The following is a 115,343-nucleotide window of genomic DNA, read 5'->3' on the forward strand; positions in this document are numbered from 1 at the left end:
CTCACCTTTTTGGTCTTTTGGTGTTTCTTGAAATAAAAAAAGTGTCATTGTTAAAATAATATTTTCAAATCAATAAAAAGGGAATCTAATTATGTTGGATTTGCTCTTAGAAATCTCCTTCCTTTTTAAATTCCAAATCATCCATAATTTTGTTTATGCGCTCTCTAATGGCTTTTCGATCTTCCGGGTTGTCAACATTCTCTAGAGCCTCTCTAAAGTTTTCAATGGCATCTTCGATATCATCAAAGCCATCTTCAACATAGTCTGCCGCGTCTTCCAAATTATCAGCTCTATCGTCTAATCGGTCTGATTTGTTCTCAATGTCTTCTTCTAATTTTTCGCCTGCTGTTTCGTTACAGGAATAAAAAGCCATAAGACTAAGTGTTACTACAAAAAATAGTGTTTTTTTAAATGTCATAATTGAATGGAGTTTGATTTAATGACAAGTTAGGACGAAATATTGAACGATGACATATTGCGATTTTAATACGTTAAATGTAAATGGGATTCGGTCAAATAAGTATCAAAAAAAAGTCAACTTAATTGAATAAGCTGACTTCTTCCCATCTAATTTATAAACTTAATTTAAAAACAGTATTTATTTTCTGATTTTACTTTCTCTGCGATCTCATTTCTAAGATCCACAATGTCTGGGTAGTTTTGATACTTGGTGAATCGTTTTAATCCCATTAGCATCATACGTTGTTCGTCACCTTCAGCAAAGGAAATGATGCTCTCGCGACCTTTGTCTTCAACAATATTCACCGCATTGTATAAGTACAGTTTTGCCATGGCAATCTGAACTTTCTGCGCATCTTCGCCAAAACGTTTTGCGTTTTTCTCGGTTCTCAAGATTGCAGATTCTGCCATATAGATTTCAATCAATATGTCTGATGCTGCAATCAATAATTGTTGGTGTTGTTCTAAATCTGGTCCAAACTTCTGGACCGCAGCACCAGCAACCATTAAAAAAACTTTTTTCAATTTAGCTATCATGTCCTTTTCTTCAGCGAATAGCTCTGAATAATCGGGCGTCTCAAATGATGGGATTCCCATCAATTCTTCTTGAACTTTCATGGCCGGACCTAAAAGATCAACATGACCTTTCATGGCTTTCTTCACCAACATGCCAACAGACAACATTCTATTAATCTCGTTGGTACCTTCGTAAATACGGGCAATGCGCGCATCTCTCCAGGCCGCTTCCATTGGCGTTTCTTCAGAGAAGCCCATACCGCCAAAGATTTGAATACCTTCATCTGCGCAATTTTGTACGTCCTCCGATACAGCCACTTTAAGAATAGAACATTCAATGGCGTACTCTTCAACACCTTTAAGTTCTGCCTCTTGATGCGTGTTTCCTGAAGCTTCGCGCATGGCGATACGATTTTCAATATTTTTTGATGCTCTGTACGTTGCGGATTCTCCAGCATAGGCGTCAGCTGCCATTTTGGCTAGCTTCATTTTAATGGCACCAAAATCAGCAATTGGTGTTTTAAATTGCTTACGCTCATTAGCATATTGCACAGCTGTTGTTAGGATTCTCCTTTGTGAGTCCAAACAAGCCGCAGCTAATTTAATACGACCTACGTTTAAGGCATTCATCGCGATTTTAAATCCGTTACCTCTTTCGGACAGCATATTTTCAACAGGAACAACTGTATCGTTGAAGAATACTTGTCTTGTAGAACTAGCGCGAATACCAAGTTTGTGCTCTTCTTCCCCCATGGTGATACCATTTGAAGGATCATTCTCGACGATAAAACCTGTAATGTTTTTATCATCTTCAATTCGTGCAAACACGATAAACAACTTACAGAACCCAGCATTAGAAATCCACATCTTCTGGCCGTTGATTTTATAAGATTTACCATCTTCAGAAAGAACCGCTGTGGTTTTACCAGAGTTGGCATCCGATCCTGCACCTGGTTCGGTTAAACAGTATGCGCCAAACCATTCACCAGTCGCCAATTTCGGAACGTATTGTTTCTTTTGCTCTTCGGTTCCGTAAAGCGTAATTGGCATAGTGCCAATACCTGTATGCGCACCAAACGCCGTACTAAAAGATCCGGTACCAGACGAGATGTAGTCACATGTTAAAACTGTAGAGACAAAACCCATTCCTAAGCCGTCATAAGCTTCAGGTACAGCTACGCCTAGAAAACCAAGTTCTCCAGCTTTACGCATACACTCTTCTGTGTAGGCGTAATCCTTTTTTTCAAATCGCTCTCTGTGGGCTATGATTTCACGGTCATTAAATTCCATAACCGCCTCTTTCATCATCTGTTGTTCTTCGGTGAAATCTTCAGGCGTAAAAACGTCTTCTGCTTTTGTTTCCTTTACTAAAAATTGACCGCCTCTAAGGATGTCTTTTTCAACTGCTTCCATTATATAAGTCTATTAAGTTCTTTTTTAATTTAAAAATTCAAAAATTCCACATGCGCCTTGGCCTGTACCGACACACATGGTTACTGCGCCGTATTTTCCTTTCATATCACGCTTTCGCATTTCGTCAAATAGTTGTACTGATAGTTTAGCCCCTGTACATCCTAGTGGGTGACCTAATGCGATAGCTCCTCCATTAACATTAATAATATCTGGGTTTAAATCTAGTTCTCGGATAACAGCTAAGGATTGCGAAGCAAAGGCTTCGTTCAATTCAATCAAATCCAAATCTGATTGCTTTAATCCTGCTTGCTCCAATGCTTTCGGGATAGCCTTAACCGGACCAATTCCCATTATACGTGGCTCAACACCTGCTGCCGCATAGTTGACTAATCTCGCAATCGGTTCAATGTTTAATTCCTTCACCATATCCTCACTCATCACCATCACAAAAGCAGCACCATCACTCATTTGTGAGGAGTTACCTGCTGTTACGCTACCACCTTGAGCGAATACAGCACGTAATTTCGCTAAAGCTTCTTTGCTTGTGCCTTTACGTGGTCCTTCATCTTTAGTTACTGTGTAAGATTTTGTCGCCTTTTTACCGTTTTCGTCAATGTATGTTTGATCAACAGTAATCGGTACAATTTGGTCTTGAAAACGGTTTTCGGCTTGTGCCCTTAATGCCTTCATGTGAGAGTTGTATGCAAACTCATCTTGGTCTTCACGAGAGACATTAAATTGATTGGCCACAGCCTCCGCCGTATTACCCATTCCCCAATAATATTCTTCATGACCCGCTTTTACGGTGTCGTAATTCAATTCTGGTTTAAAGCCTGTCATTGGCACTGAACTCATGCTTTCTGATCCACCTGCAATGATACAATCGGCCATTCCCGCTTGAATTTTTGCCGTTGCAATACCAATGGTTTCAATTCCCGAAGAACAAAAACGATTTACGGTAACACCAGGTACTTCAACACTATTTAATCCAATTAATGAAATAAATCGTGCCATATTGAGTCCTTGGGAACCTTCTGGCATGGCATTGCCGACTATGACGTCATCAATTCTTGAGACGTCAAGATTTGGTAATTCCTTCATCATGTGCTGAATCGTTTCAGCACCTAATTCATCGGCTCTTTTAAATCGGAAAACTCCTTTTGGCGCTTTACCAACAGCCGTTCTGTATGCTTTTACTATATATGCTTGTTTCATTTTTTTAGTTTCTTAAAGGTTTTCCTGTTTTCAACATATGCTGAATACGTTCTAAGGTTTTTCGCTCTGTACACAGTGATAAGAAGGCTTCACGCTCTAGATCCAATAGATATTGTTCGCTTACGAATGTTGGTTCAGATAAATCTCCACCTGCCATCACATAGGCTAATTTGTTAGCGATTTTTTGATCGTGTTCACTTATATAATTACTCGCGTTCATAGCATCTGTACCTACTAGAAACATACCTAGAGCTTGTTTTCCAAGAACTTTTATATCCTTTCGCTTTACAGGTTGAGTATAACCTGCATCCGCTATCAACTTGGCATACGCTTTTGCGGTTGCAATCTGCCTGTCTTTATTGACTACAACGATATCTTTTCCTTTTTGAAGGATGCCTAAGTCAAAAGCCTCATATGCTGAAGTGGCTACTTTTGCCATACCAATGGTAAGGAAATACTCTTGAAGCGTATTTAATTCAACATCTCCTTTTTTAAAGGTGTCCTGAGCTCTCAAGGCCATTTCCTTTGAACCGCCGCCGCCAGGAATCACACCCACACCAAACTCTACAAGTCCGATATAGGTTTCTGCCGCCGCAACAACCTTATCGGAGTGCATGGATAACTCACAACCACCACCAAGGGTCATACCGTGAGGCGCGGCGACAGTTGGAATAGAGGAGTAGCGCATACGCATCATAGTATCTTGGAAATATTTAATAGCCATGTTCAATTCATCATATTCTTGCTCGGCAGCCATCATAAAGATCATTCCAATGTTGGCACCTACCGAGAAGTTTGCGGCTTGGTTTCCAACAACCAATCCTGCGTGGTCTTTTTCAGCAATATCAATCGCTTTGTTTAATCCCGCTAAAACGTCACCGCCAATGGTGTTCATTTTAGATTGAAATTCTACATTGAGGATACCATCACCTAAATCTTCAACAACAACTCCTGAATTTTTATAGACTTCAGACGTTTTTCTAATGTTATCTAGAATGATAAAGCTATCCTGTCCTGGAATCTTCTGTTGTGATTTTGAAGGAATATCATAAGCATAAGTCGCTCCATCTTTCACGGTGTAAAATGAAGAGCTTCCAGAGGCTAACATCTCAGTTACCCAAGCGTTAGGTTCTAAACCTTCGGCTTTCATCATGTCTATACCAGCTTCAACACCAATGGCATCCCAAATTTGGAATGGCCCGTGCTCCCAACCAAAGCCAGCTTTCATGGCATCATCAATCTTGTAAAGGTTATCCGAAATTTCTGGAATGCGATTTGAAACATAGGCAAATAGAGACGCAAAACTTTTGCGGTAAAACTCACCCGCTTTGTCTTTTCCTTTCACCAAAACTTTGAAACGATCAACAACCTTGTCTATAGTTTTTGTCAACTCTAAGGTTGCAAACTTGGCACGTTTCTTTTCCCTGTATTCTAATGTACTTAAATCCAAAGAAAGGATATCGGAAGAACCATCTTCCTTTCTTACTTTTTTATAGAATCCTTGTCCGGTTTTGCTTCCTAACCATTTGTTGTCCATCATAATATTGATGAAATCTGGTAATTGGAACAGCTCATGACGCTCGTCCTTAGGACAGTTTTCTGCAATTCCGTTGGCGACGTGCACTAAAGTGTCAAGGCCAACCACATCGACTGTTCTAAAGGTTGCCGATTTTGGACGGCCAATGACAGGCCCTGTTAATTTGTCGACTTCCTCAATGGTTAAGTCCATATCCTTTACCGTATGAAACAAACTCATGATACTGAAGATACCGATTCGGTTTCCGATAAAAGCTGGTGTGTCTTTGGCGACTACTGAGGTTTTTCCTAGAAATTTTTCTCCATACTCGTTTAAGAAATCCAATACAGCCGGATCCGTTTTTGGGCCTGGAATAATTTCGAATAACTTTAAATAACGTGCAGGATTAAAGAAATGCGTGCCACAGAAATGCTTCTGAAAATCTTCAGAACGGCCTTCACTCATAAATTTAATCGGGATACCAGAGGTATTTGATGTAATTAGGGTTCCTGGCGTTCTGTATTTTTCAAGCTTTTCAAAAACCTGTTGCTTTATGTCTAAACGCTCTACCACAACTTCCATAATCCAATCGACATCTGCTACTTTGGCGATATCATCTTCGAGATTACCTGTTGTAATTCTGTTCTTAAAAGAAGGATGGTAGAGTGGTGCGGGTTTAGATTTTATAGATGCAATTAGGGCATCGTTCACTAAACGATTACGAACCACTTTATCCTCTAAAGTTAAGCTCATAGCTTCTTCCTTAGGTGTCAGTTCTCTTGGTACAATGTCCAATAAAAGCACATCCACACCAATATTGGCGAAATGGCAAGCAATACCGCTTCCCATGATTCCGGAACCGATAATGGCTATTTTATTTATTCTACGTTTACTCATATTATTTTAAGATATGTTCTTTTTGGTTGTATATTTTTTTGTTTGAAATCAAATTATTGATGACTTCGGCAACTTCAAAAAAGTGCTCTAATTTTTCTTCTGAAAGATTGGATTTTACAGCCTCATTAAAAGTCAATACACGTTCTCTTGAATAGGCTCTTTTTTCTCTTCCAAAATCGGTTAAGTGTATTAAGACGCCACGACCATCTTCAGGATTGGGCTTTCGCTCAATAAGTCCTTTTTCTTCCATGGTTTTTAAGGTGCGTGATAGGGATGTGGCTTCCATACCCATTTTAGGGCCTAAGGATGTTGAAGGCGTTCCTTTTTCTGGATCTATACTGAGAAGCGCGAACCCTGTGGCCATTGTGGTTTCAAACTTTGCAGCTTCTTCGTTATACATTTTGTTTACGGCTAACCACGTGGTTCTTAAGACGTAATCAATAGTTTTATCCTTCATTTTAATCGTAATTGAATTCCAAATATACAAAAAAATACTATGCACGCATAGTAAATTGTTATTTCCTTCAAAATTATATCAATAAAAAAAGGTGCTTCAATCTGAAACACCTTTTAAGTTTTAAAACAGCTCTAAGTTTTACTTCACTTTACCGCTTACTGCGCCAATGACACCACCGACGATTGCGGTCATAATGATGCCTATGGCAATATCGATACCAGCCATCTCATAATCAGGAACGGTTTCCTGTGCCATTCTGAAGGCATTAGAGGTCAGCGCAAAGAAGAGGCCAATCACGGCTCCTGCTTTTAAGCCCGTCCCAAAAGTAGAAATCTGAGCCCATCTGTTATAGATGTACGAGATAAAAAACCCAAAAGCGAAGCATCCAAAAGTGATAAATAGCATGGCATTAGAATCTTCTTCGGGTTGCGGAAACTTATCTGCGAAAAGTATTCCGTAAAACAACCAGCCCAAAAGCCAGTCTACAAGACCGCCCACTAGGCCGCCAATAATAAATGATTTAGTGTTCATATTGATTAAGATGTATTAGTTAGTGTGATAAATATAATCCTTTTTAACATACATACTGAGAAATCAATAATGAAACTTATTAACCGATAAGAATTTGATAATGTTAACAGCGATAGATTTTATCGTAGAGGTCTTTATACATCTCTAAAATTATAGAGCGTTTCATCTTCATGGTTGGTGTCAATTGACCACCATCAATAGTCCATGCTTCAGGCGTTAGCTCAAAACGCTTGATCTGTTCCCATTTTCCAAAGTGAGAATTACATTTGTCCACTTCTTTTTGAATACGCTTTAGGATGATATCTGAGCTCGCTATATCGGTTTCTGACATCCCGATATTTTTTTCTTTGTGTTCAATCCATTCACGGATGAATTCAAAATTAGGCTGAATGATTGCCGCAGGCATTTTTTCGCCTTCACCAACAACCATGACCTGTTCTATAAAACGCGATTGTTTTAATTCATTTTCAAGAAGGGTAGGGATGATGTATTTACCGCCAGAGGTTTTAAACATTTCCTTTTTACGTCCTGTGATTTTAAGGAAACCGTCTGGGTCTATCTCACCTTTATCTCCTGTGTGAAAATAATCGCCCGTCATAACTTCAGCAGTTTTTTCAGGGTCTTTGTAATAGCCCATCATCACATTTGGGCCTTTAATTAGAATTTCACCATCGTCGGCAATCTTTACTTCTACGCCATCTATGGGTTTTCCGACGGTACCGACTTTAAACATGTTGTTGTCATACTTACCAACCGAAACAACTGGCGAGGTTTCTGTTAGACCGTAACCTTCCATAACCTGCATACCTGCTGCCGAAAAAACTCGGGATAGGCGTGGTTGTAGTGCCGCACTGCCAGATACCATAGTATGTAATTCGCCACCTAATGCGGCCCTCCATTTGCTGAAAATCAGTTTTTGGGCAATTCCTAATTTAAAGTTGTACCAAGCACCGTTTTCTCCGTAAGGTTCCCAATCCTCACCAAGTTCAACGGCCCAATAAAATAATTTCTTTTTAATGCCAGATAATTCTTCGGCTTTCATGGTAATTTTATCGTAGACTTTTTCGAGAAGCCGTGGTACCACACTCATTAAGTGCGGTTTAATTTCCTTAGCATTGTCACCAATCTTATCTATACCTTCCGCAAAATGAATTTGAACGCTAGCATATTGGTAGATGTAAATCAATACGCGTTCAAAGATGTGACAAATAGGTAAAAAGCTTAGCACACGACTTTGATCCGTATTTAGAGGTAAGCGCTCTATACTTGCTAATACATTGCTTGTTATGTTGTTGTGGGATAGCATCACGCCTTTTGGTTTTCCGGTTGTACCAGAAGTATAAATGATGGTTGCCAAATCCATTGGGTCAACGGCGTCTTTTCTAGCTTCAACCTCTGACTGATTAGATTCATCTTTTCCGAGTTCGAATAATTCAGAATAATGCTTACATCCTTCAATATGGTCAAAAGAATAAACGTCTTTAATTTGCGTGTTGGCCTTGATGGCATTCACCTTGGCTAAAACCTCCTCATCCGAAACAAAGCAATAGGTGGAACCGCTGTGGTTTAAGACATATTCATAATCTTCGGAAGAAATGGTCGGATAAATAGGAACATTCTGTGCGCCGACTTGTAGCGTACCAATGTCCATAATATTCCATTCTGTTCTGTTGGTCGACGATATCAGCGCGATTTTGTCATTTTTCTGAACGCCCAATCGTAATAATGCGCGACTTACTGCATTGGCCTTATCTACATATTCTTGGGTAGACATTGGCGTCCATTTGCCGTCGTATTTTGTGACCAGTGCCTTATCGCTAGGATTAGTGTTGAGTTGATAATATGGAAAATCGAAAAGGCGGGTTACTTTAGTCATATATTAAGGTGCTTTGCAGTCTTGCAAATTATGAAATTTAAAAAGATATTCAAAGATACGATTGAATCTAAGTTATGTAACATTTGAAAAAAAGCCTTACTTTGAAAGTCTGAAATTCTAGATATGAAATTTAAATCACTGATTTTTTGTTTAAGTTTAGTTTTAATATCCTGTTCATCCGAGGATGATAGTTTTAATTCTATGTTGGAAGGACGGAGCTATATGATGACGGCATTTACTATTGAAACTCCTGTAGATGTCAATAATGATGGGATTTATTCCTTTAATTTAATTGAAGAAGATACCTTTGGTTGTCAAAACATGAATAGGCTTTCTTTTATGAACGGAACATCGTCTGCCCCAATTGAATATGGACCTATTTTGCGTATTACAGAAAATAATACCCAAGACATGGGTTGTTACGTTATTGACTATTTTGCTGCCCTTGAATATACTGTTGATGTGGATATGATGACCGTTAACGTTGCAGGATTTATTGGTGAGATTTCAGGCAACATGATAATCTTCCGACCAAACAATTCTCAGCTTGATAGTTTGGGTGAGATTCTTCTGCAAGATGGTTCTGTAGAAACTTATGACGGTAACTATGTCTTGGAATTTACGCTGATTCAATAATTAAGACTTTTCCTTTTTATAAGAATTTAAATGAGTACTTAAATCTTTGAAACGCCTAATTGCATTATCCCAACCTTTGTCTCTTATGAGGTCATCGTAAAGTTTTGAAGCAAAATCGGTGTCGTAATAATAATAGAGAAAATAGTTGCCGTTGGGATGAATTACAATCGTCCTTGGCGACTTAATATTTCTCCGAAATAGATTTTGGAATAAGCCGCCAGAGTCTTTGAACCATTCCATATTATCAATTTTGCTAGGGTGACCATCATTATATGAATAATAGTGATAGACATTTGAAGCTTTATTACGCTTAAACTTCTTTAAGCAATTCTTCATTTCTTTGACGAACATTCTATGTGTCATTTTATGTCTATGACGTCCTCCAGGTAGATTTTCAATTCCAGGTCTTTTGTCAAATAAAAAAATCGCTTTTAATGAGTCTCTGTAATGAACTACAACAATTTTGGATGTGTCAATTGAAGCCCTAGAGCTTAAAAACTTAAATAGTTGCTGTTTTTCGATGTTCGAAAAACTATCAAAATAGAATGACCATTGCGTTTTGTAATAGACATTTCTACCTTCAGCGATCCGTAACTCATAAAACAGCTTAGTTTCTGTTTTCTTTTTAAACGTGGATTTGTCTATTTGGTTATTGTCCTCATCATAATAGCTATTAGACTTTTCATTATGATAATTAAAATTTATGTCCTGAGCGTAGGCTTGACAATAATGGGTAGCAAATAATAGGGCGCATATAATTCTTAAACTCACATCAAAAGATTTGAAAGGCAAAATACAGAATTTCTGATGTATCTCTAGGTAAGCGCTTAATTTAGTCTACCTCTTTCAATAGCTCACTCACCGCACGCTCCAATTGTTGGTCTTTGCCATTATCGATAACCCCTGGCATATTCTTCACCTTGATTGTTGGTTCGGTTTGGTTATTTTCCATCCAATCCCCAGATTTATCTTTCGCACTTACAGGTACAACACCCCATACTGAGCCATTTGGCAGACCTTCCCAACCCGCAAAACTACAGGTTCCCGGTACTGGCATACCTACGGTTTTTCCAATCTTTAGATCGGTATAACCTGCGGCAAAACAATGCCCATCGGAATACATACTTTCATTAAAAAGCGCCAAGGTCGGTTTGGTCCAACGTGATGTTGGTTCGCCACCCACAACTTTAGCTTCGGTTTCATACGTTATAAAAGGAACGCCTGTAAAGAACATAGCCAAATCAGCAACCAAATCACCACCGCCGTTAAAACGTGTATCTATGACCATACCTTTCTTTTCAAAATATTTACCCATCATGTCTTGGTAAATACTGCGATAAGGTCCATCACTCATACCTGGGATATGTACATAACCCAATTGCCCGTTGCTTAATCTTTGAACTTCCTTTTCGTTGGTTTTTACCCAGCGATCATATAGTAATCTGTTCTGTTGACCAATAGAAATTGGTTTAACAGTTATACTTTGGCGAGTTTTTGTTTTTGGGTCGTAAATGTCCAAGAGCATAAATTTGCCTGACTTTCGATTTAAGTATTTAGCAACATCCTGGTTTTTATCAACTACAACGCCATCAATTTTTTCGATAATCATTCCAGCTTCAACATTAAGACTGGCTTTGTCCAAAGGTCCGCCATTGATAATCTCGTCGATGAGTATGCCGTTATCGTCATGGTCGTAGCTCATAAATATACCAAGCGCCGCTGTAGCATCAGGATTGGAAACGTCCGAACCACGATATCTTGCTCCAGCGTGAGATACGTTGAGTTCGCCAAGCATTTCAGAAAGCATTTCGGTAAACTCATAGGAGTTGCCGATTGATGGTAGATATTTTTCGTATTCGGATTTCATTTTATTCCAATCGATACCGTGAAAGTTAGAATGGTAGAAAATAGCGTTGGTGCGTATCCACACATGATTGAACATAGCCGTGCGTTCCGCCTCTGTATCTAAAAGCATTTCGCCATCAATCTTAACGGCTTCTTTTTTCTTCTTTTCAGGGTCAATTTTTGAAATACCTCCAGAACTTAGCAGGTATAAGTTTTTTCGATCTTTATCCCACTGTAAGCTTCCAAAATTGGTATTCAATTTCATGGCCATTTCCGTTTTTCGGGTTCTGAGGTCTGTAGTCCATAGGTTCATTCGGCCTTCAAAACTTGCTAAATAATAGAGTTTATCTCCTTTTTTAGATAATACAGCATCGCCTAAGTTGGAAGAGTGAATGGTCAATCGTTTGGTGCGGTCTTTCATGCGATCCCAATCAAAGGTCAAATCTTCAGTTTTCTTTTCGTCCTCTTTATCGTCGTCTTTTTTGTCTTTCGCTTTAGAGTCGTCTTCTTTTTTCTTGTCTTTCTTGTTGGCTTCTTCAATCGCCTCAGCTAATTTGAAATCCTCTTCATTCAAATTGAACTCGTCCCACGCCTCTTGGGTAAAAAACATGCTATAAACATCGTCTTGGGACTGACCACTTGTGGCGTAAGATTTTAAGCCATTTCGGTTACTGAACCAAATCATCTGCTTACCATCATTGACCCATTTAGGGCGAAAATCTTGGTAGCCACTTTCGTTAAGATTGATGCGTTTAGACCCATCGGCGGCCATTAGCAACACTTCTGAATTACTCAATGTTTTTCTCCAGCCAATCAATAACCATTTACTATCCGGGCTCCATTGAAAATATTTATCACCATCGCGCATGTGATATAAATCTTTCGGCGTCAACAATGTTGTTTCTTTGCCTGAAGACAAATCTTTTATTTTCAAAGTACGTCGCCCTTCAATAAAGGCTAACTTTTTTCCATCTGGCGAATAATCAGGGAGATAATTATCGTTTTTGTTTTCAACTACTGGCGATTCTTTTAAAAGGGTAGAGGCGAAGAAAAACGGTTCTTCGTCACGTTGCTTTTCCGTTTTATAAATACTCCATTTACCGTTACGTTCACTGCTGTAAACGACAGATTTTCCGTCTGCGCTCCACGTGACAAAACGTTCTTGTTCAGGCGTATTAGTCAAGCGTTTTGTGAAAGATTCATCAGTTGAGGTAACAAAGACTTCGCCACGGGAAATGAAAGCGATTTCCTTTCCGTTTGGCGATGCTTCCATTTCGTTAACACCGCTTTTTATGGCGATGAATTTGTCGGAGTTATTTTTGTCTTGTGTAATAATGTTCACATTGACCTTTTTCGGCGCTTGCCCATTTTTCATGGTATATAACTCACCATCATAGCCAAAACATAAGGTACCGTTACCCATACTTAAAAACCGAACGGGATGCATTTTAAAATCTGTCAATTGCTCAGACTGATTTGGTAATGCTAAATCCATTTTATGCACATTGAAGGTGCCACTGCGTTCGCTTAAAAAATATAGACTTTTTTCGTCAGAACTCAATATAGGTTGGCGGTCTTCCGCGGTATTAGTAGTTAGCATTTTATGGCTATTTGAAGGTTTGTCGTAAACCCATAAATCTCGTGTTATGGATGAGGTATGATGCTTCCGCCATTCGTTTTCGCCACCTTTTTTATCATGATAATAGATTTTTTTTCCGTCTTTGGACACCTGAACATATTCAGCAGGAATTGTAAACACTTGGTCAACTCTTCCAGTCTTTACGGGAACAGAATATAACTCCGACTGCGAGCCGTGAGGATATTGTCTGTGATTTACATCATCTTGGCGCAGTGCTCCGAAGAGAACTGATGTATCATCATGTGTAAAACTGTAAGGTCTTTCATCGTTGGAATGAAAGGTCAATCGTGTAGCCTCGCCACCGTTTGAAGACATGACATAAATATCAAAATTCCCGTAGCGATTTGAAGCAAATGCTAATTGAGACCCGTCCTTACTCCATACAGCCATATAGTCATGTGCGTCATGGAAGGTCAGCTGTGTTGCCGTACCGCCCGAACTTGCAACTTTATACAAGTCTCCCTTATAAGTGAAAACAATTTGAGAACCATCTAGAGAAATGGCTGAGTGTCGCAACCAATTAGGTTGATTTTGACTGAATGATACAGTTGAAAAACAAACGGCTAGGAAAAATAGGAAATATCTCATTTTGAAAAATTTGCACTAAGCTAGTGAAATCCTCGAAACTTCTGACAATGAGATAACTCACAAAGTTTTGTTAACGAAAGTTTAAATAAGTAATAAGGAAGCCTATTTACTTTCAATCCACTTACGCGCATTCACAAAAGCCTCTAACCATGGCGAGACTTCATCTTTCCTGCCTTCAGGATAATTGGCCCAATTCCAAGGAAACGTAGAGCGTTCAATATGTGGCATAGTGACTAAGTGGCGACCGGTCTTATCACAGAGCATGGCGGTGTTAAAGTCAGACCCATTAGGATTGGCGGGATATTGCTCATAACCATATTTTGCGACAATATGGTACTTGTCTTCCTCATATGGTAAATCGAATTTTCCTTCGCCATGAGAAATCCAAACACCCAAAGTACTGCCTGCTAAACTCGATAGCATTACCGAATTATTCTCCTGAATCTTAACCGATGTAAAACCGCTTTCATGCTTATTGGAGTCATTGTAGGTCATTTTTCCGTGCACCTCATGGTCTGGATTGATTAAATCCAATTCCATCCATAATTGGCATCCGTTGCAAATTCCGACGGAAAGCGTATCATCACGTTCAAAGAATTTTTTTAAGGCTGTATTGGCTTTCTCATTGTATTTAAATGCGCCTGCCCAACCTTTGGCAGAACCTAAAACATCAGAGTTTGAAAACCCACCAACGGCACCAATAAACTGAATATCTTCTAACGTCTCGCGCCCCGAAATTAAATCGGTCATGTGGACATCCTTAACATCGAAGCCAGCTAAATACATGGCATTGGCCATTTCACGCTCAGAGTTGCTTCCTTTTTCTCGGATGATGGCTGCTTTGGGTGCTCTACAGTCATTGCGAGGAGCCTTCGAAGAAGTAGATAGAGATTGATTCTCCCGAATTCTCGGGATCGCAATGACGTCTTCTAATTTACCCGTGAAATGTTCAGGAAATTTATATTGTAGTGGTTGATACTTGTAATTTTCAAATCTGGCTGTGGCTAAATCGTTGGCGGTTTGTTTTTGGTCGAGTAGGTATGAGGTCTTAAACCACATATCTCGTAATCGCGATACAGTCATCGTAAAGACATCGGTACCATTGATAACGGAGAGCACATCACTTTCGGTAACTTTTCCGATATTATGAAAATCGATTTTAGCATTCGATAAAGTCTTTTCAATGCTATCATCTTTTGCTTGGAAAACAATACCCGAATTCTCAGCAAACAAGACTTTAAAACTGTCGGATTCACCCAAAGATGATAAGTCGAGTTCAGCACCTAAATTGGTGTCTGCAAAGCACAATTCCAATAGAGTAGTAATTAGGCCACCTGAAGCGACATCATGTCCTGCGACAATTTTTCCAGACTTAATCAAATCCTGGATGTTATTGAAAACAGTTTTGACATAATCTGGACTAGTTACAGATGGTACTGCATTACCAATTTTGCTATTGATTTGCGCAAAGGAACTCCCGCCCAATTCAAAAGCTTGCTGAGATAAATTGATATAGTAGATAGCGCCTGCATTCTTTTTAAACACAGGTTCAACAACAGCGGTTATATCATTACAATGCGCGGCGGCTGAAATCACAACCGTACCTGGTGCTATTACATCACCATCATCATACTTCTGTTTCATGCTCAGGGAATCCTTTCCGGTTGGCACGTTAATTCCCAAGGCAATCGCATAGTCTGAAACGGCCTCGACAGCTTCGTATAATCGAGCATCTTCACCTTCGTTTTTGCAAGGCCACATCCAGTTGGCGGAAAGTGAAACGCTTTTTAATCCATCTTGTAAAGGTGCCCAAATGATATTGGTTAAGGCTTCAGTGATGGCATTTAGGCTTCCGGCTTTAGCATCGATTAAACCAGCTACTGGAGCATGACCGATCGACGTGGCTATGCCTTCTTTGCCTTTAAAATCCAAGGCCATAACACCAACGTTATTCAATGGTAATTGTAAAGGTCCAGCGCATTGTTGCTTCGCTACTTTACCGCCAACACAACGATCAACTTTATTAGTCAACCAATCTTTACAGGCTACAGCTTCGAGCTGTAATAACTGGTCGAGGTAGTCATAAAATTTATCTGTATCGTAGAGCAGTCCATTAAAATGGCGAGCTACAGTTTTATCATTCATGATGGTTTTTGGCGAACTACCGAACATATCGGTGAGTGCCAAATCCATAGGTTTGTTGCCTTTGGTTTCAGACTGAAAACAAAAACGCTTGTCATCCGTTACTGTTCCGACAGCAAAATAGGGCGAACGTTCACGTTTGGCAATCTCTGCCATGATGTTGTAATGCTTTTCGGCAATGAGTAAACCCATTCGTTCTTGGGATTCATTACCAATAATTTCTTTATCTGAAAGCGTAGGGTCACCAACAGGAAGTTTGTCTAAATCAATATGACCACCGGTATCTTCAATTAATTCTGAAAGGCAATTCAAATGTCCACCAGCACCATGATCGTGAATGGAAATAATATGGTTTTCTTCACTTTCCACCATCCCACGAACCACGTTAGATGCACGTTTTTGCATTTCTGGATTAGAACGTTGCACGGCGTTTAATTCTATACCCGAATCAAACTCACCAGTATCCGCAGATGATACTGCGGCACCACCCATTCCTATACGGTAGTTGTCACCACCGAGTACCACAATTTTATCGCCTGCTTTTGGTGTCTCCTTTATGGCTTGATCTGCTTTTCCGTAGCCGATACCTCCGGCTTGCATAATCACCTTGTCATAGCCTAAGCGCTGGCCATCTTCTTTGTGCTCAAAGGTTAAAACAGAACCACAAATAAGAGGTTGCCCGAATTTATTTCCGAAGTCGGACGCACCGTTAGAAGCCTTAATGAGGATATCCATTGGCGTTTGATACAACCACTTTCGAGCTTCGAAGGATTTCTCCCATTGGCGTTCCTCTTCTAATCTAGAGTAGGAGGTCATGTAAACAGCTGTTCCCGCTAAAGGCAATGAGCCTTTGCCGCCTGCCAATCTATCCCTGATTTCACCACCAGATCCTGTAGCAGCACCATTAAATGGTTCAACCGTCGTTGGGAAGTTATGGGTTTCGGCTTTAAGGGAAATGACGGATTCAAAATCCTCAGTTTTGTAGTAATCAGGAATATCAGATCGTTTTGGAGCGAATTGTTCCACAACCGGACCTTTGATAAATGCTACGTTGTCTTTATAGGCCGAAACTATAGTGTTTGGATTTTCAGCCGATGTCTTTTTAATCAGTTTGAAAAGCGAACTCGGTTTCTCCTCACCATCAATCACAAAGGTGCCGTTGAAAATTTTATGGCGACAATGCTCAGAATTGACCTGCGAAAACCCGAAGACTTCAGAATCGGTCAATGGTCTTCCGATACGCTCTGAAACCTCATTAAGATAATGCACTTCCTCGTCGCTTAGGGCTAAACCTTCTTGCTCGTTATAAGTCGCAATATCTTTTATGTCCTGAATGGCTTCAGGTTGAATGTCAATATTGAATATATCCTGATTTAGTCTTGAGAACTTTTCAGAAATCATAGGGTCGAAGCCTTTGTAATCTTCAAAAACGGCTTCAAACTCTTCAATACGAATGATTCCAGCAACACCCATGTTTTGGGTAATTTCAACAGCGTTGGTACTCCAAGGTGTGATCATGGCAGCACGAGGGCCAACAAAAAAAGCATCGATTGATGCTTGTTCTATTTTCGGCTGGTCGCCAAAAAGCCATGATAGTTTCGAAATAGTTTCGGTTGATAATTCTTCTGCTGTTTGAACAGCAAATATTTTGCTGTTTACGTTTCCAAAGAAATGGATCATTATGCTGCTGTATTTGTGGTGAACATTAAACAGCAAAGTTACGTCATTTTACGAAATGTAAACTTAAATTTTGAATCAAAAACAGAACTTAATAAACAGGTTTTAAACAAAAAAAGCGATTCGTTTTAAGGAATCGCTTTTCTAATTTCTCTAAATGTTTATCGTTTTACCAATTTACTAGTTTCAGTCTTACCGTTCTGTGTTAATCTTATGATATACACGCCCGATTTTAATCTCGATGTTTCTACCGTGTCAGACATTTTCAAAGTGGTATTCAATACCTTTTTTCCAAGGATATCAAAAATCTCAACACGTGTCGCTACGCTGTTTTTCAACTTAATTTGAATGTCGCCTTGCGTTGGGTTTGGGAAAATAGTGAAAGCTGGGGCATCTTTAAAATCGTCGTTAGATAAAACCATCCATCGGTTTTGAGCATCAGCGCCACCCCAAATTAAAGTGGCCAAATATGGATTATCTATAAAAGGATTTCTTACGCCTTGTGCGCCACTAATCACTGTATTTCTCTGGTCTTCAATACCGCCATCCAAAACAGGATCGGCTGCATTCCATTGTAAAAACAATGACAAAGAGCCAACAGCATCAAAAGGTTCGTTGTATCTGAGGTTGGCATACAAAATAATTCGAGCTACATCACCACGCCAATCATCACCAGGGAAAAAAGCATTGCCTGTCGATGAAAATCCACCAGAACCAGACGTAAATGGGTCGTTGCCTCTTAATGTGTTATCATCAATATCACAAACACGTAAAACGTGCAAATCGGCTTCAGCCGTACCCGTATCCAATAAAGAACGCGGGTATACATGTTCTGTATTGTAGGTTTGTGGCGTATCTGGGTTACTGCCTGACAACCACTGATTATCAGGACGTATGTCACCGCTGTAGATTAATACTACTTCAGATTGATCCGCGGGATTAGCATCTGCATCATATAAAAAGTTATGACGTTGTGAGTACGTAAGGAAAGTTGTGTGTTTACCTATGGTTTTTGTCGCTAATTCGTCATATAAGTTTGAATTTGATGCCGAATATGTAATGCCTTCATAGTACGCCTGAAGTTCTGGTGGAGGCACTACGGTCTGCGCTATAATAACGCTTGAAAAAACAGTAAATAATAGAAAGTAGATCTGTTTCATAACTAATTGCTTTTCTTTTCTAATAACGCCATATAAAATCCGTCAAAACCAGATTTATGGGCTAAAATCTTTTTGTCTTTTATCAATTTAAATGGAGCGCCAGCTTCCGAATTTAAAAACTGCTCCACTTGCTTTTCATTCTCAGATGGTAATACGGAGCAGGTTGCATAAACCATCTTTCCACCATCTTTCACCATTTTTGAATATTGCTCCAAAACCTCTTTCTGCGTCTGTTTAATAGACTCAATAAACTCAGGTTGCAATTTCCATTTAGCATCGGGATTACGTCGTAAAACGCCCAATCCTGAACATGGTGCATCAATCAACAAACGATCGGCTTTGCCATGCAATTTTTTTATGGGCTTGGTGGAATCAATGGCTTTCATTTCAATATTATGAACGCCATTTCGTCGTGCTCTAACCTTAAGCTTTTTCAATTTACTTTCGTAAATATCCATTGCTATTAATTGGCCTTTATTTTCCATTAAAGATGCCAAATGCAAGGTCTTTCCACCAGCTCCTGCACAGACATCTACAACTTTCATGCCTGAATGAACATCTAAAAAATCAGCAACCAACTGTGATGAGGCATCTTGAACCTCAAACCAACCGTCTTTAAAGGTTTCAGTCCTGAAAACGTTAGCCCGTTCTTTTAGCCTTAAAGCTGAAGGATGGTTAGGTAAAAATTCAGTTTCTATATCTTCCGAAGCCAAGCGTTGCTGAAGGTCTTTCTTGGTTGTTTTAAGGGTGTTAGTTCTTAAAATAACATCGGCTTGTTCGTTCTGCTTTTCAATTTCCTTAGACCAAGTAGCTTCACCCAATTCTGAAACGCCCAATTCATCCATCCAGTCGGGGATAGACTCTTTTATTTTTCGTGTTTTTGAAAGCTCATCAAAGCGTCCTTTTATCTTTCGGGTTGGAGTGCCTTCAAAATATTTCCAATCGGGAAGGCGAATGCCTTTTAATGTAGCCCAAACAGCAAATAAGCGCCATAGATTATCACGATCAAAAGGTTCTTTGACATTAGCAATTTCGGCATACAGGCGTTTGTAACGTACGATTTCGTAAACCGTTTCAGCCACAAAACCTCGATCACGGCTTCCCCAGCGTTTATCACGCTTAAGCAATGATTGTACAACCTTATCGGCGTATTCATTCTCATTGAAAATCTTGTAAAGACCATCAATAACCGCAAAGCAAAGATTTCTGTGTAAACGCATTGTGAAATTTTAGGGTGCAAAGGTACTATTTATTGTTGATTTTAGGCGTATTTAAATTTGATAATGAGCGTCTTGCTCGTGAGTAGCAAAGCTTTAGTATTTTTAGGGAAAATTATAGATATGCGTCATCTAACATTCCTTTTGGCCTTAGTACTCTGTTTTTCGTGTAAGAACGAACAGAAACGAACTAATAAAACTTTAGAAAAGACTTCGATTATACCTTATGATTCTGTTGAGATATCCGCGATTTTGGAGGATTCATTGTTGAATGTTAGGGCATTGGAAGTATATAATGGAAAAATGGCAGTTGCTACTTCTCAAGGAGATTTCTACACACTTTTTAATGACGGAAAAACCTTTGGTAAAGTGTCTTTCGATAGTATTTCATCAAATATGGATTCAATTGGGAACAATAATTTTAGGTCCTTAGCCATTATCAAAGATTCAAGATTTAAAAACTATTACCCATTGTTGGGAGTAACTATTACAAGTCCTACTAAACTTTACAAAAACGGTATTTTAAAATATCAAGAAGCTCATCCAGACGCTTTCTACGATTCCATGGACTTTTGGAACGACCAAGAAGGCATCGCCATTGGTGATCCCACAGATGACTGCATTAGCATTATCATTACACGAGACGGAGGTGAGTCTTGGACAAAGCTTTCTTGTGATGATTTGCCAAAAGCTAAGGACGGTGAAGCGGCCTTTGCGGCAAGTGATACTAACATTGCCATAGTTGGCGATGAAACTTGGGTGGCGACAGGAGGAAAGGCAAGTAGAATTTTATATTCGCCTAACAAAGGCCAAACTTGGGAGGTATTTGAAACACCAATTATTCAAGAATTGGAAACTACTGGTATGTACTCGTTAGATTTTTACGATGCAAAAAACGGCTTTGCTATTGGTGGCGATTATACCAAACCCAATGATAGTATCGGCAACAAAATCAGAACCAATGACGGGGGTAGAACATGGGTTAGAGTAGGTGATGGACAATCACCAGGTTACCGAAGTTGTATTCAGTATTTCCCGAATAGCGATGCTAAGTCATTGGTTGCTGTAGGATTTAAAGGCATCGATATTAGCCATGATGCTGGTGATACTTGGAAGCATTTATCCGATGAAGGTTTCTATACCCTTCGGTTTTTAAATGATTCTATGGCTTATGCGGCAGGCAGAGGCCGTGTGTCTAAGTTGGTGTTTAGATAATTAATCCCGACCTTTTCCTTTCCTAAATTCCCGAAGGCGTTCTAAAAGCTTTTTATTGAATTCGTCTTCCGCTGCCCTTAGACGGATAATTTTGGCGGAAGGAATTACGTTTTTCAATTCTTGTATCATCTTCATTTTAGCTTCGTGCATTTTTTTTTCGGCAGAGACATACTGATTCAATAAATTATCGGCATCGGCATCTGAAAGATTTTCAGACTGTCTTATCTTCATTTTTATCTCACGCATGTCCTTGCGTTTAATTTGATGCATAGTTTCATCAAACTTGTTGTAAATAGGCCAGAATCCTTGGGATTCTTCTACCGTAAGGCTTAATTTTTCAGTGATAAACGCCACTTTTTGAGCTTTGATTTTATCGCGCATTCCTTCTCTGTCTCTTTGCGCAAAGCCAAACGTTAAAAAGGATAGCAGTACTATGGTCATTATTTTTTTCATTCTAAATAGGATTCTATATCTGCTGTATTCAGCAAATAGGTTTCAATATTATCTTCGGTAAATTCTGTATTTATAAAGGTGTCTTCAGTGTCTATATAGTTTGTTTCAGAGAGGAGTTCCGCTAGCTCATAACTATCTAGCTCTTGAGACACAAAATAATTTTCTACCATCTCTACGGTTAAATCTTCATTTGTTCCATTTTGAAAAAACAAAGCGGCACTAATCAACACTACAGCGGCCATACTTGCTACAGCATACCATTTTTTGCGTTGCATCAATGGAACAACCTTTGGTTCATCGAGCTTAGCGAAAATAGTATCTTCCAGATTTTCAAAATAATTTTCAGGTGCTTTGAATCCTGATTCCAAATCTTCAGGCAACGCACTGTTTTCTGATAATTTTGAGAATAATTTTTCGTCAAAACTTTCAAAATAGTCTTCTGGTGTTTTAAAACCGTGTGAATGGATATTTAATTTTTTCTTTGTCATGTCATTTATAAGACTGTAATACGTTGTAAAGGTTTAATCTGATGCTATATAACTTTCTATCTTCTTTACAGCATGATGATAGGAGGCTTTAAGGGCACCTTCACTGGTGTCTAAAATCTTAGACATTTCCTTGTATTTAATATCGTCAAAATATTTCATATTAAAAACTAATTGTTGCTTTTCTGGCAATGTGGCTATGGCTTGCTGTAATTTTTTCTGAATGGCGTCACCTTCAAAATAAACATCAGCTTCTAGGTTGTTTATGAGTCGGGTTTTATGTTCCTCAGAAGATAATTGTTGTCGTTTAGCGTTTTTATTCAGTTGCGTAATGGCTTCATTGGTGGCAATACGGTACATCCATGAAAATAATTTACTGTCGCCTTTAAACTTTTCAATGCTTCTGTAAACTTTGATAAATGTATTTTGAAGGACATCATCTGTATCATCATGCGAAATCACAATTTTACGGATATGCCAATAGAGTCTCTCCTTATACAAGGACAGTAATTCTCTAAATGCAACTTCTTTTGTGGAAGTGGTTTTTAGGCGTTGAATAAATTGGGATTCGTCTTTCAAAAAATGAAAAATTATACAGCTTAGACCTTTTAGAATGCTAAAGGTTTAATCTAAGATACCCTTTTTTTGTTAGTTAATTTTGGATGTAATTTATAATGGTTGATATCGATAAAAAGTAAAAAATATCGATAAAAAGCACTTTATTCTTGTTTAAGTGTAAATTTTGTCTTAGGTTTACATCGACTTAATTACTTAATGGATGTTGCCAGCTCCCCAAAGCTGGCGATAAAAATCAGAAGAGGACGCGATGCAAATCGGGTCCTTTTTGATTATATTTAATAGTTGTTGATTAGAATTCAGTAATAATATTCCCGATACTAGCTCTCTAAACGTTGCATTTCTACCAACTTTCGGTAAACGCCATTCTTTGCTAAAAGTTCGGTGTGTGTGCCACTTTCCGCGATTTCACCTTTATGCATTACGATAATTTGGTCTGCATTCTGGATGGTTGACAAGCGATGCGCAATGACAATAGAGGTTCTGTTTTGCATCATACGTTCTAAAGCGTCTTGAACCAACCGTTCACTCTCCGTATCTAAAGCTGAGGTTGCTTCATCGAGAATCATGATTGGTGGATTCTTTAATACCGCACGTGCAATGCTTAAACGTTGTTTTTGTCCTCCAGACAGTTTGTTTCCAGAATCACCGATATTGGTATCTATACCTTTCGGTAGTGTTTTGACAAACTCCCATGCATTGGCAATTTTAAGCGCGTCCAAAATTTCGTCATCAGTAGCATCTTCTTTTCCAAGTTTAATGTTGTTTTTAATAGTGTCATTAAATAAAATGGAATCTTGTGTCACTAGCCCCATTAATTGTCGAAGCGACTTTTTCTTTAAGCCTTTAATGTCTTCACTATCGATAGAAATTTGACCATCATTGACATCGTAAAAACGTGTTACTAAATTGGCAATAGTACTTTTTCCACTTCCCGACTGCCCAACCAAAGCGACGCTTTTTCCTTTCGGGATTTGAAGCGAGAAGTTTTTTAAGACTAATTCATCTTCATATTTAAAGGAGATGTTTTCTATGGAAATGTTGGACCGGAAATCCGTTTTTTCTTTGGCGTTTGGTGCATCTTCCAAGGGTGAAGCCGTATTCAGAATTTCTAAAACTCGTTCCGCGGCCGCATTACCTTTTTTAACACTGTAACTTGCCTTACTAATGGCTTTGGCTGGTGTGAGTATGTTGTAGGCTAGGCCGAGATAGGCGAGGAACTCACTGCCTTTTAAAACTTCGTCTACCAATACCATTTTCCCACCAAACCAAAGGATGATACCAATAACAGCAATACCTAAAAATTCACTCGTCGGCGATGCTAGATTCTGTCTGTTTAATAATTTGTTTGAAAAACGATAAAATCGCGATGTGGATTCTTCAAATTTATTCTGAAAGGTCTGTTCTCCGGTAAATCCCTTTATCACTTTTAATCCGCCTAAGGTTTCTTCAACAATAGATAAAAATTGACCTTGTTCCTTTTGTACCCGGTCCGATTTCTTCTTTAAACTTTTCCCGATTCTTGAAATGATAAAACCTGAAATCGGTAAAAAGATAAATACAAACAAGGTTAATTGGGTACTGATTTTAAACATCAGAATAATAGTGAAGAGGATGGTCAATGGCTCCCTAACAATCAATTCCAATATAGAAAGAAAGGATGACTGAATTTCTTGCACATCATTACTAATTCTTGCTATGGTATCACCCTTACGTTTTTCGGAAAAGAAGGCCAACGGCAGGTTAGTTATTTTATTGTAAATGGCATTTCGCAAGTCTTTAAGCACCCCGTTTCGCAAAAATGTAATAAAGTACATCGCGAAATAATTACAAATATTCTTCAGAAAAAACAAACTTATAATGAGTGAAATAGCCAATAACAAAGCGCCCATCTTGTCTGTTTCGGCCAGTGTATTCATATGATAGCTTAGGCTATCTTCAATATAACTTCCAACAGACATAAGTCCCTCGTAAGTTGGCTTTGTTTCTACAACTGTTTTTTTCTCGTTGAAAAGAACATCAAGCATTGGGATAAAAGCTACAAAGGCCAAAGCACTAAAAAGCGCATAGAAAATGTTGAATACAATATTTAGTATTGCATACTTTTTATAAGGAATCGCAAAGCGAAGGATTTGCTTAAAATAATCCATTAAAGGTTCATGTCGTTTAGAATCGCATCAATCCTCTCGTTCAATAACTGCGCCTCAGACTGATAATCGGACATATTGTCCAATTCTGAATTCACACTAACATAGAATTTGATTTTTGGCTCTGTTCCACTTGGTCTTAACGCGATTTTACTGCCGTCTTCGGTGTAGTAAATTAGTACGTTTGACTTCGGAATATCAATCGTCGATTCTGTATTCGTTTGAAGGTCTTTTGACACTGACGTCTGATAATCTTCAATCCGAATGACCTTTGAGCCATTAAGTGATTTTAAAGGATTCTCACGGGCATCAATCATCATCTGCTTTATTTCTGAAGCACCTTCAATGCCTTTTTTGGTCATTGAAACTAAACGCTCTTGAAAAAGACCGTATTTTGAATATAATGAAATCAGTTTTTCATAAAGCGTCTGTCCGTTCGCTTTCGCTTGTGAGGCAATTTCGCAAGCAAGTAGTGTTGAAGTTACAGCATCCTTATCACGGACAAAGTTACCGACCATAAATCCAAAACTTTCTTCACCACCACCAACGAAATCGAGTAGGGGGAAATCCTTAATCATTTTGGCAATCCATTTGAAGCCAGTTAACCCAATTTTCAATTCCACGTTGTAAGCATCGGCCAATTGTTGCATCATTGGCGTTGATACAATGGTGGAACCAATAAACTCATTACCATCTAATTTTCCCTGTTGTTTCCATTGTTCTAACAGAAACTCTGTCATGATAATCATGGCTTGATTACCATTGAGAATGGACAAGTTTCCGTCTAAATCACGCACAGCAATCCCCAATCTATCACTGTCTGGGTCGGTGCCGATGACAATATCGGCATCTATGTTATTAGCCAAATCTATAGCCATTTTTAGTGCTTCAGGCTCTTCAGGATTTGGAGATTTTACCGTTGGGAAATCACCATTGGGTTCAGTTTGTTCTGCAACAAGATGAACATTGGTATAGCCAGCACGTTTTAAGGTTTCAGGGATAGTCGTAATTGATGTGCCATGAAGCGGTGTAAATACGATTTTCAGGTTTTGCCTAGCATCATCAGACGTGTCGAAGCTTCCATTTTCTACCGAAGCATTGATAAACACATCATCAACGTCTTTTCCTATATATTCGATTAAATCGGAATTTTCTTCAAACTTTATATCTGAATAATTGAGATTATTTATAATGTTTACAATCTCAGCATCCTGAGGTGGCACCAATTGTCCACCATCTTGCCAATACACTTTATAGCCGTTATATTCGGGTGGATTGTGGGAAGCTGTTAATACAATTCCGCAATGGCAATTAAGATGTTTTACAGCAAAAGACAACTCTGGTGTTGGTCTTAAATCTTCAAACAAAAAAACTTTTATACCATTTGCAGAGAAAACATCAGCGACCACTTTGGCCAGTGTTTTACTGTTATGTCTACAATCGTAGGCAATGGCAACTTTTAAATCGTCGTCAGGAAAGCTTTGCTTTAGAAAATTACTTAAGCCCTGGGTATTTCTTCCGAGGGTGTATTTATTAATACGGTTGGTGCCTATACCCATTACGCCTCGCATTCCGCCAGTCCCAAATTCTAAATCCTTGTAAAAACGGTCTTCTAAATCTTTAGGGTCATTGGCAATAAGGCCTTCGATTTGCTTTTTGGTGTCGGCGTCAAACGCTGGTGTCATCCAAGTATTGACACGCTTTAAGAGTTCTGGTTTAATATAAATCATATTGAATGCAATAGTATACGTAAAATTAAGAAAATAGGAAGCAACTTAGGATTTGGGAAGCGAAAATACCGATGTTTAATTAAGATTTAATGATTCCTTAATGAGGTAACGCTGTTGTTGCCGTTTTGAGCCTAGGACCAATTCACCCAGAAATCCTGCGATGAAAAATTGACTTCCGATAATCATAGTAGCCAGTGCAATATAGAATTGCGGTCGTTGGGTGATTAGACGACCATCGGGATTAAAATACAATTTATCAATACCCAAGTAGAAGGCAAAACCAAAGCCGATGATAAACATAATTACACCAAGTGCACCAAATAAATGCATAGGCCGTTTTCCAAAACGGGAGATAAACCAAATGGTCAATAAGTCCAAGAATCCATGGATAAACCGATTCATCCCGAATTTGGTATGGCCGTACTTTCTGGCTTGGTGTTTCACGACTTTCTCACCTATGTTTGTGAATCCGGCATTTTTAGCCAAAACAGGGATATAACGATGCATTTCGCCATTAACATCAATATTTTTTACCACATCACTATGATAGGCCTTTAAACCACAATTAAAATCATTCAATTTAACGCCCGAAGTACGCCGAGCGGCCCAATTGAATAATTTAGATGGCAAATTTTTCGCTATGACACTGTCGTAGCGTTTCTTTTTCCAGCCAGAAACCAAATCAAACTTTTGGTCAATAATCATGTTATAGAGTTCTGGGATTTCTTCGGGATTGTCCTGTAAATCCGCATCCATGGTAATGACAACATCACCTTTTGCCTCTATAAAGCCGGCATGAAGTGCTTGAGACTTCCCAAAGTTCTTCAAAAACCGAATACCTTTTACATGAGGATTTTCGGAAGACAGCGCTTCTATAACCGACCAGGAGCTGTCCGTACTGCCGTCATCGACAAAAATAATTTCGTAAGAAAACGAATTGGACTGCATCACTGATACAATCCAATCGTGTAATTCTTTTAAAGATTCGTCTTCGTTAAGTAGTGGTATAACTACTGATATATCCATAGGATGGTTTGAGCGTTTGGTAGCTCAAAAGTAACGAAAATATTTATTCGGCGTTTGGGTCTTTACGTTTCATGATAAGAGCCACGATAAGGCCAATGATAGAATAAAATACTAGTGCTTGTGCATAACCTAAGGCTTGCGTAGTAATTGAAAAGCTATCTTGTTGCTCTGCTTTTGCCATTGCTTCGTTTATCTGGGCTTCAGCCATCCCGAAGCCTTCCATCATTTCACGAGATTTCTCCAAGCCCATTTCTTTTAGCATCACGGCCGATTCTGGGTCGATAAAATTAAACAGCACAAATAAAACCACTGAACTAATAAGAATACCAATGGCAATAGTGATGAAGAAAGAACTGAACGCTTGTTTAAATGATATGTAACCGCCCAAAAGGCTCTTGCTTTTAGCCGTAGAGATAACCCCGAAGGTTATGGCAATAATGGTTGGGAGTAAAATAGCGACCCAAAAATTCACCAAGAGCTCCATGTTTACAGCGTAGCAAACTATAGTAATGGCACATAAGGTAAGCCCCAGGTAAAGACCATAATTTAGGGCTGATGATTTGATAGATTTTTCCATGTTTAATTGGTTTAGTTAGTAATTCAGTTGGTTAGTGTTAACTTGCACTGATTTGTTACAAGGTATTTAAAATTAAATTTAATTAAAAAGATTGTAGAATTACAAAAAATGATTAAATTTGCACCTCGAAAAAATCGAATATTTATTAAAGCATTGAGCGATGAGAAAAGGTATACATCCAGAAAATTATAGATTAGTGGCGTTTAAAGATATGTCTAACGACGACGTATTTTTAACAAAGTCAACTGCTGATACTAACGAAACTATCGAGGTTGATGGTGTTGAGTATCCATTGGTGAAGTTGGAAATTTCTAGGTCTTCTCATCCGTACTACACTGGTAAATCTAAATTAGTAGATACTGCTGGTCGTATTGACAAGTTTAAAAACAAATACGCTAAGTTTAAGAAATAAGCGAAGCCTAACGATATTAAAAGCCTTTCAGGAAACTGGGAGGCTTTTTTATTTTCTGTATTTCCCCTACATTTGAAACATACACCGTAAAAGACCTTACGTTAATTAACTATCGGTGCACTAACGGCTTAGACTATGAACTACATCTTATTTGATGGTCCCCACAGAAATAATCTTTTACCTTTTACATACACACGCCCTGTGGCAGATATCCGAGTAGGGATACTTACAATTCGTGAAAAGTGGGAATCCTATTTGGAATACACCACCACTACAGTGACGGAAAACTATCTCTCCGAAAAATTCCCGATGGTAGAAATGGACGATAACATTATGATTAATGCGTCCTACCTTCCGAATCGTGAAATCACGGCGGTTGTAAAGTCATTGACTGAAAATCAAGCTGTATTTATAGGAGAAGATGTCATAGCCTTTCATGTAAAGGAAGGGGAGTCGCCCGAAGATTTTTCAAGCTTCGAGGCTATTGAGTTTGAAGGCGATATTCTAAAGATCGAGAACACTTGGGATATTTTTTCAAAAAACGGTTCAGCAATTGAAGATGATTTCAATTTGATTACGTCCGACCGAAAGTCTGAAGCCATTCCGGCAACGGTCAACACCATCAATGCTCAAAATATATTTATAGAAAAAGGGGCGAAACTGAATTTCGTCACTCTAAATGCTGAGAACGGTCCAATTTATATTGGGCGAAATACCGAAATCATGGAAGGCTCTGTCATCCGTGGGCCTTTTGCACTTTGCCCGAATGCTACGGTAAAATTGGCATCTAAGATATATGGTCCTACTACGATTGGCCCGCATTCAAAAGTTGGTGGTGAGGTAAATAATTCTGTGATTTTTGGCTATTCTAACAAAGGTCATGATGGCTTTTTGGGGAATTCCGTTTTGGGCGAGTGGTGTAATATTGGTGCGGATTCCAACAATTCAAACTTAAAGAATAACTACGCTGAGGTTCGCCTTTGGGATTACAATACAGAAGGTTTTGCCAAAACTGGATTACAGTTTTGTGGATTGATGATGGGCGACCACAGCAAATGCGGTATCAATACCATGTTTAATACAGGAACAGTCGTTGGTGTGAGTTCCAATATTTTCGGAAGTGGTTTTCCACGCAATTTCGTTCCCAGTTTTTCGTGGGGCGGGAGCAAGGGTTTTGTGACCTATAAAACCAACAAAGCTTATGAAGTTGCTACCGTGGTTATGCAAAGACGCGGTTTGGAATTCAGTGATATTGACAAAGCCATTTTGGACCATGTATTTGAGGACACCCAAAAGTTTCGTCGGGATTAATTTAATTTGAAGGCTATGAAAGTCGTATTGATATTTATTGCGTTTTGTTTTTCGTACGCTGTCTTTTCGCAAGAAGCCACATATACAGTGACTAATTTAGAAATGAACGATAAGAATCCGCATTTCGGATTGGCCTATAGTAATGATGGCAAAGTGCTAATCACGTCGTTTAAAACCAATAAAAAAGGACGAATCATTACAGATGGCCCTGACCCAGTTTTGGGATTATATGAAGGTAATGTCTCGGCAAATGGCGAAATCACAAATATTGAAGCTTTTAAAATTGCTGATTCTGAAGACATTCAGCATATCGTCAGTGCAACCTATTCGCCCGATGGAAAAAAGCTATACGTTTCTACCAAATACGGAAAACGAAAAAATGCACCGAAAGGAAAATTTAAGGACACCAACCTTCATATTGAAGTTGCTGAATTAACAATTAGCGGTTGGTCTGGATTTGAAGTCTTGTCTTTCTGTAAGCCTAAATTTTCGTATGCCCATCCAACGTTAAGTGCCGATGGAAAATATATGTTCTTTATTTCGGATATGAAAGGCACCGGAAAGCAATACACTAAGGGGAAATCAGATATTTATCGTGTAGAGATGTTATCGGACGGTACATTTTCTGAACCTGAAAATGTAGGGCCAAATGTCAACTCTTATGCTTTGGAAATGTTTCCTTTTATGAGCAAAGATAATGTCTTATTTTTTTCATCAAATAAACCTGGAGGACTAGGGAGTTACGATATTTACAGTGCCAAAATGAATCCTGATGGCACTTTTGAAAAAGCCGAACGTTTACCAAAACCTATCAATTCAACGGAAAGCGATATTTCTTTTATGCTAACAGGTACTAATACAGGCTATCTCACGTCAAAACGCAAAAAGGGTAAAGGCGATGATGATATTTATTATGTGGAAAAGCAGTAGCTTACACATGTAAATGGGTCTCAATAAATTTCAAAAAATCATCTTTTCTACGGCCAGATATAACAATGTTCTCTCCAGATTCTAAATTCACACACAAACCATCTCTTTTTGTAATTCCTGTCATTTTAAGCGTATTTATGATATAGGAATTATGTACGCGATAGAACCCGGTATTATTTAATTTATTTTCAAAATCCTTGAGATGTTTGGTCACAGTAATTCTTTCTGAATTAACGAGAAAGACATCTGTATAAGGGCCAGAAGCCTTTAAAAAAATAATATCACTAAGTTGTACGAGACGCATTCCTTCCAAATCTTTCAGCATTAGGCTGTTATTCTGTTTGGCAATAAATGAACTAGCTTTTTCGGTTGAGCTATTTGTGTTTATTGCGTTAATCGCCTTTTCTATAGCTTCTTTAAACTCTTGTGTTTGTATAGGCTTAAGCACATAATCCAATGCCCCTTTTTTTATGGCTTCTATCGCATAGTTCTCATGTCCTGTAATAAAGATAATCTTAGCATTATTTGGCTCTGTTTTTTTTAGGATATCAAAACTTGTGGCATTGTTTCCCAAATGGATATCTAAAATCAATAATTGATAATCATTGTTTTTGATAGATTCTATACCAGCCTCTAAGGATGTAACACCATCAATGATTTTGAATGTAGATTCAAAATAGCGTTTCAGCAAGGATTGAATAAGCTTGCAGATTCTTTTATCATCATCTATTATAAGTACATTCATGCGACTAGTAAAGGGAGTTCGAATAGGACTTCAACTTCGTTTTCTTCTTTTGTTAAATTAAGTGTTGCGTGTCGTCCATATATTTTTTTATGCAAAGCAATGCGTTGTCTAGTTATTTCCAGTCCTCTAGAAGGCCTTTCTTTTACTTCATTAGACGGGATTGGTCCATTACTCAAGATATTATTTTTAATACTAATGTGCAATTGGTCTTTGATTTGGGAAATAAGAACTTCGATTTTCCCAGTGTTATTGGTCGTAGAAAATCCACCATGCTCAATAGCATTTTCTAGAACCGTTTGGGTTAGCGCACTGGGTATTTTGGAAAGCCATAGTTCATTTTTAATATTGCATACTATGTGGTATTGAAAACTGTGTTCTAATCGGTGTTGCTGAATCGAGAGGTAATTGTCTATCATGTTTTTTTCTTCTTTTAGAGTCCATTCATCGTTGAAGGTACTCTCTAAGACCAATCGTGAAAATCTCGAAATATTGGAGGTATAATTAATTAAGTTTTCATTGAAATTATGTTCTGTAAGCTCTGCTTGTAATGCTGTAAAGGCATTGTTGATGTAATGCGGGTTAAATTGAGAACGCGTCAATTTTGAACGTAATGCAAGATTTTGGATGCGCCCTAGTTTTTTATGATATGTAAAAACTATGATGCCTAATGCCAATAAAATCACCAACAAGCCTACCAGAAAGATTATTTTATCCCTTTGTTGCGCTAGTTTAACGGAGGCCAATTCTTCTTTTTGTTTAAGGATAGTTATTTCTTTATCCTTTTTTTCAGTTTCAAATGCCACAAGCGTCTTTTGAAGGTTTTGCATATCATTCTTTAAGCTAATGCTATCCATAAGACTTATCATTTGAGAGTTGACTTTGGTTGCTTCTTTAAAGTTTTCTTGCTTAATAAGTATCTTATTTTTAATTCCCAGCACATACTTTAAGCGTTTTAAATCATTTGTTTTTCTGAAAAACTGAGATGCCAATTCGGTATAATTGAGAGCTTTTACAAGCTCTTCTTTTTTGTAATAGACAACTGCCAAAAGGCGCTGGGATTCTGCTTCAATATCTTCAAAGGTATTTTTGCTTTTTTCAAGTGTTGACAAACCCAATATTTCAGCTTTGTTTAAATTTTCTGCATCTAGATATAAATATCCTAGATTGTTACTCAGTAAAAGTTCTTTATTTAAAATTTGATAGTTTTTTGCCTGTATTATGGCTTCCTCAAGAAGGATAACCGCCTCATTGCTGTCTCCTGTATTTTTAAAGATGTATCCTAAATTGTTCACCGCCCCAAAGTATGCTTCTTTATATTGAGCCTTATCTTTGGCCAAGTCTGTTAATTTTGTAAAATATCGTATACCATCTTTGTAGTTTTTTGATTTAGTATGTAGGAAACCGAGCATATTAAGGACATAGATGTAATCATCTAGCTTATCATCTCGCGAGACTGACTTTTCAAGCTCAGTAAGTTGTTGAATAGCCTCATCGTTCCTGTCAAGCGAAACGTAGTTTGAAATAATTCCTGTTTTAATTTCTAAAGCATAGTTCCAGAACGTATCAGGATTTTTAAGTTGCTTTAATAGCATCTCCGCTTCTTTATAGTGATTTAGGGATTCCTCATGTTTTCCGGAATCATAAAGCGCTCTACCTTTAACTATCTTAAAATGTGTGTTTAAATGTAGATAATCTGGATGTTTTTTGATGTAAGTCTCAACGTTGTTTAAGAGTTTGAAAGCGCTGTTTAAGTCTGTACTCCGGAATGTTTTTGCTTTTAAAAGATTTAGTCTTTGAATTATATAATCAGAGTTGCTTCTAGAGTGAACAGAGTCGAGATAATACAGCTTTTCATCCGTATTTTTTAGTGCATCTACATTTGTAATAACTTGTTTGAAAAAGTCTAGATTTTCTCGCAACATATCTTGTTCAGTTGTTTGCGCTAAAGTGAAAAAATGTCCAGTAAAGGTCAAAAGTAGTACTGTGAACCGCATCGTAATTTTAATTTGAATTAAAATTACGATTATTAGCCCACTAATTGATTTTCATTCATTAAACGATATGTAACATGTATTAGTTGAAATGTTACAGATATTAATCTTCATGGTTTTGTGCCAGTTATGGGCGCTAGATTAGAGTCCAAATTAAAAATAACTTAACCATGAAAAACAATTACTTATTTATTTTATGTTTTATCTGTTGCAGTCTTTTTGTCAACTCACAAACTTTTGAATGGGGCCATGGAATTGGTGGAACAGGAAATGACTACGCAAAAGACGTTGCTGTTGATGCTAATGATAATGTGTATATCATTGGAGAGTTTTCAGGAACCGTAGATTTTGACCCTAGTTCCAATACAGTCAATCGTACTTCAAATGGAGGTCTGGATATCTTCCTACTAAAATTAGATAGTAGCGGAAACTTTGTTTGGATTAGAACGTATGGAAGTGTGGATGATGAGATTGGTCGTACCGTGACCATAGATGATTCAGGCAAGGTAATAGCTGGCGGAGGTTTTAGAAACACTGTAAATTTTTCTAATACAGGAACACCAATAAATAAAACGTCTAATGGAGGTTTAGACGCTTTTATTTTGGGATTAACAGCTGGAGGGGCGAATGATTTTATATTAACTTTTGGTGGGTCAGGTAACGACAACGTTTTTGATAATGTTGTGGATTTTAATAATGACTTAATTGTTACAGGAAATTTTTCTGGAACAGCAGATTTAAATCCAACAACAGGAACTCAAAACGAAACCGCAGGTGCTCTGACTGACCCATTTGTAATCAAACTCAATTTAGGCACTTTGAGGCCCTCATTTGTATGGGCCAAGACCTTTATAGGTAACAATACCAGTTTCAGTAATTTTGGCAGAGCTGTAGCCGTTGACGGAAACAATAATATAATATCTGTAGGTCGATTTAAAGGGACAAACGATTTTGACCCAGGCTCTGGAGTAGCTAATGCTGGAAGTTCTGGGCTTTACAGTGCTTACATTTCTAAACTTGATTCAAACGGAAATTTTTTATATAGAAAGACCCTAGTTGGAGGACAACCCACACCCCAAGGCGAAGGTTTAGACATTATGGATGTTGTTATTGATTCAAATAACAATATTATTATGACAGGTAGATTTGATGGGACTGTAGATTTTGACCCAAACAGCGGTACGTTTAACATGGCATCCTTCACAATATCTGGTGATAATAAACAATCCTTATTTCTTTGGAAATTAACGGATGCAGGAAATTTTGTTTATGCCAAAAATTTCACAAGTACTTCAAATACATTAAATACGTATTCGGTCGACGTAGATAGTAATGATGATATCTATTTTTCCGGACGATTTAGTGACACTTTTACACAAAATCCTGATGCCAGTTTTTTCTTGACGGCTAACGGAACCTTCAATGGCTTTATTACTAAAATGAGTAATGCCGGTGCTTGGCAATACACTTTAAAAGTGGGAGAAAATGGTACTGACTATATACAGAGCACTACGCTCAGGAATGATAAAATAGTTCAAGTGGGTCGATATTCTGGCTCAATAGATTTAGCACCTGGCTCAACAGTTTTTACCGAGAATTCTGTAGGTAGCTCAGATTTATTCGTCCAAAAGCTTCAGGAAAATAGTCTAAGTACTGAAGGTTTTTTAAATAACCAAAACATCAAAATATTTCCAAATCCAACGCAACAGTATATTCTTATACAAGGATTAGAAAGCTTGAATTACGAAGTGTTGACCTTACAGGGTAAACGTCTTTTAAAAGGAAATTATACTAGCGGAATAGACAAGATAGATGTCTCGTCTTTGAGTTCGGGAATGTATATCATTTCCATTTCTAACCAAGATGGTTCCCAAAGCATGAAACATAAAATCCTTAAAAATTAATAGTGCCCCTTCTATTTAAAAAGAGGGAAGTCAATCTTGGTTTTCCTCTTTTATTTAATAAATAATTACACGTATTAAATTAAACCCAACGACTATTAATTATTGAGTATTCAAGATTTTGAATTTCAGTACATTAGCATAAATTACTTAACCTATTTTATTATGAAAAAACATGTATTTATTTGGAGTGCTCTCATTATTATGAGCTGTAGTAGCGACGACACCCCAACACAAACAGAACCCGAAAATACAGCTCCGATTGCCGAGGATGTCACCTTTTCTATTGATGAATATTTGACATCCGAATTATTAGCCACCGTTGAAGCATACGATACCGATGGGGATGATTTAACATTCGCAATTACATCGCAAACACCAGAAAATTCTATGACTATTAATGCCTCTAATGGACAATTAATGGTGCAAACCCCTGAAGCTTTTGATTTTGAACAACGTGATGAGGTTGTAGCTACTGTAGAAATATCTGATGGTAGTTTAACGACGACGATTCAAGTTACCATGGATATTATTGACGTTCCTGGTCCAGAAGGAAATTTATTGGCCTATTATCCATTTAACAATGATTTAGATGATTATTCCGGTAATGCTAATAATGCATCTAGTACATCTGCCACTGGTATTTCGAGTACGTTAAACCGCTTTGGTAAAGCAGATTCTGCAATGGAATTTAATGCTGGCTATATGTCTATTCCATCTTTTGGAGAAAACGCAAACGACTTTAGCATCTCGCTATGGGTTTACAAAGATTCTAATCTTAATCAAGGTTTTCATAGTGTATTTATGTCCAAAGTAGGCACTGGTAGAGATTATGTCTTAAAATTTGAAGGTGATGAAATCAATGCGCATTATTATAGTAACAGTATGTTTTTCCACCACTCTACAATGACTTTGGATTTGCCAAATGATACATGGATAAATGTTATCCTAACGGTTGAAAATGGAAACATCTGGAGTATTTATATTGATGGGAATTTAGCTGTTACCCATACAAATACCGATTTAATCACATGGTCTAATAACCCAGTTATGATTGGTGCTTATGATGAGTTTGAAGACGATTATTTTAAAGGAAAGATTGATGATATTTTGGTATACGGTAAAACATTAAATTCAGCTGAAATCTATGAAATCTCAAGAAACCGTTATTAATGAGAACCTATCTTAACAAACATAGGTTGGAAATTATCCTCATCATCAAATACAGTTTGGTGATTATTTACATTTGGAATATAAATTAGACCGCTATATTCTAATGTTATGTTGGTTTAGGTTTTTAGTTTGAAGAGGTGGGAAAGACTATTTAGTCTTTCTCACTTTTTTTAAATCCAACAAGTTAGTAGCATTAATTCCTAAGCCACTCACATTTTTTCTAGTAAACCGAACAACTTCATCATAATACAACGGCACAATTGGAGCAGATTGCATCATCAAACTATCCATTTCTGTATAAAGCTGTGTACGTTTTTCAGTATCTGTTTCTAAATAGGCATTTTTGTAGAGTTCATCAAATTCAGGATTTGAAAAGTGCGTATAATTAGGGCCATTTGGTGCAAAATTCTCACTATAATAAAGCGATAGATAATTCTCCGCATCTGGATAATCAGCTACCCAACTCGCCCTGAAAAAAGCTAACTGCCCGTTGGCTTTTAAATCCTTTAAACTCGATGCGGGAATGACATCAACCACAATGTTCAATCCAAATTTTTGTAGCTCTCTTTGGATATACTCACAAAAACTTAGATAATTACTATTTGTGGTTAGTGTGATGGTTGGGTTGTTGATTCCGGTTTCAGATTTAAACTTTTTGATGAGGTCTTGGGCTTTTTCAGGCTTGTAACTGTAGCCAATATTTTCATGATAGCCAGGTAAGCCTTTCGGAATAAAGCCACCGTGAGCAGGAATACCGATGCCATTTCTCAGATAGGTAATCATCTTTTGACGGTCAAAGCCATAATTGACGGCTTCCCTAAGTAATTTTGATTGTACTTCAGGAAGTTCAGATGCCATAAAAAAAGCTAAGTATTCGGTGTTGAGATATGGCCCTCTAATCATATTCACGTCCTCTGAATAATTTGGTTTTAATTCGCCCTTAGAGGTTAGTATCTCATCTTTGTAAGAAGCGTCTAATCCTGATACAAAATCAATATTTCCCTGAGCAAATTGAAGAAATTCACTCTGTTTATCGGGTAGAAATGTGATAGCGACTGCTTCAAGATGTGGTAATGATTTTCCAGAGTTGTCTTTTTCAAAATAGTTGTCATTTTTCCGAAGAACCAGTTTGATGTTTTCTTCCCATCGTTTCAAATAAAAAGGACCCGTACCAATGGCATTTGAACGGAATTCAGAACCATAATGTTCCACAACTTCCTTCGGAACTACTGAGCAATACTTCATAGTCAACAAGCCCAAGAATGCAGGAAACGGCTGTTTTAATTTAATAATGAAGGTAGAATCATTTTCTGCTTCAAACCGTTCAACCTTATCCAGAACCCAACTCCCTGGCGATGCTACTTTTGCGTCAATAAGACGATTGAAACTGTACACAAAATCGTCTGCCGTTACGGTTCTTGTGGAATCTTTTCCAAATAATTCGTGTTTATGGAAATAGACATCAGACTTCAAATTAAAACGATAGGTCGTGGCACTATCTAAAACTTCCCAAGACTTGGCAATGCTTGGTTGCACGTTTAAATCATCATCCATCTGTAACAAGCCATTAAACAACTGATTGGTCGCCCATATATCTGACAGCACCTTGGAAAATGCTGGGTCTAAAGAACCGATGTTTTTGTGCTCGTTATAGCGAAAGACGAGGTGGTCTTTGTTGGATAGCTTTTGGTTGGTACATCCCAAAATGCAAAACAAACTAAAAACCAATGTAGCTAATTTAGTTGTTACGGATTTCATTCGCCACTGTTCTATTGTTCCGGAAGTGCTCTCCATTGACGGATTTTTGTGGTAAATAGAAATATAAAGATTAATGAAGCAACAAGAATGATATAGCTCCAATCAAAGCCAAAATAGCCAAGAATATTTGGGCAGGGGTGGTTATCTTCAATACCAAAATCCCTGAAATTTTTTAAGCAATTGTCTGTTTGATAAGACGTAATCAATACTAATATGAGTAATATGGTTAGAGGCACCATTACCAGTGATAAATTAATCGCAATACCACTAAGCATTCTTTTAATAGTTTTTATAAAAAAGTAAGGAATGGACAATATGGCAAATGCTAATGACAGCATAAAAAAGTAGATGAGATACTGAGTGCCTTGTGCATAATCGATGAGATAATTTATGGCAACAGTTACCAAGGAAACTACGATGATTAAAATTCCTCCTGTAACCACTGAAAAAATAAAGATTTTAGAGGATGTTATCCTAAAGCCAAAGAGTAGACAAGACAACCCAAATGCTAACCACAAAAAAACATGTATACCATCGTTGAATATTTTGAACTTCTTAATGTCAGATATATTATCATAAACTTGAAAGAGGTCATCAGATTTTAAATACAATTTGCTCGTAATGCTTGAAGCGTACTTTTGAAACTCTGTGGATGCAACATTATAATTTAATGATGTTTCCATTGGCGAACTTTTTCCAATCAATTTTTTTACTTCAAAATTTTCTGGATGATAAACGGCGTAAAACCAACTTTCTACGGTTAAGTTCGATTTAATTTTGTAATCTTCAGTAATATCCAGAAACTCCGAAAGCAGTTTTTTAATAGCTTCAGGATTATTTCTTGACAGCAATTGATGTACATCTTTATTTATTAAAATATTTTCGGTACGGTCAAGGTCTTCATTTAACGGGTTTGTGATACTTACAACATAAGAGTCCGAAGCATCTCTTTTATTGCTAAAAAATGGTCTGGAAAAATTAAAGTAAGAAGGTTGAACTGTATTGACATGTCTTGATACATCCATTAAACTGTCTTTTACGTGGCAAACCATAAAGCCATCTCTACTCAAAGGAAACAGACAGTTGGAACGGTCATCATAGTCATAGTCAGAAATCGCAATACTATCTTTTTTTAAACTCCAATACTGATAATATTTATTTAAGAAATTAAAATAGGGCCTTTCGGTAATTACCATAGTCTCCCTGGCTTCGCAGTATAAGGTGTCGAAAGGCTCTGGGTATCGTCGATTGCTGAGTTCGTAATCCGCGAGATTATGTGAGAAAAAGACGTGTGCTCGGTTAGACAATTCAATATTTGCTTTAAATTCATTATCAGGATGTTGCTGATTGACCATAAATTTTAAGCCAATCATATACGAGAAATAAAAACTGATAGCAAAGAAAAAGATTATGAAGTATATAATGTATTCTAAAAATAATTTTGACTTAGACGTTGGATAATAACTTTTAAATCCATTATTCTTAAACAGAAAGATAAGCCAAACTACAATGGCTAAAATAGACACCATAATACTGAAAAAAACGATGCCACTTTCAAAAAAAAGAGTTACCGCACCACGTTCTTGGAGAATTTCCACATCACTTACGGTTACAGAACCGATAATAAAGAATACAATATGCAAAAGGAGACAGGCGCTGAGCATCCAAAGTACTCGTGTATTCCAAAGTAGAGGGTATCGCTTTAATAAGTGTTGATTTATTGAGTGTATTTTCGATTTCATAAATAAAGTTTAGCTAACAAAAAAGCGTCTAGTAGATTGGGTAATGTCCCTAATGTAAAGGATTTTAATATGTGCTTGCCCCAAATAACTCAAAACAGCAGAAAAACTTTCGATATCTTTAAAATTGGCAATGTAAAGACCGCCATTAAATGTAAGGCTTTCTATTTGTAATGCACCTAAAGCATCAAGTAGTTCAGCTCTAGTAGCTTCTGTATCTATTTCAACTGTTAGACGGCCTCGGTCATCAACCTGAGTTGGGAGATTATCTCGGTATTGGCCATTTTTTAGAAAAATCACCATATCTGACACTTTTTCAACTTCATAAAGTTGTTGCGAACTCAAAATCAACGCTACAGGCCTGCGAACAGAATTACATAATGATTTTAGGTCTTCCAAAATGACTTGTTGCGCCATAATGTCAAGATTTGCCAAAGGCTCATCTAGCAACAAAACTTCTGGTTGTCGTAGCATGGTTCTCGCCAATTCAAATCGCATTTTATAGCCTGAAGAAAGTTCATTCCATTTTAAATCTTTGTAATTCCATAATCCAAACCTGGCTATCATCATTAGCACCCTTTGGTCAATTTCCTCAGGAGGAAGACCATAACTACTCAAGACAAATTTTAGATTATCCTGAAGACTACCATACCATTTTTTGGTGCGCTGAGGAATGTAAACTAGCCGAGTACGCAAATCGTAATCAGATAAGACGGTTTCATTAATATTATAATAAAGCGTACCACTGTCTTTAGAGAGTTCTCTTGCTAAAATTCGTAATAAGGTGGTTTTCCCGTTGCCATTTTCGCCGACCAAACCATAGACTTTGCCACGTTGTAATCCCAATGACACAGGGCCTAGGGCGAATTTATTTTTGCCATAACTTTTGCAAACGTCTTCCGCTTTAACTATGACCTGAGAACGGTCGCCAACAGTGATAGTTTGTTTTGCGATAGTATCTAGAATAGATTTTGCTTTGGTTGTAAAGCTTTCATCCTGGTTTTGGTGGTTGGATTTCCATTCGGTTAAATTTATAATGGATTGGTAGACATCCATATTGTCTGTATCCATAGCCAAATCCATTAGGCGTCTAAATCCTAAATCTAAATCGCCATTGTCTAGGTAGTCTTTTGTTTCGGTAATACGCTGGTCTATCAATTTCAAGTATTTATAGATTATAGATTGCCAATTTATAACAATCAGGGACTCTTATATACCCATAAACTTACAATAAATACATACATTTTCATACCTTTGTTCGCTTGTTTTGCAAACATGAAAAAAAATAAAAAAGTCGCATTTTATACTTTAGGTTGTAAGCTGAATTTTTCAGAGACGTCCACCATTGCCCGTAGCTTTACGGCCGAGGGCTTTGACCGTGTAGAGTTTACTGAACATGCGGATATTTATGTGATTAACACCTGCTCCGTGACCGAGAATGCCGATAAGCGTTTTAAAACGATAGTGAAGCAATCACAGAAAGTTAATCCAGATGCCTTTGTGGCCGCAATTGGCTGTTATGCGCAATTAAAGCCTGAAGAATTAGCGGATGTCGATGGTGTGGATTTAGTTCTTGGAGCTACAGAAAAGTTCAAACTTACGAGTTATATCAACGACTTGTCTAAGAATGAGATGGGTGAGGTGCATTCTTGCGAAATCCAGGAGGCTGATTTTTACGAAGGCAGTTATTCCATAGGTGACAGAACACGGGCATTTTTAAAGGTTCAGGATGGTTGTGATTATAAATGTACCTACTGTACCATTCCTTTGGCACGAGGTATTTCCCGAAGCGACACCATGGCTAACGTCATTAAAAATGCTGAAGAAATTTCTGCGCAGAACATAAAGGAAATTGTACTTACCGGCGTAAATATTGGAGATTACGGTAAAGGTGAGTTTGGGAATAAAAAACACGAACATACCTTTTTGGATTTAGTCACAGAACTCGATAAGGTTGAAGGCATAGAGCGACTGAGAATATCTTCCATTGAGCCCAACTTGCTTAAAAATGAAACAATTGATTTGGTATCGAAATCTAGAGCATTTGTCCCGCATTTTCATATTCCGTTGCAAAGTGGTAGTAACGCATTATTGAAACGCATGAAAAGACGTTACATGCGCGAATTGTACGTGGATAGAGTAAAAAAGATAAAGGAAGTGATGCCTCATGCTTGCATTGGCGTGGATGTTATTGTTGGTTTTCCTGGTGAAACGGATGAGCTGTTTTTGGAAACTTACAATTTCTTGAACGAACTCGATATTTCGTATTTGCATGTGTTTACCTATTCTGAACGTGATAATACCGAAGCCACTTCGTTCGATGGTATTGTTCCTAAAAAAATAAGGGCAAAACGAAGTAAAATGCTACGCGGTTTATCAGCTAAAAAGCGACGTGCCTTTTACGAAAGTCAATTAGGGACTACGAGAAGCGTTTTGTTTGAAGGCGAAAACAAGGAAGGCTACATTCATGGGTTTACCGAAAATTATATCAAAGTAAAAGCGCCTTGGAATCCAACTTTGATAAATACAATCCATACCGTTGAACTCACTGAGATTGATGAAGACGGTTTAGTACGATTTAATTTTGTAGAGGAATTCGCCCTTTAGCCTTTAAATGAGCATCTCATCGTTTTGTTATTTCCGTATAGTATCTAAAATTTAACTTTGAGCTATAGATTCCCAAATCATGATATTCCGTTTATATAAGCCCATATTTTTCATTTTGCTTTTCGCGTTGACTGCATGTCTATCTTCCAATACAACTGAAGACTTACTTCGTGGAGAGTGGCAACGTATAACAACAAATGATGGTTCTGAAACTGTTGAAACCTTGGTATTTGGTTCTGCCCAAAACGGCTTAAAAATCTCAAAAACAACTACGAAAGACAACAAGATGTCTGCTCTTGAGGAAATGACTTATAGTTTATCAAATAATAAAGTCATCCTTAAGTTGAAAGACAGTTCTGAAGTGAAATTCTCTTTTTCTGAAAGCGAGGATAAATTGCTTCCGGATGATTCAGGTCATGCTTTTTTGAAAGTGTCCGAGGACATTTCAAAATACTACTAAATAAAAAACCGAGACGTTAATCTCGGTTTCTAAATTTTACTTCAAGCCAAATTATATTCTAATCCCAACAGGTAGCATACGCTTGTACTTTCTGTTGCTTCTTACAAACTTGGCGATTTCAGGGCTCGTAGGAACCACACTGATATTACGTTCTTTAATGTTGTCAAAAACCAATTCCAAAAAGTCTTTCTGGAATTCGTTTGAATCCAATGTTTCTGGAATAATCATTTTTGTCAAGAAAATTTTTCGCTCTTGGAGCGAATACTCGATAACAGCCATGTTATCATCAACCTTTAATTCAAATTGACGCAAAAAGTCATTGTCAATCAATTCAGCAGCTTCAGTCATAATGTCGTTAAATTTAAAATTAGCGGTCGGTAGTGTAGAAACTATAATTTACATAGTTTTGCTGTGCAAAGGTAGTAAAAATTGATGAGTTTTAAAAATGATACTCGTTAAATACTTGTGATTTAGCATGTTAATTATTCCTTTTAGCGAGTAAAACTCTTAGTTTTTAATTTTTTTTGAGGTCAATTCCTATTAATAATAAATGTCAGATCAACTTATACATGTTTATTTAATGCCTGGGATGGCGGCAAACCCAACCATTTTTGAGCATATTAAACTTCCTGAAGATGAGTTCAAAATCCATTGGTTAGAATGGCTGATTCCCAATAAAAATGAAAGCCTCTCCGACTACGCCAAGCGCATGACCCAGTTCATAGAATATGACAGTGTCGTGTTGTTGGGAGTTTCTTTCGGAGGTATCTTAGTGCAAGAAATGAGTAAACACATCAATGTCAGAAAACTTTTTGTAGTCTCTAGCATTAAATCCAACAAGGAATTACCCAAACGCTTAAAACTTTTAAAATATACCAAAGGCTATAATTTTCTCCCTACCAGTCTAGTTGGGCATGTGGGCTTGTTAAGTAGATTTGCACTAGGACCTACCGTAAAAAAACGTGTAGAATTGTATAAGAAATACCTTTCTGTAGACGACCCTAAATATTTAGATTGGGCCATAAAGCAAGTGGTATGTTGGGAACAGAATGAGCCTCATCCTGAAGCGATTTACATACATGGCGATAAGGATATTGTTTTTCCGCACTCGTGTGCTGGCAATTGCATTATTATCAAAGGCGGTACGCACATCATGATTATTAATAAGTATAAATGGTTTAACGAAAATTTACCAAAACTTATACGCGATTGAGCTTGAAGAGCTTAGATAAATTCTATATTTTTATAAAAAAAGAATTATGCACCAAATAAAGAATATTCTGGCCATTGTTGGGCTGGTAACGGTTTCAGGATTGTTTATTTATGCGGCCCAAGAATCGCCGTCAGATAATGAAGTCACCAAAGAAAAGCCTTTGGTCAATGATTATAATGTTTACGCCTTGGAAGTGCCGGAAGGACTAAATTTTGCAGGCGAGGTCATGCCTTTGGAAAACCCAGATATTTACGAACGCATGGATCGTGAATTGCTCGTTAATACCTATTGGCAATCCAATGGTTTGTTGATGTTTAAAAGGGCGGCGAAGTACTTCCCGATTATTGAACCTATTTTGAAGAAAAATGGAATTCCTGAAGATTTTAAATATCTATCTGTTATTGAAAGTGGCCTAACCAATGCCGTTTCTCCAGCTGGTGCAAGAGGTTTTTGGCAAATCATGAAAGCTACAGGCCGTGAGGAAGGCCTTGAAATTAACGATAACGTTGATGAACGCTACCATTTAGAAATGGCTACCGAAGTGGCTTGTCAATACCTCAAAGATGCTAAAGAGCAGTTGGGGTCTTGGACTTTGGCGGCAGCGGCTTACAATGCAGGAAAAGCAGGGATTTCGAGACGCTTAAAAGAACAAAACGTTAATGATTATTACGATCTATTGCTTAATGAAGAAACTGGGAGATATATGTTCAGAATTGTAGCTTTGAAAGAGATTCTGGCACATCCGCAGAAATATGGTTTCAATTTTAGAGACAAAGATTTATATGCTAATGTTCCTACATTCAAAGTTGAAGTGGATACTGCAGTTACTGACTTTACACGTTTTGCTGAGGAATTCGGGATAAATTATAAAATCCTAAAACTTCATAATCCTTGGTTGAGAGAACCACATCTTAACAATAAATCTCGAAAAAAATATCTTATTGAGATTCCGGAAAAAGGACATTACACAGCAAGACCCTAAGCTTTGGAGTTTATAAAGTCCAATATCTGGCTCATCCTTATTGTCATAAATTACGTGCTGGCACTCTCTGGCGTCATCACTATTCTTCTTAAAAAAGTTAATCCCACTAAGACCTTAAGTTACATCATTGCGCTTTTGGTTTTTCCTTTTGTAGGGCTCATTGTGTATTACCTTTTTGGGCAAGAATATCGTAAAACAAAGATATTCAGTCGGAAGAATGTTTTAAATCAGAGCATTACCAAAAAGATTCAGGAAGGTCTGGAATTAGAAACGACCAAGATAGAAGAGGTGGATGATTTACTCGATGAAAAATCGAAGCTTATTCCATTGCTTTATAATTCAGAAAAATCGAAACTGACGATAAATAATGACGTTAAGATTATAAAGGATGGTGATAAAAAATTTGAATTGCTTTTTGAAGATATTAAAAACGCCAAACACCACATTCATCTCGAATACTTCATTATAAAGGACAATAAAATAGGTTTAGAACTTTTTGATTTGCTTTGCGAAAAGGCTTCTGAAGGCGTCAAAGTGCGCATTGTTATAGATGATGTTGGAAGTAGTATTTCGAAGAAAACCAAACGCCGTGTCGAAGAGTGTGGCATTGAGATGCATTCCTTTATGCCGGTATTGTTTTCGGGGTCTACAGGAAAGATGAACTATCGGGACCATCGCAAAATTGCTGTCATTGATGGCGTAATCGGCTATTTAGGTGGTATTAATATTTCGGACACCTACGTCAACGCCAATAATGAACTCTATTGGCGAGATACGCATTTAAGGATTGTTGGAGAGGCTGTAAAACCGCTTCAGATTTTGTTTTTAACAAGTTTTGATTTTGCCTTCGGAGATGAAATCGAAGTGGAAAAAGAGTTTTTCCCTAAGCATGATTGCAAGGAAAATGTACCACTTCAAATTGCTGCTAGTGGTCCGGATACAGATTGGTCTAATATTATGGAGGCCATATTTGTGGCCATAACCAATGCCTCAGATTACATCTATATTACCACCCCTTATTTTATTCCGAATGATGAAATCGTTACAGCGCTGCAAGTCGCTGCCCGAAGTAATATTGATGTGAAATTGATTGTTCCCAAAACTTCCGATTCTTGGATAGCAGAATACGCCACCAACAGTTACTTGGAACGCCTTTTAGAAGCAGGCGTAGAAGTCTACCAATACTGCAAGGGTTTTGTGCATGCAAAAACCATAGTTGTAGACGATACCTTCAGTACCATAGGAACGGCCAATATGGACTACAGAAGTTTCAATATTAATTTTGAAGTTAATGCACTCATCTATCACAAGGACACTAGTCTTGAAATGAAGCAACTATTTAATGACGATCTACAAGATTGCGAACAATTAGATATGGATCGCTGGGTAAAGCGGTCTAAACGCGTTAAACTTATTGAAGCCGTAGCTCGCCTAATGGCACCATTACTTTAGAAGAAATTAGTTGCAACCTTAGAGTTCTCAAAAATTTATGCAATTTCATTCGCATCTAGGCGCACGCCTTAGTAAGAATAAGTATTTAGACATTGAATTTTCGTCTTATCGACGACTGCGTCTATTTTGTCTAGCAGATGTCGGTTGGCCATAATGCTGTTTAGGGATGGACGCCTTTTTCATCTGTTGCTTCATCATCTTAATCTGGTCAGCCAACATATTTCTTTTATCTAACTGTTCAGCTTCAACAATTAATTTTTGAGCCTCCTGCTTACGGCGCTTACTAAATGCTATTCCTGCTAAGTTCAATTTTGCCATGGCTTTATCGTGATCCATAGATAGTCCTAGAGTCAAAGCTTTCTTAAAATATTTTTCGGCCTCATTCATATTGGTTTGCGACACCATAACACCGTTCAGGTAATTCAAATATCCCTGTTGTTTTTTAACTAAAGCGCCTTCAGGATTTTTAATTTTATCCAACCATTTTTTTGCGCCTTCAAAATCTTGCTTACGCAATCTTAGAAACGCCAATAGAATCATTTCATTTTTAAAATATAAAAAGATGAAGATGAGTGATAGTAAAATAAACATGATACCATTGCCAATATACCCCTCTGTAAATTGATAGACAGCATAGGCTATGATTAAGGCGGCAATGACTAATTTTATATTTTTATTGAACATATTTATGTGCTTTTTACGGTGGGCAAAGGTAATAAAAACGAGAGGTTAAATTCTAACAAAAAAAGTTTAATCTAGTTGTTGCGAAAGTAAAAAGTTGTTGTATATTTGCACGCAGTTTTGGGATAGGCTCCCACATTAATGTAAATAAGAGTTTTTAAAAAGATAAGACATGCCAAAAAGAACGTTTCAACCGTCAAAGAGAAAGAGAAGAAACAAGCACGGTTTCAGAGAGAGAATGGCTTCTGTTAACGGAAGAAAGGTTTTAGCTCGTAGAAGAGCTAAAGGAAGAAAGAAATTGTCTGTATCTTCTGAAGCAAGACATAAAAAATAATGATTAACAATTGTTAATATATAAAAGGCGTTACTTAGGTGTAACGCCTTTTTTTGTACCTAATCGATAACTATTTTTGTATTCCAAAATCACAACACATGCCTAAAAACAAAAACATTAAATCTATCCTTTTAATTGGGTCTGGGCCAATCGTCATTGGTCAGGCCTGCGAATTCGATTATTCTGGATCACAAGCCTTACGCTCTTTGCGCGAAGATGGTATTGAAACTATTTTGATCAATTCTAATCCAGCAACTATTATGACGGATCCGTCAATGGCCGATCACGTTTATCTGTTGCCGTTGACCACAAAATCACTGATTAAGATTTTAAAGGAGCATCCGCAAATTGATACAGTTTTACCAACAATGGGTGGACAGACTGCATTAAATCTTTGTATTGAAGCCGACGAAAAGGGAATTTGGGAAGATTTTGGAGTTAATATCATAGGTGTGGATATTGAGGCCATAAATATCACGGAAGACCGTGAAAAATTTAGAGATTTAATGACCCAAATAGGTGTCGGTATGGCACCGCAAGAAACAGCAACTTCGTTCTTAAAAGGAAAGGAAATCGCCCAAGAATTTGGTTTCCCCTTATGTATTCGGGCATCATTTACCTTAGGCGGTGCTGGAGCATCGATTGTGTATGATGAAGCCGAGTTTGATGAAGCTTTAACCCGTGGACTGGAAATCTCTCCAATTCATGAGGTGATGATAGACAAGGCTTTACTCGGTTGGAAAGAGTATGAGTTGGAGTTACTTCGGGATAAGAATGATAATGTTGTGATTATCTGTACCATTGAAAATATGGATCCAATGGGCATACACACCGGAGATTCTATAACCATTGCTCCTGCGATGACCTTATCTGATAAAACGCAACAGCGCATGCGAGATATGGCGATACACATGATGCGAAGCATTGGTGACTTTGCAGGTGGCTGTAATGTGCAGTTTGCTGTGAGTCCTGACGAAGAAGAAGAAATTATCGCTATTGAAATCAATCCTAGAGTATCACGATCTTCGGCGCTGGCAAGTAAAGCCACAGGTTACCCTATTGCAAAGATTGCGGCGAAATTGGCCATTGGTTATACGCTTGATGAATTAGATAATCAGATTACTAAATCTACTTCTGCATTATTTGAACCAACCTTGGATTATGTCGTTGTTAAGATTCCACGTTGGAATTTTGACAAGTTCGAAGGATCTGACCGTACCTTAGGTCTTCAAATGAAAGCCGTTGGCGAAGTGATGGCCATTGGTCGCTCATTTCAAGAAGCATTGCATAAAGCGACACAATCTCTCGAAATTAAGCGTAACGGACTAGGCGCCGATGGAAAAGGCTATAAGGATTATGATACGATTATCGACAAATTGAGATTTGCGAGTTGGGACCGCGTCTTTGTGATTTACGACGCCATTGCTATGGGAATTCCTTTGGCCAGAATTCATGAGATTACCAAAATCGACATGTGGTTTTTAAAGCAGTATGAAGAATTATTTCAACTTCAGAAAGAGATTTCGACCTACACCATTGATAATATAGATAGGGAATTATTATTGGAAGCTAAGCAAAAAGGCTATGGTGACCGACAAATTGCCCACATGCTTGGATGTTTAGAAAGCCAGGTTTATAATAAGCGCAAAGAACTGAAAATCAATCGTGTCTATAAGTTGGTAGATACCTGTGCTGCGGAATTTCAAGCACAAACACCATACTACTATTCTACGTTTGAGAGCGAAATGGAAACCGCAGATGGCGAAGTAACCGTTGAAAACGAAAGCGTCGTCACAGATAAAAAGAAAATCATTGTACTAGGCTCGGGGCCAAACCGAATTGGGCAGGGAATTGAGTTTGATTACTGTTGTGTTCACGGCGTATTAGCATCGGCGGAATGTGGTTATGAAACGATAATGATTAACTGTAATCCCGAAACGGTTTCAACAGATTTTGACATTGCCGACAAACTTTATTTTGAACCTGTATTCTGGGAACATATTTACGATATCATTCAGCATGAAAAGCCTGAAGGCGTTATAGTACAGCTTGGAGGACAAACCGCGTTGAAACTGGCAGAAAAGCTAGATCGTTACGGAATAAAAATCATGGGAACAACTTACAAGTCTTTAGACTTAGCCGAAGACCGTGGTAGTTTTTCAACTTTATTAAAGGAGAATGACATTCCTTATCCAGAATTCGATACGGCCGAAACAGCAGATGAAGCTTTAGCCGTTGCGGATAAGTTGGATTTCCCAATACTGGTAAGACCGTCTTACGTTCTTGGTGGGCAAGGCATGAAGATTGTCATTAATAAGCAAGAGTTAGAGGAGCACGTAGTAGACTTGCTTCATAAGATACCAAATAACAAACTCTTGCTAGACCACTATTTGGACGGTGCAATTGAAGCAGAAGCTGACGCCATTTGTGATGGGGAAAACGTTTACATCATCGGTATTATGGAGCATATAGAGCCTTGCGGTATACATTCTGGGGATAGTAACGCGACTTTACCACCGTTTAATTTGGGTGAATTTGTAATGCAACAAATAAAAGACCATACACATAAAATTGCACTAGCGTTGAATACGGTTGGACTGATAAATATTCAATTTGCGATTAAAGATGATAAAGTCTATATCATTGAAGCGAACCCTAGAGCCTCGCGTACAGTACCATTCATTGCAAAAGCCTACAAAGAGCCTTATGTAAACTATGCGACAAAAGTAATGTTAGGGGAGAAGAAAGTAACCGATTTTAACTTTAACCCTCAGCTTGAAGGTTACGCCATTAAGCAACCCGTATTTTCGTTTAATAAATTCCCGAATGTCAACAAGAAATTAGGGCCAGAAATGAAGAGTACTGGGGAAAGTATCTTATTTATAGATAGTCTTAAGGACGATGAATTCTACGATCTATACTCAAGACGAAAAATGTATTTGAGTAAATAATACAGTAACTTTTTGAAAATAAGCCATTTGTAATCTTTGCTTGCAAATGGCTTTTTTTGTTAATTCATCGAAAAAATAGTAGTCAGAACGAAATATTTTATACATTAGTATATAATTCGCCCTGAACTATGATTAAAAAATTACTTTTTACATGTTGTCTTTTTGCATCAGTGACTGTTTCTGCGCAGTCGTCTACTGCCGCTATACAAGATAACAATACAATTGAATCTTTCAAGGTTAGACCAAATCCTGCTTCAAATTTTGTTAACATCATATTGCCAAAATATTCGAATGAATTGAATATCGAAGTATACGATGTATTAGGAAAACGCATTCATAAAGGAAAAATCACGAAGCTTGAATCTCAACTTCAAGTTTCATCTTGGAAATCTGGTGTTTATTTAGTTAGGATTTCTGATAGTAAAACCACACTGACTAAACGTTTGGTGATACAATAGCTATGAATTCTCCGCGCCCCATTTATCTTTTTCTTTTTTTCATTTCAACTTTAACATCTAATGCACAACAAAATGTTTTCGATATAGCAAGACATGGGTCTGTTGACACCATGAAATCTGCCTATGCTAAGGATGGAGACTGCATAAATCTTGAAAATGCAGATGGTTATACGCCTTTAATATTGGCTTCTTATGCCAATAATATTGAAGTTGTAAGGTTTTTAGCAAATAAAGTATATGATGTCGATGCCAACAGTAATTATGGTACGGCTTTGATGGCGGCGACATATAAAGGGTTTTCAGACATCGCAGAGATTTTGTTGAAGAATGATGCTAATCCAAATCTTCAAGATGAAAAGGGAACTACTGCTGCGCATTTTGCTGTGATGTTTAGAAGATATGAAATGATAGCCTTGTTAAAAGAATACAAAGCAGATTTTAATATAAAAAATAAACAAAAGGTGTCACCTGCGGATTATGCTAAGATGCATAATGATGAAACCATAAATAAACTCCTAAATTTATAGCTATGAAAAAAATTACGTTTTTAATTGTATTATTTTCCTCATCAATTTTGATGGCACAGACTTGGACTACTGGGACTGTATTGCTTGATCCAGGATCGGGAGGTGTTCCAGACTATACAGTGAAGTTTGATATTAATCAAGGTACAAATACCGTTACAATGACAATGATTGGCCCAAGTAACGTTTGGTTGGGAGTAGGTCCTGGTATAACTGCTGGCAATGGTATGGGTAACCTCGATGATGATGCCATTGTTTTTAATTCTAATGGTTTAGAAGATAGAAATATGCCATCTGGCACAGGAACACCTCCTTTAGATAACGCCGCTTCTCCTATGGATGAGTGGTCATTGGTCAGTAATACTATTTCAGGAAGTCAAAGAACGGTTATTGCAACAAGAGCAATTAATACTGGAGATTCCGAGGATTTTGTTTTTCCGACATCAGCCACATCTTTACCTATTCTGTGGGCGCATGGTAATGGCACAACGTCATTTGGGTATCATGGTGGCTCAAATAAGAGTGGTGTAGTGGCTAATTTAACGTTGAGCAATGATGAATTTAATTTAAATCAGCGCTATTTGTCACTCTATCCTAATCCGGCAGAAGATGAGTTAACAGTAAATCTTACCAATTATTCTGGTAATTTTAATTTTGAAGTTTATGATATTCTAGGTAAACGTATTATGTCTGAATTTTCATCAGATAGATTAACACCAATAAATATTCAGAGTTTAAGATCAGGAACTTATCTTATAAGAATAAGTGGAGATGATTTCTCGGAGACTAGACGTTTTATCAAAAACTAACAAACTCAAACATATAGTTTAAGATGCCAGTCTGAAAAGACTGGTATTATTTTTTTGCCAATTCAAAACTAAAAGTAACATCTACTGTTTTGGACAGCTTATTGCTGACCACCTTTGGGATTTCAATATTAAATTCATCAACATTCACCTTGAAATTTCCCGAAAGAAGAATTTTACCATCAGAAGAGCGGGAAATAGATAATGTATTGTTACTGAGCTTATGGCTTTCTCCATGAAACTCAAGCGTACCTTCATAATTTATGTCCTGTGCTTTAGCATTGAGTTGATTAAAATCAAAATCCATTAAATTACCTTTAAAAATGGCCTTTGGGTAGTCATCCGATTCGGCATAGTTCTCATTAAAATGTTCTTCCATCAAAGCATTTTTAAAACGAAAGCCTTTAACCAATGCCAAGGCGGCAAACTCACCGTTTTCGGTATTTAAAATAGCAGTCACTGAAGTGTTAGAGGCTTTTACTTCTTCAAATGACGGCACTGATGCTTCAAATTGTAGCTCTCCTGTTTTGGTGAGATAGCGCTCTTGGGCTATGACAGTTCCAACGAGGCACAAAGCTACTAATGTGATAATCTTTTTCATGCTATTAATTTTCTAGGAAGCCTTCATCTTCCCATTGTTCTATAAGATCAATCAGGTTTTGTGGTAAACGAGTACCACCTAAGGGCATAAACCCACCTTCACCTGGTTGTCTTGAAATGCGGTCTATTAAATTCCCATCTTCAACACCATCAACGACGTCTGAATAGCTTACTAATGGTGTAGGTGCACCATTTACAGGGGGATTGCTATGACAAGACACGCAATTATTTTGCATAATGGGCGCAATATCATCTGTATAATTCACCGAAACTGGTGGTGGTGTATCGTCGACTAAGTCATCCTCACTGTCATTGGTACAAGCGATAGTCGCCATTCCAACAAAAAAACAAAGTATATAAAGTTTCTTTTTCATGTTTTTAGTTTTAGAATCTTCGACTTAAATTAAATCCAAAATAAATATCACCATCTGACCAATCTCCTGTTGCCTGACCTAAAAAGCCGTTGGTGTTCATGGCTTGTGAATTAGTGAAATGCATCTGAAAGACGTGTCCACCAGTTTCTAAATCCACACCAATTGATAATGGATTTTTAAAGGGTGAGGTATCTGAACGATTGAGGTGCCAACCATAATCCATGTTTAATGACCATCGTTTGGCTAATTTATAACGTCCTCCAATCCCCAAAGCGTATTGGGAATTATCCTGATTATTGTCCAACACAAAATTATCATGAAAGAATGTCGGGGCGAGTTCCAAAGAAAGGTTTTTAGTGAACTTTCTAGAAATCAATAATTGTGCCGTGTATCCTAAGCGATTTTCAAACTCCAGCTTTGGAAGATTGGCTTTGTCTAATGCCGTATTGATTAGTATCGAATTATAACCAACCACCGTTACTGGAGACCCATTGTTTCGTTGACTAATCAGCTTATATTTTATGGCACCTTCATAGATTTTCTGAAACGAACTACGGGATACACTTATGTTGAAGTTGTCTGATATGCCGTAAATAAAGTTGAGTCGTGTTACAGCATCATCCAGCCCAAAGAAGCTTTCAAATCCGTTTTCAATACTACCAAATCTATGGGCGACTACAAAGGTGAGTTCTTTTTTGGCAACGAGTTTGGTAGATTCAAAATTGACAATCTTTAGGCCTTTAAAGGCGGCAACTACTGGGTCATTGTCGGTATTTTCAACATCAATTTCGTCTAAAAGGTCATCTTGAGAAAAGCCCAAAAACGGCGAAATGCATAACAATGCAATAAATAGAGGTTTGGTTAAGGGGTAACTACAGTACATTGGTCTAGTTTTATAAGGTCTAACAAATCGTCATAACCAATACAGCGTCCTTTTACACTAACGTTTTGGTCAACAGATAATTGTGTCTTAAAAGCATTGTTGAAGGTACAAAACGCTTTATTGTCTAAGGTAAGGTCTGTCGTATTGAGTTCCGAAACTTTACCGGTGATGACAATAGTTTTGTCTAAATATTTTTCTTCAGCTGTCGCGATATCCATTTTAAAGAGGGAGTAGATATCCCTTATTTCCACACTGGCAATCGGATCTTCTTCGGAAATGTCGCGGTGGTCTTGGTAGATATAGTTATAGGCAAAATAGCTTCCCACCAAAATAGCTATTAGCAAAATGAGCCATTTTCTTTTCATAAGGATTGATTTAGAGATAATCAATGTACAAAATCCTTTTTTAAATAGTAGTAGTGGGCGAGTATTTCAAAAGTCGACTCGGACTCTGTAGTGCTTTAACTTTATTAAGTGTTCATCCAAGTTCTTATAAATTGCCTTTAATTCTTTTTGTCGGTTTTTATCATTATCCCTTCTGGAAACTGCTTTCAAAAAGCGCTTGGCGTCAATCTTTGATTTTAATTCAAGTCCCGGAACTTTGACGCCTTCTCCTTTTTCAGATAAAGCGACCATTGTAAAATACGATGAGTTGCAATGCTTTGTTTTTCCGGTCTGGATGTTTTCTGAATCCACCCTAATCCCAACCACCATTGACGAGGTGCCCACGTAATTAACACTGGCTTTCATGGTTACTAATTCGCCCACTTCAATAGGATTTCTGAAATCTACTTTATCCACCGAAGCCGTAACACAGTAAGAGCCAGAATGTTTTGAGGCACAGGCAAAAGCCACTTGGTCCATCAAATTCAATATATAGCCACCGTGGATTTTTCCGCCAAAATTAGCGTGTGATGGAAGCATGAGTTGTGAAATTTGAATGCGCGATTCTTCTGTGGTTTTAAACATAGTATTGTAGATAATTGTAAATCAATCCAGAGATAATGGCAATACCAAAGCTCAATAAGGTACCGATTAAGATATACTCGGTCAGTTGACGTTCTTTAGAATTAGAAATATCTCCAAATCGAAATACAGACTTTGCCGTGATTAAAAAACCGACGGCTTCCCAATGGTTTGTAATGATAAATACGAAAACTAGCAGACGTTCTAGTATACCGATATAGTTTCCGGCGTCTTTGAGTGAGGCATTATCCTTCGTCAATTTTGAAATATTCCACTTCGTGAAAATGGTTTTCATGATGAAAGAGGTAGGCCTTGTCAAGAATAGAGCTAGGGTGAGTATCAACCAAGTCCTCGCATCAAATTGAATATCGAATGTATAGCCATCATTAAGAAATACCGAGGTTAGAATGATGATGGATAGAACATGAAGTATCTGGTCAACAAAAAATACAATACGTTTGTTTTTTTTAGTTTGAAGGAGAATCTTCCCCACATCAATAGCTAAATGTGTCAGGGCAATACTGAGAATAAGTGCCCAGTTTGAAACATCCCAAAGCACCAAGAACATCAATCCTATATGGATGACGATATGAAGGTACAAGTGATACGAGGCCAACTTATATTTTTCCTTATGTTTTACGGAGGCTTTGGATTGTAGGAAGAAATCACCAATAAAATGGGCTATCAGTAATTTAAGTATGGTGACTAGAATCATAATTCTGAAATTTTTTGTCTGTACATAGCGTCTAGGTCTTGTAATTCATCCCAATAGGCGCGTTTTTGGCGTTTGCTGACCGCATCTTGCTTAACTCCGATTAATTCTGCCAATTGCGCCTGAATCATATCGGGATTATCCAATGACAATTTCACGATTTCTGCCGAATTTACCGTCCAATTGTCCATGGCAATCAAAGCCAATTTAAAATAGAGATTGAATTCACGGTCAAAAGCTTTATGACCCGAACTTATTTTTAGATTAACTCTATCCTTTTTTAAGGTCTCAAAAACATGACCCGAGCGTTCAAAGGCACTGCCTTGGGATTCACTCACGCTAGCACCTTCATAACTTTTTTCACCGATGCCTATAGCCAAGCGTACGTCTAAGCCGTTAATCTGTTTTATACATGCTTTGAGGTAGATGGCTTTCACAAAGGCATTGGCAGGAGTTGAACACTCAAGCTGAAAGCTATCACCTCTAAATATCTCGTACTGAGAAGAAGAAACTGTTATTTCGGCTAAAGCATCTTTGAGCGTGTTAAGCCACTCATCTTGATGCATTACTGTACGTGATTTGATAATATCGCCTACAATGACACTAGTCATAATTGTAAATTTTATCAAATTTATGCCTTCTTAAGGGAATAAACAAATTTATGCCATTTTTAAGGCATATTTTAAATTATGCCATTTTCAGGGAATAATTGAATTTAAACGATTTTTACTCCTCATAATCCTCGTCATTGGCACGTTTAATAATAGCTTCGGGAAGCGCCTTCTTTGCTTTAGCACCCATTTTCTTGATGTTTTCTACTCTAGATATCAAGTTGCCACGACCTTCAACCAATTTGTTCATAGCCGAAGCATAATCGGTTTTAGCGGCGTCAATCTTTTTGCCTACTCCAGTGAGGTCAGTCACCAAACCTTCAAATTTGTCGTAGAGCGCACCGGCTTGCTTGGCGATTTCCAAAGCATTTTGCTGTTGTTTTTCATTATTCCACATAGAATCAATGGTTCTTAGTGTGGCCAATAAGGTCGATGGCGTCACAATGACAATATTGCGTTCAAACGCACGGTTGTACAATGAATTATCCTCGTTAATCGCAACTGCAAACGCAGGTTCTATAGGAATAAACAGCAAAACAAAATCGGGCGATTCTATATCATATAAATCCTGATAGTTCTTTGCTGATAATTGGTCCACGTGTTTTTTTATGGAATTGACGTGCGCCTTAAGGTACATAGCCCGGTCATCGTCTTCAGCATTGACCATACGCTCGTAATCCACCAAGGATACCTTGGAATCGATAATCATTTTCTTGGCATCTGGGAGGTGCAATACTACATCGGGCATAACACGAGAGCCGTCCTCACGCTGAAAACTCTGTTGCAAAAAGTATTCGCGGTCTTTTTCCAAGCCCGATTTTTCCAAAACACGTTCCAACACCAATTCGCCCCAATTCCCTTGCATTTTGCTATCGCCCTTAAGCGCTTTTGTAAGGTTGGTCGCTTCCTTGGCCATCTGCTGATTCAAGTCCCGGAGCCCCAACAATTGCTCTTTTAATGCCGAATGCATACTGATGCTTTCCTTTTGAGAGTCTTCCACCTTCTTTTCGAACGTCTTAATTTTCTCTTCCAGCGGATTCAAGATGGTTTTGATATTTTCCTTATTCTGGATGGTGAATTTTTCTGATTTTTCTTCCAGAATTTTAGAAGCCATCAATTCAAAATCCTTTCGAAGTTGTTCCTGTTGTAGTTTTAATTCCTCATCGCGCTTCAGATTTTGCTTTTGGAGGTTTTCAAACTCTGTATTACGTTGTACCAAGTCTAACTGAATACCTTCACGCTCATCTCTAAATCGGTCTCTGTCTGCTTCAATTTGAAGCATCTGTACTCTCAGTTCATCAATGGTTTGGCTGAGTTGTTGCTGTCTTTCGTTTAATGCACTCTGTTCTCCTTTGCTTTTTAGTTTGGAAAAAGTAAGACCAAGAAAAGCGCCAACAACGCCAGAAATAACAATTGAAATCAGTAAGATAAGTGTGTCGCTCATTGAGAAATCAGGTTTTCTCAAAGATACAGATTTAGCCTAAACGACAAGGCGGAAACTACAAACCGTAGCAACTATTTATTAACCTTAAAACTGCCTGTGTCTTTGTTGAATGCGATTAAATCCTTGGGAAAAAGCTGTTCAAAAACACCCTGTTCAATCAATTCGCAGGGCGACCCAAAGGCGCAGTCATTTTTGCTCATTACAATCATTTGGTCGCAAAGTTGAATGGCTAAATCAATTTCATGAGACGAAAACAAGATGGTTTTGCCCGTGTCATGCGCCAATTTTTGAAGCAATTTTAAAATATAGGCCTTGTGATACATGTCCAAGTGCGTCGTTGGCTCATCGAGAATGATTAAATCCGTATCCTGAGCCAGAGCACGTGCAATCATAACTTTTTGAAGTTGACCATCACTAAGTTCAGCACAAACCTTAGTCGCTAAATCCAGAATATTAGTTACGCGTAAAGCTTCGTTGATTTTTTCAATATCGGTATCGTTAAGTTTACCAATCCAGTTGGTGTAGGGATGGCGACCGAGTGCCACCAATTCAAAAACTGTAAGATGTTTGGATTGTAGTGGTTCAGTTAGGACAATACTTAGACTTTTGGCGAGGTCTTCATTGCTGAGTTGTGATAGTTCAGAAGAGTTGATGTAAATCTTGCCGGACAACTGTGGTTGTATTTTTGAAAGTGACCGTAGTAAGGTCGACTTTCCGATGCCGTTTCCACCGACTAAGCCGACGAGTTGGCCTTTTTGTAATTTGAAATTTAAACCGTTGGCAATTATCGTTTGCTTATCGGATTTAGCGTAGCCGATACTTAAGTCTTCAGATGTTAAAACGATATGATTCTCCTTCGAACTCATTAAAACACCAATTTTCGTTGTTTGATTAAAATCCAAATCACTACAGGAGCACCGACCAAGGCGGTAATTGCGTTGATGGGTAAAGTGGCTTCAGAAAATGGCAATTGTGAAATACTATCGCAAATCAGCATAACAATGGCGCCACCCAAAATAACGGCAGGCACCAATACTTGATGCTTAGCAGTTTTGAAAAATTGTCTAACCAAATGCGGAATGGCTAAGCCAATGAATGCAATCGGTCCTGCAAAAGCAGTTATGGTTCCTGCCAGTAGACTTGTGGCAAGGATAATGATGATGCGACTTTGCTTCAAATTTAAACCCAGACTTTGGGCGTAAGCATCGCCAATAAGCAGGACATTCAAGGCTTTAATGGACAAGAGACAGAATAGTACGCCTAAAGCATATAATCCGAAGAAGATAAATAATTCTCTCCAAGCTAGATTACTTAAACTTCCAAATCCCCAAAAAATGTATTGTTGCAATTGTTCCGCAGAACTGAAGTAGGAGAGGACACTGACAAAGGCGGCCGTGATACTGCCAAACATTAACCCAATGATTAATATAGCCATAGTGTCTTTTACTTTACTAGATACGGCCAAAACAGCCAAAAGCACCAAAAAACTCCCTAAACTGGATGCAATGACCACGCTCCATTTGGAGACCAAGGCCGTTGCCAAAACACCTCCAAATAATCCTGAACCCAAAATAACAAAAGCGACACCCAAACTAGCACCAGAACTAATTCCCAGAACAAATGGCCCTGCCAAAGGATTCCGAAATAAGGTTTGCATCAATAAACCTGAAAGCCCCAATCCTGAGCCTACCAAAATAGCAGTAATGGCTTTCGGGAGTCTAAAATTTAGAATTATGACCTCAAAAGTGTCGTTAGTTGAATTACCTGATAAGGTTTCAAAAATGTCACCAATTGGAATGTAAACAGACCCCAAACTGATATTCACAACAAATAGAACAAAGCAAATCAGGCTTAGAATAATAAATGCAGTCCGATATGATTTTTGCTCTAAGCTCAATCGTTTAAAGGTTTAAAAAATGTGGTTTCGTAATCTTTCAGCAACTCTGGATGTCCTATTTTGATTAAATCTTTTAAGACCAAGTCGGGTCTGGCAAAGCCAAGTTCGTAATACAGCACACCTCCTGTTGCCCCAGTTTGATTGGAAAAGGTATAAATGTTTTTTTGTTTGAAAGCTTTAAAATTACTGTATAAGGCGTTTGCAGATTCTAATCGTTCGTAGCTTGAGTAATACGAAGGGCTTATCCATAAATCAGCGTCTTTCGCTTTGTCTAAAACCGATTCAAAACTTAAAGCCAAACTACCGTTACCTGAACTATCCTTCCAAAGGTAATTGAGGTTGGCGTCTGCCATGAGTTGGCCTTCGGGACTTGTGCCATTCGGTAAATACCACACATCTTTATGCATGGCGCCACTGAGTACAGAAGGACTTGTCTTAACTTTAGACGCCAAAGTTTTAGCCTCATTGTAATTGGTTTCGATAGTATTAAAAATAGAATCAGCCTCTTTTTCCTTATCGAATAATACGCCGAAGAATTTCAGCCATTCGGCTTTGGCCAATGGCGATGACTCAACCCAATCGCCATTGTAGATGACGGGGATGCCAGCTTTCTTAACAGTTTCAAACGTTTTATTGATGCCTTCAACGCCAAATCCGATAACTACATCGGGTTGAAGTGATAACAGGATTTCAGTATTGATGCTTTCATTTTTACCGATATCTTTTATGGCGCCATATTCGATTAAAGATCTTGTTTTTTCGGATGAGATATAATTGGTTTCGGGAAAACCAACCAATTTATTTTCGAGACCTAAAAGTTCCAATGCAGGAATGTGCGTTGTCGATGTCACGACCAATTTTTCCAACGGTGTGACTAAAACAACATCATAGGCATCTCTCGGAAAAGTCATTTTTGCTAACTGTTGCGACGGGGCTAACAGATACTTTAAGTCCTTTTGCGCATTGGGCCAAGGTTTGGAAATGGTAAGCTCTTTGTGTGAACCGTGGTCCAAAATTGAAAACCCTGTAGCGTATTTTAGTTCTGATTGTTCCGATATGTTTTCAAACGGAGGAACATTTTCCACAGTCTTTTCGTTTTTACAAGACGTAAGGATGAGCAGAAGTATTAGGAAGCTAAGCTGTTTCAAACTGTGAAATTTTAAATCAAAACTAAGAATAAAATGGTTTTAAATCTTGATGTAACAAAAATGATTAGCTTTGCACCGAAATTAGGTTTCGTCTTGAAGGTTTTCAAGATGGATTAAAAGGGAATCAGGTGAGAGTCCTGAGCTGTTCCCGCAACTGTAAGCTATAACGCTTGTTATTACTACTTCAAAGTCACTTTTGAGACGTTTCAATCTCGATGGGAAGGCCAATAACAAGACGCAAGTCAGGAGACCTGCCAATTTCAAACTAGAAGTCGAACTTTTCGGGATAAAAAGTTTACGCGACATATCGGCGTATTCTCGAGGAATTAAAATTTGAAATGAACAAAACAAAGATGTTTTGCATACTAGCAATTGGTATGCTCAGCGCTGGCTTTGCCCAGACAGAAACGGATTCAACAACGGTTGAGACCTTAGATGAAGTGGTCATAACTGATTCTAGATTTGATTTAAAACGCGAAAATTCGGGGAAGGTCATTACCAAAATCACCTCTAAAGACCTTGAAAAATTACAAGGACAAAACATTGCAGAGATTATTGGGCGAACTGCCGGAATTGAAATCAATGGGGTACGAAGTAACGCCGGACAAAACCTCAGTTATTTTGTAAGAGGTGGACGAAATCGACAGGTATTGGTAATGATAGATGGAGTACAAGTCACTGACCCATCGCAAATCGCCAATGATTATGATTTACGTCTGCTGAATGCTGACCAAGTTGAATCTATTGAGATTTTGAAGGGTGCTTCTAGTACACTTTATGGCACCGGAGCGGCGACGGCGGTTATCAATATCACCTTGAAAAAATCTGCCAAAGAACCAATAGCGATTAGCTTACGGAGTGTTTTGGGAACCAACCAGAATCAAGAGGATGCCGATTACCGTATTGAAGATTTTAGAAACAGTGTGACCTTAAACGGACAATTGGGTAAGTTCAATTACCTCGCTAGTTTTGGGCATCAGTTTACCGACGGATTGTCGGCCATTGCTGATGGAACAGAGTCGGATGCATTTAACAGCCACAATGGGCATTTAAAACTTGGTTACACATTCTCTAATGCATTTACTCTAAATACTTATGGAAGTTTCGACAAATTCAAAACCGAGTTTGACGATAGTTTCGGTTTTATGGATGCAGATAATCGTTCTACGTCCAATCAGTTTAGAGTTGGTGTTTCTCCAGAATTAACTTATAACAAAGGCAGTTTCAAAATCAATGCCTCCTACAGCGAGATTGAGCGTGATATTGAATCTGGTTTTCCATCACAATTCAATGCGAAGAGCTTTGTAGCGGATGCCTTTAATCGTTATAAGTTCAATGATAAATTCTATACTGTTTTAGGTGTGAATGTTCAGGAAAATGAAATGGAGAGTTTTTCGATTCCTTTTGGGGCTTCAGAATTCAATCAGGATATCGACCCAGAAACCGCTAATTTTTCAATTATTGACCCGTATGTAAATGTTGTATATGTGTCTGACTTTGGATTGAACATTAATGCTGGAGCTCGATTGAATAACCATTCGGAATACGGAAGTCATTTGGTGTATAGTTTAAATCCGTCGTATACTTTAGATACGGATTTTGGATACTTAAAGTTTTTATCGAGCTACAGTACAGCATTCATCACACCATCATTGTTTCAGTTGTTTGAGCCAAGCTTTGGAACCCCAGATTTAGAACCCGAAGAAAACCAAACCTTTGAAGTCGGTGCGTCAATTTCGTTAGATGATGTCGCCCGTTTTAGTGTGGTGTATTTTAATAGAAACGAAGAGCAGTTTATTGATTTTGTGGATACAGGGAACTTTGTATTTCAGTATCAGAATGTCGCGGAGGAATTCACGGCAAGCGGTATGGAATTTGTTGGCGAATTAAAGTTAGCAAAAGGATTGAAGCTAAACACCAACTTTACGTACACTAAGGTTGATGAAAGTTTAGATTTGCGTATTCCTGAATTGATGGCTAACGCCCGATTAGATTATCAACTTACAGATAGAACTTTATTAAGCCTTACTGGTCAGTACAACGACGAACGCAATGATGCCTATTTTGATGCCAGCACATTTACAAGTCAATCCGTAATTTTAGATAGCTATAACTTGGTGGATTTATATGTGAGCCATAAAATTTTAGATTCAAAAATGACGGTGTTTGCCAATGTGAGTAATCTATTCAATTCAGATTATGAAGAGCTGTTTGGTTTTTCAACGAGAGGTAGAAATGTGAGCTTAGGCTTTAATTTGAAGTTGTAATACTTTTAAGGTAAAGCTTGTCTGGTCGAGCGCAGTCGAGACCTATTAGAATAAAGAGTTTTCTAATTAATGGCTAGATAAAAAAGAAAGACCGGATAATTTCCGGTCTTTTTTGTTTTATTCTTTTCGCTTTAACGCCTTAGAAGGCCTATTGTCAAACATTTCCGTAGCAAAGGGTTGATTAAAATTTTGTTCGGCCATGACTTCTAAACCTTCAAATTCGGGAGTAAAACTTCGTCCAGCACCAGTGATGTCTTCAATCGCTCTTGCCAATAAAGGTTCATTGATGTCCCCGAGTGTGCCAAGATTTCCGAAGTTTTCATTCAATTCAAACCCTGTAGAAGGTGCTAATCCATTGTAATAGCTAGAAAACCCTGAGGCATTTGCAGATTCGTAGATTAAAGGTTGAATGGCATAGGTATGGTTTGGATTGGCATTAGCTCTTCCAAAATCTTCAGAATCATAAACCGTTCTTGATGCTTGGGGCTTTCCTGTTGTGTTGTCTCCAATTTGAATGACATCTATATAAGGTCTTAATCCGTTTATGACCAACTCGCTGGCAGACGCTGTTCTGCTCGTGGTTAAAATATAGACCTTACCAAGATTTAGACTATTGATGTCTTGTTGGAATACAACGTTGCCATCACCATCAGTTTTAACGATAGTATCCACAAAAGGATTCACTAATAAATCAGGATTTTCAGTTTCAAAAAAGGATTGAATATCAGAATTCCAGTTTTCTTCAAAAAGAGGCTGACCCGTGAATTGTCCTGTAATCATTGAAGACAACCATATAGCTGTAGATACAGAACCACCACCATTATATCTTAAATCGAGGACTAAATCATCAATATTTGCATTTCCGAAGTCATCAAAAGCCTGATTTAGTTCGGTAACAGGACCGTCTTCAAATCGGAATCCATTATACATTAAGTAACCAATTTTTTTACCTCCAATTTCTATGATATCGTTGATAAGAATGGGATTTTCGGTGTATACCTCCTTGGTCAAAGAAACGCTTGCATCTGTAGATGTAATGGTATCATCCGAGGTTGTTGCTGTACCATTGTCATTATAATCTGCTATATTAATAGTATACGAGGTGTTTTCGCCAAATAATAATGACCTAAAGTTGCTGTCTGTAAGTGGTGTGCCATCGACGCCATCAAAAATAACACCGCGTGTCAACCCTTGACTTTCAGCACTGGTATTTGGCAAGACATAACGGACATAGCCAAAGATTGCTGAGGCATCGTTAGGGACTCTTACTAAGCCGAAAACCATACCGTTGTTTAATGTTGTGCCCTGCAGAAGTTGCTCTAATTCAAAATAATTAGGCACAATAGCACTAAAACGGTCTACGGTTTGAGGTTGAAATAGTAAGGAATTGAATAAATCTTCAGGTTGGGCAAAACCGTTGAGATATTCGGCATATTCTTCGTCGGAACTAAAGCGGTCATTCGCCAAATTGGGAATTTCATCCTTGTAAACGTAAAAGAAATTCATGCCTTTCCATACAAAATCATTGATTTCGCTGGCAGATATTAAATCATCATCATTGTCTTTAAAACAACTTGAAGCACTAAATAATACGAAAAAGGATAGGGCAAATAGGTTAAATCGTTTCATTTTTCTTTCAATTTATAGCAATTACAGTATTTGTCTGTAAAACTTTAAAATTACTTACATTATTGTGAATTTAAAAACAAAATGATGTCGCTTCTGGTTTAAGGCTTCAAAATAGAGGTGGAGCGCTAATCGAATAGTATTTAAAATAAATTTAATTAATTGATAATCAAACAGATATAAATTTATTGGGTAGTGCTGTAACAAAAGATATAGTGATTCGTCTTAATTATGAAGGCGAACAAATAGCGACTTCAAACAACCACCAATCAATCAAATAATAATGACACAAGCCGAATTTACACGCTTAGTCACACCGTTTAAGGATAAAGTCTTTCGTTTGGCAAAACGATTGCTTGTTTCGCGCGAAGAGGCCGAGGACGCCACGCAAGAAATCCTTTTGAAATTATGGAATAACAAAGGCAAAATTGAAAGCTACAAAAATGTAGAAGCCTTCTCAATGACCATGACCAAAAACTTTTGCTTGGACCGATTAAAATCGAAACAGGCACAGAATTTGAAGATTGTGCATAGTAACTACCAAGAAAAAGGCTCAGGCCTCCAAACTCAGGTAGAAGCTAGAGATAGCGTGTCTTGGGTAACCAAGATTATTGAAGAATTGCCAGAGCAACAGAAGATTATTCTGCAATTGCGAGATATTGAGCAGTATGACTATGCCGAAATCGCTAAAATGCTCGATATGAATGAAACGGCCGTGAGAGTGAATCTCTCTAGAGCCAGAAAAACAATAAGAGAACAATTAACTAATACACATAATTATGGTATTAAATAATATAGACGAATTAATTGCAAAGTATAACGATGCAGAGACCTCCTTACAAGAGGAACAACAACTGAGGGACTATTTTAATAGTGACGACGTGGCACCGCATTTAGAGCAGTACAGACCGCTTTTTAAATACTTTGCAATGACACAAAAAGAAACGTTTACCAAAGACGTTCCAGTGATACCAAACACTAAAAAGACCAACAGAAGGTCAATGTATCAATGGATTGCTGTCGCAGCCGTAACCGTTTTAATGCTTGGGTTTTTAGTCCCTAAAGCATTGGGGCCTTCGCCAGAAGAGGTTAAAGAACAAGAACTGGCAATGGCCTATTACAATCAGACCAAGGAAGCATTAAGTTTAATTTCCATTGGAATGAATGCCGGAAAAGAACAATTAAATCCACTTGGTACTTTGCCAGGCCATTTAAACGATGGCGTAGAGAAAGCTCAAGGATTTAATCAACTTTCCAAAAAAATTGACAATATTTTAAATCAGACACAAACACTTAAAAATTAGAAAAAATGAAAAAATTAATTGTATTAATCGCGTTAATCGTCGCTCCAGCATTGAGTTTTGGACAAGGAGTCTTTGACAAGTTTGAAGATATGGAAGACGTATCTACCGTTATTATGAACCAAAAAATGTTCAAAATGATTGCTAGTATCGATATCGATATGGAAGATGCCGAAGGCCAGAAGTACATGGACATGGTAAAGAAAATCACTGGCGTGAAAATTTTTACCACAGGTAACGAAAGAGTTTCAGCCGATATGAATTCTACCGTGACCAAATACCTAAAGAGTTCTAGCCTTGCTGAGCTAATGCGTATCAAAGACGGAGAGCAAACCGTAAAGTTCTACGTTAAGGAAGGAAAAGACGAAAACCACGTAAAAGAATTATTGATGTTCGTTAATGGCTTAAAGGAATTGACCGAAGGCCAAAACATTGAAATCAACGGAAAAAAGCGTGAAGTTGAAACCGTATTGGTATCTATCACTGGGGATATTGACTTAAGAGAAATCTCTAAAGTTTTAAACAGTATGGATTTACCAGGCGGTAAGGAATTAGACAAGAAAAACTAAGAACAATGCTACATCAATCAATCAAAAACGCAGTGTTGGCTCTCTTCATTATCGCAACGGTATTCAGTTGCGATAATGGATTGACGCTACAAACCTATTATGTCGATAATGAGTTGAGACCTGGATTTACTACAATAGACGTCCCAACAAGTGTCATAGACGTGGATAAGTTAGATTTAACCGAAGACCAAAAAGAAGCCTACAAAGCTGTAGATAAATTGAACATGCTTAGTTTTATTATCGATGACAGCAATAAGGCCGAATATGAAGTGGAATTGGCAAAAATCAAGACCATTTTAAAGAATCCTAAATATGAAGAACTGATGAAAGGTGGTAATACCACAGACGGTCAGTTTAGAGTGATGATTATTGGGGACCCTGATAGCTTAGATGAGTTGATACTCTTTGGAAATGCCACAGATAGAGGTTTCGCTGTCGTCCGAATATTAGGCGACGATATGAATGCCGGTCATTTGGTACAATTGGGAATGTCATTACAAAAAGCCAATTTGGAAGATTCTAATCTTGGTGGTGTGATGGATTTCTTTAAGTAGTCGGTAAAAACGAACTGTCATGCTGAACTTGTTTCAGCATCTCTTAAATAGCATGAAGATTCTGAAACGAGTTCAGAATGACAAAAAAACAATACCAACGCCCCCTTTAAATATTCTGACACGTATTTAAAATGTTAATAGGAAGTCGCCTTGAAGAGTTATTCAGGGCGATTTTTTTTATCTGTCAGTAAATAATAGAAAAAGGTGACCAAGAGTGCAGTCATAATACCAATTAGAAGGATAATGATAATCCCATACTCTAAAACACCAGTAATACCACAGATGAAAAAGCCTAAAAAGACCACTATCGTTAATAATCTTGCAATGTCATCTAAAGTAAATTGAAACATTATATTCCGGTATAGTTACTCGGCGAAATCGCTTTTAATTCGCTTTTAATCGCCTCCGAGACCTCTAAGGTATCAATAAATTCTGAAATGGAATTTTTGGTAATAGCATCATTGGTTCTCGTTAAACCCTTCAAGGCTTCATAAGGGTTCGGGTAACTTTCACGACGTAGTATCGTCTGAATCGCTTCTGCAACCACGGCCCAATTATTTTCCAAATCTTGTTCAAACTTGCTCTCATTCAGCAATAGTTTATTCAAGCCTTTAAGGGTGGAGGCAAATGCAATCAGCGTATGCCCAAAGGGTACACCAACATTGCGCAATACTGTACTATCTGTTAAGTCGCGCTGTAAACGAGACACAGGTAGTTTGGCCGATAAATGCTCGAACAATGCATTGGCCATACCGATGTTTCCTTCACTATTTTCAAAATCGATAGGATTTACCTTATGTGGCATAGCCGAACTTCCTACTTCCCCTTTTTTGATTTTTTGCTTGAAGTAATCCATAGACACATAGGTCCAGATATCACGATCCAAATCCAAAATAATCGTGTTGATGCGTTTCAAAGCATCAAACAAGGCCGCCATGTGGTCGTAGTGTTCAATTTGTGTTGTTGGGAACGAATGTTGCAAGCCTAAACGCTCTTGCACGAATTTAGTTCCAAAAGCTTTCCAATCCACAGAAGGATAAGCAACGTGGTGGGCATTAAAATTTCCGGTAGCACCACCAAACTTTGCAGCGCTTGGGATGTCATTCAATAAATTGAATTGTTCTTTTAAACGAACAGCAAAAACTTTGATTTCCTTACCTAATCGTGTTGGTGATGCGGGCTGACCATGCGTTCTTGCCAACATCGGTACGTCTTTCCATTCTGTGGCTAAGGCTTCGATTTTTTCAAGAAGTTTGAAGTATTCTGGCACATAGACATCATTCATCGCATCCTTAATCGATAATGGAATCGCTGTATTATTGATGTCTTGTGAGGTCAATCCAAAATGAATAAATTCTTTATAATCCGGAAGACCTAGATTATCAAACTGTTCTTTTATAAAATATTCAACAGCTTTTACATCGTGATTGGTGACACTTTCAATTTTTTTAATAGCTAAGGCATCTTCCGATGAGAAATTCTTGTAGATATCCCTAAGGCTTTCAAAAAGAGATGAATCAACTGATTTCAGTTGTGGTAAAGGCACTTCGCAAAGCGAAATAAAATATTCTATTTCTACCAAAACCCGATATTTAATCAGGGCTTCTTCAGAAAAATAGTTGCCCAATGCTTCTACTTTAGAGCGGTAACGACCGTCAATTGGGGAAATTGCATTTAAGGGAGAAAGTGCCATATCAGAATTTTTTTTGAAGGCTCAAAGATATGGATTTAGAAAGATTTTAGGCGACGCTTAGCGTTTAGATTTCAACCGTTTTATTATATGGCGCGCCCTAGCTTTAAAGGCGGCAGATTCCTTGGCAAAATCGCGCTCTAGGATGATGAGTAATTCAGGATGAATCCAATCAAATTCTCTTCCGAGTTGATAGAGCGTGCTCATGCTATAAGCTTTTACCGCTACTTTTTGGTCGCTGATCATCCAGTCAAAGCAAGCTTCTGTAATACGTTCTCTATGGTCCAGTGATAAGACATTTGGAGTCACGGCTTTAGCTTTGTAATGATTGGCAATAAGTAATTCGCAGACTTTGGCAACAGGCCTCACCGCAGGGTCCAAGTGCACACGGTTAATGTTTTCCGTAAAATAATCCAGATGTCTATGGCTAATACTGATATCGGCACTGCAAGCATACTCAAACACCCATGCCGCACGACAAGACACTTTATCGTCCACCGTAAAAAGGATATTGAGTAATGGTGCAACCAATTCGAGATTATTTAAAATCATCTGTGCATAGTAGCTTCGTTTTTCACGCGAATGATTCACATAGTTTAAAGCCTCATAAAGTTCTGCTTCGGTCACTGTATTTTTGTATTTTCGAATTTTAAAATTAGTCAAAAATGAAGATTCTAAAAAAGATAGGCCTTGTATTGCTAGTGGCATTTGTTATTGCCCAGTTTTTCCGACCAGATAAAAATAGTGGAGATCCAGACTCTGTTAATGCATTTTTAGCAGAAACCAAACCACCAACGGAGGTAAAAGCAGTTTTAAAAACGGCTTGCTTTGACTGTCATAGCGACAATACCACCTATCCTTGGTATAATAACATTACGCCAGTCAATTTTTGGCTGGCAGAGCATATTAATGACGGCAAAAAACATTTCGATGTCTCCAAATGGAATGACTATTCTCTAAAAAAGAAAGACCATAAAATTGAAGAACTGATAGAGTTTGTAGAGCGTGGCGAAATGCCATTGAATAGCTACACATGGACGCATGCCGAAGCACGATTAAGCGAAGCACAAGTCGAAGCTATGATTAATTGGGCAAAATCTGTTAGAAGTTCTTACGCCTTGCAAATGGCGGCGCCAATTAAATAAAATTCCCATTGAAGAAGCCTGTTGCCTTGGTCATCGGTTTTGTGTGGCCAGAGCCAAAAAGTTCTGCCGCCGGAAGCCGTATGTTACAATTGATAGCTCAGTTGCAACATCAAGGTTTCAAGGTGGAGTTTGCAACGGCGACCAAACATTCCGAAAAAGCTTTTGATTTAGAAGCAATTGGTGTTCAGTCGCATAACATAAAACTTAACGACAGTTCGTTCGATGATTTTGTAAAAACGCTTCAACCACAGTTGGTTTTGTTTGACCGTTTTATGACCGAAGAACAATTCGGGTGGCGCGTGGCCGAGCATTGTCCGGATGCACTTAGGCTTTTAGATACTGAAGATTTTCATGCATTGCGAAAGGCTAGGGAAGTGGCCTTAAAGGAAAATAGGGGTTTGGTAAGGTCTGATTTACAATCGGATGTTGCTAAACGCGAAATTGCCTCCATCTACCGCTGTGACTTGAGTTTGATGATTTCTGAATTTGAAATGGAACTTCTTCAAACTGAATTCAATATTCCGAAACCGCTCCTTCATTATTTACCGTTTTTACTGGAACCCATTTCAGAAAAGCAAATTGAAACATTACCGACTGTTGAAGAACGTCAACACTTTATAAGCATCGGTAATTTTCTGCATCCACCTAATTATGATGCTGTTTTATACTTGAAACAATCCATTTGGCCAGAACTAAAAAAACGATTACCAGAGGCCGAACTTCATATCTATGGCGCTTACGAATCCCAAAAAGTCACGCAATTGCATAACGAAAAGGTAGGCTTTCTCATTAAGGGGTTTGCAGAAGATGTCAGTGAAGTCATGCAGACCGCTAGAGTCTGTTTAGCACCTTTACGATTTGGTGCCGGACTTAAAGGCAAACTCATCGATGCCATGCAAAATGGAACGCCCTGTGCGATGTCTTCTATAGCGTCAGAAGCGATGTTTGGGGAAATGTTTCCGAATGGTTTTGTTGCCGATACGATAGACTCGTTTGTGGAAAAAGCTGCAATTCTCTATTCTAACAAAGCCATTTGGAAAGAAAAGCAAAGAAACGGTTTCAGGGTCATTAATGAGCGTTTCAATAAAACACATTTTGAAAAGGACTTCAAATTAAAGCTTCAACATTTAAAGGAACATCGGATAAAACACCGCCAAGACAATTTTATCGGCGAACTTTTGATGCATCATTCTTTTCAAAGCACTAAGTATATGAGCCGCTGGATTGAAGAAAAAAACAAATAATATTTTTTTATTTCAAAATGTAAAGTATATTTGTCATTAAGTAAAAATAATTTTACTAATTATAAAATATACTTGTCATGGGTCTAAAAGAAATTCAGGACTGCGAACGCACCAAAATTGAAAAGCTATCAGGGTTCCAATTACCAAATAGATGGAAAACCATAGGGGCACTTTTGTCCTTAACCGTGTTTATTACTATGCTTTCTCTAAAATTTATTGATACGCCACCTCTTTGGGTTAAAGAGCTTTTAAAGCGTTCTCTTTTAGTCGGATTACTAATTGTAATATTGGCTAAAGAAAAGGACGAGGATGAGATGATTGCTTCATTAAGAGGAAAGGCCTACACATTGGCATTTATATTTGGTGTTGTTTATGCTTTAGTGCAACCTCTTATTGATACCGTAGTACATGGTTTATTATATGAAGCAGGTGAGGATAATGGCTTTAGTTATTTTCAACTGTTGTTCTTTATGCTGTTTATACAGATTCTATTTTTTGAAGTTTTAAAACGCAACCGATAATGGAAAACACAATTAAGGTTGAGCGTGCCATTTTAAGTTTAACACAAGATGATTTGGCAAAGAAAATAGGTGTGTCCCGACAAACCATAAATTCCATTGAAGCAAATCGATATGTGCCTTCCACGGTATTGGCTTTAAAACTATCGGATGTGTTTAATAAACCGGTTAATGATTTTTTTAAATTGGGTACTGATGATTAGTTTACTATTTATATTGGTATCTATTCTGATACATTTTCTTTTATAATTTGAATGGCGGTTTTAATCCCAACAGTAGCCGGTTCAGCAATGACGGTTAATCTTCGGTTACTTTCCATTGCAGGATTGGGGTCTATAAAATAAATAGGTGTGCTAAGCTTTACATAATTCATCAATCCTGCTGCAGGATATACTTGCATGGAGGTTCCAATAATCATAAGAATATCTGCTGTTTCACAAATCGTGATGGCATCTTCAATCAAAGGTACGTCTTCCCCAAACCAAACAATATGTGGACGAAGTTGATGGCCATTTTCGCAAACATCACCCAGATTAATATCTTCGGTCCAATCTTTAATATCACTGTCATTTCCTGTACTTCGTATTTTTCGTAATTCACCATGAAGGTGCAGTACGTTTGTGCTTCCTGCGCGTTCGTGCAAATCGTCAACATTCTGTGTGACTATAGATACTTTAAAATCATTTTCGAGGTTAGCTAAATCAGAATGCGCACTGTTCGGTTCTACATCTTTGAGTTGGCGGCGCCTTTCATTATAAAAATCTAAAACCAATCCGGGATTTGAAGCAAAACCTTGAGGTGAAGCTACGGACATAACGTCATGACCTTCCCACAGACCATTACTATCCCTAAAGGTTTTTAAGCCACTTTCAGCGCTCATTCCGGCGCCCGTTAAAACCACAATGTGCTTCATAACATAATATCTGTGCGATTTCGATAAACGGTATTGCTATAATTCATAATGCATCAATAACATAAGGTTATGGGTCAATTTTGAGGTCTTATCACCGATATCTTCGTGTAAACTTAAAATAAAAAACTATGAAAACTCTAATCAAATCAGTCATTTTGATTTTTACGGTCGCACTCTTTACCAGCTGTGACTCCGATGACGACGTGAACATTCAACCTACAGGAGAGAGTAAATTGTTTACTTTAAACTCTGTGGCCAATCCTTCAATTTCTGGAACAGCAAGATTCGTTGAGAATTCCGATAATTCCACGACTATTGAATTACAACTAACAGGAACACCAGATGGTGGACAGCATCCTGCACATATTCATTTTAATACGGCAGCTGAAGGTGGAGATATCGCCTTGACTTTAGGAACCGTTAATGGTGATACAGGATTCAGTACAGTGACAACATCTACTTTGAATGATGGGACGTCCATTACTTACGACCAACTTTTACAATTTGATGGTTACATCAATGTACATTTAAGCGCCAATGAATTGGAAACCTTAGTTGCTCAAGGTGATATAGGGCAAAACGAATTAACCGCAACAACCAAAGTATATGCTTTAGGAGAAGTTGATGTAGATGGCATTAGTGGCACTGCAACTTTTACAGAACGAGTTAATGGTGAAGTATTAGCTACACTGGCATTGCAAAACACACCAGACGGCGGTATGCACCCAGCACATATTCATGACAATACAGCTTTAGAAGGTGGTGATATTGCCTACACCTTTAATGCCGTGAACGGTACTACCGGTACAAGTAGCACAAATTTTGATGATATAAGTTTTGAAAACATCCTTGCTTATGACGGTTACATTAACGTACATTTAAGTATGGACGACCTTGCTACACTCGTTGCTCAAGGCGATATAGGACAAAACGAATTAACTGGGGAATCTACAACTTATGCCTTAGCAACTGTTGATGTTGCAGGAATTAGTGGTGATGTAACTTTTGAAGAGCGTGTTAATGGTGATGCATTGGCTACAATTTCTTTAATAGGAACGCCAGATGGTGGTATGCACCCTGCACATATTCACGCCGGAAGTGTAGCAACAGCACCAGGTGCTATTGTTTTTACTTTTAATCAAGTGGATGGAACTACAGGTGTTAGTAAGACAAATGTGTCAGCATTAGATGATGATTCAGTATTTGGCTATGACGAAGCAGTTGCTGTTGATGGTTACGTTAATGTACACTTAAGTATGGCGGACTTAGCAACATTAGTTGCCCAAGGAAATGTTGGTGCTAACGTCAACTAGTATTTAATAATATACAATTTGAAAGCCCGATGTTATCATCGGGTTTTTCTATTTTTGGATATGCACGATTTAGATTTACTCCACCATCTCGAAAGCTTTTTAACCCCAAACCGTGTTGCTAAATTCCACAAGGTTTTGGCCGAGCGCACCAAACATTTTACCGTGGCTACGGAGGATGTCTATCAGTTGCACAATACAAGTGCGGTAATTCGTTCTTGTGATGTATTTGGTATACAGGAAGTGAATATTGTCGAAGAAGTCAACTCCAAACGCATAGACCGCGAAATTGCTATGGGCGCACAGAAATGGGTGGATTTAAATCGCTATCATAGTTCCAAAGCCTGTATCTCGGATTTAAAATCACAAGGCTATCAAATTGTGGCAACCACACCACATGTAGATGACTGTAATCTTCAGGATTTTGATATCTCCAAACCCTCATGTTTTTTCTTTGGGCGGGAAACCGAAGGGCTGTCCGATGCTGTGAAATCCGAAGCTGACTCGTTTTTAAAAATTCCTATGGTCGGTTTTACGGAAAGTTTGAATATATCCGTTTCGGCCGCTATTATTCTACAACACGTGACTTCAAAATTAAAAGCCAGTGCTATTGCTTGGCAACTTTCTGAAGCTGAAATCTTAGAAAAGCGTTTCGATTGGATTAAAAAGACACTCAAGGATTATGATAAGATCGTCGCACGGTTTTACGATTCTAAAGCATGAAAGGAACATTTGTCATTTTGTTATCATTGCTAAGACCCCGAAAGTTCTAAAGGACATAACAATCACAATATGGTATTTATTCAATTTGAAAGATTGCCACATCACGCTTGGGCGTGATTCGCAATGACGTTGTATTTGTTAAAATTCAGTAACTTATATCCGAATTTAGAGAATAAAAAATAGAGATATGATAAGTTGGTTTGAAATTCCCGTCAATGATATGGCACGTGCCAAGAGCTTTTACGAAACAGTTTTTGATATAGAAATTAAGGAAATGGAGTTTGGCGTAGTGAAAATGGGGTGGTTACCGTTTAATGAGGGTGACGGCGTCGCGGGAACACTCATTCAGCAAGAAAGTTATATTCCCAGTCAAGAAGGTACCTTGGTGTATTTTAAGTCGGAAGACATCACAACAGAATTGAATAGGGTAGAAGATGCCGGTGGAAAAATCTATTTAGGAAAAACAAAAATATCCGAAGAACACGGTTCCATGGGTGTTTTTATAGATTCTGAAGGTAATCGAATTGCCTTGCATTCTAATAAATAATAGAGAATAGAGAATATTGCTAATTCGATTTACGCTTTCGCTCCGCATTACGATTTAGAACCTTGTATTCTTCGTAACATTGACTAATGGCGTCCAACATTTGCAGGTCATTGGCAGAACGAATAAAATCGCGGGAATAGTTGCATTGGCTGACAATTTCATCCAAATCGTATTTATCAACTTGAAGTAAAACCGTAAGCATTTCACGGTCAAAACGAGAGGCGAGCTGATTTCTAATTTCATCATCTTGCTTCATTTTTTTGAGCTTTCGCATTTCATTCGGCTTTTTCCCGAACATATTGTAAAGCAAATCTGCAGGATTAAAAATTGCCCCCAATACTTTGTTCACCACATTGGTCTGTCCACCTTCATAGCCTTGATTAGGTAGACCCGAAATTCGGAATCTATTGTTACTTCTAATCGGGACGTTGGCCATATCTACTTCGAGATAACCAGTGAGTTTTAATTGATTAACTACGACTTCTTCAAGCGCTAACGCTGATTCTGTCATCGCAATCTCTGTGTTTCCAAATTTAATCCAGTCGTTAGTCACACGGACTTTAACCGATTTATACCCTAAAAACGATAAATGTAATGTGTCATTGACTTGCGCTCGAATTTCAAAAATCCCTTCGTCATTAGTAATCGTACCAATAACTTGATTAAGGTTAACGATATTAACATCAACCAATGGGCCATTGGTGGTTGTACTAATGATGGTCCCTCGTACTTTGGTAGGCTCATCGTTAGCGGTATCAGATTCTTGTGCCACTGCTGTAAAACCAAAGAGGAGCAGGGCAAAAAAGAGAATATATGTAGTGCGATTTAACACAGGCTAAAGGTAATAAACAAAATGGACTATTAATTCCAACTCCATTCTTTTGACGTAATATTAACAAGAAACTTGCCAAAAACTAAAAGCCGAAAACAATGTTAACGGCGTTTAGTTTTTGAGTCAAGAGATTTTAGTCCTTAGTCTTCTTCCCTTTGGAAAGATGTCCACATTAGGCGGACAAATAGGAGCTTATCTTCTCGAACGTCTCGGTCTGTCTGAAGGTGAAGCAGAGCGCTTTCTTCCACCACCATCATCACTTCGGCTACGGCGTTTTCCTGAGAAACCACCACTGTCGTTAGACCGTTCGTTACTTCGTTTTGAGCGTCTATCGCCTCTTGGCTTGTCATCACTACGTCTACGACCGCGGAATCCTCCGCCACCGCCACCAGAGCGGCGACCACCGCCACCACGACCACTACGACCTTTGTCTTCTGAAACTTCCACATTGAAAAAGCGGCCTTCGTATTTAAAGTCGGTGAAGTAAGCCAACACCTTTTCCTGAATGTTCTTGTCCGTATTAAAGAATGAAAAACTGTCCTTTACGTCAACTTTAAAGACATCGTCACGACCTAGGTCTAACTGCTCTTTTAGGAAGTCTTTCATAGACATCCAATCGTAACCGTCTTTACGACCTATATTAATGAAGTAACGTGATTCGTTGTTGGATTTTCGAGGCTCGCCACCACCACTATCTCTTGAATCGACAACCGATAAATCCTTCGATTTTTGGTAATAATTGAAGAAACGGTTGAATTCTACAGAGAAGAATTTTTTGATTAAATCTTCCTTAGAAACGTCTTCAAACATGTCGTTGATACTGTCCAGATACTTTTCCATCTCATTGCCAGTCTCCGTGTTATGGACTTTGTTGGCAAGGGACATCAATTGTACTTCGCAGATTTCCATACCAGATGGAATCTCTTTCTTTTCAAACTGTTTTTTAATGATGCGCTCAATAGATTTGATTTTACGCAATTCACTTTTTGAAACAATCACCATAGAAACACCAGTCTTTCCAGCGCGACCTGTACGACCCGAACGGTGCGTATAGGTTTCAATTTCGTCTGGTAATTGGTAGTTAATCACGTGGGTAATATCATCTACATCAATACCACGAGCGGCCACATCGGTAGCGACCAACATCTGTATTTGCTTGTTTCGGAAAGATTTCATGACCAAATCACGCTGATTCTGGCTTAAATCGCCATGTAATGCACCAGCACTATAACCATCTTCAATTAAGTTTTCAGCTACTTTTTGGGTATCGCGCTTCGTACGACAGAAAATCACGGAAAAGATATCCGGATTGGCATCTGCCAAACGTTTTAAGGCTAAATAACGGTCTCTAGCGTTCACTAAATAATATTCGTGCGAAACGTTATTGGTACTTTCATTTTTGTTCCCGACGGTAATTTCCAACGGGTTATACATGAATTTTTTAGCTATAGTAGCTACTTCCTTTGGCATAGTCGCCGAGAATAACCATGTGCTTTTATCTTCTGGTGTGTGCGATAAAATCTCAGTAATGTCTTCATAGAAGCCCATGTTCAACATTTCATCCGCTTCATCTAATACACTGTATTGGATTTTTGAAATATCCACCATACGACGGCTAATCATATCCTTCATACGGCCAGGTGTCGCTACAACAATCTGCGCACCACGTTTTACCTGCTTGGCTTGGTCGGTAATGCTGGCACCACCATATATGGCAACTACATTTAGGCCGTTACAGTATTTACCGTAGGCTTTAATTTCGTTAGTAATTTGAAGACAAAGCTCCCGTGTTGGTGACAAAATTAGACCTTGAGTGGTTCTGCTATCGACATCAATTTTTTGGAGCATAGGAAAACCAAATGCGGCCGTTTTACCTGTACCGGTTTGTGCTAGTGCGACCAAATCACGGTCTTCTTCGTTTAATAAAAGTGGAATTGCTTGTGCTTGGACTTCACTTGGGGTTTCAAAACCCATATCCGTAATAGCCTGCAATAGGTCTTCATTAAGACCTAAATCTTTGAATGTGCTCATTCTTAAGTAAGTATTCGATTATATTATGCAGTGTTACATGAGAAGCGAATCGACATACTTAAACCTAAGACTTCTGGTAACACATCCTCACCCTGAGGAATTAATTAGAAAACCAGTCCTCTGGTTTTCAAGCCGCAAAGATACACTTTTATTTGACTTGGACGTTTTTTAGGTTACGGTTTCGATTGACAGATATGTCTACATCTAATCCCGATAGAATGTAGACTGGATTAAAGTTAAGTATGAGCCTAATTGACGCCATAAACTCCTGAGAAACTAAAACGCTACGTAACAGGTCCTGTTTGCATTTTCTGATTTAAATCATCAAATGAAATAGTAAAATCCTATTGAAATATTTATTAGAATACAAGCTAACCCTGAAACAAATTTCCATTCTGGTCTAACTCCAACGGAAACCAAATACAAAATTAAAACAAGTATCCCATAAAAACCAGGGCCAATAATATACATAAAGCCTCCATGACCAATACTTGCAGGCATATCGGCATTTAATGCGATTGCTATCGATAGAATTATCGATAGAAATATCGCCATTGCCATAAGAATTGTAACAGTCGTATATGGTTTTTCTTTATTATCCTTGTCTAGTTGAGCTTTGGCTGAAAAAATTGGATATAAAATAAACGATATTAAAATTCCGATTATCAAATAAGTCAAATTCTTTTTTTTAATGCTGAGATACACTCAGATTTGTTTGTCCATTTCGATAGCCACACCAACTTTCTTATCAAAAGAAAGAGAAGTAAACTTTTTTAAATTAACAATAAATAATAACGCTTATTGATTTTAATTTCATGTAAATAACCTACCACTCATAAACCTTTACCACACTTCTAAAAATTTCTGTGATGATGTCATAGTTTTCGGAGTTAACCATCACGACTACGCCATTTCCATCTTCTAAACTGGCATAATAATGACACTTAAAGCCTTCATTACTACCACCGTGTTGAAAGTACTTTTCGCCTAAAATTTCAGAAATGAAGACACCAAAACCTGTGGCTTCTCCTTCTAAGAATGGTGTCATCATTTTTTCTGTCATGTCTTTAGATAGGAGCTTATTGGACTCGCCCTTTAAAGATTTCTGCATTTCAATGATATACTTTGAGAGGTCTGTAGGTGTCGTCCATAAGCCAGCGGCGGCCATTTCTGGGTAGACATGATATTTCGTTTTTAAAGGCTCACCTTTAGACCAGTGCCCAGTAGCTAGTGGCTCATCTTTTGGTGGTGGTTGCGTAAAAAAACTATCGGTCATTCCTATTGGATTGAGGATTTGCTCTTTCATATAAATACCGTAGTTGAGGCCTGTATTGTCTTCGAGAATCAATTGTGTAATCGTTGTGCCTCCTCCAGAATATTTAAATTTAGTATTAGGTTCAAAAAGCGATTTTATCTTCTTTGTATTTGTAGGTTTTTTTCCATCTAAAATTTGAATAGTAGTAGGCAATGCATCACCAACTTCATAACCGCCAAAACCATGAACCGATAGTCCGGCAGTGTGCGACAGTAGATTAGCAATACTTATTGTTTTACCATTGGCTTTTTTTCTGTTTTCAAAAGTCCAGTTTTTTAAATAGGTATTGATATCTGCATTTAAATCTATGGTATTGGTTTCTGCCCATCGTAAAACCCCGACCGCATTTAAGGACTTGCTTATAGATGCCGCTTGGAATAGCGTCTCAGTTGTTGCGGGGATTTGAGTTTCTTTATCTGCAAAGCCATAAGCTTTGGCCCAATCTAATTCGTAGTTTTTGATAACAGCAATACTCACAGCAGGCGTTTTGTGGACTTTCATCCGCTCCAAAAGATTTAGAGCTGTGCTGTTTGAATCTAATGGTTTATCCCGAAGACTATTTTCTACAGCTTTAATTCTGGCTTCTACAGCTTCGGAATAGGTGGGATTCGCTTGAGCAACTACTCCCGACATAGAACTTATAAGAATTAGTATGGCGAGTAATTTCGTAGTGTACTTTTGTTTTTTCATGATGAGTGTTGATTGAATTTTATATGCGATTGTTGAGGGATTTGTCTATAAAGTTATGAATTTCAGTGTTTTTAAGCTCATGTGATTCTACAATTTGAATTTCTTTAGCTCAAATACTTCTTCAGCTTACCACCTTTAATATTATTCACATCAAATTCTATGATAAAGGCTTCGTGGTCAATGTCATCAATGATACGTTCTATGCGACGTAGGTCGATACGGTTGATAACGAGATGAATGATTTCTTCCGTTTGGCGCATGCCTTTTTTACCGTAGCCTTTACCACCTTTGTACACAGTGATGCCTTGGCCATTCTTTTCGGATAATTCAAGTTGAACGGCTTCGCTCTTTTTTGAAATGACCATCAAACCCACGTAATTTTCAAAGCCTTGAATGGTAAAATCAATCGCCTTGCTCGTAACCAAGTAAGTGAGGATGGAATACATGGCGACTTCAGGAGTGAGTACCAATGCCGTTATTCCGAAGAGTACAATATTAAAGATGAGTATAACGGACCCGATTGAAATTCCGAAGTTATTATTAAAGAAAATACCTAGTAATTCCGAACCGTCCAACACCGCACCATTTTTAATCGCCAAGCCAATGCCAACACCTAAAAATAGCCCGCCGAAGGTAGCAATGATAAGTTTGTCGTCGGTAATGGATTCAAAATTTTCCACATGAATCATCACAGAAAGTACGAGAATGGAAATGACGGATTTAATGAGAATACGATTGGTAATCTTAAAATACCCAATGACAAAAAACGGAATGGAAATGATGGGTAATATGATAGAGGCCTTCACATCAAACACCTCACTCAACAGAATGGCAATCCCCGTAACACCACCATCTAAAAAGCCATTAGGCAATAGAAAAGCTTTAAGCCCAATGCTGGCCAAGGTTATCCCTATAGCGACCTGAATAAACTCGCTGACTTGGTCTTTTAGTTGGTATGCTTTCATTTTTTTAAGTTGTTTCTGCAAGTTAGGGCATCAGAACTAAAAATGTTAAGCAAAAGGCTCCATTTGTTGAAACTATACTAGATTATTTAAATACATAACCAGATGTCTAATAGCCTTTCCCCGATGTCCAATTCTGTTTTTTTCTTCTAAAGTAATTTCCGCAAAGGTTTGATTGTAGCCTTTAGCTTTAAAAATGGGGTCATAACCAAAGCCTTTATCGCCTTGTTTAGTTTTGGTAATGCTTCCTCTGCAAATCCCAGTAAAGGTTTTCAGCTTGCCATTAAGATGTAAGGCAATCACGGTTTTAAACTGTGCATCACGGTTGTCTTTATCAGCAAGATTCATCAACAACTTATTCATATTATCTTCGGAATCACGCTGTGGCCCGGCATAGCGTGCCGAATATACGCCTGGCTCGCCGTTTAAAGCATCGACTTCCAATCCTGTATCGTCCGCAAAGCAATCGTAGCCGTAGTGCTCTTTTAGGTACTCCGCTTTTTGAATAGCGTTACCTTCAATCGTTGGTTGGGTTTCGGGAATGTCCTCGGTACAGCCAATATCTTCTAAACTCAAAAGTTCAATGTGCTTGGGCACTAAAGATTGTACTTCTTTAAGTTTGTTGGGGTTGTTGGTGGCGAAGACAAGTTTCATTTTATTGTTTAGGAGTTTGTTGTTTAGTCGGTTAATTGTTTAGTCGTTCACAACTTCGTCGTAGTTTGGGTGGATGTGGTGTTGATTTGTCTTTAGGTGCAGTTTATTTTCATTTTCTTAAACTCAATTCCAGTGATTGATTCCGAAATATTATCTTTTTCAGACAGTTTGTGTAATAAAAGTACATATTGGTCACTATCTGTATCTAAAATGGTGATATCAAAATTCAACTTATTCAATACTTTTTTATAATCGCAAAACACATTGTCATAAGAAACAGATGCTCTTTCTGGATAATCATCAGGACTTGGAAGTTCAACTTTTTCTTTAAAGTTTTTTTCGAATGCTAAATTCAAAATCCAATTCAAATCCGAAATTCCGGCTTTCCAGTCTAAAACCAGGAAAAAAAATATCTTTTTTTGATTTAAAAACTCATGTACAAAATTCAGAGTTGTTCCATATTTCCAATGTCCATTATAATCCTTTAAAGTTTTTACGAAAGACTGAAATTCAGACAAATGTTCTTCATTCAGACAAGCTTGAGATAAATTCAAGTAACTTTCCTTAATCTTTTTTGAAATAGATTTTGGTTTCGGTTTGGTTCGGTTTAAAAATTCAGTTCGGGATTCCACTCTTACCAAACTCAAATCGTAATCAAGTTTCACAATTGAGTCAGGATGTTCTTCCCCTATTTTTGGTATTTGCGCGATGTAGTTTTTTAGAATCTGCTTTTTTCGTTTTCGCCCAAAAAGTCCAACGCTTTTTACTTTTTTAAATTCGTTAAAAAGAATGTTTTCATCCCATTTTCTGCTCGTTCCAACAATCAAACCTTTATCATAAGATTTGCCCGAAGTCATTCCAATAAAATTTGGTTTGTTTTCGGCAATATTTGGCAGTAAAAATTCAGAAACACAATTTCCGTGGATGTCTTTATTTGTATGTATGAATGTTCTGACTATGTTCATTTGGGTTTGTTAAAATTGCACCTAAAAAAGGGATAAATTTAATACAAATTTACCCCTTTACTATTCATAGACTTTTATAGCCATCTAATTTCCTTTGAACTTTGAACTAAATCCTATAGTCCTGTATAATCCGTTTCAGCTTTAATTTTAAATCTTCGCCAGAGTCAAAAACCATCTGTTCGTTTGTTGGAAACGGGATAGCTCTGTTTCGGATTAGGTTTAAATCGTCTCTGGTCAATGCGCGTTTGTCGCCTCTAAATCTTGCATAGATATTATCGAAAACAAAACCACTATCAATATCAAAACTATCGATGACTTCTTTATTCTTGAGGTCTGAAAAAATCACGCTAGCGATAATCTGAGAGGATTTTTGCTGTGCAAATTCAAACAATCGTGCTCGTACACGTACGATTTTATCTTCCTTCAGTTTATTACCTAAACTGTCGGTTTTAATGTTACCGTCTGCATCTTTTTGGTAACGCCAACCGTCAACGATATCTTGTTCTCTAATAATTTCGCGTTCGCTTACACGTTCTGGCGAAATATTGATTCGGGCTAACTGCAATTGCATGGCGTAGTCATAGTCCGCTTCAGGATTTGGATTGGCGTAATAGGCCATCCAAAACTGATTAAGACCGTAAGTATCAAAATCGAGTAGAGCGTCTTCCAATCGTCTTGGAATGACTTGTCGTGTTTTGTTTTCAATCGAAACCGCAACATGAATGGTTCCTCGCTCGTGGGCTTCGTCCATCAGTTCACGGGTTTTTTCGTAATTAGGATTGATGTTTTCAATATAATTCAATACATCGTAAGCCTCTCTAATGGTGGCTTTATCGTCCGATTCTAGCAATTCAATGCCAGTTTCGTAAAAATGGTCGGATACATTATCTCTAGCAACCGCTAATTCCGACGAATAATCTTGAAAATCAAAAGGTACATTTCGCCCTCTGTATTGCAAAGGCATTAACGGCTTAACCGCCTGCTGTCTTTTGTTAAGCGCCACATAGGTTTCGTAAATACGCTGAAAGTATTCAGGATTTTTAGAAGCTTTCAGCTCTTTTATGGCTTGCCAATCGCGCTCATTGGCTTTAACGTAGGCATCTTTGAGCAATGCCACGTAGTCTTGCTTTCGGCGTGCATCCTTATTGCCTTTTAACTTGTTAATAGCATCGTAAATGGCCTCATTGTAGTTGCCATTGTCTACAGCCTCTGCTACCCGTTTCTTGCCGGAGCAAGACAGCGCAAAAACCGTGATGATGAAGAGTAGTGTAATTTTTCTCATAATCTTAGTTTTTAGGGGTTTCTAACTAAGTATTTTCAATAGTGATGCCAAAATAGCATTTTGGATGTAAATAAATTAAAAAAGCACTCAATTTTGAGTGCTTTTAAATTCTAAATCTAGATTGGGACTAGGATAGATTTAGGTAAATAATTAATAGGGTTACAGAATAGAAGCATATAAGAAACAGCTCTAGTCTATATTTTTTATAAAGATGATAAAACCCCATTTTAATTATCAATGATTAATTTTTCCGTGTGACTCAATCCGTTTTCCATTTTAAGTTTTACAAAGTAAATACCTGATTTAATATCAGTTACATTAAACGTTTCGAAGCTTATATCTAAAATCTTTACGAGCTTCCCTTGTACATCATAAAGCTTAGCATCTTCTACATTGAATTTTGAATCTATGCTAAAACTATGCTTAGTTGGATTGGGATAAATTAAAACGGAATTTGATAGTTCAAATTCTTCATTGGACAATGAAGCGTCAATATATCTAAACAGCTCGCGTCCTGTTGCAGTAGTTGATGCTGAAAAGAACAATTGGTTACCTGCCACCACAAAATTTAAAGGGTCGCTACCAAAAACACCGGTTTCAATATCCTCAACTAAAACTGTACCTGCTGACGTACCATCTGTTTTCCAAAGTTCACGTCCGTTAACACCATCGTCCGCATTAAAATATAGTTCACCAAAATATTCTATAAAACCTTGTGGTGTACTTTCTCCAGAAGGATTTATATCTTTTAACATTACTGTCCCTGAACTTGTACCATCAGTAACCCAGAGTTCAACGCCGTTTGTGCCATCATCAGCACCAAAATAAAGTTTATTATTGAAAATAGTGAGATTGTCAGGACTACTGTTGCCATTAGGATTGATGTTAATTAGCATATTTGTAGTAGAGCCAAAACCTGTACTGGACCACAGTTCCTTTCCATTGTTACCATCATCCGCAGTAAAAAATAATTGATTATTATATACAATCAATTCATCTGCGTTACTGTCTGCATTTCCTGGATTTATATTTTTCAGATTAGTAACCGAACCGTTAGTAGTTATTCTGAAAATTTCATTTCCTAAAGTTGGTGAAAATGCAGTGAAATATAATCGGTTATTGAAAACTGTCAGATGTTCTGGATTGCTATCTCCACCGTTGGGATTAATATCTGTAAGCCTGGTAGTCCCGCTAGAAAGTGTATTTGTTTGAAAAAGCTCACGACCATAATTACCACTTGGTAAATTATTGTCTGCGGTAAAATATAACATATTGTTAAAGAGAGTGAAATCTTTAGGAGAAGAGTCATCATCCACACCATTATTTTCACCATTTAATTGTCCGAGTAAAGACGTTGTTGATGATGCATCTGCAAAGCATATCTCTATACCATTGTTGGCATTGCCTCTTTCATAATCTGCTGAAAAAAGAAGTCTACCACTTACCCCGTCTATTGTTGCAAAATTCATAGGTGAACTTGAACCACTATCATTTAATTCAAATCCGTAGGTATTTGTTCCAGAAGGTGTACCATCTGTTTCCCAAAGTTCAAAGTTAAGACCTGGGTTTGTACTATTACTTGCTGAAAAATAGACATTACCAGTAAGCTCCCATTTATAGAAACCTTGAGGCTCAGAATCGCCCAATTGAGAAATATTCTTTACAAGAATTGTACCGCTAGAAGTACCGTCAGTTTTCCACAATTCTATACCGTTAACATCATCTCGCCCAGCAAATAGCAAAATATTATTAAAGGAAATTTGATTTATAACATTGTTGCCATAAATAGGAATCCCATCTGCTACACCGGGATTAATATCTTTAACTAAATTTACTTGGGCTTGTGAAAGTGAAACTGCAAAAAGTGAAAAATAAAGTAAATTTTTAATCATAATAAATAGGTTTTAAGTGTTTCAGTAAAATTAGGAGGACAACCCTAGCGGTGTACTACCCTAATGGGTAGATTGTAAACTAAAAAGTGCCAAGTTTAATACTCGGCACTTTTCCCCCTCAATTGATTAAAAGCAACACTATATTACTCTTCCTCAAACTACTCTTCCTCTTCCAAATCAATAATTATAAAGTTTCCTTGGGTAACACCATCGTAATTAGTAACGGTATAATTGATTGAAACAGTTGTACTTTCGGAGTCATTGTAATTACCACAAAGACCAGAAATCTTTTTTCTTCTGAATAATTCTCCGGTATCCGGATTAACGTTTAAAATAGCACAGGGTTCTTGACTATCAATCCTGAAATGGACAGGCTCATTGCAATTGGCAGGTAAAAAACCAACGACTTGTTTATTGTCTAAACCAATTTCTGGAGCTGTAAGTGAAAGGCAAAGAAAGCAAACAAGTAAGAATGGAAAAAAAGCTAATTTTCTCATGATAAAGTTTTTAATGTTAATGAGATAAAATTAGCTATCAAGACTTATGCTTGATTTACCCGAACGGGTAGTTTTTAAATAAGATTTTCTTTATTGGCTTTTTGAATGGCTTCTATATTTGAATTGACTTGAAGTTTTATATAGATATTCTTTAAATGAAATTTTATAGTGTTTTTGCTAATGAAGAGGTTTTCTGCAATGTTGTCATAGCTATTGCCTTCAGATAATTGTTGTAGAACATCTTTTTCACGATTTGAAAGTTCAATCTTGCTTGGTTTTTTTTGAAATGATGTAACTACCATTTTTGCAATTTTTATACTCATAGGCGCACCGCCAGAAACACTTTCATGTAAGGCATCAACCAATTCTTTTGGCTTAAGATTTTTTGTGAGATATCCCGATGCGCCAGCACAAAGGGCATTGAATACCATATCTGAGTTTTCGTAAACCGTAACCATAATAATGTTGGCTTTAGGAAATACTTTTTTTATTGCTTTGGTGCCTTCAACACCATCCATACCAGGCAAGTCAATATCCATAAGAAATAGTGTCGCACCATCTTGTCTTAGATTTTCCAGCGCCATTTCACAATTGGTATACGTTGCCACGACTTTAAATTCTGAAGTGTTGTTAATTACCTCCTTAAAAGCTTCGCTTAAAGGTATGTTGTCTTCAATTATAACGACTTTATGCTTCATGTTTATCTTTAGTTTTGCCCTCAAAATAAACAGTAGTGCCTGTTTCTACATCTGAATTTATAGTAAGCAAACCTCCAATTTTTTCTGCGCGTTTTTTCATGTTTAAAATACCATTTGATGATTCAATTTCTTGGCCCGACATACCAATGCCGTCATCCCTGCATTCTATCTTTAATCTTTGATTATCATAAGTGAAAGACAATGTAACCATTGTGCATTTTGAATGTCTTAATGCATTTGTCATAGCTTCCTTAAAAATGAATATAAGTTGTTTATTCCAGTAATGTGGTAATTTGGCATCTAACACAATATTTTTTTGAACCATAAATTTAATGGGCGTTTTATTGAAGAAATCTTCGCCGAAATCCGACAAATAGGTCGCAACTTCTTCAATGTAATCACTATTGGACTTTAAAGAAAACACAAAGTCTCGCGTACCTTGATAGAGCCCATTAGCATCATCTGTGATTTGCTTTATTTTAGATTTTATTTTTGAATTTTTAATTGATGATTCACCACTTACGAGATTTGATAGCAGTGAAATACGAGCCAATTTGTTGCCAAGGTCATCATGAAAGTCTTGAGCAATTTCGTCTCTTACATCAGATAATTCCTTCTCTAGTTCTAACTGCTTGTGCAGTGCATCCGAAAGATTATTATTTATAAGTTTTACTTTTTTAAGTTGAAGATGTTTTGAGATTAAGAAAAACACCACAATAAAAGCAATGCCGACAACTAATAGAAAAGACAAATGATTTACTTCAGCTTGTTTGTTTTTTAGTTCTAATGCATCAATTCTTTGTTGTTGAGACAGGTTCTTAATTTCAGAATCTTTTATTTGCGACTGATATTTAACTTCTAATTCATTTAAAGCCTTTGACTTTGAAAGGTCATTTAGCTCTTTCATGTGTTCAATACGCTCTTCAATAGCTTTTAAAGCCAGGTCCTTATTTCCAAAGTATTTATAAGTTTCATAGGACAAAGTTGAGATAGCTTCCCCATATGACGCTTTGTATTTTAAATTCAACGTATTTAAAGAATCGAGATATCTATAAGCGAGTGGTTGATTGTTTTTTTTAGTGTATGATTTTACTAAAAGAGAATAGGCATTGATTAGTGAAGCGTCAGTTACTCTAACATCGGAATTTATTATTTTTAAGGCATAATCATGCGCTTTATTATAATCTCCTTTATGATTAAAATATTTTCCAAAGATTGAATAAAGGACATTTTTTCGACCTTCAAATTTATTTTTTGTGGCAATACTTAATGCTTTGGCTGAGTAAGTTAAGAACAGGTTTTCAAAATACTTTTCGTTGCCTACAATATAATTTTCTAAATATGTCTCAGAAGCGTCTGTGTAAATGATAGTTTCCAGATAGGCATCGTTAATTTTATGATTTTTTATTATTTGTAGAGATTTTTCAATGTACTCTAACTGCTTTTCTTCTTGTTTTTCCTCGGCGTAAATCCCAGAAATACCATAGTATGCGTTTGCCTCGGTTTTGTAGTCGTCAATTTGTTTTGAATATGTAGATGCGCTAACCATGTGTGATATAGCTTGCTTATTATCCCCAACGTTTTGAGATAAAGTCCCAAGCCTAAAATGAAAGTCAGCAATGCTTTTTTTATTATTTAAACTTTCGGAATGATTGAGCCCTTTATAAAAAAAATCATTGGCCTTATCATAATCTCCATTAGCAAAATGGCCAGTGCCAATATATTTTATGGATTCTAGGTATTGGTCATCATAATTAAGTGATTGCGATAGATTGAGTGCTTTAGTACCATAAAAGATAAGGGAATCACCTTTGCCTGATTTGAAATAATGAAACTTACCCAAATTAAAGTATGCTTCAATTAAACTAGAATCTTTACCTAGTTCAATTGCTCTAAGTAATTTTTTTTCTTCGCTTTGAGAATAAGTGAGTGTGTATGATATTATAAAAGCAGAACATAGTAAAAGTCCTCTAAGAGATTTCATTTAAGAGATTTAGCTGGCCTTAAAATTACGAAAACCTCCAAAAGCAAAAACCTACCCGATGGGGTAGGTTTTTTACTATGAAATAAATTATTTCTTCTTCGGCTCAAAAACCGGTAATAATTGTGTTTTTAATTGCCCAAATCCTATACGGACATCGTCGTTTTCGCAGTAGCCTCGCATAACGACCGTATCGTGGTCATTGACGAATTTTCGTTCCGTACCGTCTTTCATTTTAAGTGGTTTGGTGCCTTTCCAACTTAATTCTAGCATAGAACCGTAAGAATCTTCAGTTGGACCGGAGATTGTCCCAGAGCCCATCATATCACCTGAATTTACTGGACAGCCGTTGACGGTGTGATGCGCTAATTGTTGCGCCATATTCCAGTACATATATTTAAAATTAGAACGGCAGACCGTAGTTTCCTTTGAGCCTTTTGGAATAATACCAGCTTCTAAATTAATATCGAAGCTGTGTTTGCCTTTGGTTTGAAGATACTCCAAAGGTTTTGGGTTTTGCTTTGGACTTTCTACTCTAAAGGGTTCAAGAGCATCTAAAGTCACAATCCAAGGCGAAATGGATGACGCAAAACTTTTACCTAAAAATGGCCCAAGTGGTACGTATTCCCATTTCTGAATATCACGTGCTGACCAATCATTGAATAAAACCAATCCGAAAATATATTCTTCCGCTTCGTTGATTGGAATCGGTTCGCCCAATTCATTGGCATCTGTGGTAATAAAAGCCATTTCCAATTCAAAATCCACGAGTTTTGAAGGGCCAAAGACGGGTGTTTTAGCGCCTTCGGGCATAGTTTGCCCTTGTGGTCTATGGATAGGAATATGTGTTGTAATAATCGACGAACTTCTTCCGTGGTAACCTACAGGCATGTGCACCCAATTTGGAAGCAATGCATTTTCCGGGTCTCTAAACATCATACCCACATTGGTGGCGTGCTCCTTGCTGGCGTAGAAATCGGTGTAATCACCTACGTAGACTGGCATTTGCATTTCAATTTCATCCAATCGGAATAAAATAGTTTCCTTATGCGCTGTATTATTTTTTAGTGTATCGTTTTCAGCATCGAATATTTCGGCAATTCGGTTTCGTACCAAACGCCATGTTTTTCTACCGTCGGCAATAAAATCATTCAAGGTATCCTGAAGAAAGATATCATCGGTTAACGGAATGCCTTCAAAATAACCGAGCTGATGCAAGGCGCCAAGGTCTATAGCAGTATCACCAATTCGGGTGCCAATGGTAATAATATCTTCTTTGGTCAGGAACACACCGAACGGGATATTCTGAATGGGGAAATCCGAGTTTTTATTGACATATAACCACGAACGACGATTTGGATTATTGGCTGATAAAGGCATAGGTTTGGTGTTGATTAATTGTTCATATTATTCTATTCAAACCTACATAATTTTTGAACTTAAAACTAATGTTTCCGTATTTTTGGAACTCATTTAACACAATCTTCATATATGCAACGCGACGAACAAATTTTTGATTTAATACAAGACGAAAGAGAGCGCCAAACTGATGGCATTGAACTTATTGCGTCGGAAAACTTTGTGAGTGACCAAGTGATGGAAGCGGCAGGTTCTGTCTTAACAAACAAGTATGCTGAGGGCTATCCAGGTAAGCGTTATTATGGTGGTTGCGAAGTTGTGGATGAAGTGGAAAAGATTGCCATTGACCGTGCCAAAACTTTATTTAATGCGGCCTATGCCAATGTACAACCTCATAGTGGAAGTCAGGCGAATACAGCCGTATACCACGCTTGCTTAAAACCTGGGGATAAAATTCTTGGTTTTGATTTGTCGCACGGTGGCCATTTAACGCATGGGTCTCCCGTGAATTTCTCAGGAAAACTCTACAATCCCGTGTTTTATGGGGTAAAGAAAGATACAGGCTATATTGATTATGAGATGCTCTCTGACGTGGCTGAAAAGGAAAAGCCACAACTGATTATTGCTGGCGCGTCTGCCTATTCTCGTGATATGGATTTTGCGAAGTTCCGTGAAGTTGCCGATAATGTAGGTGCTGTGTTATTGGCTGATATTTCTCATCCGGCAGGTCTGATTGCCAAAGGTATATTAAATGACCCAATGCCACATTGCCATATCGTAACTACAACAACACATAAGACTTTGCGTGGCCCTCGTGGTGGTATGATTATGATGGGCGAAAATATAGACAACCCGTTTGGTATCCGATTAAAGAATGGCAATCTTAGAAAAATGTCTGGTTTGTTAGATTCTGGTGTTTTTCCAGGGAATCAAGGTGGGCCTTTAGAACATATTATTGCGGCCAAGGCAATTGCATTTGGTGAAGCCTTAACGGATGAGTTTATGCACTACATGCTTCAGGTGAAGAAAAATGCTGAAGCTATGGCCAAAGCGTTTGTCGCGAAAGATTACCATTTGATTTCTGGAGGAACGGACAATCACATGATGTTAATCGACCTTAGAAACAAAAACATCACTGGTAAAGATGCTGAAGAAGCCTTAGGTAAAGCTGATATTACGGTGAACAAGAATATGGTACCGTTTGATACGGAATCACCTTTTGTGACATCGGGTATTAGAGTGGGAACTCCTGCAATTACAACGCGTGGCTTGAAGGAAGATGATATGGTTTATGTGGTGGATTTAATTGATGAAGTCATCAACAATCGCGATAATGAATCTGTACTTCAAGGTATTGCTGAGAAAGTTAATGCTTTGATGGGGGATAGGCCATTGTTTGTGGCTTAGTCTTCCATAAAAATGACACTCTCATAAGCCCCAATATCTGGCGACGCAGAACGTGCGGTGCCTAAAATATCAAAAGGGACTTGGCTAGAAAAGATGCCATTGGCTAGACCATTTCCTGCTGAATCTTCTCCAATTCTTAAATCGTTTTCAAAGGGTAGTTTAAAGTCTGGGTCTTCATTAAAGATGCAACTGTCAAATAATGAGCCATCGTCAAATAAGTAATTAGCTGTGCCTTCAAGATTATCGTTATCAAAACGTAACAGGCAATTGGTAAACTTAAAGTTGAAATCATCGCCCAATTGGTCTAAAATGAATTCGGGATTATCATTACCGTAGATGATACAGTTATTGAAGTTGGCTTCAGTTAATGGATTGGTCTGTATGGTATTCTCATCAACCTGAACAAAATCATTTAACAATACAGACGGGAAATCCCTAAAACTATTGTCCCAGTAATTGGCCAAAGTGCTGTGAGTAAAATTATATCTTCCGCCTACCGTTCCTGCAAAAGAGGCTTGTCCGGAATTGTTGATGACCACGTTTTCGCCAGAAATTGAAGTGGCACGTCCCAAAATCCCGAAAGCACTTGAATTATAAATCTGTGAGTTGGTGATGTTCAGTTTATCAGACATCGCATCATCATTGCCTTCAGAAAGAATGCCAATCGTTGCATTTTTGATTGTGGCGTAGTTGATGCTGTTATTCATACTGCCGTTAAATAACCAAATGGTACCCCATTGACCAGGAACATCTTCAAACAGCGGTTCTAATCGGTCGCCTTCAAAAATGACTTGATTCTCTAATAATTCATCGTCCGTACTTAATTCTCCATTAATCTGAAGGCTTGCATTATTGGTAATAAGTAACCCGGATTCTGAATGGAAATGAACACGTGCGCCAGCATCAATGGTTAGGGTTTGTCCTTCATTAACGGTAGCATAACCGTAAATAACATAAGGCTTTTCATTGGTGAAATTAAGTTCAGAATCTTCGAGAAAACGCCCTTGAAAGGTGGTTTCGTCGGGAGTGCCATCGCCATCAACATCAAAAGTAAGGGTTTCAAAAACGTTGGATTCCCCTTCAAACGGGGGATAGATAAAAACAGCGTCTTTCACTAAAGTTACTAGGTCGACATCTTGCTGATTACTCCCACCATCGAATAATATTCGGTCGGTGTAGAGAAATTCATTGTCGAGCGCAGATAGTGTGTTGATATCGATAGTCGTTTCAATAAAAATAAATAGACTATCATTGGCTAGAAGTTCAATATCCTCAAAAAATTTGCCTTGTTGGTCTTCGTCCAGTCCCGTTTGCCCATCGACATTCATACGGTAAAAAGAGGCCGTACCACGTTCTAATTGTATGGTAGGAATGACGATATCTTCATCAGAACGGTTATAGACTTTTAAATTATAAGTACTAGAACCAATATTGTTAAAAACGGTATCTAAATACACGGTATCCCTTGCAAATTCTAGGTTTCCTGTACTTGGGGAGAATTCAAAATCATTACGACAAGAACTCCAAAAGACTAAAACGAGTAAGACTAGAATGGGATAGAGGATGCGTTTCATACACAAGTTTGGTTTGCGAGTTAAAAATATAACTTTTGAAACAATCCTTTAGTATGGCTAGGCTTAATTCTTTTTGGTTTCGTTTTGTGAGGCTTCAATCTCTAGCAAAATTTTGAATTGCTCACTGTAGCCCACAATAAGATTGAGTAAATCCATACTGGCTTTAGGCTTTATCAAGCTTTTTTTGATACCTCGTGCTTCGACGTATTCTATAAATAGAGGGATTTTTTCTTCAGGAATACCTAATTCTTCAATGGCTGTTTCCTGATTGACCAATTTATGAGTATTGAATAGTTTTATGATTTGGTCATAATCTAGATTAGTGTCTAACTCTTCGAACGTTTTTTTTCGTTTGAAAAGCTTGGAAAATTGCTCAATGAGATAGACGAAATCAACACCATACTTGGGCATAGCATTGAGATTGGTGTAGGCACCTGGGTTACGCTTAATGTCTTCTTGAATAATTCTATTCAAGTCTCTGTTATAGTCCTCTTCCTTGAACTTTTTTGGTTTAAGGTCTTCGCTAAGTAAAACCTCATCAAGCTCATTGACGACTTTTTTCAATTCGAAAACATAGACGTCTTCAAAAAATTCCTGTTTAACGGCGACTTTATATGGATGATGGAATAAGGATTCAAAGGCCAGTGTGTCATTGACTTTAGCGTTGATGATAAAGTTGCCTTCGGAATCGGACCTTGTGTTGAGGCCGTTGGACAGGTTGAGGATTTTGGCACCTTTGACCGTAGTTTCAGCATCATAGATTTTCCCATTGATGGTCTGTGCCCAAGAGGCACTGATAAAAGATAAACAAAGGACAGTGATGAGGTGTCGCATGATTTAGTTGACTGGTTGAAACCACAAGAAAGCACAAGTGTCCGAGATAGCCTTGATGCTTAGCAAAGCTTTAACCTAAAGTATTGTTAATTGAACAGTTTGGCAACCTCTGGTGTAATGCGGGCTGGTCGGCTACTGTCTTTGGCCATAAAGCACCAATGTGTTTCCGAATCGACCAATAGCTGGTTTGAAGCATTGTTATACATAGAAACACGTCTTATGGATTTTACGCCTTCAGATTTTTCCACATAAGTTTCCAATCGGATGGCGTCGCCTAGGACTGCAGAGCCTTTATATGAAATGTTATGCTGAACGAGCACCCAAAAGTAACTGTCTAAAATAGATTTTGGTGCTTTGCTTAACCAATGTTCTTCAGCAATATCTTGTACCCATTGCACATAGCGTACATTATTGACGTGATTTAGGGCGTCGAGGTCGTCCTGAGTTACAGTGATGTATTTTACAAGTTTTTGCAAGTCCTAAAGCGTTTCCTCAAAGATATTACTTCTTGGAAAACACAGACTTCATCCCGAACAAAAAGCGACCGACAAAAGTTCTTTTTTTGTTTCCGTTTTTGAATGCTTCTCGCTTGGCTTTACGCTCAGCTTTCCAACGTTCTCGGTTGGCTTTCTTTTTAGTTTTCCAAGCTTCCTTGGCTTTAAGGCGTTGCTCGTAACGACGTTTGCGCTCTTCGGGCGTAAGATAAGGTTCTTGATATTCAGTATATTCGTAAGAGCCGATACCACCGACAACAACTGTGAGTCCACCCATCATATCTTCTTCTAACGCAATATTGATTTTTGAGCCAGTAGCGATAATCTCTTTGGTTCCAAAACCTAAATATGAAATGACTAATATATCTCCATTTTTAGCACGAATTGAAAAATTGCCATCAAAATCGGTTTGTGTCCCTGTCGTTGTTCCTTTGATAATAACGTTTACTCCTGGCAATGCTAAGGAATCAGATTGGGCTATAATAGTACCTGTAATAAGTTTTGTTGGTAAGATTGAATCTGAAGGCTTGCTTTTTACCTGTTCCTTATGTGCTTTTATGAATTGCTCAATTTTTGTGGGTTTGGTTTGTGCCTCTGTTTTTTGAAAGCCAAGCGTTGTCAGAAAAAATAGGGCAGAGGTCGACCATGTCCTGAAAGTATGGCGCTCTTTTCGCGCTAAAACCAAATCGCGTTCAAGTTGATTGCTATTAAACCGTCCACAAAGTGATTGGTTGTTGATAAATGATTTTACAATAGTTTCGTCAGTAGCATTTGTAAAATCAATTACAGTTTTTTGGCAAGAGACACAGTGGCGTCCTTTTTCACGTGGAGACATAACATTCCAATCTTCGTGACAAGGCTCGGGAATGTTCAGCCGTATTGTTTTTCTCATGTTGGTTGTATCTGAAACAAATGTCCCAAACACCATGAGATTTTAAAACGGATTTTGAGTGAAGACTACGTTTTAATGAGTAAACGCTACTTTTTTCGAATCGTAACCTCAAACAACTTGTCCCAATTCTTTCCGGTGACAAAGATGGTTTCTGTTGTTGGATTATAGGCAATACCGTTAAGTACGTCTAATTCTGGATGTTGAGTTACCAATTCTTTTAAAGGCGAAAAGTCGATGACTTTTTCTACAGCACCGTTTTTTGGATTGATAACCACCACACCATTTTCTTGATAGATATTGGCGTAGATTTTACCGTTTATCCATTCCAGTTCATTGAGGCTTTTTATTTTTCCGGTATGGGTATAGGCTTCAATTTTAGAAGCTTCCGTGAAATCATCGGTAGTTAAAGTCCAGATTTGTTCTGTACCATCCGATTTGTAGAGGTTTGTACCGTCATTACACAATCCCCAACCTTCTTTGCTTTCGCCATACCTAAATATTCCTTTCTTTTCAAAGGTGTTAACATTGTAGATAATGCCCGTGTTTTCCTTCCAAGTGAGTTGATAAATATTATCGTTTAAAACACTTAAGCCTTCAGCGAAAAAGGCATTGCTCAACAGTTTATTCTGTAATACTTCACCGGTGTTGTAATCTAACTTTCGCAGTTTAGATTCGCCATACTGCCCGGTACTTTCATAAAGCTCTCCATTGTAGAATTCCAAGCCTTGGGTATAGGAGGTAATATCATGCGGGTAGGTGTTGACGATGTCGTAGGTATATAATTCGGGTTTTTTATTGTTTAGAACTATAAGGTTTCCATCCGCTTTGTATGTTTTTCCATCAACAATCACATTGGCTGTCAAAGCTTGTCGTCCCAATTTTACATCGGTCAATTTTAGGTCTTTGGAAATGACCTCACCATCAAGAAGATACTCTACGGATTGAATATTTAAACCATCAGGATTATTAATGGATAGTTTCACGGCATCGCCCAGTTTAGCGGTGTTGTTAGACGCCGTTGTTTTTATAGAGAGTTGAGGTTCTTTTTCTTCGCAAGCCATCAAAGATAGGGCTATGATAATGATGCTGAAATACTTGAATAAACGCATGTGGAACTTTAAATTTTGGGCAAGATATTTAATAATATTTTGGTATTAAAAAAATTGTGAAAGTATTAAAAGGTTGTATCTTTGCGCTCGGCAAGTCCTACACAACCAGCTCCTGCTTAATCCTCCAGGGCGGGAACGCAGCAAAGGTACGCGGTCGTAGCGGTGTGATGTAGGTAGCTTGCCTTTTTTTGTACACCATATTCAAGGTTTTCTTCATCTACAAATTAGCTTAAACTTTGTACTTTTAGCTCTAAATATAAACTCTAAACGCATAACGTCTTAATGTCTAAAGTTGTTTTAATCACAGGCGGTTCTTCGGGAATCGGGAAATCCATTGGCGAATACCTCGGCACGAAAAACTACACGGTTTTTGGTACAAGTCGGAATCCCGAAAAAATAGAAAACCATCCTTTTCCTTTAGTAGCGTTGGACGTTACCAAACCTGAAACGATTTCAGCTTGTATTACTGAGGTTTTAGACAAGAAGGGTCGTATTGATGTTCTTGTTAATAATGCTGGTGCTGGGATTACCGGTCCTATTGAAGAAATTCCTGGTGAAGAAATAAAACGAAATTTTGAAATCAATTTTTTCGGCCCCATTAATGTCATCAAAGGGATTTTACCACAAATGCGAAAGCAACAGTCTGGGTTAATCATCAATATCACCTCTATTGCCGGTTATATGGGCTTACCGTATCGTGGTGTGTATAGTGCCAGTAAAGGTGCTTTGGAATTGATTACGGAAGCCTTCAGAATGGAAATCAAAGATTTCGGTATAGAAATGACCAACGTAGCTCCAGGTGATTTTGCGACGAATATAGCTGCTGGTCGATACCATGCGCCAGTTTTAGAAGGTTCACCATACGAAAAGGTTTATGGCGAAACTCTAAAAACGATGGATGCGCATGTCGATGAAGGTGGTGACCCCATGGATGTTGCCAAAATGATTGTGAAAATCATTGAAACCGATAAGCCTAAGATTCACTACAAGGTTGGAGCTTTTATGCAGAAATTTTCTGTGGTGTTAAAACGTATTTTACCTGATAAAGTTTATGAAAAGTTGTTGCGCAAGCACTATGGCTTATGAAACGAATAATAGTCGCCTTTCTTTTATTGACTTTATCGTCCTGCTTTTTAATGCCTCCTGGCGCACCTCACAGACATCAATACCAGTCTGTTAATTCAAAAGTAATGTCTGATATAGAAGTATTTTGCACGCCTAAACACAAATATTATCACTTACCATATACTGAAGCACATTTTGAATTAATGTCCGGCTTTTTTGATGAACAACACAGAGCCATGGAACGCGATACATTTTTCGATAATCAAGTTCTAGCTACCGATTTAAGAATTAACGATGCTAAATTCCATAGAACATTTAAGTCGGACACCTTAAAGCTTCGAGATAAAGACAGTGGTGAAATCGTTCAATTTACATTCAAAGAATAGTCGTTAATTACTTTTAATAACATTTAAATGTTAGGCTTAGGACTTATCGTAAATTCGCAACGGAAAAACACAACACTTCAATACTAAACACATTATGAAATTTTTTATCGATACTGCCAATTTAGAGCAGATTAAGGAAGCCCAAGACATGGGTATTTTAGATGGTGTCACCACCAATCCGACATTAATGGCCAAAGAAGGTATCACAGGTACGGATAACATCATGAAACATTATGTAGATATCTGCAATATTGTGGACGGCGATGTATCTGCTGAGGTCATTTCTACCGATTTTGATGGCATGGTACGAGAAGGTGAAGCCTTGGCAGAATTGCATGACCAAATTGTGATTAAACTCCCCATGATTAAAGATGGGGTTAAGGCTTGTAAGTATTTTTCGGACAGAGGTATTAAAACCAACGTAACTTTGGTGTTTTCGCCTGGTCAGGCGTTGTTGGCGGCTAAAGCTGGAGCAACTTACGTATCACCTTTTATTGGACGTTTGGATGATATCTCTACGGATGGTTTAAACCTTATCGCGGAAATAAGACATATCTATGACAACTATGCGTTTGAAACAGAGATTTTAGCGGCATCGGTTAGACATACCATGCACGTTATTGATTGCGCCAAATTGGGCGCAGACGTAATGACAGGACCTTTAAGTTCTATCACCGGATTATTAAAACATCCATTGACTGATATCGGTTTGGAGAAATTCTTGGCCGATTATAAAAAGGGAAATTAAACCCTTAAGAACTAAGTTTTTAAAGCGTTTTCCTTAAATGGAAAGCGCTTTTTTTAGCTTCATATCCTGAAGCAGAATTTCAAAATCATCACTATAAATGTTAACGTTAGGATGAACGATATCCCCGTCTTTATCTACTATGATTACTTTATAAACGTAGTTGACGGCTAAGGTTCTAAGCGCTTCTTTTAAGTTTTTAAAGCGGTATTCGTCTTCTAGTGAGAATTTATATTTCTGAAGTGTTTCTGCCCAATACTGCTCCGAATTGTCATTAATATTAATGGACATAAAATCCATCTCCGGATAATTTTCTCGGAGCTCTTTTACGCGGTAATGGCTAGTCCTATAATGCATAATATTATTGGACGACCAGAAATAGATAAGCGTCGGCTGGTTAACCAACTCTGAAATCTTAAACTCTTCTCGGTTGATATTGTATACCATCAAATCTGGTAAATCACGCCCTGGGCGTAACTTTTTTATAGAATTGACATGGTTCTGCATCATAATCTTATCGTCTTCAGAGGTAGACCGCTCTAAATAATAGCCCAAGACTTGAGCAATTTCAGAATCATCAATACTATGATTGATGAATTCCCTAGTCTTATACTTTAGTAAATTATTTTTTATTTCAGAATCTTCAATAAGACTATCAATTAAATCAATTTTTGCCATGTTATAACTCAGCTCATGACGGTCAAAGGTTGAATGGTAAGCTTTGTCTTTGTAATACTGGTTCAGTGCCAAATTGTCAACATGTGAAAACATAAAGCGATTGTAATCGTATAATTCACTCAAGTGCTTGGAATTGTAATCTATAGATGTGCGATAATCGTAAAAATCTTCAGGCAAATCCATCACATGAACTAACTTATTGTTTCCAAAATAGGCAAAGGGATAAATTTCTTTATCAGCGTAGTTATGATAATTGATGTTCGCTTGAATAATACCTTTTGAAAATTCCGAAATATCCTTCTTGGCGATGTAGTCATTAAAGGCTTTGATTTCTCGTGCGTGACGCTCGTTAATGAAAGCGAGAAACTCTTCAGGTTCTTTGTTACTGTATTTAACAAGCTTTCTGCTTTCTTTTTCGTTTTCAAGAAATGTTCTTAAAAAGTAGTTGTTCTTTCGCGCGCCTTCACCAGTATACACTAAGGATTCGTCAAAATCCGTAGTATTTAAACGAAGCATTAGACTGTCCTTCGGTTCAATAATAACAACTTGATATTCGCCACCATGTCTAAAGGAATAGATTCCAGCAGTAGCTTCTTCAATTTTATATATAAAACGATTATTGGCATCCAAGGCAACGGTATCCATCGTTTTGCCATCAGGATTTACTAGAATAACGACATCACTTTTAGGATTGGTAATTTCCCCACCAAGATAGGCGTGGTTCGTGTCTTTTTCAGAGCAACCGATAACACTTAAAACCGATACTAAGTATAGGGCAAAATATCTCATAAAGAAGCGTCGTAGTTTTTAGTCATTCCAACAAAAATATGTTTTGAAGTGCCTTGCGCTTGTTAATGGGTCGTTAAATATTATGATTTACGCCATTGTACCTCTACTTGCATTCGGTTTTATTATGTCAATAGACCATAATTTTCTACTTTTGCAGTCTCAAAAAAATGGCCTCAGCGGGCGACAAATAGTATAAGTTATGTTATCAGTATCTAATCTTTCGGTTCAATTTGGAAAACGTGTGTTGTTTGATGAAGTAAACACGGTATTCAACAACGGCAACTGCTATGGAATCATCGGTGCCAATGGTGCGGGAAAATCTACATTCTTAAAGATTTTAGCAGGAAAGATGGACCCAACATCTGGTCACGTGCATTTAGAGCCAGGTAAGCGTATGTCGGTTTTGGAGCAGAATCACAACTTATACGATGAGCATACGGTTTTGGAAACGGTTTTACGCGGTAACAAGCCTTTATTCAAATTGAAGTCTGATATCGATGCCCTTTACGCAGATTACACGGATGAGAATGCGGAGAAAATAGGTGAGCTTCAAGTACAGTTTGAAGAAATGAACGGCTGGAATGCCGAAAGCGATGCCGCCGCTATGTTGTCTAACCTTGGGATTAAGGAAGATTTGCATTATTCCTTGATGCAAGATTTAGACGGTAAGCAAAAAGTCCGTGTTTTATTGGCGCAGGCTTTATTCGGAAATCCTGATGTGTTGATTATGGATGAGCCAACCAACGACTTGGATTACGAAACGATCTCGTGGTTGGAAAATTTCTTGGCCAACTATGACAATTGCGTCATTGTGGTATCTCACGACCGTCACTTTTTAGATGCGGTATGTACACATATTTCAGATATTGACTTCGGAAAGATTAACCACTTCTCAGGAAACTACACCTTCTGGTATGAGTCCTCGCAATTGGCTGCCAGACAACGCGCCCAGCAAAACAAGAAAGCTGAGGATAAGAAGAAGGAATTGGAAGAATTCATCCGACGTTTTTCGGCTAACGTGGCGAAGTCTAAGCAAGCAACAAGTCGTAAGAAGATGATAGATAAGTTGAATATTTCTGACATTAAACCATCGAGTAGACGTTACCCAGCCATTATTTTTGAACGTGATAGAGAAGCTGGAGACCAGATTTTGAATGTTGAAGGATTGTCAGCGTCTTTAGATGGTGAAACTTTATTCAGAAATATAGATATCAACTTAGCGAAAGGCGATAAAGTCGTGGTTTACTCTAAAGATTCTAGAGCGACAACGGCATTCTATCAAATTTTGAATGGCTACGAAAAAGCGGACTCCGGAAAATTCGATTGGGGTGTCACCACCACACAGTCCTATTTGCCGTTGGATAATAGTAATTTCTTTCAAGAAAAATTAACCTTAGTCGATTGGTTAAGACAATGGGCACAAACGGAAGAAGAGCGCGAAGAAGTAAATATCCGTGGTTTCCTTGGAAAGATGATTTTCAGTGGCGAGGAAGCTTTGAAAACAGCTGATGTCTTATCTGGAGGAGAAAAAGTACGTTGTATGCTATCTCGCATGATGATGATGCGTGCCAACGTTTTAATGCTAGATGAACCCACCAACCACTTGGATTTGGAGAGTATCACGGCCTTCAATAACTCACTAAAAAACTTTAAAGGTACCGTACTTTTAACCACGCACGATCACGAGTTTGCACAAACCGTTGGTAACCGAATCATTGAGTTAACGCCAAATGGTGTTATAGACCGTTACATGACATTTGATGAGTACATGAGCGATTCAAAAATCAAGGAACAACGCGAAAAGATGTATGCGGTAACGGCGTAGCCTGTATTATTTATTTTTTATGGCTTATTTCACTCGATAGTGAATTATAATCGACTTGAATAAATAATTAAGGAATAGGAAATTAAGAATATCAAGCTTCCATCTCTGCTCTTACCCGATTAACAATTTCCAATGCTTTTGTAGCGTCTTCATTGTTCACAAAAATCTCTCGGAAATCATTTAGCGAAATAGGATATCCCGAAAGACGTTGGGATTCACCATGGTCCCTTAGAAGCGTATTAATGCCTTGCGACTTAAGTTCAGTGTTAATGCGTTCTGAAAGTATAAAACTTCCTTCGTAAACTTTGGTATAATCGGTTTCGCTCATAGCTTCAGGATTTAAAATGAATACTTAAGATACGAATTTTCTGGGATTTTTAAGACCCATTAATTGTAATTTGTAACGACTATCTAAAATTCACTTCATATTAATTTTGCCTATCAAAATATTCCAATAAAAAATGAGTCTATTCGATTAAGGGCTTAGAATTTCATAATTTTATAGCTACAATTTTCAGAATAAAAGTCTAATCAAAATAAATCGATTACCATGAGTAACGACCACACAAATGTTTGGGATATTAATGACCCAAGCGCTGTAGCTAAATGTCCGTTTATGGGCGGGGTACAGAAGAATACTGCAGGACATGGCACAACCAATCGCGATTGGTGGCCAAACGAACTTAAATTAAATGTCTTAAGACAAAATGCGAAGAAGTCAGACCCAATGGGCGAGGACTTTAATTATAAAGAGGCTTTCAACAGTTTAGATTTTAAGTCCTTAAAGCAAGATGTTATTGATTTAATGACGGATTCCCAAGATTGGTGGCCAGCAGATTATGGGCACTACGGAGGTTTTATGATCCGTATGGCATGGCACAGTGCAGGAACCTACAGAATCGGCGACGGACGCGGTGGTGCGTCTTCGGGAACGCATCGTTTTGCACCGTTAAATAGCTGGCCAGATAACGGAAACTTGGATAAAGCACGATTGTTACTATGGCCGATTAAAAAGAAATATGGGAGAAATATCTCTTGGGCAGATTTAATGATCTTGGCAGGAAACTGCGCTTTAGAATCTATGGGCTTTGAAACCTTCGGATTTGCAGGCGGACGTGAAGACGTTTGGGAACCAGAGCAAGACATCTACTGGGGTTCTGAGACTGAATGGCTTGGCAACGAAGAGCGTTATGCCGAAGGTGATTTAGAAGCACCACTAGCCGCTGCGCATATGGGATTAATATATGTAAATCCTGAAGGCCCTAACGGTAATCCAGATCCTGTAGCTTCAGCGCATGATATCCGCGAAACCTTTGGTCGTATGGCCATGAATGATGAGGAAACCGTAGCCTTGGTTGCCGGTGGACATACCTTTGGAAAAGCACATGGCGCGGCTGATCCAGGCGAGTATGTAGGCGTTGAGCCACACGGTGCTAAAATTGAAGAAATGAGTACAGGGTGGAAAAATACATTTCAATCTGGTGTTTTGGATGATGCCATAACTTCAGGTTTAGAAGGGGCTTGGACACCAAACCCAACACAATGGGATCATGATTATTTCGACGTTTTATTAAATTACGATTGGGAATTAACTAAGAGTCCTGCTGGCGCACACCAATGGACACCGACTGCGGCATCTAATGCACGTATGGCGCCAAAAGCTGGTGATGCTAATGGGACACAAGCTTTGATGATGTCTACTGCGGATATGGCCTTGAAGGTAGATCCTACGTATGCCAAGATTTCTCAGAAGTTCCATACCGATCATGCAGCCTTTGAAGATGCCTTCGCTAGAGCATGGTATAAATTAACCCACAGAGATATGGGGCCTTTGTCACGCTATTTAGGTCCAGAAGTACCGTCTGAAGAATTACTTTGGCAAGATCCACTTCCAGAAGGTGGCCAGACCTTGAGCGATACTGACGTATCTTCATTGAAGGTTAAGATTCTAGATTCAGGATTATCAGTTTCAGAATTGGTATCTGTGGCTTGGGGATCTGCATCAACTTTTAGAGGCTCAGATAAACGTGGTGGTGCCAATGGTGCACGTATTCGTTTGGCGCCTCAAAACAACTGGGAAGTGAACAATCCAGCGCAATTGCGTAAGGTATTGAATGTTCTAAAAGATATTAAAGATGATTTCGGAAATGTATCCATGGCAGACCTCATCGTTTTAGGCGGAACGGCAGCTATTGAAAAAGCGGCTAAAGATGCAGGTGTTTCTGTAAACGTTCCGTTCACTAGTGGTCGTGTCGATGCATCGCAAGAGCAAACCGATATTGATTCCTTCGGATATTTAGAGCCTAAAGCAGATGGCTTTAGAAATTATATGAAAGAAGGACAAAAAGCAGCAGCTGAAGACTGGTTGGTGGATCGTGCTAATTTATTAACGCTTTCTATTCCTGAAATGACAGCCTTAGTTGGAGGATTACGTGTGTTAGGTGCGAACTACGACGGTTCTAAGCACGGCGTATTTACAGATAGAGTGGGTGTGTTAACTAATGATTTCTTTCAGAATTTATTAGACTTCACTTACACGTGGAAAGCAACTGACGATTCTGAAACGACTTTTGAAGGTTGTGATAGACGAACAGGAGAGGTCAAGTTCACTGGAACCCGAGCTGATTTAATTTTCGGATCTAATACCGAGTTAAGGGCTATTGCTGAGGTTTATGGTTCTAACGATGCCAAAGCTAAATTTGCACAAGACTTTGCCAATGCATGGAGTAAAGTGATGGACTTGGATCGTTTTGATTTAAGATAAATTTGAATTTGATATGGAATGGGATAGCTGTCAATGACGTCTATCCCATTTTTTAATTGACATTGTTATGACAGAAGTAATGCAACTTTTCGGAGCCATTCAATCGTCGGATGAAACGACGATTAAAAGCCTTTTATCTTCAAACCCTGAATTGGCCAATGCCAAGGATCAACGTGGTTTTACGCCCTTGGTTTTTGCCGCTTATTTTGATAAAGAACCTCTAGTGAAGTTATTTTTGGAATATGGTGCGAGGGTTGATGATAAAGATGCTTCTGGAAATACAGCATTGATTGGTGTTGCGTTCAAGGGAAACCTACCTATTGTAAAAACCTTGATTGCTCACGGCGCTGATATCAACGCCCAGAATAACACAGGCCTCACGGCATTAATGTTTGCCGCGCAATACAATAAAACAGAGAGTATTAAATTATTGTTGAAACATAAGGCCGATACAACTTTAACCGATACTAGTGGCTTGACCGCGTTAGACCATGCTAGGGCCAAAGGCTATCAAGAATCCGTTGCGCTTTTAAACTAAGCGTTAAAGTAACGGCTGTTCCAAATACTGTCGTTAAAATTTTTTCCAGCGGCGAAGCCATAATACAATACAATGGCTGCGTAACACTTAAAGATAAAGAAGAAAATCATCCAGAATTGTGCTGGGCTCGCTTCACCATTCATAAAAAGGAAAGGCACTGCAATAGTCGTTAACAGACTAATCAGTAGCGTAGCTACAATAAGATTTTCAAAATTCTTGTAAGGCTTCATAAGCCATTTACGCACAGGGCTCAGATCATTTCCCCATTTGTGAATAAGGTAGTAGTAGCCATTTCCCATTGGAGCAAAAAATAATGGGTCATCATAATTTTCCAGCTTGAATAATTTTGAAGGTGCTACAATCTTAAAACCTTTCAGTTCGGTATTGTGATCTTTTTCAAGCTGTTTTATTTTTGAAATCGCTTCATAAGGCAAATCGGCCTTAAAGTATTTGGAGTCTAAAAATCGAAGGCGATAAGAAATACAGATCGCCTTAATATCATCAATGTGGTAAATATTATTGGTGTCCAATAGATCAAAGTTGAAACTATTGGCGTCATCTGAAGCCCCGTTAGTCACTTGATTGAAAATCCGTGTTTCAGTGGCGTGGTCTTTGGCCAAAATACCGTCGACCTGTTCTAAAATATTTGGTGAGTGAGATTTTGAACGTTGTTTCTGTAGACGTTCTTCAATATTCGTTCGTTTCAAAATCATGGCATTTTTATTTAAAAATAAGGCCTAATCTGATAAGAAACAAGTCTTTAACAGTTGTGTTTAAGTATTACGTCCATTAGGGATTTAAATACTGGAAATTGTTAAACAAAAGATGGGAATTCTCGATTTCATTCTAGTCAATAACCACAATCTAATGCATCTCTTCGTTTTCGAAAGTTCTTTAAATATAGATTAATATTTCTTTCCAAATTAGTAGGTTCTTGTAATCTTGAAAAAATCATGGCAGTACTGTCTTCAGCATATTTCAGTTCGAAACGGTTATCATCAATAAAATTAATTTTTGCCTTAGTAGGTTTCGGAATCGTAAACGTTAGATGGTATATCGTATCATTTTTAATGGTAAATTTATTCCAACCTGAAAAGGTCTCCATTCCAGTTACTAAAAACATAGAGTCAGCCTTAAAATAAAGCTCACCGTATAATCCGTTGTAACAACAAGCAAAGTTTCCCGTTAAGGTATCATTTGATTGACAGCTGACTAGGACAATAATCCAAATTGACGAGATGCCTTTAAATAGTCTCAAATCACTTTAAATATTTTATCGAATAAGTTAGTCCTTCCCCGCCAACATCTTAATCTTAAGTCCAACTGCAGCAAAGAATAAGGTCGTAAATGGACTTAACCAGTTAAAGATAGCGTAGCCAAAATATTCAAAAACACCAACGCCGAGGACTCCACTTTGATAAGCACCACAAGTGTTCCATGGAATGAGTACAGACGTTACGGTACCCGAATCTTCAAGTGTTCTACTTAAGTTTTCAGGCGCTAAGCCCTTGTCTTCGTATGCAGATTTAAACATCTTTCCAGGGATCACAATCGCCAAATACTGATCGGATGCTACAAGATTCAATCCTAAACAACTCACAACTGTTGACGCAAACAATCCAAAAACGCTACTAGCTACAGAAAGCAAAGATTTTGTGATTCTTGATAACGCACCTATACCATCCATGATACCACCAAAGACCATAGCGCAAATGATGAGGAAGATGGTCCAGAGCATGCCATTCATGCCATCGGCTCCAAACAAAGCTCTTAATCTTTTAATAGTTATTAATTTGTCTAGATTATCAACTTTTGTTTCTAATGTTTCTTTATCATAGTTTCCGAATGAAAAGAAATTTGATAAAATATCTTTGTTATAGACTTTATTTAAATCATCATCGGTGAAAAGATTTTTCAAGTCGTCATCTTTTTTGATAGCGTCTATCTCAACTTCATTAAACTTCGCTATATATTCAGAATCATCAATATCAACGCTGGTGTCAGAAAAAATGGCGTTAACTAAAGTTTTAGACTTTGAGTCAGATATTTTCTCAATGAGCTCCCCTTGAAAGATGAATGCGAAAATGGCAGCGCTAATAACTCCAGCTCCTAAGGCTAACAAAGGCTTTGTTTTGAGAAGAATCAGCCCAATTACAATAGCAGGAACAATAAATAATAGTGGTGTAATATTAAAATTCTCATCAATTTTTTCAAGTATAAAGGCGATATCTGCATTACCGTTTACATCGATATTCGCGCTAATTACCCCAAAAGCAATAAGCGTAATAATTATTGTAGGTACAGTAGTTATCGTCATATATCTTATATGCGTGAATAAATCCGTACCCGCCATAGCAGGAGCTAGGTTTGTGGTGTCACTTAGTGGCGACATTTTATCTCCAAAATACGCACCCGAAATCACAGCACCGGCAATCATACCAGGGTTTATACCCAATGCAGAACCAATACCGACAAGTGCAATACCTACAGTTGCCGAGGTCGTCCAAGAACTTCCTGTTGCAATAGAGATGATTGCCGCGATAACCACAGATGCAGGTAGGAATATTTCAGGACTAAGCACTTGCAAACCGTAATAGACCATGGCAGGGATAACACCACTGACGAGCCAAGTCCCAGCCAAAGCGCCAACCATTAAGAGAATAAGCATGGGAACAAACACACTTTTGAGGTTTTCCCAAACTTCAGAAATCATCGTTGAAATATTCACTTTATTGAATAAGCCCATAACTAAAGCAACAGCACCACCCATCAATAATATAAACTGGTTGGTGTATAAGCCCAACCATTCCTGACTTTCAACAAAAAAGATATTATAAGCCAATAATCCCATTAAAATGATAACAGGAATTAGTGCTTCCATAAGGCTTAACTCTTTGTTATCCTTAATCTTTTGGTCTTCAATATTTATATCAGAAAGGTTGTTCTGCTCTTGCATGGTGTTAAGTTTAGTTCCGTAATGTTACGATTTTGAAACCCGATTTGCAAATCAATTCAGTTACGTACTTTTACAGTTGTAAATATGGATTCACTTACTCAGATTGTTCTCGGTGCCGCTTGTGGCGAAGCTGTTTTAGGTAAAAAGATTGGTAATAAAGCTTTGCTTTTTGGAGCCATCGGTGGTACTATCCCCGATTTGGATGTCTTCATTGGACCTTGGTTGTACAGCAATGAGATACAGGCTATGGCTTTCCATCGCGGTTTTATGCATTCTATTTGGTTTGCCATAATGGGAACCTTTGTATTTGGTTATTTGGCTTTCAAGCTTTACGATACAGGTAAACGAAAAGGCACCACCGCATTAAAGGATTGGCGGTGGCTGTTCTTTTGGGCTCTATTAACCCATCCTATTTTGGACTGCTTTACGCCTTATGGCACACAACTATTTGGGCCGATTTGGGACTATCGCATAGCCTTCAATAACATTGCCGTGGCGGATCCAATGTATACTGTTCCGTTTTTGCTTTGCCTTATTATTCTCATGTTCTTCAACAGGAAAAACCCCAAGCGTAAATTATGGTTGAAACTCGGATTGGGCATCAGTTCTGCCTATATGCTTTTCACCGTTGGAAATAAACTCTATATCAACTCCATTTTCAAATCATCGTTGGAGGCTTCAGACATTGCCTATTCACGATTTCGTTCCCAACCCACCATTTTGAACAACGTATTATGGTATGCGGTTGCGGAAACGGAGACCGACTATCATTTCGGTTTCTATTCGCTTTTGGATAAAGAGCCCAAAGTTAAAAATTGGCTTAAAGTAGCGAAGTCAGACTCAGGATTGCCAATGGATGACAACGATTTAAAAACCTTAGTCTGGTTTAGCGATGGTTATTACTTTATAAAACCTTCAGACGATCAAGGCACTTACGTCTATAAGGACGTACGTTATGCACCTGTAAACCCCAATGATGCGGATTCTTTCCTTTTCAGCTTCAAACTGTATCAGCTTGAAGGCCGTTGGGATATGAAAAACTCGGGTCCGGATTTTGAGGAAGAGCCGACGTTTCAAAGCCTCTTTGGGCCTATGATTGAAAGAATGAAAGGGATTTAAAGAACATTCAAATCCGTCATACACTGACGCATCATCTGGTAAGTACGCTCGATATCAGCATCCAACCCAATGGAAAAACGAATCAATCCATCACTCAATCCCATTTCGGCTTGTTCATCTTCTGGGATTTCTGATGAGGTTGAACTTCCTGGTGCGCTGAATAAGGTTTTGTAAAATCCGAGACTCACAGCGAGGTAGCCTAAGTTGCGTTCTTGCATCAATTCCATTAAGGCGTTCGCTTTGTCTAACGACCCCACATCAATGGTCATCATACCACCGTAACCATATTTTTCATTCATCACGCTAGAGAATAACTCATGAGACGGATGGGATTTCAATCCTGGGTAAACTGTTTTTAAACCATCTGCTTCAAACTTTTCAGCTAAATACTGGGCATTATGGCTATGCTGTTGCATTCTAATATGCAAGGTTCTGAGGTTTTTAAGAATAGATGCTGCTCTTATACTATCCATCGTCGAGCCCAAAAGCATGGCCGCGCCGTCATTGACGTTTCTTAATTGGTCAATCAATTCCTGAGTACCACAAACCACACCACCAACGGTATCCGAAGAGCCGTTAATGAACTTGGTTAAACTATGGATGACCACATCTGCACCCAAATTTTTTGGCGATACAGACAGCGGTGAAAAGGTATTGTCCACCACCAATTGCAGATTGTGTTTTTTGGCAAGTTGCGCCAATGCCTTGATATCGGCGACTTCCAATAGGGGATTACTCACTGACTCGCAGTATAAAACTTTGGTATTTGGCGTAATGGCGGCTTCAACACTTTCTAAATTTGTGATGTCTACAAAACTTGTAGAGATGCCTAGTCGTGGTGTAAAGTTCTTTAAAAAAGCATAGGTACCACCATAAATGGTACGGCTACTCACTATATGATCGCCCTGGCCACACAACTGCAGTAATACTGGGGTAATGGCACCCATACCGGATGCGGTGACTGTTGCCGTTTCTGTGTCTTCCATAGCGGCGAGGGCTTCACCAAGGTATAAGTTGGAAGGTGTGGAGTGGCGCGAGTAGAGGTAACAACCATCTGCATTACCTTCAAAGGTGTCAAACATGGTTTTTGCAGACAAAAATGTATAGGTTGATGAATCTGAAATGGAAGGGTTAACGCCTCCAAATTCTCCGAAATATTGTAAATCCTGAATATTATTCGCTGGTTTAAATGCCATGGTTTCCTAGTTTGATTATTTAGTCAAAAATCAATCAGATTAGATGATAAGTCAAGTGTTTTGTAATTTGAATTTAAAATATTCTAAAATTTAGACTATTAATAGATATTTATTCTATATTTAGTTAACGGATTCAGATTGAATTAGAAAATAATACAGTATGACTTTAGATAATACCGATCGGCAATTATTGAATTTCCTTCAAGCAGATACCAAGCAGACTACGAAACGTCTGGCACATCAGCTGGGCTTATCTGCTACCGCAGTTTATGAACGTATTCGTAAGTTAGAAAAGCATGGCATAATCCGAAATTATGTGGCGTTGTTGGACCGTAAGAAAATCGATAGGGAATTCGTCGCCTTTTGTCATGTAAAGCTCGTTCAGCATGCTAGGGAGTACGTCGTAAAGTTTGAAAAGGAAATAGCTCAAGTCTCCGAAGTATTGGAGTGCTATCACATCAGCGGCGACTATGACTATCTACTCAAAGTGGTGGTTGAAGACATGGAAGAATTCAGGGAGTTTATGGTAAAGAAATTGACCACAATAAGCCATATTGGGAGCACGCATAGCATGTTTATGATTAATGAGGTGAAACACAGCACGGCGATTAGTCTGTAATGTTTTAAATTTATGCTATGCAAAATCTAATGACTTCCACACGCTATCGTCTTGTAGAATTATTTGTACTATTTGTGTTGGTGCCTGTGAGTTTGGTGCTGTCAATCGGGATACGCACAAAAATAGCCATTGGCCTTATCGGATTTATGTATATTTTAATTGTGATGGCTGGAGTGGAGCGCATCAAAATTCATATTAAAAAAGGTATTGACTGGAAACGCTTTTGGCGACTGACCTTTATGAAGTTTGTAGGTATTGCCGTTATTACAAGTCTTTACTTATTGGCTATGCAACCCGAAGATTTATTCAATGTCATTAAAAACGATTACCGAGTTTGGTTACTGTTTTTGGCGGTGTATGCTTTTCTATCGGTATATCCACAGGAGTTGATTTACCGAACATTTTTCTTCAAGCGTTATCAAGATTTATTCAAGAATCAAAACCTTTTTGTTTTTGTCAATGCCGGCTTATTTTCCTTGGCGCATCTGTTCTTTCAGAATACCTTGGTGATGTTCATCACTTTTGTGGGTGGTCTCTTATTCGCACTGACCTTCCAACGTACAAAATCGACATTTCTGGTTAGTATTGAGCATGCCCTTTACGGCGGTTGGTTGTACACGGTGGGTTATGGCGCTATGTTGGGCTTTCCAGTGTAGGCAGATGTATTTCTGACGTCGTCTAAAATTCAAATTAAAGCATTCGTAATTCATTGGGGAGAATCGTATTTTTGTAGTCTAATTACTAATTCTTAGACATGAAGTCATACGACGTAGCAATAATAGGATCAGGCCCAGGTGGCTATGTAGCGGCCATTCGCTGTGCCCAACTCGGCATGAAAACCGCATTAATAGAGAAATATTCCACCCTTGGAGGCACATGTCTCAATGTGGGTTGTATCCCAAGTAAGGCGCTCTTGAGTTCTTCGCACCATTACGAAGAAGCCACCAAGCATTTTGAAGAGCACGGTATTGAAATCCCAGGCGAAATAAAAGTGAATCTTGAAAAAATGATTGCTCGAAAGCAAGCTGTCGTAGACCAAACTACAGGCGGTATTGACTTCTTGATGAAGAAAAATAATATCGATGTGTTTGAAGGCCTTGGCTCTTTCAAAGACGCGACACATATAAAAATTGAAGGTAAAGATGCTGGCGAAATTGAAGCGAAGAACACCATCATCGCAACTGGTTCTAAACCAAGTAATCTGCCGTTTATCAATATTGATAAAGAACGTGTCATCACATCGACGGAAGCCTTAAAATTAAAGGAAATCCCGAAACACCTCATGATTATCGGTGGTGGCGTGATTGGGTTGGAACTCGGCCAAGTTTATAAGCGTCTCGGTGCAGAAGTCACGGTGATAGAATATATGGACCGTATTTTACCGACCATGGATGCGGGACTTTCTAAAGAATTAAATAAGGTGTTTAAGAAAGCCAAGTGCAAGATGATGATGTCCCACAAAGTGACAGCCGTTGAGCGTAAAGGCGATGAAGTAATTATTAAGGCTGAAGATAAAAAAGGCAATGAAGTTGAATTCAAAGGTGATTACTGCTTAGTATCCGTAGGGCGACGCCCATACACGGACGGATTAAATGCCGAAGCGGCAGGCGTAAAAATCAACGATAGAGGCCAAGTAGACGTGAACGAACACTTACAAACATCAGCCTCTAATATCTACGCGATTGGCGATGTAGTACGTGGCGCCATGCTCGCACACAAAGCGGAAGAAGAAGGCGTATTTGTGGCGGAAACCTTAGCCGGACAAAAACCACACATCGATTACAATCTAATCCCAGGTGTGGTATACACTTGGCCAGAAGTAGCGGCCGTTGGTAAAACCGAAGAAGAATTACAAGAAGACAAAGTCGCATATAAAGTAGGGCAGTTTCCTTTTAGAGCCTTGGGTCGTGCCAGAGCCAGTGGCGATATTGATGGTTTTGTGAAAATCCTAGCCGACGAAAAAACCGATGAAGTCTTAGGCGTTCACATGATTGGTGCCAGATGTGCCGACCTTATTGCCGAAGCAGTGACCGCAATGGAATTTAGAGCCTCAGCCGAAGATATTTCACGCTATTCCCACGCACACCCAACATTTGCCGAAGCGATTAAAGAAGCGGCCTTGGCAGCGACTGAGGATAGGGCGTTGCATATATAATGTAAGAACTTGTCATTGCTGCGCAAGCAGGAATCTCATAAATAGAATAAGAGCAAGCCGATTGGCTTGCTTTCTTGTTGGTAACTGTTTATAAGTCTTTTTGTTAGGCTTTTGGGAATGTTATTTATAAACCTAAATTTGTTTATCGATTTATTAAATTAATCAAAGCTTATTTTTTCAAATAACAATAAATAGTAGAGGTCGAAAAGAGACGAATTAATAAAAATGCGTAATTATTGAAAAATACGGAAAGTCAAATCGAAATAGATATCGACCCCTGATTTACAAAATTTTGACAAGCATTTTGCGAAAAAAAGAAGTTTATTTAAAAAGAGGCACTAGGCCAATTTAATATGGCAAAAAAGAATTCACCAAAGAAGGACTCTTCAAAGTCTGGAAATAAAACAAAATTAAAGCAACACAAACGCTCGGCTCCTGATGGAAGAAATCAAAAAGGAACTGGACCAAGACAGAAAAAATAATGGCTAAATCAAAATTATCCGAATTTAAAGAGGACTATTATTTTTTTACAGGAAAATTAAGTGACATTAATAGGCAAATTGCTTTTGCTGGAATCGCACTTATTTGGGTATTTAAAAAAGGAACAAATACCGAATTTCAAATTGATAATGCCCTTATTTTACCTGCGATTTTGATAGTTAGTGCATTGGCTTTTGACATGTTTCAATACATTTATCAGTCAGTTGTTTGGTCGATTTTTTACACAAGGAAGAATAGAAGACATAAATCTGAAGAAAAAAAAATCAAATCTCCTGAATATTTGAATTATCCTTCCTGGGTATTTTTTTTCATTAAGGTTATACTTGTCTTAATAGCTTATTGGAAAATATTTGACTATTTATTGGGGAAATTTTTAAAATGACTAAGGATTAATCCAGCTAAAAAAACTTTAATCCTGATAAATTCGTGCCAATCTATCTGTCATTTCGAACGCAGAGAGAAATCACACATCAAACAGAATAATGAGAATCCTCATCGCTTCGAAAGCTATGAGAACTCTTTCGGAAGGAAGCAGTACCTAAATTTGGAGGAGCTCTCGGTTGGTGTCAGTAACGTCATAAATAAGACAAATTCCCTTTAAATCGATATTAAACCTTTTTTTTTAGTTTAGTCTAACCCAAAACTAAACTTAACTTACATGTGCTTCACCCAATCGCTTCGTTTAACGTTATCAGTCTTATGTTTTATAGCCATTACATCCTGTGCTGACGACAATACCTATGAACCTATTGAGGACAGTGTTCTTAATTTGCCAGAAACCCCTTTTGATTACATCAACCTAAACTTACCGAGCCATTTTACCAATAATGTGGCTGGCCAACCCTTACCAACCTCAATTAATGGTTTAGATAACACGCCAGATGACAACCCCACAACCAATGCGGGGGCGACTCTAGGACGTGTTCTGTTTTATGACAAATCCCTAAGTGCTAACGGTACCGTAGCCTGTGCCTCTTGTCATAAGCAGGATGAAGGCTTTTCGGATAGTGCCGTATTAAGTCTTGGCTTTAATGGAGGTACAACAGGGCGACATTCTATGACGTTGATAAATTCTAG

108 protein-coding genes, 1 other RNA gene and 1 riboswitch (1 of these 110 cut by a window edge) are annotated in these 115,343 nt (G+C 38.0%); of the genes, 44 read left to right on the forward strand and 65 right to left on the reverse strand.

Features of this window, described 5'->3' with window-relative positions:
- Positions 1-106 precede the first annotated feature (106 nt).
- The 7 genes from ACFOSX_RS08960 to ACFOSX_RS08990 form a co-directional block, all read right to left on the reverse strand.
- Complete coding sequence (locus ACFOSX_RS08960; RefSeq protein WP_386099491.1) at positions 107-418, reverse strand: hypothetical protein; 312 nt, start codon at positions 416-418, stop codon at positions 107-109.
- A gap of 167 nt (positions 419-585) precedes the next feature.
- Positions 586-2,388, reverse strand: a complete 1,803-nt coding sequence (locus ACFOSX_RS08965) for an acyl-CoA dehydrogenase family protein (RefSeq protein ID WP_386099494.1) — start codon at positions 2,386-2,388, stop codon at positions 586-588.
- A 24-nt stretch (positions 2,389-2,412) separates the two neighbouring features.
- Positions 2,413-3,603 (reverse strand): acetyl-CoA C-acyltransferase, encoded by a 1,191-nt coding sequence (locus ACFOSX_RS08970; protein ID WP_386099497.1) that lies wholly within the window; start codon positions 3,601-3,603, stop codon positions 2,413-2,415.
- A gap of 4 nt (positions 3,604-3,607) precedes the next feature.
- Positions 3,608-6,016 carry a 3-hydroxyacyl-CoA dehydrogenase/enoyl-CoA hydratase family protein gene (locus ACFOSX_RS08975; protein WP_386099500.1) on the reverse strand — a complete coding sequence of 803 codons (2,409 nt, stop codon included), beginning with the start codon at positions 6,014-6,016 and terminating at the stop codon, positions 3,608-3,610.
- A 1-nt stretch (position 6,017) separates the two neighbouring features.
- Complete coding sequence (locus ACFOSX_RS08980; RefSeq protein WP_386099503.1) at positions 6,018-6,473, reverse strand: MarR family winged helix-turn-helix transcriptional regulator; 456 nt, start codon at positions 6,471-6,473, stop codon at positions 6,018-6,020.
- 138 nt (positions 6,474-6,611) lie between these two features.
- Positions 6,612-7,004 (reverse strand): hypothetical protein, encoded by a 393-nt coding sequence (locus tag ACFOSX_RS08985; protein ID WP_386099506.1) that lies wholly within the window; start codon positions 7,002-7,004, stop codon positions 6,612-6,614.
- A gap of 103 nt (positions 7,005-7,107) precedes the next feature.
- Positions 7,108-8,880, reverse strand: coding sequence for an AMP-dependent synthetase/ligase (locus tag ACFOSX_RS08990; protein WP_386099509.1), 1,773 nt, complete (start codon positions 8,878-8,880; stop codon positions 7,108-7,110).
- A 123-nt stretch (positions 8,881-9,003) separates the two neighbouring features.
- Here ACFOSX_RS08990 and ACFOSX_RS08995 point away from each other — a divergent pair, with 123 nt between their 5' ends.
- Positions 9,004-9,516 (forward strand): hypothetical protein, encoded by a 513-nt coding sequence (locus ACFOSX_RS08995; protein WP_386099512.1) that lies wholly within the window; start codon positions 9,004-9,006, stop codon positions 9,514-9,516.
- Here the strand turns inward: ACFOSX_RS08995 and ACFOSX_RS09000 are convergent, their stop codons facing one another.
- From ACFOSX_RS09000 to ACFOSX_RS09020, 5 genes are all read right to left on the reverse strand, one after another.
- Positions 9,517-10,287: a hypothetical protein gene (locus ACFOSX_RS09000; protein ID WP_386099514.1), complete on the reverse strand. Its 771-nt coding sequence runs from the start codon at positions 10,285-10,287 to the stop codon at positions 9,517-9,519. It lies immediately after the preceding gene.
- A gap of 61 nt (positions 10,288-10,348) precedes the next feature.
- Positions 10,349-13,588, reverse strand: a complete 3,240-nt coding sequence (locus ACFOSX_RS09005; protein ID WP_386099517.1) for a S41 family peptidase — start codon at positions 13,586-13,588, stop codon at positions 10,349-10,351.
- Positions 13,589-13,690: 102 nt separating this feature from the next.
- Positions 13,691-17,410 (reverse strand): phosphoribosylformylglycinamidine synthase, encoded by a 3,720-nt coding sequence (gene purL, locus ACFOSX_RS09010; protein ID WP_386099520.1) that lies wholly within the window; start codon positions 17,408-17,410, stop codon positions 13,691-13,693.
- Positions 17,411-17,568: 158 nt separating this feature from the next.
- On the reverse strand, positions 17,569-18,567 hold the full coding sequence (locus tag ACFOSX_RS09015; protein WP_386099523.1) for an endonuclease: 999 nt from the start codon (positions 18,565-18,567) through the stop codon (positions 17,569-17,571).
- Between the two features lie 2 nt (positions 18,568-18,569).
- The gene (locus ACFOSX_RS09020) at positions 18,570-19,787 is read right to left on the reverse strand and encodes an RsmB/NOP family class I SAM-dependent RNA methyltransferase (RefSeq protein ID WP_386099526.1); all 1,218 of its coding nucleotides are present in this window, start codon (positions 19,785-19,787) and stop codon (positions 18,570-18,572) included.
- Positions 19,788-19,907: 120 nt separating this feature from the next.
- Between ACFOSX_RS09020 and ACFOSX_RS09025 the strand changes: the two genes are divergently transcribed.
- A complete protein-coding gene (locus ACFOSX_RS09025) occupies positions 19,908-20,999 on the forward strand; it encodes a WD40/YVTN/BNR-like repeat-containing protein (protein WP_386099529.1) in 1,092 nt (363 codons plus the stop codon).
- On the opposite strand, the gene ACFOSX_RS09030 is transcribed toward ACFOSX_RS09025, so the two are convergent.
- The 7 genes from ACFOSX_RS09030 to ACFOSX_RS09060 form a co-directional block, all read right to left on the reverse strand.
- The gene (locus ACFOSX_RS09030; protein WP_386099532.1) at positions 21,000-21,452 is read right to left on the reverse strand and encodes a sensor of ECF-type sigma factor; all 453 of its coding nucleotides are present in this window, start codon (positions 21,450-21,452) and stop codon (positions 21,000-21,002) included.
- Positions 21,449-21,940 carry a hypothetical protein gene (locus ACFOSX_RS09035; protein ID WP_386099535.1) on the reverse strand — a complete coding sequence of 164 codons (492 nt, stop codon included), beginning with the start codon at positions 21,938-21,940 and terminating at the stop codon, positions 21,449-21,451. Before ACFOSX_RS09035 ends, ACFOSX_RS09030 begins: the two co-directional genes overlap by 4 nt.
- A gap of 33 nt (positions 21,941-21,973) precedes the next feature.
- The gene (locus ACFOSX_RS09040; RefSeq protein ID WP_386099538.1) at positions 21,974-22,516 is read right to left on the reverse strand and encodes an RNA polymerase sigma factor; all 543 of its coding nucleotides are present in this window, start codon (positions 22,514-22,516) and stop codon (positions 21,974-21,976) included.
- A 317-nt stretch (positions 22,517-22,833) separates the two neighbouring features.
- A complete protein-coding gene (locus tag ACFOSX_RS09045; RefSeq protein ID WP_386099541.1) occupies positions 22,834-24,663 on the reverse strand; it encodes an ABC transporter ATP-binding protein in 1,830 nt (609 codons plus the stop codon).
- Positions 24,663-26,390, reverse strand: a complete 1,728-nt coding sequence (locus ACFOSX_RS09050) for a phospho-sugar mutase (protein WP_386099544.1) — start codon at positions 26,388-26,390, stop codon at positions 24,663-24,665. The genes ACFOSX_RS09045 and ACFOSX_RS09050 overlap by 1 nt, the downstream gene beginning before the upstream one ends.
- Positions 26,391-26,465: 75 nt before the next feature.
- On the reverse strand, positions 26,466-27,416 hold the full coding sequence (locus tag ACFOSX_RS09055) for a glycosyltransferase family 2 protein (RefSeq protein WP_386099547.1): 951 nt from the start codon (positions 27,414-27,416) through the stop codon (positions 26,466-26,468).
- Between the two features lie 43 nt (positions 27,417-27,459).
- Complete coding sequence (locus ACFOSX_RS09060) at positions 27,460-27,993, reverse strand: DUF4199 domain-containing protein (RefSeq protein ID WP_386099550.1); 534 nt, start codon at positions 27,991-27,993, stop codon at positions 27,460-27,462.
- A gap of 160 nt (positions 27,994-28,153) precedes the next feature.
- On the opposite strand from ACFOSX_RS09060, the gene ACFOSX_RS09065 reads away from it, so the two are divergent.
- The 3 genes from ACFOSX_RS09065 (at position 28,154) to ACFOSX_RS09075 (ending at position 30,646) form a co-directional block, all read left to right on the forward strand.
- Positions 28,154-28,405: a type B 50S ribosomal protein L31 gene (locus ACFOSX_RS09065; RefSeq protein WP_386099553.1), complete on the forward strand. Its 252-nt coding sequence runs from the start codon at positions 28,154-28,156 to the stop codon at positions 28,403-28,405.
- A 135-nt stretch (positions 28,406-28,540) separates the two neighbouring features.
- Complete coding sequence (locus ACFOSX_RS09070; protein ID WP_386099556.1) at positions 28,541-29,716, forward strand: GlmU family protein; 1,176 nt, start codon at positions 28,541-28,543, stop codon at positions 29,714-29,716.
- Positions 29,717-29,731: 15 nt separating this feature from the next.
- Positions 29,732-30,646 (forward strand): hypothetical protein, encoded by a 915-nt coding sequence (locus tag ACFOSX_RS09075; protein WP_386099559.1) that lies wholly within the window; start codon positions 29,732-29,734, stop codon positions 30,644-30,646.
- Position 30,647: 1 nt separating this feature from the next.
- Here ACFOSX_RS09075 and ACFOSX_RS09080 read toward each other — a convergent pair whose 3' ends face one another.
- Positions 30,648-31,391: a LytR/AlgR family response regulator transcription factor gene (locus tag ACFOSX_RS09080; protein WP_386099562.1), complete on the reverse strand. Its 744-nt coding sequence runs from the start codon at positions 31,389-31,391 to the stop codon at positions 30,648-30,650.
- Positions 31,388-33,385 carry a histidine kinase gene (locus ACFOSX_RS09085; protein ID WP_386099565.1) on the reverse strand — a complete coding sequence of 666 codons (1,998 nt, stop codon included), beginning with the start codon at positions 33,383-33,385 and terminating at the stop codon, positions 31,388-31,390. Before ACFOSX_RS09085 ends, ACFOSX_RS09080 begins: the two co-directional genes overlap by 4 nt.
- A gap of 167 nt (positions 33,386-33,552) precedes the next feature.
- On the opposite strand from ACFOSX_RS09085, the gene ACFOSX_RS09090 reads away from it, so the two are divergent.
- Positions 33,553-35,286, forward strand: coding sequence for a T9SS type A sorting domain-containing protein (locus ACFOSX_RS09090; protein ID WP_386099568.1), 1,734 nt, complete (start codon positions 33,553-33,555; stop codon positions 35,284-35,286).
- A 162-nt stretch (positions 35,287-35,448) separates the two neighbouring features.
- On the forward strand, positions 35,449-36,456 hold the full coding sequence (locus ACFOSX_RS09095; protein WP_386099571.1) for a LamG-like jellyroll fold domain-containing protein: 1,008 nt from the start codon (positions 35,449-35,451) through the stop codon (positions 36,454-36,456).
- A 147-nt stretch (positions 36,457-36,603) separates the two neighbouring features.
- Here ACFOSX_RS09095 and ACFOSX_RS09100 read toward each other — a convergent pair whose 3' ends face one another.
- Genes ACFOSX_RS09100 through ACFOSX_RS09110 form a run of 3 tightly spaced genes read right to left on the reverse strand, consistent with a single transcriptional unit; the run spans position 36,604 to position 41,117 of the window.
- Complete coding sequence (locus tag ACFOSX_RS09100; RefSeq protein WP_386099574.1) at positions 36,604-38,250, reverse strand: ABC transporter substrate-binding protein; 1,647 nt, start codon at positions 38,248-38,250, stop codon at positions 36,604-36,606.
- Entirely contained in the window at positions 38,226-39,956 is a 1,731-nt protein-coding gene (locus tag ACFOSX_RS09105; RefSeq protein WP_386099577.1) for a hypothetical protein, read from the reverse strand. Before ACFOSX_RS09105 ends, ACFOSX_RS09100 begins: the two co-directional genes overlap by 25 nt.
- A gap of 9 nt (positions 39,957-39,965) precedes the next feature.
- Entirely contained in the window at positions 39,966-41,117 is a 1,152-nt protein-coding gene (locus tag ACFOSX_RS09110) for an ABC transporter ATP-binding protein (RefSeq protein WP_386099580.1), read from the reverse strand.
- A gap of 111 nt (positions 41,118-41,228) precedes the next feature.
- On the opposite strand from ACFOSX_RS09110, the gene mtaB reads away from it, so the two are divergent.
- Together mtaB and ACFOSX_RS09120 are read left to right on the forward strand one after the other, a co-directional pair.
- On the forward strand, positions 41,229-42,560 hold the full coding sequence (gene mtaB, locus ACFOSX_RS09115; RefSeq protein ID WP_386099583.1) for a tRNA (N(6)-L-threonylcarbamoyladenosine(37)-C(2))-methylthiotransferase MtaB: 1,332 nt from the start codon (positions 41,229-41,231) through the stop codon (positions 42,558-42,560).
- 79 nt (positions 42,561-42,639) lie between these two features.
- The gene (locus tag ACFOSX_RS09120; RefSeq protein WP_386099585.1) at positions 42,640-43,020 is read left to right on the forward strand and encodes a hypothetical protein; all 381 of its coding nucleotides are present in this window, start codon (positions 42,640-42,642) and stop codon (positions 43,018-43,020) included.
- Positions 43,021-43,071: 51 nt separating this feature from the next.
- Here the strand turns inward: ACFOSX_RS09120 and ACFOSX_RS09125 are convergent, their stop codons facing one another.
- Entirely contained in the window at positions 43,072-43,368 is a 297-nt protein-coding gene (locus ACFOSX_RS09125) for an N-acetyltransferase (protein WP_386099588.1), read from the reverse strand.
- Positions 43,369-43,570: 202 nt separating this feature from the next.
- On the opposite strand from ACFOSX_RS09125, the gene ACFOSX_RS09130 reads away from it, so the two are divergent.
- Genes ACFOSX_RS09130 through cls form a run of 3 tightly spaced genes read left to right on the forward strand, consistent with a single transcriptional unit; the run spans position 43,571 to position 46,667 of the window.
- Positions 43,571-44,233, forward strand: coding sequence for an alpha/beta hydrolase (locus ACFOSX_RS09130; RefSeq protein ID WP_386099591.1), 663 nt, complete (start codon positions 43,571-43,573; stop codon positions 44,231-44,233).
- Positions 44,234-44,279: 46 nt separating this feature from the next.
- Positions 44,280-45,215 (forward strand): lytic transglycosylase domain-containing protein, encoded by a 936-nt coding sequence (locus ACFOSX_RS09135; RefSeq protein ID WP_386099594.1) that lies wholly within the window; start codon positions 44,280-44,282, stop codon positions 45,213-45,215.
- Between the two features lie 3 nt (positions 45,216-45,218).
- Positions 45,219-46,667, forward strand: a complete 1,449-nt coding sequence (gene cls / locus ACFOSX_RS09140; RefSeq protein ID WP_386099597.1) for a cardiolipin synthase — start codon at positions 45,219-45,221, stop codon at positions 46,665-46,667.
- Between the two features lie 105 nt (positions 46,668-46,772).
- Here cls and ACFOSX_RS09145 read toward each other — a convergent pair whose 3' ends face one another.
- Positions 46,773-47,351: a DUF2892 domain-containing protein gene (locus tag ACFOSX_RS09145; protein WP_386099600.1), complete on the reverse strand. Its 579-nt coding sequence runs from the start codon at positions 47,349-47,351 to the stop codon at positions 46,773-46,775.
- A gap of 169 nt (positions 47,352-47,520) precedes the next feature.
- Between ACFOSX_RS09145 and rpmH the strand changes: the two genes are divergently transcribed.
- From rpmH to ACFOSX_RS09170, 5 genes are all read left to right on the forward strand, one after another.
- Positions 47,521-47,682 carry a 50S ribosomal protein L34 gene (gene rpmH, locus ACFOSX_RS09150; protein WP_386099603.1) on the forward strand — a complete coding sequence of 54 codons (162 nt, stop codon included), beginning with the start codon at positions 47,521-47,523 and terminating at the stop codon, positions 47,680-47,682.
- A gap of 98 nt (positions 47,683-47,780) precedes the next feature.
- The gene (gene carB, locus ACFOSX_RS09155; protein ID WP_386099606.1) at positions 47,781-50,633 is read left to right on the forward strand and encodes a carbamoyl-phosphate synthase large subunit; all 2,853 of its coding nucleotides are present in this window, start codon (positions 47,781-47,783) and stop codon (positions 50,631-50,633) included.
- A 128-nt stretch (positions 50,634-50,761) separates the two neighbouring features.
- The gene (locus ACFOSX_RS09160) at positions 50,762-51,091 is read left to right on the forward strand and encodes a T9SS type A sorting domain-containing protein (RefSeq protein WP_386099609.1); all 330 of its coding nucleotides are present in this window, start codon (positions 50,762-50,764) and stop codon (positions 51,089-51,091) included.
- A gap of 2 nt (positions 51,092-51,093) precedes the next feature.
- Positions 51,094-51,618 carry an ankyrin repeat domain-containing protein gene (locus ACFOSX_RS09165; RefSeq protein ID WP_386099612.1) on the forward strand — a complete coding sequence of 175 codons (525 nt, stop codon included), beginning with the start codon at positions 51,094-51,096 and terminating at the stop codon, positions 51,616-51,618.
- Positions 51,619-51,620: 2 nt separating this feature from the next.
- On the forward strand, positions 51,621-52,424 hold the full coding sequence (locus tag ACFOSX_RS09170) for a T9SS type A sorting domain-containing protein (protein WP_386099616.1): 804 nt from the start codon (positions 51,621-51,623) through the stop codon (positions 52,422-52,424).
- 46 nt (positions 52,425-52,470) lie between these two features.
- Here the strand turns inward: ACFOSX_RS09170 and ACFOSX_RS09175 are convergent, their stop codons facing one another.
- From ACFOSX_RS09175 to ACFOSX_RS09225, 11 genes are all read right to left on the reverse strand, one after another.
- A complete protein-coding gene (locus ACFOSX_RS09175; RefSeq protein WP_386099619.1) occupies positions 52,471-53,022 on the reverse strand; it encodes a YceI family protein in 552 nt (183 codons plus the stop codon).
- A gap of 4 nt (positions 53,023-53,026) precedes the next feature.
- Positions 53,027-53,395 carry a hypothetical protein gene (locus tag ACFOSX_RS09180; protein WP_386099622.1) on the reverse strand — a complete coding sequence of 123 codons (369 nt, stop codon included), beginning with the start codon at positions 53,393-53,395 and terminating at the stop codon, positions 53,027-53,029.
- Positions 53,396-53,405: 10 nt separating this feature from the next.
- A complete protein-coding gene (locus ACFOSX_RS09185) occupies positions 53,406-54,278 on the reverse strand; it encodes a DUF5777 family beta-barrel protein (protein ID WP_386099625.1) in 873 nt (290 codons plus the stop codon).
- Positions 54,257-54,643 carry an OB-fold protein gene (locus ACFOSX_RS09190; protein WP_386099628.1) on the reverse strand — a complete coding sequence of 129 codons (387 nt, stop codon included), beginning with the start codon at positions 54,641-54,643 and terminating at the stop codon, positions 54,257-54,259. Before ACFOSX_RS09190 ends, ACFOSX_RS09185 begins: the two co-directional genes overlap by 22 nt.
- Before the next feature lie 66 nt (positions 54,644-54,709).
- Positions 54,710-55,246 (reverse strand): acyl-CoA thioesterase, encoded by a 537-nt coding sequence (locus ACFOSX_RS09195; RefSeq protein ID WP_386099631.1) that lies wholly within the window; start codon positions 55,244-55,246, stop codon positions 54,710-54,712.
- On the reverse strand, positions 55,239-55,958 hold the full coding sequence (locus tag ACFOSX_RS09200) for a DUF3307 domain-containing protein (protein ID WP_386099634.1): 720 nt from the start codon (positions 55,956-55,958) through the stop codon (positions 55,239-55,241). The genes ACFOSX_RS09195 and ACFOSX_RS09200 overlap by 8 nt, the downstream gene beginning before the upstream one ends.
- Positions 55,955-56,566 (reverse strand): SatD family protein, encoded by a 612-nt coding sequence (locus ACFOSX_RS09205; protein ID WP_386099637.1) that lies wholly within the window; start codon positions 56,564-56,566, stop codon positions 55,955-55,957. Before ACFOSX_RS09205 ends, ACFOSX_RS09200 begins: the two co-directional genes overlap by 4 nt.
- Positions 56,567-56,681: 115 nt before the next feature.
- A complete protein-coding gene (gene rmuC, locus ACFOSX_RS09210) occupies positions 56,682-58,010 on the reverse strand; it encodes a DNA recombination protein RmuC (protein WP_386099640.1) in 1,329 nt (442 codons plus the stop codon).
- A gap of 71 nt (positions 58,011-58,081) precedes the next feature.
- On the reverse strand, positions 58,082-58,876 hold the full coding sequence (locus ACFOSX_RS09215) for an ABC transporter ATP-binding protein (RefSeq protein ID WP_386099643.1): 795 nt from the start codon (positions 58,874-58,876) through the stop codon (positions 58,082-58,084).
- Positions 58,876-59,907 (reverse strand): FecCD family ABC transporter permease, encoded by a 1,032-nt coding sequence (locus ACFOSX_RS09220; RefSeq protein ID WP_386099646.1) that lies wholly within the window; start codon positions 59,905-59,907, stop codon positions 58,876-58,878. The genes ACFOSX_RS09215 and ACFOSX_RS09220 overlap by 1 nt, the downstream gene beginning before the upstream one ends.
- Positions 59,904-61,055, reverse strand: a complete 1,152-nt coding sequence (locus ACFOSX_RS09225; RefSeq protein ID WP_386099649.1) for an ABC transporter substrate-binding protein — start codon at positions 61,053-61,055, stop codon at positions 59,904-59,906. Before ACFOSX_RS09225 ends, ACFOSX_RS09220 begins: the two co-directional genes overlap by 4 nt.
- Before the next feature lie 65 nt (positions 61,056-61,120).
- Positions 61,121-61,328, forward strand: a riboswitch (cobalamin riboswitch).
- 80 nt (positions 61,329-61,408) lie between these two features.
- Between ACFOSX_RS09225 and ACFOSX_RS09230 the strand changes: the two genes are divergently transcribed.
- Positions 61,409-63,322 (forward strand): TonB-dependent receptor plug domain-containing protein, encoded by a 1,914-nt coding sequence (locus ACFOSX_RS09230; RefSeq protein WP_386099652.1) that lies wholly within the window; start codon positions 61,409-61,411, stop codon positions 63,320-63,322.
- 117 nt (positions 63,323-63,439) lie between these two features.
- Here the strand turns inward: ACFOSX_RS09230 and ACFOSX_RS09235 are convergent, their stop codons facing one another.
- Positions 63,440-64,951, reverse strand: a complete 1,512-nt coding sequence (locus ACFOSX_RS09235; protein ID WP_386099655.1) for a S41 family peptidase — start codon at positions 64,949-64,951, stop codon at positions 63,440-63,442.
- A gap of 280 nt (positions 64,952-65,231) precedes the next feature.
- Between ACFOSX_RS09235 and ACFOSX_RS09240 the strand changes: the two genes are divergently transcribed.
- From ACFOSX_RS09240 to ACFOSX_RS09255, 4 genes are read left to right on the forward strand one after another with little or no spacing between them, the layout of a single operon-like run.
- On the forward strand, positions 65,232-65,741 hold the full coding sequence (locus tag ACFOSX_RS09240) for an RNA polymerase sigma factor (protein WP_386099658.1): 510 nt from the start codon (positions 65,232-65,234) through the stop codon (positions 65,739-65,741).
- Positions 65,728-66,252, forward strand: coding sequence for a hypothetical protein (locus ACFOSX_RS09245; RefSeq protein ID WP_386099661.1), 525 nt, complete (start codon positions 65,728-65,730; stop codon positions 66,250-66,252). The genes ACFOSX_RS09240 and ACFOSX_RS09245 overlap by 14 nt, the downstream gene beginning before the upstream one ends.
- Before the next feature lie 5 nt (positions 66,253-66,257).
- The gene (locus ACFOSX_RS09250) at positions 66,258-66,818 is read left to right on the forward strand and encodes a DUF4252 domain-containing protein (RefSeq protein WP_386099664.1); all 561 of its coding nucleotides are present in this window, start codon (positions 66,258-66,260) and stop codon (positions 66,816-66,818) included.
- Between the two features lie 5 nt (positions 66,819-66,823).
- Positions 66,824-67,372: a DUF4252 domain-containing protein gene (locus ACFOSX_RS09255; RefSeq protein ID WP_386099667.1), complete on the forward strand. Its 549-nt coding sequence runs from the start codon at positions 66,824-66,826 to the stop codon at positions 67,370-67,372.
- 349 nt (positions 67,373-67,721) lie between these two features.
- Here ACFOSX_RS09255 and purB read toward each other — a convergent pair whose 3' ends face one another.
- A complete protein-coding gene (purB, locus tag ACFOSX_RS09260) occupies positions 67,722-69,065 on the reverse strand; it encodes an adenylosuccinate lyase (protein WP_386099670.1) in 1,344 nt (447 codons plus the stop codon).
- 57 nt (positions 69,066-69,122) lie between these two features.
- On the reverse strand, positions 69,123-69,725 hold the full coding sequence (locus tag ACFOSX_RS09265; protein ID WP_386099673.1) for an adenylosuccinate lyase: 603 nt from the start codon (positions 69,723-69,725) through the stop codon (positions 69,123-69,125).
- A gap of 2 nt (positions 69,726-69,727) precedes the next feature.
- Here ACFOSX_RS09265 and ACFOSX_RS09270 point away from each other — a divergent pair, with 2 nt between their 5' ends.
- The 4 genes from ACFOSX_RS09270 (at position 69,728) to ACFOSX_RS09285 (ending at position 72,172) form a co-directional block, all read left to right on the forward strand.
- A complete protein-coding gene (locus tag ACFOSX_RS09270; protein WP_386099676.1) occupies positions 69,728-70,207 on the forward strand; it encodes a heme-binding domain-containing protein in 480 nt (159 codons plus the stop codon).
- Positions 70,208-70,215: 8 nt separating this feature from the next.
- On the forward strand, positions 70,216-71,451 hold the full coding sequence (locus ACFOSX_RS09275) for a glycosyltransferase (protein WP_386099679.1): 1,236 nt from the start codon (positions 70,216-70,218) through the stop codon (positions 71,449-71,451).
- A 77-nt stretch (positions 71,452-71,528) separates the two neighbouring features.
- Positions 71,529-71,972: a hypothetical protein gene (locus ACFOSX_RS09280; protein WP_386099682.1), complete on the forward strand. Its 444-nt coding sequence runs from the start codon at positions 71,529-71,531 to the stop codon at positions 71,970-71,972.
- Complete coding sequence (locus ACFOSX_RS09285) at positions 71,972-72,172, forward strand: helix-turn-helix transcriptional regulator (RefSeq protein ID WP_386099685.1); 201 nt, start codon at positions 71,972-71,974, stop codon at positions 72,170-72,172. Before ACFOSX_RS09280 ends, ACFOSX_RS09285 begins: the two co-directional genes overlap by 1 nt.
- Before the next feature lie 20 nt (positions 72,173-72,192).
- Here ACFOSX_RS09285 and ACFOSX_RS09290 read toward each other — a convergent pair whose 3' ends face one another.
- Entirely contained in the window at positions 72,193-72,882 is a 690-nt protein-coding gene (locus ACFOSX_RS09290) for an SIR2 family NAD-dependent protein deacylase (RefSeq protein ID WP_386099688.1), read from the reverse strand.
- A 128-nt stretch (positions 72,883-73,010) separates the two neighbouring features.
- Between ACFOSX_RS09290 and ACFOSX_RS09295 the strand changes: the two genes are divergently transcribed.
- The 3 genes from ACFOSX_RS09295 (at position 73,011) to ACFOSX_RS09305 (ending at position 75,462) form a co-directional block, all read left to right on the forward strand.
- Positions 73,011-74,195 carry a hypothetical protein gene (locus ACFOSX_RS09295; protein ID WP_386099691.1) on the forward strand — a complete coding sequence of 395 codons (1,185 nt, stop codon included), beginning with the start codon at positions 73,011-73,013 and terminating at the stop codon, positions 74,193-74,195.
- Between the two features lie 60 nt (positions 74,196-74,255).
- Entirely contained in the window at positions 74,256-74,915 is a 660-nt protein-coding gene (locus ACFOSX_RS09300) for a TrmH family RNA methyltransferase (RefSeq protein WP_386100266.1), read from the forward strand.
- A gap of 187 nt (positions 74,916-75,102) precedes the next feature.
- The gene (locus ACFOSX_RS09305; protein ID WP_386099694.1) at positions 75,103-75,462 is read left to right on the forward strand and encodes a VOC family protein; all 360 of its coding nucleotides are present in this window, start codon (positions 75,103-75,105) and stop codon (positions 75,460-75,462) included.
- Positions 75,463-75,481: 19 nt separating this feature from the next.
- Here the strand turns inward: ACFOSX_RS09305 and ACFOSX_RS09310 are convergent, their stop codons facing one another.
- The 13 genes from ACFOSX_RS09310 to fahA form a co-directional block, all read right to left on the reverse strand.
- On the reverse strand, positions 75,482-76,294 hold the full coding sequence (locus tag ACFOSX_RS09310; RefSeq protein ID WP_386099697.1) for a carboxypeptidase-like regulatory domain-containing protein: 813 nt from the start codon (positions 76,292-76,294) through the stop codon (positions 75,482-75,484).
- A gap of 192 nt (positions 76,295-76,486) precedes the next feature.
- The gene (locus tag ACFOSX_RS09315; protein WP_386099700.1) at positions 76,487-78,325 is read right to left on the reverse strand and encodes a DEAD/DEAH box helicase; all 1,839 of its coding nucleotides are present in this window, start codon (positions 78,323-78,325) and stop codon (positions 76,487-76,489) included.
- Positions 78,326-78,649: 324 nt separating this feature from the next.
- The gene (locus ACFOSX_RS09320) at positions 78,650-79,003 is read right to left on the reverse strand and encodes a hypothetical protein (protein ID WP_386099703.1); all 354 of its coding nucleotides are present in this window, start codon (positions 79,001-79,003) and stop codon (positions 78,650-78,652) included.
- Between the two features lie 148 nt (positions 79,004-79,151).
- Complete coding sequence (locus ACFOSX_RS09325; protein ID WP_386099706.1) at positions 79,152-80,330, reverse strand: serine hydrolase domain-containing protein; 1,179 nt, start codon at positions 80,328-80,330, stop codon at positions 79,152-79,154.
- A 104-nt stretch (positions 80,331-80,434) separates the two neighbouring features.
- A complete protein-coding gene (locus tag ACFOSX_RS09330; RefSeq protein ID WP_386099709.1) occupies positions 80,435-81,295 on the reverse strand; it encodes a YitT family protein in 861 nt (286 codons plus the stop codon).
- Between the two features lie 72 nt (positions 81,296-81,367).
- The gene (locus ACFOSX_RS09335) at positions 81,368-81,946 is read right to left on the reverse strand and encodes a non-canonical purine NTP diphosphatase (RefSeq protein ID WP_386099712.1); all 579 of its coding nucleotides are present in this window, start codon (positions 81,944-81,946) and stop codon (positions 81,368-81,370) included.
- A 92-nt stretch (positions 81,947-82,038) separates the two neighbouring features.
- Positions 82,039-82,911: a DUF6630 family protein gene (locus tag ACFOSX_RS09340; protein WP_386099715.1), complete on the reverse strand. Its 873-nt coding sequence runs from the start codon at positions 82,909-82,911 to the stop codon at positions 82,039-82,041.
- 106 nt (positions 82,912-83,017) lie between these two features.
- Entirely contained in the window at positions 83,018-84,193 is a 1,176-nt protein-coding gene (locus ACFOSX_RS09345; protein WP_386099718.1) for a hypothetical protein, read from the reverse strand.
- Between the two features lie 227 nt (positions 84,194-84,420).
- Positions 84,421-86,085: an ELWxxDGT repeat protein gene (locus ACFOSX_RS09350; protein ID WP_386099721.1), complete on the reverse strand. Its 1,665-nt coding sequence runs from the start codon at positions 86,083-86,085 to the stop codon at positions 84,421-84,423.
- A 158-nt stretch (positions 86,086-86,243) separates the two neighbouring features.
- Positions 86,244-86,582, reverse strand: a complete 339-nt coding sequence (locus ACFOSX_RS09355; RefSeq protein WP_386099724.1) for a hypothetical protein — start codon at positions 86,580-86,582, stop codon at positions 86,244-86,246.
- A 74-nt stretch (positions 86,583-86,656) separates the two neighbouring features.
- Positions 86,657-87,280, reverse strand: a complete 624-nt coding sequence (locus ACFOSX_RS09360; protein WP_386099727.1) for a response regulator — start codon at positions 87,278-87,280, stop codon at positions 86,657-86,659.
- Entirely contained in the window at positions 87,270-89,264 is a 1,995-nt protein-coding gene (locus ACFOSX_RS09365; RefSeq protein ID WP_386099730.1) for a tetratricopeptide repeat-containing sensor histidine kinase, read from the reverse strand. Before ACFOSX_RS09365 ends, ACFOSX_RS09360 begins: the two co-directional genes overlap by 11 nt.
- Before the next feature lie 87 nt (positions 89,265-89,351).
- A complete protein-coding gene (fahA, locus tag ACFOSX_RS09370; RefSeq protein WP_386099733.1) occupies positions 89,352-90,641 on the reverse strand; it encodes a fumarylacetoacetase in 1,290 nt (429 codons plus the stop codon).
- 111 nt (positions 90,642-90,752) lie between these two features.
- On the opposite strand from fahA, the gene ACFOSX_RS09375 reads away from it, so the two are divergent.
- Positions 90,753-92,027 carry a serine hydroxymethyltransferase gene (locus ACFOSX_RS09375; RefSeq protein WP_386099736.1) on the forward strand — a complete coding sequence of 425 codons (1,275 nt, stop codon included), beginning with the start codon at positions 90,753-90,755 and terminating at the stop codon, positions 92,025-92,027.
- Here ACFOSX_RS09375 and ACFOSX_RS09380 read toward each other — a convergent pair.
- The 5 genes from ACFOSX_RS09380 to ACFOSX_RS09400 form a co-directional block, all read right to left on the reverse strand.
- On the reverse strand, positions 92,024-93,601 hold the full coding sequence (locus tag ACFOSX_RS09380) for a hypothetical protein (protein WP_386099739.1): 1,578 nt from the start codon (positions 93,599-93,601) through the stop codon (positions 92,024-92,026). The genes ACFOSX_RS09375 and ACFOSX_RS09380 overlap by 4 nt on opposite strands.
- A gap of 63 nt (positions 93,602-93,664) precedes the next feature.
- Complete coding sequence (locus ACFOSX_RS09385; protein WP_386099742.1) at positions 93,665-94,435, reverse strand: hypothetical protein; 771 nt, start codon at positions 94,433-94,435, stop codon at positions 93,665-93,667.
- 86 nt (positions 94,436-94,521) lie between these two features.
- Positions 94,522-94,911 (reverse strand): acyl-CoA thioesterase, encoded by a 390-nt coding sequence (locus ACFOSX_RS09390; protein WP_386099745.1) that lies wholly within the window; start codon positions 94,909-94,911, stop codon positions 94,522-94,524.
- Between the two features lie 25 nt (positions 94,912-94,936).
- Entirely contained in the window at positions 94,937-95,821 is an 885-nt protein-coding gene (locus ACFOSX_RS09395; RefSeq protein WP_386099748.1) for a carboxypeptidase-like regulatory domain-containing protein, read from the reverse strand.
- An 86-nt stretch (positions 95,822-95,907) separates the two neighbouring features.
- A complete protein-coding gene (locus ACFOSX_RS09400) occupies positions 95,908-96,930 on the reverse strand; it encodes a glutaminyl-peptide cyclotransferase (protein ID WP_386099751.1) in 1,023 nt (340 codons plus the stop codon).
- An 88-nt stretch (positions 96,931-97,018) separates the two neighbouring features.
- Between ACFOSX_RS09400 and ffs the strand changes: the two genes are divergently transcribed.
- The 4 genes from ffs (at position 97,019) to fsa (ending at position 99,129) form a co-directional block, all read left to right on the forward strand.
- An RNA gene (gene ffs / locus ACFOSX_RS09405) (signal recognition particle sRNA small type) lies at positions 97,019-97,117 on the forward strand.
- A gap of 95 nt (positions 97,118-97,212) precedes the next feature.
- On the forward strand, positions 97,213-98,016 hold the full coding sequence (locus tag ACFOSX_RS09410) for an SDR family oxidoreductase (RefSeq protein WP_386099754.1): 804 nt from the start codon (positions 97,213-97,215) through the stop codon (positions 98,014-98,016).
- Positions 98,013-98,381 carry a hypothetical protein gene (locus ACFOSX_RS09415; protein ID WP_386099757.1) on the forward strand — a complete coding sequence of 123 codons (369 nt, stop codon included), beginning with the start codon at positions 98,013-98,015 and terminating at the stop codon, positions 98,379-98,381. Before ACFOSX_RS09410 ends, ACFOSX_RS09415 begins: the two co-directional genes overlap by 4 nt.
- A 94-nt stretch (positions 98,382-98,475) precedes the next feature.
- Positions 98,476-99,129, forward strand: a complete 654-nt coding sequence (fsa, locus tag ACFOSX_RS09420) for a fructose-6-phosphate aldolase (protein WP_386099760.1) — start codon at positions 98,476-98,478, stop codon at positions 99,127-99,129.
- A 33-nt stretch (positions 99,130-99,162) separates the two neighbouring features.
- Here fsa and ACFOSX_RS09425 read toward each other — a convergent pair whose 3' ends face one another.
- The gene (locus ACFOSX_RS09425; RefSeq protein ID WP_386099763.1) at positions 99,163-100,593 is read right to left on the reverse strand and encodes a TlpA family protein disulfide reductase; all 1,431 of its coding nucleotides are present in this window, start codon (positions 100,591-100,593) and stop codon (positions 99,163-99,165) included.
- A 199-nt stretch (positions 100,594-100,792) separates the two neighbouring features.
- Here ACFOSX_RS09425 and ACFOSX_RS09430 point away from each other — a divergent pair, with 199 nt between their 5' ends.
- Complete coding sequence (locus ACFOSX_RS09430; protein WP_386099766.1) at positions 100,793-102,418, forward strand: ABC-F family ATP-binding cassette domain-containing protein; 1,626 nt, start codon at positions 100,793-100,795, stop codon at positions 102,416-102,418.
- A gap of 91 nt (positions 102,419-102,509) precedes the next feature.
- Here the strand turns inward: ACFOSX_RS09430 and ACFOSX_RS09435 are convergent, their stop codons facing one another.
- The gene (locus ACFOSX_RS09435) at positions 102,510-102,746 is read right to left on the reverse strand and encodes a putative signal transducing protein (RefSeq protein WP_386099769.1); all 237 of its coding nucleotides are present in this window, start codon (positions 102,744-102,746) and stop codon (positions 102,510-102,512) included.
- A gap of 222 nt (positions 102,747-102,968) precedes the next feature.
- On the opposite strand from ACFOSX_RS09435, the gene katG reads away from it, so the two are divergent.
- Together katG and ACFOSX_RS09445 are read left to right on the forward strand one after the other, a co-directional pair.
- Positions 102,969-105,182: a catalase/peroxidase HPI gene (gene katG / locus ACFOSX_RS09440; protein ID WP_386099772.1), complete on the forward strand. Its 2,214-nt coding sequence runs from the start codon at positions 102,969-102,971 to the stop codon at positions 105,180-105,182.
- Between the two features lie 67 nt (positions 105,183-105,249).
- Entirely contained in the window at positions 105,250-105,720 is a 471-nt protein-coding gene (locus ACFOSX_RS09445) for an ankyrin repeat domain-containing protein (protein WP_386099775.1), read from the forward strand.
- Here ACFOSX_RS09445 and ACFOSX_RS09450 read toward each other — a convergent pair.
- From ACFOSX_RS09450 to ACFOSX_RS09460, 3 genes are all read right to left on the reverse strand, one after another.
- Positions 105,717-106,433: a hypothetical protein gene (locus ACFOSX_RS09450; RefSeq protein WP_386099778.1), complete on the reverse strand. Its 717-nt coding sequence runs from the start codon at positions 106,431-106,433 to the stop codon at positions 105,717-105,719. The two genes, ACFOSX_RS09445 and ACFOSX_RS09450, sit on opposite strands and share 4 nt — an antisense overlap.
- Before the next feature lie 137 nt (positions 106,434-106,570).
- The gene (locus tag ACFOSX_RS09455) at positions 106,571-106,978 is read right to left on the reverse strand and encodes a hypothetical protein (RefSeq protein WP_386099781.1); all 408 of its coding nucleotides are present in this window, start codon (positions 106,976-106,978) and stop codon (positions 106,571-106,573) included.
- Between the two features lie 27 nt (positions 106,979-107,005).
- Positions 107,006-108,676, reverse strand: a complete 1,671-nt coding sequence (locus tag ACFOSX_RS09460) for a Na+/H+ antiporter NhaC family protein (RefSeq protein WP_386099784.1) — start codon at positions 108,674-108,676, stop codon at positions 107,006-107,008.
- 84 nt (positions 108,677-108,760) lie between these two features.
- Between ACFOSX_RS09460 and ACFOSX_RS09465 the strand changes: the two genes are divergently transcribed.
- Entirely contained in the window at positions 108,761-109,795 is a 1,035-nt protein-coding gene (locus ACFOSX_RS09465) for a metal-dependent hydrolase (protein WP_386099787.1), read from the forward strand.
- On the opposite strand, the gene ACFOSX_RS09470 is transcribed toward ACFOSX_RS09465, so the two are convergent.
- Complete coding sequence (locus ACFOSX_RS09470) at positions 109,792-110,991, reverse strand: aminotransferase class I/II-fold pyridoxal phosphate-dependent enzyme (RefSeq protein WP_386099790.1); 1,200 nt, start codon at positions 110,989-110,991, stop codon at positions 109,792-109,794. The genes ACFOSX_RS09465 and ACFOSX_RS09470 overlap by 4 nt on opposite strands.
- Positions 110,992-111,151: 160 nt before the next feature.
- Here ACFOSX_RS09470 and ACFOSX_RS09475 point away from each other — a divergent pair, with 160 nt between their 5' ends.
- The 6 genes from ACFOSX_RS09475 to ACFOSX_RS09500 all read left to right on the forward strand — a co-directional run.
- Positions 111,152-111,610: an Lrp/AsnC family transcriptional regulator gene (locus tag ACFOSX_RS09475; RefSeq protein ID WP_386099793.1), complete on the forward strand. Its 459-nt coding sequence runs from the start codon at positions 111,152-111,154 to the stop codon at positions 111,608-111,610.
- 17 nt (positions 111,611-111,627) lie between these two features.
- The gene (locus tag ACFOSX_RS09480) at positions 111,628-112,266 is read left to right on the forward strand and encodes a CPBP family intramembrane glutamic endopeptidase (protein WP_386099796.1); all 639 of its coding nucleotides are present in this window, start codon (positions 111,628-111,630) and stop codon (positions 112,264-112,266) included.
- A 98-nt stretch (positions 112,267-112,364) separates the two neighbouring features.
- Positions 112,365-113,765, forward strand: a complete 1,401-nt coding sequence (gene lpdA, locus ACFOSX_RS09485) for a dihydrolipoyl dehydrogenase (protein WP_386099799.1) — start codon at positions 112,365-112,367, stop codon at positions 113,763-113,765.
- A gap of 353 nt (positions 113,766-114,118) precedes the next feature.
- Positions 114,119-114,247, forward strand: a complete 129-nt coding sequence (locus ACFOSX_RS09490; RefSeq protein WP_386099802.1) for a hypothetical protein — start codon at positions 114,119-114,121, stop codon at positions 114,245-114,247.
- Positions 114,247-114,648 carry a hypothetical protein gene (locus ACFOSX_RS09495; RefSeq protein WP_386099805.1) on the forward strand — a complete coding sequence of 134 codons (402 nt, stop codon included), beginning with the start codon at positions 114,247-114,249 and terminating at the stop codon, positions 114,646-114,648. The genes ACFOSX_RS09490 and ACFOSX_RS09495 overlap by 1 nt, the downstream gene beginning before the upstream one ends.
- A gap of 276 nt (positions 114,649-114,924) precedes the next feature.
- On the forward strand, positions 114,925-115,343 hold the start of the coding sequence (locus tag ACFOSX_RS09500; protein WP_386099808.1) for a cytochrome-c peroxidase. 763 nt of this gene lie beyond the right edge of the window; only the first 419 of its 1,182 coding nucleotides appear in the window; its start codon is at positions 114,925-114,927; the stop codon falls past the right edge of the window.

The organism is Winogradskyella maritima (assembly GCF_042650215.1).
Taxonomy (GTDB): domain Bacteria; phylum Bacteroidota; class Bacteroidia; order Flavobacteriales; family Flavobacteriaceae; genus Winogradskyella; species Winogradskyella maritima.

Bases quoted from the DNA above. Each gene is read 5' to 3' on its own strand.
- ACFOSX_RS08960 (WP_386099491.1), bottom strand. From the start codon at position 418: ATGACATTTAAAAAAACACTATTTTTTGTAGTAACACTTAGTCTTATG.
- ACFOSX_RS08965 (WP_386099494.1), bottom strand. From the start codon at position 2,388: ATGGAAGCAGTTGAAAAAGACATCCTTAGAGGCGGTCAATTTTTAGTA.
- ACFOSX_RS08970 (WP_386099497.1), bottom strand. From the start codon at position 3,603: ATGAAACAAGCATATATAGTAAAAGCATACAGAACGGCTGTTGGTAAA.
- ACFOSX_RS08975 (WP_386099500.1), bottom strand. From the start codon at position 6,016: ATGAGTAAACGTAGAATAAATAAAATAGCCATTATCGGTTCCGGAATC.
- ACFOSX_RS08980 (WP_386099503.1), bottom strand. From the start codon at position 6,473: ATGAAGGATAAAACTATTGATTACGTCTTAAGAACCACGTGGTTAGCC.
- ACFOSX_RS08985 (WP_386099506.1), bottom strand. From the start codon at position 7,004: ATGAACACTAAATCATTTATTATTGGCGGCCTAGTGGGCGGTCTTGTA.
- ACFOSX_RS08990 (WP_386099509.1), bottom strand. From the start codon at position 8,880: ATGACTAAAGTAACCCGCCTTTTCGATTTTCCATATTATCAACTCAAC.
- ACFOSX_RS08995 (WP_386099512.1), top strand. From the start codon at position 9,004: ATGAAATTTAAATCACTGATTTTTTGTTTAAGTTTAGTTTTAATATCC.
- ACFOSX_RS09005 (WP_386099517.1), bottom strand. From the start codon at position 13,588: ATGAGATATTTCCTATTTTTCCTAGCCGTTTGTTTTTCAACTGTATCA.
- purL (WP_386099520.1), bottom strand. From the start codon at position 17,410: ATGATCCATTTCTTTGGAAACGTAAACAGCAAAATATTTGCTGTTCAA.
- ACFOSX_RS09015 (WP_386099523.1), bottom strand. From the start codon at position 18,567: ATGAAACAGATCTACTTTCTATTATTTACTGTTTTTTCAAGCGTTATT.
- ACFOSX_RS09020 (WP_386099526.1), bottom strand. From the start codon at position 19,787: ATGCGTTTACACAGAAATCTTTGCTTTGCGGTTATTGATGGTCTTTAC.
- ACFOSX_RS09025 (WP_386099529.1), top strand. From the start codon at position 19,908: ATGCGTCATCTAACATTCCTTTTGGCCTTAGTACTCTGTTTTTCGTGT.
- ACFOSX_RS09030 (WP_386099532.1), bottom strand. From the start codon at position 21,452: ATGAAAAAAATAATGACCATAGTACTGCTATCCTTTTTAACGTTTGGC.
- ACFOSX_RS09035 (WP_386099535.1), bottom strand. From the start codon at position 21,940: ATGACAAAGAAAAAATTAAATATCCATTCACACGGTTTTAAAACACCA.
- ACFOSX_RS09045 (WP_386099541.1), bottom strand. From the start codon at position 24,663: ATGGATTATTTTAAGCAAATCCTTCGCTTTGCGATTCCTTATAAAAAG.
- ACFOSX_RS09050 (WP_386099544.1), bottom strand. From the start codon at position 26,390: ATGATTTATATTAAACCAGAACTCTTAAAGCGTGTCAATACTTGGATG.
- ACFOSX_RS09055 (WP_386099547.1), bottom strand. From the start codon at position 27,416: ATGGATATATCAGTAGTTATACCACTACTTAACGAAGACGAATCTTTA.
- ACFOSX_RS09060 (WP_386099550.1), bottom strand. From the start codon at position 27,993: ATGGAAAAATCTATCAAATCATCAGCCCTAAATTATGGTCTTTACCTG.
- ACFOSX_RS09065 (WP_386099553.1), top strand. From the start codon at position 28,154: ATGAGAAAAGGTATACATCCAGAAAATTATAGATTAGTGGCGTTTAAA.
- ACFOSX_RS09070 (WP_386099556.1), top strand. From the start codon at position 28,541: ATGAACTACATCTTATTTGATGGTCCCCACAGAAATAATCTTTTACCT.
- ACFOSX_RS09075 (WP_386099559.1), top strand. From the start codon at position 29,732: ATGAAAGTCGTATTGATATTTATTGCGTTTTGTTTTTCGTACGCTGTC.
- ACFOSX_RS09080 (WP_386099562.1), bottom strand. From the start codon at position 31,391: ATGAATGTACTTATAATAGATGATGATAAAAGAATCTGCAAGCTTATT.
- ACFOSX_RS09085 (WP_386099565.1), bottom strand. From the start codon at position 33,385: ATGCGGTTCACAGTACTACTTTTGACCTTTACTGGACATTTTTTCACT.
- ACFOSX_RS09090 (WP_386099568.1), top strand. From the start codon at position 33,553: ATGAAAAACAATTACTTATTTATTTTATGTTTTATCTGTTGCAGTCTT.
- ACFOSX_RS09095 (WP_386099571.1), top strand. From the start codon at position 35,449: ATGAAAAAACATGTATTTATTTGGAGTGCTCTCATTATTATGAGCTGT.
- ACFOSX_RS09100 (WP_386099574.1), bottom strand. From the start codon at position 38,250: ATGGAGAGCACTTCCGGAACAATAGAACAGTGGCGAATGAAATCCGTA.
- ACFOSX_RS09105 (WP_386099577.1), bottom strand. From the start codon at position 39,956: ATGAAATCGAAAATACACTCAATAAATCAACACTTATTAAAGCGATAC.
- mtaB (WP_386099583.1), top strand. From the start codon at position 41,229: ATGAAAAAAAATAAAAAAGTCGCATTTTATACTTTAGGTTGTAAGCTG.
- ACFOSX_RS09120 (WP_386099585.1), top strand. From the start codon at position 42,640: ATGATATTCCGTTTATATAAGCCCATATTTTTCATTTTGCTTTTCGCG.
- ACFOSX_RS09125 (WP_386099588.1), bottom strand. From the start codon at position 43,368: ATGACTGAAGCTGCTGAATTGATTGACAATGACTTTTTGCGTCAATTT.
- ACFOSX_RS09130 (WP_386099591.1), top strand. From the start codon at position 43,571: ATGTCAGATCAACTTATACATGTTTATTTAATGCCTGGGATGGCGGCA.
- ACFOSX_RS09135 (WP_386099594.1), top strand. From the start codon at position 44,280: ATGCACCAAATAAAGAATATTCTGGCCATTGTTGGGCTGGTAACGGTT.
- ACFOSX_RS09145 (WP_386099600.1), bottom strand. From the start codon at position 47,351: ATGTTCAATAAAAATATAAAATTAGTCATTGCCGCCTTAATCATAGCC.
- rpmH (WP_386099603.1), top strand. From the start codon at position 47,521: ATGCCAAAAAGAACGTTTCAACCGTCAAAGAGAAAGAGAAGAAACAAG.
- carB (WP_386099606.1), top strand. From the start codon at position 47,781: ATGCCTAAAAACAAAAACATTAAATCTATCCTTTTAATTGGGTCTGGG.
- ACFOSX_RS09160 (WP_386099609.1), top strand. From the start codon at position 50,762: ATGATTAAAAAATTACTTTTTACATGTTGTCTTTTTGCATCAGTGACT.
- ACFOSX_RS09165 (WP_386099612.1), top strand. From the start codon at position 51,094: ATGAATTCTCCGCGCCCCATTTATCTTTTTCTTTTTTTCATTTCAACT.
- ACFOSX_RS09170 (WP_386099616.1), top strand. From the start codon at position 51,621: ATGAAAAAAATTACGTTTTTAATTGTATTATTTTCCTCATCAATTTTG.
- ACFOSX_RS09175 (WP_386099619.1), bottom strand. From the start codon at position 53,022: ATGAAAAAGATTATCACATTAGTAGCTTTGTGCCTCGTTGGAACTGTC.
- ACFOSX_RS09180 (WP_386099622.1), bottom strand. From the start codon at position 53,395: ATGAAAAAGAAACTTTATATACTTTGTTTTTTTGTTGGAATGGCGACT.
- ACFOSX_RS09185 (WP_386099625.1), bottom strand. From the start codon at position 54,278: ATGTACTGTAGTTACCCCTTAACCAAACCTCTATTTATTGCATTGTTA.
- ACFOSX_RS09190 (WP_386099628.1), bottom strand. From the start codon at position 54,643: ATGAAAAGAAAATGGCTCATTTTGCTAATAGCTATTTTGGTGGGAAGC.
- ACFOSX_RS09195 (WP_386099631.1), bottom strand. From the start codon at position 55,246: ATGTTTAAAACCACAGAAGAATCGCGCATTCAAATTTCACAACTCATG.
- ACFOSX_RS09200 (WP_386099634.1), bottom strand. From the start codon at position 55,958: ATGATTCTAGTCACCATACTTAAATTACTGATAGCCCATTTTATTGGT.
- ACFOSX_RS09205 (WP_386099637.1), bottom strand. From the start codon at position 56,566: ATGACTAGTGTCATTGTAGGCGATATTATCAAATCACGTACAGTAATG.
- rmuC (WP_386099640.1), bottom strand. From the start codon at position 58,010: ATGAGCGACACACTTATCTTACTGATTTCAATTGTTATTTCTGGCGTT.
- ACFOSX_RS09215 (WP_386099643.1), bottom strand. From the start codon at position 58,876: ATGAGTTCGAAGGAGAATCATATCGTTTTAACATCTGAAGACTTAAGT.
- ACFOSX_RS09230 (WP_386099652.1), top strand. From the start codon at position 61,409: ATGTTTTGCATACTAGCAATTGGTATGCTCAGCGCTGGCTTTGCCCAG.
- ACFOSX_RS09235 (WP_386099655.1), bottom strand. From the start codon at position 64,951: ATGAAACGATTTAACCTATTTGCCCTATCCTTTTTCGTATTATTTAGT.
- ACFOSX_RS09240 (WP_386099658.1), top strand. From the start codon at position 65,232: ATGACACAAGCCGAATTTACACGCTTAGTCACACCGTTTAAGGATAAA.
- ACFOSX_RS09245 (WP_386099661.1), top strand. From the start codon at position 65,728: ATGGTATTAAATAATATAGACGAATTAATTGCAAAGTATAACGATGCA.
- ACFOSX_RS09250 (WP_386099664.1), top strand. From the start codon at position 66,258: ATGAAAAAATTAATTGTATTAATCGCGTTAATCGTCGCTCCAGCATTG.
- ACFOSX_RS09255 (WP_386099667.1), top strand. From the start codon at position 66,824: ATGCTACATCAATCAATCAAAAACGCAGTGTTGGCTCTCTTCATTATC.
- purB (WP_386099670.1), bottom strand. From the start codon at position 69,065: ATGGCACTTTCTCCCTTAAATGCAATTTCCCCAATTGACGGTCGTTAC.
- ACFOSX_RS09270 (WP_386099676.1), top strand. From the start codon at position 69,728: ATGAAGATTCTAAAAAAGATAGGCCTTGTATTGCTAGTGGCATTTGTT.
- ACFOSX_RS09280 (WP_386099682.1), top strand. From the start codon at position 71,529: ATGGGTCTAAAAGAAATTCAGGACTGCGAACGCACCAAAATTGAAAAG.
- ACFOSX_RS09285 (WP_386099685.1), top strand. From the start codon at position 71,972: ATGGAAAACACAATTAAGGTTGAGCGTGCCATTTTAAGTTTAACACAA.
- ACFOSX_RS09290 (WP_386099688.1), bottom strand. From the start codon at position 72,882: ATGAAGCACATTGTGGTTTTAACGGGCGCCGGAATGAGCGCTGAAAGT.
- ACFOSX_RS09295 (WP_386099691.1), top strand. From the start codon at position 73,011: ATGAAAACTCTAATCAAATCAGTCATTTTGATTTTTACGGTCGCACTC.
- ACFOSX_RS09300 (WP_386100266.1), top strand. From the start codon at position 74,256: ATGCACGATTTAGATTTACTCCACCATCTCGAAAGCTTTTTAACCCCA.
- ACFOSX_RS09305 (WP_386099694.1), top strand. From the start codon at position 75,103: ATGATAAGTTGGTTTGAAATTCCCGTCAATGATATGGCACGTGCCAAG.
- ACFOSX_RS09315 (WP_386099700.1), bottom strand. From the start codon at position 78,325: ATGAGCACATTCAAAGATTTAGGTCTTAATGAAGACCTATTGCAGGCT.
- ACFOSX_RS09325 (WP_386099706.1), bottom strand. From the start codon at position 80,330: ATGAAAAAACAAAAGTACACTACGAAATTACTCGCCATACTAATTCTT.
- ACFOSX_RS09330 (WP_386099709.1), bottom strand. From the start codon at position 81,295: ATGAAAGCATACCAACTAAAAGACCAAGTCAGCGAGTTTATTCAGGTC.
- ACFOSX_RS09335 (WP_386099712.1), bottom strand. From the start codon at position 81,946: ATGAAACTTGTCTTCGCCACCAACAACCCCAACAAACTTAAAGAAGTA.
- ACFOSX_RS09340 (WP_386099715.1), bottom strand. From the start codon at position 82,911: ATGAACATAGTCAGAACATTCATACATACAAATAAAGACATCCACGGA.
- ACFOSX_RS09345 (WP_386099718.1), bottom strand. From the start codon at position 84,193: ATGAGAAAAATTACACTACTCTTCATCATCACGGTTTTTGCGCTGTCT.
- ACFOSX_RS09350 (WP_386099721.1), bottom strand. From the start codon at position 86,085: ATGATTAAAAATTTACTTTATTTTTCACTTTTTGCAGTTTCACTTTCA.
- ACFOSX_RS09355 (WP_386099724.1), bottom strand. From the start codon at position 86,582: ATGAGAAAATTAGCTTTTTTTCCATTCTTACTTGTTTGCTTTCTTTGC.
- ACFOSX_RS09360 (WP_386099727.1), bottom strand. From the start codon at position 87,280: ATGAAGCATAAAGTCGTTATAATTGAAGACAACATACCTTTAAGCGAA.
- ACFOSX_RS09365 (WP_386099730.1), bottom strand. From the start codon at position 89,264: ATGAAATCTCTTAGAGGACTTTTACTATGTTCTGCTTTTATAATATCA.
- fahA (WP_386099733.1), bottom strand. From the start codon at position 90,641: ATGCCTTTATCAGCCAATAATCCAAATCGTCGTTCGTGGTTATATGTC.
- ACFOSX_RS09375 (WP_386099736.1), top strand. From the start codon at position 90,753: ATGCAACGCGACGAACAAATTTTTGATTTAATACAAGACGAAAGAGAG.
- ACFOSX_RS09380 (WP_386099739.1), bottom strand. From the start codon at position 93,601: ATGAAACGCATCCTCTATCCCATTCTAGTCTTACTCGTTTTAGTCTTT.
- ACFOSX_RS09385 (WP_386099742.1), bottom strand. From the start codon at position 94,435: ATGCGACACCTCATCACTGTCCTTTGTTTATCTTTTATCAGTGCCTCT.
- ACFOSX_RS09395 (WP_386099748.1), bottom strand. From the start codon at position 95,821: ATGAGAAAAACAATACGGCTGAACATTCCCGAGCCTTGTCACGAAGAT.
- ACFOSX_RS09400 (WP_386099751.1), bottom strand. From the start codon at position 96,930: ATGCGTTTATTCAAGTATTTCAGCATCATTATCATAGCCCTATCTTTG.
- ACFOSX_RS09410 (WP_386099754.1), top strand. From the start codon at position 97,213: ATGTCTAAAGTTGTTTTAATCACAGGCGGTTCTTCGGGAATCGGGAAA.
- ACFOSX_RS09415 (WP_386099757.1), top strand. From the start codon at position 98,013: ATGAAACGAATAATAGTCGCCTTTCTTTTATTGACTTTATCGTCCTGC.
- fsa (WP_386099760.1), top strand. From the start codon at position 98,476: ATGAAATTTTTTATCGATACTGCCAATTTAGAGCAGATTAAGGAAGCC.
- ACFOSX_RS09425 (WP_386099763.1), bottom strand. From the start codon at position 100,593: ATGAGATATTTTGCCCTATACTTAGTATCGGTTTTAAGTGTTATCGGT.
- ACFOSX_RS09430 (WP_386099766.1), top strand. From the start codon at position 100,793: ATGTTATCAGTATCTAATCTTTCGGTTCAATTTGGAAAACGTGTGTTG.
- ACFOSX_RS09435 (WP_386099769.1), bottom strand. From the start codon at position 102,746: ATGAGCGAAACCGATTATACCAAAGTTTACGAAGGAAGTTTTATACTT.
- katG (WP_386099772.1), top strand. From the start codon at position 102,969: ATGAGTAACGACCACACAAATGTTTGGGATATTAATGACCCAAGCGCT.
- ACFOSX_RS09445 (WP_386099775.1), top strand. From the start codon at position 105,250: ATGACAGAAGTAATGCAACTTTTCGGAGCCATTCAATCGTCGGATGAA.
- ACFOSX_RS09450 (WP_386099778.1), bottom strand. From the start codon at position 106,433: ATGATTTTGAAACGAACGAATATTGAAGAACGTCTACAGAAACAACGT.
- ACFOSX_RS09460 (WP_386099784.1), bottom strand. From the start codon at position 108,676: ATGCAAGAGCAGAACAACCTTTCTGATATAAATATTGAAGACCAAAAG.
- ACFOSX_RS09465 (WP_386099787.1), top strand. From the start codon at position 108,761: ATGGATTCACTTACTCAGATTGTTCTCGGTGCCGCTTGTGGCGAAGCT.
- ACFOSX_RS09470 (WP_386099790.1), bottom strand. From the start codon at position 110,991: ATGGCATTTAAACCAGCGAATAATATTCAGGATTTACAATATTTCGGA.
- ACFOSX_RS09475 (WP_386099793.1), top strand. From the start codon at position 111,152: ATGACTTTAGATAATACCGATCGGCAATTATTGAATTTCCTTCAAGCA.
- ACFOSX_RS09480 (WP_386099796.1), top strand. From the start codon at position 111,628: ATGCAAAATCTAATGACTTCCACACGCTATCGTCTTGTAGAATTATTT.
- lpdA (WP_386099799.1), top strand. From the start codon at position 112,365: ATGAAGTCATACGACGTAGCAATAATAGGATCAGGCCCAGGTGGCTAT.
- ACFOSX_RS09490 (WP_386099802.1), top strand. From the start codon at position 114,119: ATGGCAAAAAAGAATTCACCAAAGAAGGACTCTTCAAAGTCTGGAAAT.
- ACFOSX_RS09495 (WP_386099805.1), top strand. From the start codon at position 114,247: ATGGCTAAATCAAAATTATCCGAATTTAAAGAGGACTATTATTTTTTT.